The sequence below is a fragment of the Halalkalibacterium halodurans genome, from assembly GCF_005671335.1.
Lineage (GTDB): Bacteria > Bacillota > Bacilli > Bacillales > Bacillaceae_D > Halalkalibacterium > Halalkalibacterium halodurans.
Window position 1 is genome coordinate 1 of sequence record NZ_CP040441.1, and the last position, 115343, is coordinate 115343.

A 115343-nucleotide genomic window follows, 5' to 3' on the forward strand; every position below is an offset into this window, starting at 1 on the left:
TGAGGACTTTGAGGATTTTGTCATCATCAAAAGACATTCTTGTAAATTATATGAAACGTCGGTTTCCTTGTCAAGATTCGTTTTTTGTAAATGATCTCCTTAGTCTATTTTACAACAACATCACTGTGGATAACATCTATCCACACACAAATGCATGTCCTCAAACTTATCGACAGATTACACACATGATCTTGTGTTGTGGATAAAAAACAAACACAGCATATTGAACCTTGTGGATAAATAGCTAGAACCCTTGCAACTACTTATTTTTTTTGCTAAGATATTATTGTTTTACACGTGGATGCCTATTTTGAACGTCAATTATTATCCACACGCTGTGTATAACTTTGTGGACAGTTGTTTACGAGCTTATCCACACAGGTGTGATTCGTGTTCATTCGACGTTTTTCTACTATATTATATTCTATCCACATCGTTTTTCAGAATTTCATATTTATCCATCACTATACACACTAGGTATACATACGTTGTACAGCCTAGTCTTTCTTTTCTTCTACTAACCTTATAAACAAATGGCTGCAGTTTATTTTTTTAAGAATAGGAGGGAGCAACGGTTGGAAAATATCCATGATTTATGGGAGCGCGCCTTGAAATCGATGGAAAAAAAGGTGAGCAAACCGAGCTTCGAGACATGGTTAAAGCAAACAAAGGCAAACAGCATTGAAGATAGCACGATCATCATAACAGCACCAAATGAATTTGCTCGGGACTGGTTGGAGAAACATTACGACGAGCTCATTTCTGAAACAATTGATGATCTAACAGGTGTTCGCCTATATCCAAAGTTCGTCATTCCGACAAGTCAACTTGATGAACCTTTCGTTGAGCAAGAATTGAAAAAGCCGATGAAACAGCCTCCAGCACAAAATGGAGAAATGCCTAATAACATGCTCAATGACAAATACACATTCGATACGTTTGTCATCGGATCTGGCAACCGCTTCGCTCACGCAGCATCACTTGCGGTAGCGGAAGCTCCTGCAAAAGCATACAACCCACTTTTTATTTATGGTGGAGTCGGTCTGGGAAAAACCCACTTAATGCACGCCATCGGACATTATGTGATGGATCATAACCCGAATGCGAAAGTCGTCTATTTGTCATCTGAGAAATTTACGAATGAATTTATTAATGCGATTCGTGACAACAAAGCGGTCAATTTCCGAAACAAATATCGAAATGTTGATGTGTTGCTGATTGACGATATTCAGTTTCTCGCAGGAAAAGAGCAAACACAGGAAGAGTTCTTCCATACGTTTAATGCGCTTCATGAAGATAACAAGCAGATTGTCATCTCAAGCGATCGTCCTCCTAAGGAAATTCCAACGTTGGAAGATCGCTTGCGCTCTCGATTTGAGTGGGGCTTAATTACTGACATTACTCCACCAGATTTAGAAACGAGAATTGCGATTTTGCGGAAAAAGGCGAAGGCTGAAAACCTCGACATCCCAAATGAAGTGATGCTCTATATAGCCAATCAAATTGATACGAACATTCGTGAACTAGAGGGAGCGCTCATCCGCGTCGTCGCTTATTCATCCCTCATTAATCAGGATATGAATGCAGATCTAGCAGCAGAAGCATTGAAAGATATTATCCCAAATGCTAAGCCGCGCGTGTTGACAATTACCGATATTCAAAAAACTGTTGGCGAGTATTTCCATGTGAAACTCGAAGACTTTAAAGCGAAAAAACGAACAAAATCCGTTGCTTTCCCAAGGCAAATTGCCATGTATCTATCGAGGGAGCTAACGGATGCCTCCCTGCCGAAAATCGGAAGCGAATTTGGAGGCCGGGATCATACGACTGTCATTCATGCCCATGAAAAAATTTCAAAGCTTCTTTCAACAGACCAAGAATTACAGGATAAAATCCAAGAGATTAGCGACAAGCTACGCTCATAGATTTGTGGGGAATGTGAATGAATCGTTCGCACTTTTGCACAGATTATCCACATGTGCAAAACTAGTAAAATAACGTTTTTTCTCTTGTTATCCACAAACTCACAAGCCCTATTACTAGTACTTCTATATTTAAATATAAATAGATTAATAATAAAAGGAGTCTTATTACGATGCATTTTGTCATTGACCGAGACATTTTTGTCCAAAATGTCAATCACGTATCAAAAGCTGTCAGTTCACGGACAACGATTCCGATTTTAACAGGAATTAAAGTTGTTGCAGATCATGAAGGGGTTACGCTCACAGGTAGCGATTCTGATATTTCGATTGAAACGTTCATCCCTCTGGAAGAAGGGGATCGTCAAAATGTTGAAGTTAAACAAGAAGGGAGTATTGTCCTTCAAGCGAAAGTCTTTGCAGAGATTGTCAAAAAGCTCCCGGAACAAGAAATTGAAATTCATGTTCAAGATTCATTTGTTACAACGATTCGATCTGGTTCTTCCGTCTTTAATTTAAACGGCTTAGACCCAGATGAATATCCTAGGCTTCCTGTACTAGAGGAAGATCACGTCTTTCGACTTCCGCAAAAAATTTTAAAAGACATCATTCGACAAACTGTGTTTGCTGTGTCCGCTCAGGAAACACGACCAGTGTTGACAGGTGTGAACTTTGAAATAGAAGACGGCATTCTCACCTGTACTGCAACAGATAGCCACCGCTTGGCGATGCGCAAAGTTCCGGTAGAAAAAAACGATGACGAGTTGCAATTTTCAAACGTCGTTATCCCTGGAAAAAGCTTGAATGAATTGAGCAAAATTTTAGATGAAAATGAAGAGCTACTTGATATTGTCGTAACAGAAAATCAAACCCTTTTTAAGTTAAAAAACATGTTATTTTTCTCTAGATTGCTTGAAGGAAAGTACCCTGTGACGAAAAATATGATTCCGAAAGAAGCAAAAACATCATTCGCTGTTCATACAAAGGCCTTTTTACAAACGTTAGAGCGTGCTCTTCTCCTTTCGAGAGAGGGTAAAAACCAAGTGATTAACTTAAAAACATTAGGAGATGGTGTCGTAGAAGTTACGGCGATTACACCTGAAATTGGGAAGGTAACTGAAAATGTGGCGACTCAAGGCTTAGAAGGGGAAGAATTAAGAATTTCGTTCAACGGGAAAAATGTCATTGATGCGCTTAAAGTCGTTGACTCTGAAAGCATCCATATTGCGTTTACCGGTGCGATGAGTCCATTTGTATTAAGCCCAACCGATCACGATCAATCACTTCATCTTTTCTCACCTGTGCGCACGTACTAGGGAATCGTCCGCGCCAGTAGAGGAATAGAAGGAAAGGTATTGGCGAGCGCTCAATAGTTTAGTACAATAGAAAAAGAGACAAACGGTTAGATCATAACGGACACAAGTAAGACAGCACTTCGACTGGAATGCTGTCTTATCTTTGCTAATGAGGCATTTGTCACGAAGAAAGCGAGGTCAATCATGTCACAACAACTACCAATAACCACATCGTACATTACGTTAGGTCAGCTGTTAAAAGAGGTCGGAGTGATTGATACAGGTGGAATGGCGAAATGGTATCTCGCCGAACACGAAGTATTGGTCAATGGAGAGTCTGAGGATAGACGAGGGAAAAAGCTCTTCTCAGGGGATTCCGTTACGCTGGCTGATGGGACTGTCATCGATTTGGTTGATGCGGAATAGAGGGTACGAACGTGCACATTGAGCGATTAACGCTAAAGCAGTTTCGTAATTATGATGAACTCGACGTATCGTTTGAACCGAACGTAAATGTGATCATCGGTGAAAATGCTCAAGGGAAGACGAATGTGATTGAGGCGATTTATTTTTTAGCACTGGCGAAATCACATCGCACCGCTCGTGACAAGGAGCTCATTCAGTGGGAAGCACCTTTTGCAAGAATCGAGGGGGCGTTTCAAAAACAGAACGGTCCACTTTCGTTACATGTTGTCCTTTCAGGAAAAGGGAAAAAAGTAAAGGTTAACGGACTTGAACAACGGAGGCTAAGTGATTACATCGGTGCCGTAAACGTCGTCATGTTCGGCCCAGAAGATTTGAATCTCGTGAAAGGTAGTCCGCAAATTAGGCGGCGCTTTCTCGACATGGAGTTAGGCCAAATGAGCCCTGTTTATTTACATCAGCTCGCAATGTACCAAAAAATCCTTTTACAGCGTAACCATTTGTTAAAGCAGCTCTTTGGCAAAGCGAATTCTGCCCCGATGCTCGACGTACTCACAGACCAACTGATTGAAGTAGCTGTAGAGGTGACGAAAAAGCGGTTTGAATTCATTCAACTGCTCCAACGATGGGCGGAAGAAATCCATCAGGCCATTTCTAGAGGGAAAGAGAAACTAGTGATTACGTATGAACCGTCCGTTCACGTATCAGAACAGTTGAATTTGTCGAAACTAAGAGAAGGATTCTATGAGGCGTACGAACAAAAGAAAGAGCGAGAACGACAAAGGGGAACGACATTATTCGGACCGCACCGGGATGATCTTGTGTTTTTTGTGAATGACAAGGACGTTCAGACGTACGGCTCCCAAGGTCAACAACGGACGACGGCTCTCTCCTTAAAGCTAGCAGAAATTGAATTGATGAAAGAGACGGTTGGGGACTACCCGATCTTACTGTTAGATGATGTGTTATCAGAGCTTGATGATTACCGGCAATCCCATTTGCTCCATGCGATTCAACATCGAGTACAAACGTTCGTGACAACGACAAATGTGGATGGGATTGATCATCAAACCTTACAGGAAGCAACGATCTATGAAGTAGAGCAAGGGTCGTTGAAAAAGAAGGGATAGGTGATAGCTCGTGTTTATTCATTTAGGCGGAGATCATGTCATTCGATCAAAAGACGTGATCGCGATTTTAGATCGTGATATGGAGCAGTCCTCGGGTGTGACGAAGGAGTATTTAGAGCATCACCAAAAGAATGGGAATATTGTTACGATATCATCTGATCTTATTAAATCGATCGTCGTTACACCAAATACGATCTATTACTCGCCGATTTCATCGGTTACGCTAAAACGTCGATCTCATGCCGTTTCAGAGCTTGATCGTTTTGGAGAAGAGGAATAAGGTGCTCATTTGCAAGTGATAAGAGAAATAACTGAACGCATGTATGCGTAGTGGAAGCGAAGGTGAACGAAAGTGACGAGGGAACAACAAGCATACGATGAAAGTCAAATACAGGTCCTTGAAGGACTGGAGGCCGTTCGAAAACGTCCAGGGATGTATATCGGATCGACGAGCAGCCGCGGACTTCATCATTTAGTTTGGGAAATTGTCGACAACAGCATTGACGAAGCGATGGCTGGCTTTTGTGATGAGATCGGGGTTGTAATCGAAGAGGATAATAGCATTACAGTTACCGACAATGGTCGAGGCATTCCTGTTGGGATTCATGAAAAGATGGGGCGTCCGGCTGTCGAGGTCATTATGACCGTTCTCCATGCAGGAGGGAAGTTCGGCGGCGGTGGTTATAAAGTATCTGGTGGTTTGCACGGTGTAGGTGCATCCGTCGTAAATGCTTTATCGACGATGCTGGAAGTAGAAGTTCACCGTGAAGGGAAAGTCCACTATCAAAAATTTCATCGCGGTGTACCTGCTGCTGATTTAGAAGTCATTGGCACGACCGATCGAACAGGCACGAAAATCCACTTTAAACCAGACGGTGACATTTTTACGGAAACAACGGTTTTCGAATATGATACTCTCGCATCACGGTTGCGTGAATTGGCCTTTTTAAATAAAGGATTGCGCATTAAGATTACCGATATGCGTGAGGAAGAAAAGTCGGACGAATTTCACTATGAGGGCGGGATCGCTTCATTTGTGGAGCATTTAAACCGCACGCGTGAGACTTTGCACGAAACGCCGATCCATATCGAAGGAGAGAAGCAAGGCGTTTACGTAGAGATCGCCGTCCAATATAACGATGGATTCACGAGCAATATTTACTCGTTTGCTAATAATATCAACACCCATGAAGGGGGAACGCACGAGTCAGGGTTTAAAACAGGTCTTACTCGTGTCATTAACGATTATGCCCGCAAGCATAATTTGTTCAAAGAAAGCGATCCGAACTTAACGGGGGAAGATGTACGTGAAGGATTAACCGCCATTATCTCGGTAAAAATTCCTGATCCTCAGTTTGAAGGGCAAACGAAAACGAAGCTAGGAAATAGCGAAGCACGTACGATCACTGATTCCCTTTTCACAGAGCATTTTTCCCGGTTTCTGATCGAACATCCGCAAGTGGCACGTAAGCTAGTTGACAAAGGACTCATGGCTTCAAGGGCTAGGGAAGCAGCGAAAAAAGCACGTGAGCTTACGCGGAGAAAGAGCGCTCTTGAGGTAAGCTCTCTCCCAGGAAAACTAGCAGACTGTTCATCACGCGACGCTTCGATTAGTGAGATTTACATTGTGGAGGGGGACTCTGCTGGCGGATCGGCCAAACAAGGCCGTGATCGGCATTTCCAAGCGATTCTCCCATTGCGCGGGAAAATCTTAAATGTAGAGAAGGCTCGATTAGATAAAATATTAGCGAACAATGAAATTCGCGCGATCATTACCGCCCTTGGAACAGGAATTGGTGATGATTTCGACATTGAAAAGGCTCGTTACCATAAAATTATTATCATGACAGACGCCGATGTGGATGGAGCGCACATTCGCACGTTGATTTTAACGTTCTTCTATCGCTACATGAGGCCGTTAATTGAACACGGATACGTCTATATTGCGCAGCCACCGTTATACAAGGTACAACAAGGGAAAGACATTCAGTATGCGTACGGTGATGCAGAGCTTCAGGAAATCTTAAGTCAGCTTCCAGATAAGGCGAAGCCAGGAATCCAGCGGTATAAAGGTCTTGGTGAGATGAATCCATCACAGCTTTGGGAAACAACGATGGACCCAGGCCAACGTACCGTCTTACAAGTAACGTTAGAAGATGCTATGAAGGCTGATGAAATTTTCGAAATCTTAATGGGTGACCGCGTCGAGCCACGTCGTGATTTTATTCAAGAGAATGCCCGCTATGTGAAAAATCTCGACATTTAACGGGGAGATGGAGGTTTAAAAATGGCAGAGCAAGATCAATCAAGAGTGAAAGAAATCAATATTAGTCAAGAGATGAAGACATCGTTCATGGATTATGCCATGAGTGTTATTGTGAGCCGTGCTCTCCCCGATGTGCGAGATGGAATGAAGCCTGTACATCGTCGGATTTTATATGCCATGAATGAGCTCGGGATGACATCCGATAAGGCATACAAAAAGTCAGCTCGAATCGTCGGTGAAGTCATCGGGAAATATCATCCGCATGGTGATTCAGCGGTCTATGAAACGATGGTGCGGATGGCGCAAGATTTTAGCTATCGCTACATGCTTGTCGATGGTCACGGTAACTTCGGTTCGATTGATGGGGATGCGGCTGCCGCGATGCGTTATACGGAAGCGCGGATGTCGAAGATTTCCATGGAACTCGTGCGAGACATTAATAAAGACACGATCGATTATCAAGATAACTATGACGGATCGGAAAAAGAGCCAGTTGTCATGCCGTCTAGATTCCCGAATTTACTTGTTAATGGTGCTTCTGGAATTGCAGTGGGAATGGCTACCAATATTCCACCACACCAATTAGGTGAAGTGATCGATGGTGTTCTTGCTTTAAGTAAAAACCCAGACATTAGTGTGCCTGAATTGATGGAACATATTCCTGGTCCTGATTTTCCGACAGGTGCTGAAATTCTTGGCCGCTCCGGTATTCGTAAAGCGTATCAGACGGGTCGTGGATCGATCACTCTCCGTGCGAAGACAGAGATTGAAGAGCATCATGGGAAACAGCGAATCATTGTTCATGAAATTCCATACCAGGTAAACAAAGCGAAGTTAATTGAAAAAATAGCCGAACTCGTACGTGACAAAAAAATTGACGGCATCACCGATTTACGGGATGAGTCAGACCGTAACGGGATGCGGATCGTCATTGAAGTCCGAAAAGATGCCAATGCCAACGTGCTGTTAAATAACTTATACAAGCAAACAGCTTTACAAACGAGCTTTGGGATCAATTTACTCGCGCTCGTCGATGGCCAGCCGAAAGTATTAAACTTGAAAGAGTGCCTCGAGCATTACCTTGCTCATCAAGTCATCGTGATTCGTCGTCGCACGGCTTTTGAGCTTCGGAAGGCAGAGGCCCGGGCCCATATTTTAGAAGGATTACGCATAGCATTAGATCATCTCGATGAAGTGATTTCACTCATCCGCAGCTCACAAACAACGGAAATCGCTCGTAACGGTTTAATGGAGCGTTTCGAACTAAGCTATGAACAAGCACAAGCGATCCTTGATATGAGGCTCCAACGATTAACCGGATTAGAACGGGATAAAATCGAAGCGGAGTACAAAGAGCTTATCGAGCGAATTGCTGAGCTAAAGGCGATTTTAGCTGATCACGAAAAAGTGTTAGACATTATTCGTGAGGAGCTGCTTGAATTAAAGGAAAAATACAATGATGAACGGAAAACGGCCATTTCCGCAAGTGAGGATATGTTTGAGGATGAGGACTTGATTCCTCGCCAAAACGTGGTCATCACATTGACTCATCATGGCTATATCAAACGTTTGCCGATTTCGACGTACCGTAGTCAAAAGCGGGGCGGTCGCGGAATTCAGGGGATGGGAACGAACGAGGATGACTTTGTTCAACACTTGTTTACAACGAACTCCCACCATACGATTTTATTCTTTACGAACAAAGGGAAAGTCTATCGTCTAAAAGGATATGAAATTCCTGAACTCGGGCGGACAGCAAAAGGAATTCCGATTATCAACTTGCTGCAAATTGAACAAGACGAGTATATTAGCACCATTATTCCGATTGAAGAGTTTACGGAGGACCATTATCTCTTCTTTATGACGAAAGATGGGATTGCGAAACGCACCCAGTTATCGTCGTTTGCCAATATTCGACGTGGCGGACTGTTTGCGATTAACTTGCGTGAAGGAGATGAGCTCCACGGTGTTCGTTTAACGAACGGTGACAAGGAGGTCATTGTTGGGACACGACAAGGAATGGCGATTCGCTTCCACGAGACCGATGTCCGTTTGATGGGACGTACGGCCACTGGGGTCAAAGGGATATCCCTCACAGGAGACGACCATGTCGTAGGAATGGATATTGTCGAGGATGGTCAAGATGTATTGATTGTTACCGAGAAAGGGTTTGGTAAACGGACGCCAATCGCCGATTACCGGATTCAAACTCGTGGCGGTAAAGGAATTAAGACGTGCAACATTACAGAAAAGAATGGCCCGCTCGTATCATTGAAGGTAGTATCGGTGGATCATGACCTCATGATCATTACAGCTAGCGGCATCATCATTCGTCTACATGTTAAAGATATTTCTGTCACTGGACGGATTACCCAAGGAGTCACGTTGATTCGTGTAGCTGAGGGGGAAGAGGTTGCAACAGTTGCTCGTGTCGATATCGAAGACGATGAGCTAGATGAAGATGAGTCGATCGAAGAGGAACGTGATGATCAAAGTGAAGTAGAACAAGGTGAGAATGAGTAAAACAAAGGTGCCTGTACGTCTATGGACGCGCAGGCACCTTTTTTGTCTTCAAAAAGGGAACAAGCGGCAGGGAGCTAGTAATAACGGCTCTACAATAAATGTTGGGGTTTTTGCACAAAAGAGGGCAAAAAAAATGCACGCAGGCTCCTTTATCCATTATCCTTGAATTGTCGAGAAACAAAGAAAGGATAGGAGCTGCGTGTACGATGAATTTTACCATGGATTTGCCCGGATTAAAAGGTGTGAAGGTCACAAAGATGGAGGAACGAGAGGGCTTTATCGCGCTCCATGTAGAAATGCCGCGAACGCCTCATCGTTGCCCATCCTGCGGGGAGAGAACCGAGAGAATCCATGATTACCGCATCCAAAAAGTTCAACATCTCAAGCTCTTTGAACGGTGGGTGTATCTATTCTATCGAAAGCGCCGGTACGCGTGCAGATGCGGGAAGCGGTTTGCGGAGAAAGCCTGTTTTGTAGAGCGATATCAGCGTCAGACAGTGGAATGGAATCAAGCGTTTCGCTTACGGCTCATTCAAGGGAAGAACTTTACGGACACAGCGAATCAATTCCAAACGTCCGTGACAACTGCCATGCGCCGGTTTGATCAATTGGCGGCCCCCCTCGTGAAGAAGGTGGATCACCTTCCTCCTCGGATTGCGATTGATGATTACAAAGGGGATACGAATGCGGGGAAATATCAAGTGATCATTGCGGATGCAGATACACGGAAGCCACTGGATATCTTACCGGATCGTAAAGCCGATACGCTTAAACGATATCTTCAAGAGAAGGGTCATCATGTAAAAACAGTCGTGATGGATCTAAGTTATACCTTCAAGTCGGCTGTTCAAAAGGCCTTAGGCCACCCGCTCATCATTGGGGATCCGTTCCATTTCTGTCGTTACATCTACTGGGCTCTGGAAGGGGTTCGCCGCCGAGTGCAAAAAGCGTTCCATCCGTATCATCGAAAACGATGTAAACGGATCAAACATCTGTTTCAGAAAGAGAGAGAAGGACTGGATGATAAGCAAAAGAAGAAGGTGGAGCGGTACTTAGAGCTATCCCCTGATTTAAGGGAAGCGTATGAGCTAAAAGAACATTTTCGTCGGTGGTATCAAGAAGCGAAGATGCAAGGAAGGGAAGGACGAATGAGCGAGGTGAAGCAAGGGCTCTACGCCTTTTACCGAAGAGTGGAGGCGAGCCCGTTAAAGGAGTTCCACCGAGCCATTCAGACGCTGAAGAACTGGCAGACCGAGATCTTGAATAGCTTCGCGTTTGGCTTAAACAATGGTTTTATTGAAGGACTGAATAATCAAACGAAGGTGATTAAGAGAAATGCCTTTGGTTTTCGGCGTTATGATCGCTTGCGAAACCGTATTCTCTTGCATCATCAATTCAAACATCAAACATTCGGGGTAGGATAAGAGGGGCTCGCCCTCCTATGCCACCCCAACATTTGACTAAGAACCGTAATAACAGACTTCACATAGAATTAGGTATTTTTACTCAATCTATAAGTCCTAAAAAGATAGACTTTTCTCTCTTTATCTAGGTATAATGGTTTAAAAGTGTAAAGGTGAGATTAACGTGAAGGTTAAATTGAACCAACTCGTTCCAGGTTGCATCGTCTTGAAACCAATTATGGCAGAAACAACGACTCCTCTTTATAAAGAGAAAACAGTTCTAACAGCGGAAGATATCCAAACCCTTTCGAAATTCCTAATAGATGAAATTGAAGTGGAGAACGTACTTGCGAATGGGGAAAAGTTTATCCCTTCCGATAACGGCTTAGGGGCCGAGGCAGCTGCCCTAATGGAAACAGGTGATCGCTTTAAGGATCGTTACATGCAAGCTGTCGCTAACTATAAGCAAGTATTTCAGGAGTGGGCAGCTGGGACCCCTGTAGAGATGAAACGTGTTCGCCACATCTTGTTACCTTTGTTTGAAGAAATCGTAGAGAAAAAAGAAGTGTTGCTTCAACTTCATCACTACAGCACGAAAGAAGATTATTTGTATCATCATGCAGTATCCGTTGGACTTCTCTCAGCGTTTCTCGGTGCCAAGTTAGGTTATGAGAAAGGGGAATGGCTAAAAATAGCGTTAGCTGGAGCACTTGCAGACTGTGGAATGGCAAAGTTACCGACGTCTCTTTTGACGAAAAACGGATTATATACACTGAAAGAAAAACATGAAATGCGTGATCATCCGAAATACAGTTATCAAATGTTGAAAAAGAGGCCTGGAATCGATGGTTCCCTTTTGTCAGCAGTATTACAGCATCATGAACGAGAAGACGGCACAGGATACCCTCTTGGCGTAAGAGGACAAAAAATTCATTTTTACGCTCAAATTCTTGCAGTAGCAGATGTCTATCATGCCATGATCTCGGAGCGAAAGTATCGGAAAAAGAAATCACCCTATATGGTGTTGGAGGATCTCGCAAAGGAGCGATTCGGCAAGTTCAATCCTCATATTGTCCATGTCCTCGTATCTCAGTTAACCCAGCTTTCGGTTCGGACAAGTGTACGCTTAACCAATAATCGTCTCGGTGAAATCGTCTTTATCGACCCGATGGCACCAACTCGTCCGATGGTACAATTGCAAAATGGTGAGATGATTTATTTAATGAAAAATTATACTGTGCACATAGAGGATGTGCTTCTTTCATGATCATAGGGTTAGAACAAAACGAAGACTGACGCAACAAGCATGAAGTCAGTCTTCGTTGTTAGCATAGAATATTGAGTAACGATTAAGTGCATCTATGTCTCTGATGTTACTAAAGGAGTTTTCTTTATATGCCAAGGATTTGCTTCTTTTTAGCGTTAAATTCTTCTTCGGAAATGATGCCATCATCCAGTAGTTCTTTATATTTTTTAAGCTCATCAGCACCAGAGGTAGACGATGATTGAATTTGCGGCGCATACAATTGGTTTTGGTACGATTCAATCAAAGCCTTTGCCCTTTTAAAGTCTTCGAATTGAGCATCATTAGCAATGCTAATTGTATTTTGATCATCGAGTGCATTGAAGGTGCTCCTGCTTTGATTTTCAAGCGACCCTTGGAACGTAAACTGGATATATCCAACTGTTATTTTTCCCATTTTTTTTAATTGGATGCTACTAATTGAACGAATACTTATCGTCTTTTCTCCTCGACCTCTCCTATGGAGCCAATTATAAATAATCTTTATTGCCTCAGGTGTAACGATTAACGTCCCATTCTTCCCTTCAAAAACATCCTCTCGCCATCCTTCTCCTTTTTCGTTTTGTTCACTTACTAGTTTTTGCTCATGTTGGAACGATTCTATTAATGCTTTTGCCTGTTCGAACTGTTTATATTGGGCTTCATCATTGATCATGATCGAATGTTCATCACCCATTGCAGCCAATGCACCTTTTTTCTTTTTCGAGCCCTCTAGAATAAGTTGAATGTACCCTTGTGCCAAAAACCTTGGCTTTTTAAGCTCTATGCTCTGAATAGACTCAAGGATAATCTCCTTTTCGCCTTCCCCTTTAGAGTGTCGATTGCCGTAGATGATTTTCACTGTTTCGGGGGTAACGACTATTGCTCCGTTCCAGCCTTCAAACATTTGTTCACTCAAAGGAATTCCTCCTCTGCATCATTTCTCTATTTTTAATACTAACATATCTTGCATTTTTTAGATTGAATGATCTGATCGTTGGCACAGATCTGGCACAAACGAGGCACAATCCTGGCAGAGCATTTCGATATTTCCCTAGTAACATGATAGTAAGCCCAAAAACGAAAAATGAGCCATGCATAAAAAATGATATAGGTGGGGGCCTTATGATTTGATTCGCTCATTTTAACTAACGGTGGGTTTGAAAGGAGGCGGTAGGTGCTGTAGGAAAGTCTCTGTTGCAAACAAATTCGCTCGTAAACTTTAAGGACCATACTAAAATTAGGAGGAATTCAAATGACAGAAAAGCGATTTGCAGGAACGAGAATCGAAGTAAATGGGATCGTGGTAGCGAAAATTACATCCTTTACACATTCATTAGAGGTTGAGGAAGCGGATGTAACTGGTTTAGGTGACGTTGACGAAGGCAGCTCGGTGTTCAGGCAAAAATTTATTGCATCTGCTATTGGAGAGACGGCTGCAATGGAAGGGGTTGTACTTGTAGATGATGCAGGGCAATCAGAGTTAAAACGTGTAGCTGAGTCTGGGCAGGATGCAGTTGTGAAGCATACAGATGAAAATGGGAATGGTTATGAGCTTACAGGCTTTTTTACAACTTATGAAGAAGAAGGTTCCGTATCAGAAGGCGTTTACACGTTCAGCGGTGAGTTCCGTGTAAATGAAAAAAGCGTTGTAAGTGGTGATGAGAGTGCCTAAACATACACAAGAAGAACGATTAAGCTTATTGGATCAAAAAGCAGATGAACTATCACGAATTCAGCAAGACCAGCTCGTGGCCGATTATGATGAAGCGATAGCTGAACATGAAAACGGTGATAAGCCGAAATATGTGAAATTTGCCGGCGAATATTTTGAGATCTCAAAAGAAATGCCGTTCCGTTTTGCAACCTTTTACTTCCGCCATTGTGTTCGTAAAGTAAAAGGGAAGACGCAAATGGAAGTACCAGAAGATAAAATGTTTGAGTTTATTGAATTGATGCTCGGAAAGAAGTTCTTAGAGCGATTAGAGCAATCGGATGCAGGGGTCCATTTCGTTTTTAAACATATTGTCCCTGACATTATGAGTATGTGGGGATATGACGTCAAATCGGACAAGCCATCAGGTGGTCAAAAAAAAACCAAGACCCGCGGATAATTATTTGGAGCTGGGGCGCGCTTGAGGCGGACTTTTGGCGATTTTATCGGATCGATCTTAATAAGGAAGCCTTTACAAACCGTCTCTCTTGGAGGCGGTTTCTCGTTTTCGTTCGAGCGCTGCCTGAGGATAGTGCGTTCCAACGGTTTTTGAGCGATCGGAAAAACCGTACGATGGCAGAATGGGACGAACAGCAATTATCTGAAAACGCGAAACGGCTAAAGGGGGGAACTAGATGGCAATAACAATTGGCTCGTCGCCTGGGATTACGTTAGACTTCGAGAAAATCCAAAAAGACGGAAAAGTGTTTCAGGACTTGGCAAGCAATCTGGGTAACATTAAGACGCACATTCAAGAGATAAATGAAAACTTAGCGAACGGGCAATTCGGTACCGTGTTTCTAGGAATGGTTGGAACTATTGGGACACTTATTGTTTCGTTTGCCTTATTAGGTCAATCCGTGGAAATATTCAGAGGGATATTTGAATCATTAAAGAGTCCAATTGCTCCTCTCACGATAGGGCTAATAAAATTCATTGCAATCGCAGGGATCATTATTGCCGTGGTAGCGGGAATTGCGGCAGGTTTAATGCACCTATGGAAGACGAATGAGGGGTTTAGAGACACGGTTTTAACAGTGTGGGAAACAATTCAACGGGTCATAACGACCGTGTTAAATGAAGTCGTCTCCTTTATTTCAGAAAAGCTCGAGATGATTAAGCAATTTTGGAACGAGCATGGGGATGCGATCAAACAGGCGGTTTCAAATGTTTTCAACGCGATTTGGGCTGTCATTCAGCCAATTATGGATATGATTTTGGCGATTATGCAGTTTGTGTGGCCATTTGTACGTGAATTAATCATAGGGGTTTGGAACAACATTAAAGGCGTGATTGACGGTGCTTTATCGTTCATTATGGGGTTGATCAAAACCTTTACGGGTCTTTTTACAGGAGACTTTTCATTAATGTGGGAAGGGCTAAAACAAATGTTCATGGGGGCTCTACAATTCATTTGGAATCTCATTCAGCTATGGCTTGTCGGCAGAGTGTTAGGGATTCTCAAAGTGTTTATCGGCCGTTTCATCGGCCCATTAAAAACGATGTGGTCGAACGTACGCGGTATTTTCAGTACAGGGTTAAATGCGATTAGGAACTTCTTTACGAACATTTTTAACTCGATTCGAAGTACCGTAGGAACTATCATGAACAGTATAAGGACAACGATTCAAAACGGTATTAATGCAGCTGTTCAAGTTGTAATGGGCTTCTTTTCTCGTTTTCGTGAAGCTGGGCGCAACATCGTGACAAGTATTGCTGATGGGATTCGAAGCGCCATTGGTGCAGTTACAGGAGCCATTTCAAGTGTTACGAGTAAAATTCGAAACTTTCTTCCGTTTTCTCCAGCGAAGGAAGGACCATTGCAAGACATTCATCGGTTGAACTTCGGAGGACCGATTCGTGATTCGATTGATGGTGATCTTCCAGAAATCCAATCATCTTTGACGAGAGCATTACACGTTCCGGACGTTGGGATCGGCCAAGTTGGTTCCAGTCCGCTTTTGATGCGCCTCATAAAAAGTTTGGATGCACTTGGACTTAATGGCAATCATGGGATGCTAGCAGGTGCTGGATCAGAAAAAGTAATCATTGAAGTTCCGGTACATCTTGAAGGGAAAGAAGTCGCGAGAGTAACAGCCCCTTATATGGATACGGAACTTGGGAAGCGGAGAATTTCAACGGTAAGAGCAAGAGGAGGTCGTTAAATGTTTATTTACGATGGATTTGATTTTTCGCCTTACTTGACCGTCAACTCAATTAAGCGGCCACTTCTTCCACCCCAAGAACTAAGCACGATGTCCATCTATGGCAGACATGGAGATTTCTTTTTCCGAAAGCAGCATGGAGCTGTGACGTTAGTCGTCTCTGTAACGATTCGAGACCAAACAGTGGATGGGTATCGGAACCGAATCAGGGAGCTTGCGGGGCACTTGAATAAAAGCGAGCCGAAACCACTCATTTTTAAAGATGAGCCAGACAAATTTGTTCGTGCCTTAATGACAGATGAATCAGATCTTGAAGAGCTTGTGATGATGGGGCAAGGGGAGTTGAGCTTTTACTGCCCAGATCCTTATTTTTATGCGATTGAAGATGAAGTCTTCACATTTTCAGGAGCCGGAAGTTATGACTTTTCACGGGAAAAGGGAACAACAGAATCGTTCCCCCTTATTGAAATCAGGGGAGAAATCGGGTCAACAGGAGAAGTAACTATTGAAACCGATGATACGCGACTAACCTTTAACGGACTGCTCTCACGTGGTGACATTTTAACGTTGGATAGTCACTATCTTACGGCTTATATTCAAAAGCCAGATGGTTCGCAAGTGTCAGCGATCAATGAGCTTGACCGAATGGATTTTCCAGTGTTGAAAACAGGCGTCAATCACATGGCGATCCGTGCCACCGGAGAGGCTGATGTCCATGAAGTACAGATGATGTCCCGAAGTCGCTGGCTTTGAGGTATGTCAAAGGATGATAAGAACGCTCTTTGCTGAAGAGCGTTCTTATTTGATCTTGGTAAGCTCGAAAACAGCTCTTCGCAAGAAGACACTAGTGAAGGAATGAGAATTTTGATTGTGGGAGGTTGAAAGGGGCATGTACTCATATAACCAGCTAAGACGAGTAACGTTTAATCAGCTAGGCCGCATCGCCTACAACAGTCGTTCTTCTCCTCGTAGAAGGGCTGTTTTTGAACGATTAGCGGGAGCAAGGCCAGTCGTTTTGACACAGGAACGTGAACGGCTAGCTGTTTTAGATCATGCGAATGACATTATACTGGAACAGGAGATTAATGGCATTGACACAGTGACGTTTAACATTCCATTTTCTGATGAGAAAAATCAATTTATTCAAAATGAACACCTGATTCAAATTATTGATGACTATTACATTATTCGTAAGATTACCCATAGTCGAGGGAGTCAAGGGGTGCCAATAACAGAAGTGTACGCGGAAGCCCTCTGGTATGATTTGCAGTTCGCGGAGCCGATGGACATTTCGGAGTGGGAAGGCCGAGCCCCAGCAATCGTCATGGCCGATATTTTACGGGGGACGGATTGGAGTGTCGGTCGAGTTGAATTAATGAATGTGAGGAACGTCTCAGTGGAACCGGGAGTGACGAACAGGTTGGCCGCATTAAGTCAGTTGCCAGAAGTGTATGGGGGGGAGCTTCACTTTAATTCAGAAGCAATGACCGTTGACTTTCTCGCTCCTGTTGGCAGACAATCAGGAGCTGCTATTGTGTATGAGAAAAACATTCACTCCATTGAAGCGATCTATGATACGGAAGATCTCATCACCCGCATTTATCCGTACGGAAAAGAGAACCTGTCGATTGAGGATATAAATGACGGGGTTCCATACTTGGACATTCGAGACGATCCGTCTTACGAGTTTACGGATAAGCTGAGGGTGAGAATATTAAAAGACGACCGATTTACGAATCCGTTTCATCTGCGGGAAATGGCAGAGGAAGCGTTGAAAGTCTTAAGTCAGCCGCGGACATCCTATCATATTAAAGCAGCTGATCTCTCGGAGATGGCTGGAATGAGTCATGAGCAATTTTTTCTTGGAGATGAAGTCAGGGTATATGATAAAGAACTCGGCATTGATATTGCTACGAGAATTATGGCATGGCAATACAATGTCGCTGAACCGTGGAATACGGAAATAATGCTTGAATCCAAGCAGCCAACGTTATCCGATCTATTAACAGGGATTCAAGAAGGTACTGGATTTTTACAGTCAGAGGACACGGTTGACTCATCCGATATGTTGGAGCTATCTGTTTTTAATCATATTTTAAATAGCCGTGCAGACGATGGGTTCCATTATTGGACAAATTCAGGCTGGGAAATTGATGCTGTGAATGGTTACAGCGGCAATGCTTCGTTCAAGGCAACCGGAACGACTGGAAGAAAGGTGTTAAGTCAGACTGTTTATCCAGCTCATCGAGATCATTATGCGATTTCGTTTCGGAGTGCAACGAAAGAATTTCAGACGAATGACGGCGGTCGGGTCGGCCTTGAGATCATTGTTCGCTATGATGACGGAACAGAAGATGAACCAACGTTTATTTCGTTAACGTAAGGAGGAGGAAACATGTTTTCAGAGCGTTATGGGGTCATTCAAGCCGATTCGTCAAAAACGGTGTCAGAGATAGAAGTCCGGATCATTGCCGAAAAATTTTCAGGAGAAGTCCATTTGACTGATGTGATGCTTCAAGGAGGAAGGCTGAGCACGAATTGGACAGGGCATCCAAGTGAGCAGCATTGGTCGAATGAATGAGCATATGTACAGTAAAGACCAATGGGCGAGATTTCTGACCCAAGACGTGAAAACAAATGCAGAAAAACGAGTGCGTGCGATTGAGTTCAAGCTACTCGCAGAGAACTTTCGAGGACAAATCAACATCACAGATCTCCAACTGCAAGCAGGAAAATTTGTAACAGGTACGGTTCCCTATACAGGCGAGTGGTTACGTAGGAAGAGTAGTACATTGGATGAACATGACTCAACGGAAGGTGTGAGCGAGCCAATTGAGATTCGTGGTGACCAACCCCGCGTATTTGAAGGGATAAGAAATCGTTTCTATAACATCGTTGGTCGGGGCCATGAAGCGTTAGCTTTTCCGAATGTGGAAGAAAATCGATTTGACCGACCAAACGTAACAACCCCCCTAGACTTAACACTTTATACGAAAAATTCATTTGATTTGTTGCGGATCTCTACGAACCAAGGCAGTCTTTTGGATGAATCGTTACAACCTTATCCTGACATAAGAGATCACCCTTTGAATCTTAGGTATTCGAAAGAGTTTTATTTTGAAGGGGGCGAAGGTGGAAGTGAGATTAAACTGCATGCCTCCAGAAATATAGCCACCTTAAATGGCAGAGCCGCCAATAGAAGAAGTCGTACCCTCCCCATCGGTAGCGCTGAATTGAAAATGGGACAGCAACGAATGATGGGGCTTCCTGCTGGCTCAGGAAGAATTCGTATCGAATTTTACAATCTAGTAGAGGAGACGGTTGAAACGGAATGGGGCGATATTGAACAGCGACAAATTTTAAGAGATACAGGAGTTGGTTACTGGGGAGTAGCTGAATTCGCCCATTGGGAGAACGGGAGGTCGAAGCTATGACAAGCATGCAGTTTATGTCATGGAGTCTAAATGAACCGAGCAATGCTCAATTCCAGCAGTATGCTGTGGAGACAGAGCCAGGCGTCTGGAGAGTGGATAATCCGAATGCTTTCCTAAACTGGGGCGGAGATCAGAAAAACTTTTGGATTGCGTTTTTGAAACACCATCAAAAAATATCTTCGTTTGGTCTCCATGACTTCGGCGTTCGGAGTGATGGAACCATTTATAGCTACAAAGCTGGTACGACTTTTACCGTGCTTAATGATGAAGGCCAGGTTCAATATTGGATACGTGATAGCCTGCGCTACTTGCTCGATTCCTATCCTTCGATTGAATGGTTTTTACAAGCTGTTTGCATGGGGGCACCAGTAGAGTCAATGTTAGACAATGAGTCGTCACAAACAACCTTTATTCACCAATTTCGCCTCATTACAGAGCAGTATATCGAGCGGTTTCCGAATCGGATTAAAGGGCTGGAAATTGATTTTGAAAAATCAAGCTCACGGCCACGAGAGTTTCGAGAGGCGGAGAAGTATCGCGACTTTTTAGCAAGAGTTAAAAATGAAATCGCCATTCCGCTAGGCTTAAAACTAAGAGTCAATCTCCATGCGATGACAGGTGATTTTAATCCCTATTGGTATCAGTGGACAGATTATCGAACGCTAGCTACTGGACGGGATAAGAACGGGAACGACATTTGTGATGAGTGGCAAATTATGTCGTATGATTTTGCTCATAACAATTCGGCACCTGGGCCGTCAACGCCCGTTTGGTGGCTTCAGCAAGTGCTCGCCCATGTGAATAATGTTTTTCGAAATGAGAACGTTTGGATTGGCAATGCTGCCTATGGACGGCGCTGGCCATTAGAGGCGAAACGTTCAGGTACGGCGGTTCGCTACTGGCAATTACTCATGTGGCAAAATGGGATTTTTAAACATAACATCGGGCGGCCAGCAGATACAGGAGCGTTTACGTGGGTAGATCAGTCCTATATTCCTTATTGTGGTTTCCACGACGATGAATCAGGTTATCAACGGACGTTTCTCCATTGTTATGACCGATTTCGTGTCGATTACGGAAAGTTACAAGGAGCCTACAACAATCAATCCGTTATCTTTCGCTCTACCTATCAAGGGCAGCGCTACATTACGAGCTTTTCTAAACACCAAAGATCAAAGTTTTCAGGGATTGAAGCAATTGTTCATAACGGGACCGCACGGGGGAACTATACAACTCCGACGCGATGGACTCCGGACGGTTTTTCACAAACGTTTACAGCTTATAACACCCACCGGGCAACATATCGCCCGAACCATGACCTTGAGCGATGTGAATTGGATGAAGAGGAAGGAAATGTTACGTATTCATTTCACTTAAATCAGCCGGGGAAATATCGGCTCATTGCTGTTGTTTATTTCCCTTATTTGAATGGCAAGATCCCACTAACGATCAACGGGCACATGTATACGATAGGGGATGATGTGCCGGACTGGTATCCTTTTTATGTGAATCCAGATCGTCATTTTTACGATTGTGGTGAATGGGATCTACAGATATCCAATACGATTCAGGTGGGCGTGACAGAAGACTCGGCGGCGATTATGGGCTTTGTTATCTGTGATCATTTTGAACATGGAATGACGGGCGGTTACGTTGAATATGACGTCAATCTCCAAGCCCCATACAAAAGGGGGACAATTGAAAATGGAATCGTTACAAAAGAGGAAGCGTCTTTTCCCCAGCACGTCACTTTAACAGGTGAACTTTTACGAAGACCACCTAGACCGGCCATTGTGTGGGAAGATTTATTCGGCCCTCACGCTCGATTGAATGCAAACGGTGAAAAAGAAGTGAAAAATTTAGTGGAGACACCGTACTACCAAAGGGCTCGCATGGTTACGCCATCAGGAAATCAATATGAAAATCGTCAGTGTGTCGGAACAGCGGAACTTGTCGGTTATTCAAATGGAAATTGGGAACCATTCGCCGAAAACTATTGCTTTGCCGATGCGCGAGGTCAGTCAGCCCAGCTATTACTTCATAAGGAGTTTCAATTTAACCCTCATATAGAAGCGGATGCAACGGCTCTCGATTCAGGTCAGGTTGGCATCCGTTTTTATGCCAAAGGAAAAGGTCAAACAGGGAATGGGTATTTGTTCCTTGCTGATTTTCAATCTCGACAATACCGACTCGTCTACCAGAGCAACGGACAAAGTCAAACCCTTGCAACAGCCCCAATTGGGACTTTACAAGTTGGCAGCCGCTATACGTATAGAGTGAGAGTCCATAACGGTAGAATTCTCTGTCTCATCGGAAGCAATACGGTCATTGATTATACGGATCAATCGACCAATCGGATGGATAGAGGTGCTCATGGCATTTATGCCTCCGGTTGTCGCATCCGCTGCCATCGCCTTCATGTGGCAACAAATGATCGCTATGAACCGATGGAAAAAGTACAAGTCATTGTTGATAGTCAAGAACAACCAATTGCATTAGAAGAATCGAGACCCTATTCCTATGATGAATTGGGTTATTTGGTGTATTCCGGATTTAATCCTGATCAAGGGTTAGGCATTAGCATTAGCAACGACTATGAAAACTTGCCCATTGCCACGATTCCGTCTTGGATAGGGGAGAAGAAGGTAAAAATTCGGTTAGCGGATGCTGGCGTTTGGCTAAGAAGCTTTTATGTGGGAGATTCTGAGGGTTATTCTATTGCTTGGAATAGCGATTTAGAAGGCTTTATGACAACGTTAAAAATGATTGAGGATTATGGATGTAAAGGAGTCGCAATGTGGACGGTCGGGCAGGAAGATCCGAGGGTATTCACTTATTTGCCTGGACGTGATGACCGTTAAAGGAGAGAGGAACAGGACTTACTTTGAGCTTGAAGGATAAAAAGGAGGACGATGAAAGTGGCGAAAACACCTTACCGTGATTTAGCAAGTGAAAGTATTTTATCGGCTCATCTATCAGGGGTACAGCACGATGTTAATAAAATTCAGGACGTTCTAGGGATGAAAACGGATGTGAAGGAGAACCATCCTCTGCTGCCTGTAACGGATCAAGAAGATTCGACCTTGCGTTTTCGAATTTATGAAGCAGATATACGGAATTGGACTACTCAACCGGAGCCTGTCATTTACCGAGATGGGACCGTGGTTGATCCAGGGGAATATGAGCTTTATCCAGCATACGGAGCAGTCGTATTTGTGGCTCAGCAGCATACGGACGCAGAAGTAACCGCCGATTTTACTCATATTATTGGAGAGGCAAATATTTTGGATGATATTGCCCAACATGCCCAAGAGATTGAACAGATAAAAGAAAACATGCAGGGCCCTGGTAGCGGAACAGAAGAAGCGGTTATAAGAGTCGGAGGAGTGGAGCCGTTTTATCCTGTTGCTGGAACGTATTTGTCCCATTACCGTCGCGATTACAATCCGATTATTGAAAGTGGTTATCATACGGAAAGCCATAGACCGGCTTTCGGTATTCTCGTCTACGGAAATACAATCGATGCGTTTCCCTTTCCGATCACTCGTAAAACAACCTTCGTACGGGCTGGGTTATGTCTAAGAAACGGAAATGGTACCGTAAGAGCGAAAGTGGGCATTTACGCTGACGATGGCACAGGCAGACCGAGTAATCTCATCTTTCAAAGCCCTGAAATGACCATTGCTGCTGACGGAGGCTGGGGTTACGCTGACCTTCAGGTCGAACTACAACCGGGACTTTATTGGATCGCACGCCATGATGGAGCCGATGCTTATTGGAATGGTTTGCATCAAATGAGTGCGATTCCGTTAATGCGTTTTAATGGAGAAACCTTTCTACAAAACCTTGCCGAGCGACCGAACCCTCACACAGTGTTCGGTGGTTATCGAGCGACGAATATTACCTATGGAAACATGCCGCAAACCTTTCCAACTAGCGGAGAGCTTTTCCGCAGGGATTACTATTGCTCTCCATGGCTCATTACAGGCTAACTAATATGATGGGGTTTAAAGAAGGGTTTTTTACGTGCTATGACTTTCTGATAAGGCCCAAAACTTCATGAGCCAAAGTCGAAGCCGGTCCTGAAAAAAACATCGTATGTTTATGGAAATGTCCATTCCGCTCAAGAAGGACAGACGATCGAGACGGCGCAACTAGCACGAAATGCCGGTTGTGCCGTCTAAATTTTTACGCTCCCCACTAAAAAGGATGCAGTGTCCAGTAATCCTTGGTTAGGCCAGAATATCAATAGAAAGTAAAACGAGCAGTATAGAAAACAGATTTAAAATAGAGAGGCTACAGAGACTATTATAATTGATTATTTATGAAAGGAGCTTACTAGGAAGAGTCTTTTCTTCTATACATAGGACGAGTACTACGATGTTGTGTAAAAGATAAAAAATTCATTGACTTATGTTCAAAATGATGATAAATTATTAAACGTCGCTTCAAACAACACAAAAAAAGTTGTTGACATAAATACGAACGACATGTTATATTAATCTAGTCGCTAAAAAACGACGCAGTTCTTTGAAAACTGAACAAAAGCCAAGCGAAATAAAGAGATACAAGGTATCTCGTCAATTTACTTCATTTAATATGAAGTGTCGCAGGAAACAACATCCTGTGAAACATGAGCTTTATCAAACTTTTATGGAGAGTTTGATCCTGGCTCAGGACGAACGCTGGCGGCGTGCCTAATACATGCAAGTCGAGCGGACCAAAGGGAGCTTGCTCCTAGAGGTTAGCGGCGAACGGGTGAGTAACACGTGGGCAACCTGCCTGTAAGACTGGGATAACATCGAGAAATCGGTGCTAATACCGGATAATAAAAAGAACTGCATGGTTCTTTTTTGAAAGATGGTTTCGGCTATCACTTACAGATGGGCCCGCGGCGCATTAGCTAGTTGGTGGGGTAACGGCTCACCAAGGCGACGATGCGTAGCCGACCTGAGAGGGTGATCGGCCACACTGGGACTGAGACACGGCCCAGACTCCTACGGGAGGCAGCAGTAGGGAATCTTCCGCAATGGACGAAAGTCTGACGGAGCAACGCCGCGTGAGTGATGAAGGTTTTCGGATCGTAAAACTCTGTTGTTAGGGAAGAACAAGTGCCGTTCGAAAGGGCGGCACCTTGACGGTACCTAACGAGAAAGCCACGGCTAACTACGTGCCAGCAGCCGCGGTAATACGTAGGTGGCAAGCGTTGTCCGGAATTATTGGGCGTAAAGCGCGCGCAGGCGGTCTCTTAAGTCTGATGTGAAAGCCCCCGGCTCAACCGGGGAGGGTCATTGGAAACTGGGAGACTTGAGTACAGAAGAGGAGAGTGGAATTCCACGTGTAGCGGTGAAATGCGTAGAGATGTGGAGGAACACCAGTGGCGAAGGCGACTCTCTGGTCTGTAACTGACGCTGAGGCGCGAAAGCGTGGGGAGCAAACAGGATTAGATACCCTGGTAGTCCACGCCGTAAACGATGAGTGCTAGGTGTTAGGGGTTTCGATGCCCTTAGTGCCGAAGTTAACACATTAAGCACTCCGCCTGGGGAGTACGACCGCAAGGTTGAAACTCAAAGGAATTGACGGGGGCCCGCACAAGCAGTGGAGCATGTGGTTTAATTCGAAGCAACGCGAAGAACCTTACCAGGTCTTGACATCCTTTGACCACCCTAGAGATAGGGCTTTCCCCTTCGGGGGACAAAGTGACAGGTGGTGCATGGTTGTCGTCAGCTCGTGTCGTGAGATGTTGGGTTAAGTCCCGCAACGAGCGCAACCCTTGACCTTAGTTGCCAGCATTCAGTTGGGCACTCTAAGGTGACTGCCGGTGACAAACCGGAGGAAGGTGGGGATGACGTCAAATCATCATGCCCCTTATGACCTGGGCTACACACGTGCTACAATGGATGGTACAAAGGGTTGCGAAGCCGCGAGGTGAAGCCAATCCCAGAAAGCCATTCTCAGTTCGGATTGCAGGCTGCAACTCGCCTGCATGAAGCCGGAATTGCTAGTAATCGCGGATCAGCATGCCGCGGTGAATACGTTCCCGGGCCTTGTACACACCGCCCGTCACACCACGAGAGTTTGTAACACCCGAAGTCGGTGAGGTAACCTTTTGGAGCCAGCCGCCGAAGGTGGGACAGATGATTGGGGTGAAGTCGTAACAAGGTAGCCGTATCGGAAGGTGCGGCTGGATCACCTCCTTTCTACGGAGTTTTTAACTCTAGTCGACCATTCGCAGATTCATCTGCGGAAGGACGCTTCGGACTTTTGTTCAGTTTTGAGAGAACTCAAAACTCTCAATTAAAATGCTTTTGCTCCTGCGATTACTCGTCGCAAGGCAGCATGAAGCACAGACTGGCAAGTGTTGCATGATGTGATTGAAATCAGTAGCCTTGTTCAGTTTTGAAGGAATTGTTCCTTCAAAACAACTGATTGTTTCTTTTGCGCTTGCGTCTGCGAGTATAGCTACGAAGCTAGCTTCCTCAGCGCATGGCTGCATGAAGAAATAGCGATGATGACAATCATGATGTGATTGAAGTCAGTCGCCATGTTCAGTTTTGAGAGAACTCAAAACTCTCAATTAATGGAATTGACAAAGAGCATCAAGTAGATCAAGGAAGCAAGGATTTGAGGAATGGAGCGTATGTGTATACGTGACATGACCGAGAATCTGAAGCTGACGAAGAGATGCGATGATGATCTGCCGTCAAAATGGTTCTTTGAAAACTAGATAATGATAAATTGTAAGTGGAAGATGAGCGCGATGCTCATTGGAAGCTTATATGACGCAAATCGAGTTCACCGGGTATTTAACCTACATCCTGTAGGGAAAATACTCACGAACGAGACGTCAAGAATTCCATGACGCTTTTGATGAATAACAAAGAGTCTCAAGTAGATCGAGGAAGCAAGGGTTTGAGGAATGGAGCGTATAGGAAAAGGAACCACGCTAAGGGCGTGACATCGTGTCACAACGCCTGGTACCTACATCCTGTAGGCAACATGACCGAAAATCCCGAAGCTGACAAAGAGATACGAAGAGAATCTGACGTTATTTGGTTAAGTTAGAAAGGGCGCACGGTGGATGCCTTGGCACTAGGAGCCGAAGAAGGACGCGACGAACGGCGAAACGCCTCGGGGAGCTGTAAGTAAGCTTTGATCCGGGGATATCCGAAATGGGGGAACCCACCATCCGTAATGGGATGGTACCCATACCTGAATCTATAGGGTATGAGGAGGCAGACCTGGGGAACTGAAACATCTAAGTACCCAGAGGAAGAGAAAGCAAATGCGATTTCCTGAGTAGCGGCGAGCGAAACGGAAACAGCCCAAACCAAGAGGCTTGCCTCTTGGGGTTGTAGGACACTCTATACGGAGTCAGAAAGAAACGAAGTAGGTGAAGCGACCTGGAAAGGTCCGTCACAGAAGGTAACAACCCTGTAGCCGAAACTTCGTTTCCTCCAGAGTGGATCCTGAGTACGGCGGGACACGTGAAACCCCGTCGGAAGCTGGGAGGACCATCTCCCAAGGCTAAATACTCCCTAGTGACCGATAGTGAACCAGTACCGTGAGGGAAAGGTGAAAAGCACCCCGGAAGGGGAGTGAAAAAGATCCTGAAACCGTGTGCCTACAACTAGTTGGAGCCCATTAACGGGTGACAGCGTGCCTTTTGTAGAATGAACCGGCGAGTTACGATGTCGTGCAAGGTTAAGCTGAAAAAGCGGAGCCGCAGCGAAAGCGAGTCTGAATAGGGCGAAATAGTACGCCGTCGTAGACCCGAAACCGTGTGATCTACCCATGTCCAGGGTGAAGTTCAGGTAACACTGAATGGAGGCCCGAACCCACGCATGTTGAAAAATGCGGGGATGAGGTGTGGGTAGGGGTGAAATGCCAATCGAACTCGGAAATAGCTGGTTCTCCCCGAAATAGCTTTAGGGCTAGCCTCGAGGGAAGAGTCTTGGAGGTAGAGCACTGATTGGACTAGGGGTCCCCACCGGATTACCGAATTCAGTCAAACTCCGAATGCCAATGACTTATCCTCGGGAGTCAGACTGCGAGTGCTAAGATCCGTAGTCAAGAGGGAAACAGCCCAGACCATCAGCTAAGGTCCCAAAGTATACGTTAAGTGGAAAAGGATGTGGAGTTGCCCAGACAACCAGGATGTTGGCTTAGAAGCAGCCACCATTTAAAGAGTGCGTAATAGCTCACTGGTCGAGTGACTCTGCGCCGAAAATGTACCGGGGCTAAACGTATCACCGAAGCTATGGATTCGCACCGTTGGTGCGAGTGGTAGGGGAGCGTTCTACGTGCAGCGAAGTCAGACCGAGAGGACTGGTGGAGCGCGTAGAAGTGAGAATGCCGGTATGAGTAGCGAAAAGAGGGGTGAGAATCCCCTCCGTCGAAAGCCCAAGGTTTCCTGAGGAAGGCTCGTCCGCTCAGGGTTAGTCGGGACCTAAGCCGAGGCCGAAAGGCGTAGGCGATGGACAACAGGTGGAAATTCCTGTACCACCTCCTCACCGTTTGAGCAATGGGGGGACGCAGAAAGGTAGGGTAAGCGCGCTGATGGAGATGCGCGTCCAAGCAGTTAGGCTGGAAAGTAGGCAAATCCGCTTTCCGTGAAGGCTGAGCTGTGATGGCGAGGGAAATGATAGTACCGAAGTTCCTGATCCTACACTGCCAAGAAAAGCCTCTAGCGAGGTGAGAGGTGCCCGTACCGCAAACCGACACAGGTAGGCGAGAAGAGAATTCTAAGACGCTCGGGAGAACTCTCGTTAAGGAACTCGGCAAAATGACCCCGTAACTTCGGGAGAAGGGGTGCTCTGATAGGGTGCAAGCCCGAGAGAGCCGCAGTGAAAAGATCCAAGCGACTGTTTAGCAAAAACACAGGTCTCTGCGAAGCCGCAAGGCGAAGTATAGGGGCTGACACCTGCCCGGTGCTGGAAGGTTAAGAGGAGGGGTTATCCCTTCGGGAGAAGCTCTGAATTGAAGCCCCAGTAAACGGCGGCCGTAACTATAACGGTCCTAAGGTAGCGAAATTCCTTGTCGGGTAAGTTCCGACCCGCACGAATGGTGTAACGACTTGGATACTGTCTCAACGAGAGACCCGGTGAAATTATAGTACCTGTGAAGATGCAGGTTACCCGCGACAGGACGGAAAGACCCCATGGAGCTTTACTGTAGCTTGATATTGGATGTTGGTACCGTTTGTACAGGATAGGTAGGAGCCTTGGAAGCCGGAGCGCTAGCTTCGGTGGAGGCGCTGGTGGGATACTACCCTGACGGTATTGACATTCTAACCTCGAACCGTGATCCGGTTCAGGGACAGTGTCAGGTGGGCAGTTTGACTGGGGCGGTCGCCTCCTAAACAGTAACGGAGGCGCCCAAAGGTTCCCTCAGAATGGTTGGAAATCATTCGTAGAGTGCAAAGGCAAAAGGGAGCTTGACTGCGAGACCTACAAGTCGAGCAGGGACGAAAGTCGGGCTTAGTGATCCGGCGGTGCCGTATGGAAGGGCCGTCGCTCAACGGATAAAAGCTACCCTGGGGATAACAGGCTTATCTCCCCCAAGAGTTCACATCGACGGGGAGGTTTGGCACCTCGATGTCGGCTCATCGCATCCTGGGGCTGAAGTAGGTCCCAAGGGTTGGGCTGTTCGCCCATTAAAGCGGTACGCGAGCTGGGTTCAGAACGTCGTGAGACAGTTCGGTCCCTATCCGTCGCGGGCGTAGGAAATTTGAGAGGAGCTGTCCTTAGTACGAGAGGACCGGGATGGACACACCGCTGGTGTACCAGTTGTTCCGCCAGGAGCATCGCTGGGTAGCTACGTGTGGACGGGATAAGTGCTGAAAGCATCTAAGCATGAAGCCCCCCTCAAGATGAGATTTCCCATGGAGTAAATCCAGTAAGACCCCTTAGAGATGATGAGGTTGATAGGTCTGGTGTGGAAGCGTGGCGACACGTGAAGCTGACAGATACTAATCGGTCGAGGACTTATCCAAAAACAAATCAAAAGCAACGTCTCGAACTCGAGAACGCGTCCCATTATCTAGTTTTGAGAGAATCTTGTTCTCCAAAGAAGCTTCGATACAACATCGCACCATGTGCGACGTTGATCGGAAGCCGTGATCAAGAGATTATTCTCTTAGGTCCAAAGAAAAGGGTTTCGAGAAACGAGCAGTTTTAGGAATTGAGCGACGACAGACCGGAGCGTACACACGATACGTGAGGATCTGGAGGAGTGAAGATGACACCAAAATGCGACGTTGATCGGAAGCCGTAACTAAATGGTTTGGTGGCGATAGCGAAGAGGCCACACCCGTTCCCATGCCGAACACGGTCGTTAAGCTCTTCAGCGCCGATGGTAGTTGGGGGCTTCCCCCTGCGAGAGTAGGACGCTGCCAAGCAGTAAAGCACAATCCAATCGGGTTGTGCTTTTTTAATGTCATCTGAAGTAGAAAAGGCGCTGAAGAGCGTTGGTCCGAACGAAGGAAAGCCGATGGTCACACCATGAAAAAGGCAACAAAGAAAAGCATCATGCCCCTACCCTCCCAATAAGAAAGCAGAGATCCACTCTGGGATCAGTTGCTCGTATCCATCAAGCAAACGAAGGATAATGGGCAAATCCTCCCCATCAAATGTATGGAACAACTCACCCCACCACTCTGTTTCATACCGGCAAAGCATGCTCAAATTGTATAGAAGCAAGTAATGAATGGCAATCGAGGGTAAGTGTAAGGTTTCTTCTCGATCTGTCAGCAGCCACACTTTCGATTTTGATTCGTACAGAAAAGGGTGGCATTTAAAAGGATTTAAGGGTGATGAAGCTTTGAACATTAAAAAATCCCCAGATTCAGAGCTTTCTTGACGAGTGAATTTTTTCACGCTGTAGTCATTTAAATAAGTTTCAAAGCGTGCCTCGGTCATGTGATAATGGTCGAGTAGCGTCGTTGGAATACGTAAGGTTGCTTCATCGATATGGCAAGGAACTGCTAACGTTTTTTTATAGATTGATTCTAGAACTGGAAACAGAATTGGCGCATGAAGCAACAACGTTTCCATTCGATATTTTTCCCCATTGATCTGCTTCATGTGAAACATTTTGTCGAGAACATGGGAAAACAATCCATGGCGCTGTACCTTCACTTCATCTGAAAAGAAGCGGTAGCGGTTTTTTTTGCGCTTCCGCGTAGTAACCCCGTGAGCTAAAACTTGTGATGAAGAAGGATATTCAGGATCAACGGTTAAGATACATACTTTTAAAAGCTGAATAAGTCCATAGAAAAAAAGAACTGGCTTGATTTCATAAGGTGCATTTGCTCCTTGTTCAAGAAACAATTTCCCATGTTGAAGATGGTACATAAATGCGTAACATGTGCGATAACTCATAGTTGAAGATTGGGCAATTTCTTGTTGTTCATATCGTTCAAAGAGATACTTTCTCGTATAGGTTGCAGAAAAAAACGGGAGAAGTTTTTCCCAGCGATGTTCAGTCAAAAAAATACCTCCTTTCCCTGATTAAAATTTTGAAAAATCGAACATTTACCCGTTTCTTGACAGTAGTTTGCCCACTTGATAAGCTACTAATAATATTTTTAGGAAAATCTGCGGAGGGGGAAATAAAACGTGTGGGAGAATAAGTTTCAAAAGGAAGGGCTTACCTTTGATGACGTGTTACTCGTTCCTGCAAAATCAGAGGTACTACCTCGAGATGTTTCAGTTAAAACAAAGCTAACGGAAACATTACAACTTAACATTCCGATTATTAGTGCAGGGATGGATACGGTGACAGAAGCGAAAATGGCGATCGCCATTGCACGCGAAGGTGGACTTGGAATTATTCATAAGAACATGTCTGTAGAAGAGCAAGCAGAGCAGGTAGACCGAGTTAAACGATCAGAAAGCGGCGTTATAACGAATCCCTTTTTCTTAACTCCAGATCGCCAAGTTTTTGATGCGGAACACTTAATGGGTAAGTATCGGATTTCCGGTGTCCCTATTGTTGACGAAGATCAAAAGCTTGTCGGCATCCTTACAAACCGCGACCTACGCTTTATTGAAGATTATTCCACGTTAATAGATGATGTGATGACAAAGGAAAACTTAGTGACCGCACCAGTCGGTACGACGTTGAAAGAAGCTGAAGAAATTTTACAAAAGCATAAAATTGAGAAATTACCACTCGTTGATGAAAGTGGTACATTAAAAGGGCTTATTACGATAAAAGATATCGAAAAAGTAATCGAATTCCCGAATTCAGCGAAAGATTCCCAAGGACGTCTCATTGTTGGGGCTGCTGTTGGCGTATCTGCTGATACAGATGTGCGAGTTGCTGCGTTGGTGGAGGCGGGTGTCGACGTCATTGTCATCGATACAGCCCATGGTCACTCAAAAGGTGTCCTAGAAAAAGTAAAAGCCATTCGCGAGCAATACCCTGATTTAACGATTATTGCTGGAAACGTAGCAACAGCTGAAGCAACAAGAGATTTAATTGAAGCTGGTGCCAATGTTGTCAAAGTAGGAATTGGGCCTGGCTCCATCTGTACGACTCGAATTGTTGCAGGAATTGGGGTTCCTCAAATTACCGCTGTCTATGATTGCGCAAATGAAGCGAGAAAGCACGGAGTACCAATTATTGCTGATGGAGGAATTAAATACTCTGGAGATATCGTCAAGGCACTAGCTGCTGGTGGACATGCCGTCATGCTTGGAAGTCTTCTCGCAGGTGTTTCAGAGAGCCCTGGGGAGAGAGAAATTTTCCAAGGGCGCCAATTTAAAGTATATCGAGGGATGGGGTCTCTCGGTGCGATGGAAAAAGGAAGTAAGGATCGTTATTTCCAGGAAAATAATCAGAAACTCGTTCCAGAGGGAATTGAAGGAAGAATCCCTTATAAAGGGCCACTTCATGATACGATTCATCAACTTGTCGGCGGGATTCGTGCAGGTATGGGCTATTGTGGAACGAAGACGATTGATGAACTGCGAGAAAATACGCAATTTATTCGTATTACCGGTGCTGGATTACGAGAAAGTCATCCACATGACGTTCAGATTACAAAAGAAGCACCAAACTATACATTATAATTACGGTGTTGTAACAATTCATAGATAGGGGACTTCCCTATCTATTTTTTTATGAAAGGATGTGATAAAATATCGTTTATGTGACAGTTAGTGGAGGTGCAGAAAACGTGAAACACCAGACCAAAAAATGGTTCATTCTTGTCCTTGCCATGGCTATGGTTTTTTCTATGTTTACGCCAGCAATGACGGCCAACGCCGCTTTTGAATTAGAGGCAGAATCAGCCATTTTAGTGGACGCAGAATCAGGAAAAATTTTATATGGAAAAAATATTGATGCCGTTTTACCTACAGCAAGTATGACGAAGATGATGAGCGAATATCTCATCCTCGAAGCCATAAATGAAGGGGAAATCTCTTGGGACCAGGAAGTTCCGATTAGTGATTACGTGCGAGAGCTTTCCTTATATGTACAGTTATCCAATGTTCCTCTCAGACAAGATGAGACTTACACTGTAAAGGAACTCTATGAATCTGTGGCGATCTATTCTGCCAATGCTTCAACAATTGCTTTAGCAGAATTAATCGCAGGCTCCGAATCCGCCTTTGTTCAACGGATGAATGAAAAAGGGGAAGAATTAGGTCTCGAAGATTTCAAGTTTGTGAATTCATCTGGTTTAAATAACAAAGATTTGCTAGGGAATCATCCGGAAGGAACGGATGCGAATGCGGAAAACGTCATGTCTGCTAGAGCAACGGCTAAGCTTGCATATAACCTCCTAAAGGATTATCCTGAAGTTTTAGAAACGGCGAGCATCCCAGAAAAAACATTTCGTGCTGGTGAAGGCGAAGAAATTGAAATGGAAAACTGGAACTGGATGCTTAAAGGGATTAGACCACAGCACGATTATGAAGGAATTGACGGTTTAAAAACCGGCTATACAGCCGAAGCAGGGAATTGCTTTACAGGAACAGCTGAACGGAACGGCATGCGCTTGATTTCCGTTGTGATGCGCACTGAGACGCGGGATGACCGCTTTAAAGAAACGGCGAAGCTATTAGATTATGGCTTTAACAACTTTACTCATACAGAAGTGTTACCAGCAGGATTTCAACCAGCAGAAGCCCAAACATTGCCAGTATCTTCAGGAAAAGAGCGAGAGGTTTCCATTTCAACAAGTGAACCATTGCATGCGGTTGTCCGTAATGGAGAAGAAGAACTCTATGATCCAGTCGTTACGATTGATGAATCATCACTTGATGAAGATGGAGGGCTTGAGGCTCCAGTAGAGGCTGGACAAGCGGTAGGTCAGATTACCCTTACGTATTCCGGTGATGGGGAGACGGCCTATCTCTATGAAGACCAGCAAGGTGGGGCGACTCTCGTGACAGATGCAGATGTTGAGCGAGCAGGTTGGTTCTCCCTCCTCATGCGAGGCATCGGTGGTTTTTTCTCCAACGTTTGGAGTGCAGCGGCTGATACCGTTCGCGGTTGGTTCTCATAATAGGTCAAAGGTGTCATACGCCTTTGCGGAAAGTTCGTTTCGTGCTACAATAATTACTGAAATTTATGATAATCTTATGGATGACTTGAGATACTATGTGAATGAGTAGTGAAGAGCATCGGTATAGGAGGAATGGATGATGGTGGATACAGGTACGGATCGCGTCAAACGTGGAATGGCAGAAATGCAAAAAGGCGGCGTCATCATGGACGTTGTGAACGCAGAACAAGCGAAAATTGCTGAAGAAGCAGGTGCTGTAGCAGTTATGGCACTTGAGAGAGTTCCTGCAGACATTCGTGCAGCCGGTGGTGTTGCGCGTATGGCAGACCCAACAATTGTTGAAGAAGTGATGAATGCTGTCTCAATTCCAGTCATGGCAAAATGCCGAATCGGTCATATTGTTGAAGCACGTGTTCTTGAAGCGTTAGGTGTTGACTACATTGATGAGAGTGAAGTTTTAACACCAGCGGATGAAGTATACCATTTAAACAAGCGTGACTTTACCGTGCCGTTTGTTTGCGGTGCACGTGATTTAGGCGAAGCCGCTCGTCGAATCGGTGAGGGAGCCTCCATGATTCGGACAAAAGGCGAGCCTGGAACAGGAAATATAGTCGAAGCTGTACGTCATATGCGCATGATGCAAGCACAAATTCGTAAGGTCTCTAACATGTCAACAGATGAGCTCATGACAGAGGCAAAAAACATCGGAGCTCCTTATGAGCTATTATTAAGTATTAAAGAAACAGGCAAGCTCCCAGTCGTTAACTTTGCAGCCGGCGGCGTGGCAACACCTGCAGACGCAGCATTAATGATGCAACTAGGTGCAGACGGAGTATTTGTCGGTTCTGGTATCTTCAAATCAGAAACACCAGAGAAATTTGCTCGCGCGATCGTTGAAGCGACTACACATTATGAAGATTATGACCTCATTGCGAAATTATCCAAAGGTCTTGGAACAGCAATGAAAGGGATTGAGATTTCTACATTGGATGCTTCTGAACGTATGCAAGAGCGTGGCTGGTAGAAAGGAAGCTAGGAAGCCAATGGTGAAAATCGGTGTATTGGCACTTCAGGGAGCCGTTAGGGAGCATGTCCGCTGCCTCGAAGCTCCTGGGGTGGAAGTGAGCATTGTCAAGAAAGTAGAGCAGCTTGAGGAGTTGGACGGTCTTGTCTTCCCTGGTGGGGAAAGCACGACGATGCGCCGCCTCATCGATAAATATGGCTTTTTTGAACCTTTGAAGGCATTCGCTGCACAGGGCAAGCCGGTATTTGGTACGTGTGCTGGGTTGATTTTAATGGCGGCACGTATTGATGGAGAGGATCATGGGCATCTTGAATTAATGGATATGACAGTGCAACGGAACGCTTTTGGTCGTCAGCGCGAAAGCTTCGAAACAGACTTGATTGTGGAAGGCGTTGGCGATGACGTACGTGCGGTTTTTATCCGTGCCCCTTTAATTCAGGAAGTGGGTCAAAATGTGGACGTGCTGTCCAAGTTTGGCGATGAAATTGTTGTCGCTAGACAAGGTCATTTGCTTGGTTGTTCATTCCATCCTGAACTGACGGATGATCGGAGATTTCATCAATACTTCGTCCAAATGGTAAAAGAAGCAAAAACCATTGCTCAATCATAAACAATGCGTTGAGAGGAACTAGTAATAGGAATACTTCTGTTCAGAGAGCTAGTGGACGGTGCGAACTAGCCAGAGGTGCCTATGAATCCATCCTTGAGTGGAATGCTGAACATAAGTAGGCGTTTCCGGTTCTGGCCGTTATCCAGATGAGTGGTCAGCGGTATAGCTGGCAACAAGGGTGGCAACGCGGGTGCTCTCGTCCCTTTTCTTTAGGGATGAGAGCTTTTTTGTATATAAACATTGATTCGATACCAAAGGAGGCGTTTTATATGTTGGATATTAAACGGTTGCGAAAAGACTTTGCAGGAATTAAGGAAAAGTTGCAAACACGTGGTGAGGACATTTCAGGCCTCGAAAAGTTTGGTAGCCTAGATGAAAAAAGGCGGCAAGTGATTGTAAAGGTAGAAGAATTAAAAAGCCGTCGTAACCAAGTATCACAAAAGGTCGCTCAGCTTAAACGGGAAAAGAAAGACGCAGATCATCTCATTAAAGAAATGCGTGACGTTTCTGATGAGATTAAAGGGTTAGATGAAACATTGCGTCAACTTGATGAAGAGCTTGATCAACTATTGCTTGCGATTCCAAATGTCCCCCACGAAAGCACTCCTGTTGGTGAAACGGAAGATGACAACGTCGAAGTGCGTAAATGGGGGGAAGTGCCGAACTTTCCTTTTGAACCGAAAGCCCATTGGGATCTAGCCACAGCATTAGGTATTGTTGATTTTGAGCGTGCCGCGAAAGTCACAGGAAGCCGTTTTGCCTTCTATAAAGGGGCAGGAGCGCGGTTAGAGCGTGCGCTTATTAACTTTATGATGGATCTCCATCACGACAAGCACGGCTATGAGGAGGTTCTTCCGCCATACCTCGTCAATCGTACGAGCATGACTGGAACGGGACAATTACCGAAGTTTGAAGAGGACGCCTTTAAAATTCGCGAGGAGGATTATTTCCTCATTCCGACAGCAGAAGTCCCAGTGACCAACTTGCATCGAGACGAAATTTTATCTGCGGATCAGCTACCGATCGCTTACACGGCATACAGCATGAATTTCCGTTCTGAAGCAGGCTCTGCTGGGCGCGATACCCGTGGACTGATCAGGCAGCACCAATTTAATAAAGTCGAACTCGTTCGATTTGTAGCACCTGAAGATTCTTATGATGAACTTGAAAAGCTCACAGGCCATGCCGAAAAGGTGTTGCAGCTTCTGAAGCTTCCATATCGGGTGATGAGCATGTGTACGGCTGATCTCGGCTTTACAGCAGCGAAAAAGTATGACTTAGAAGTATGGATTCCGAGCGCAAACACGTATCGGGAAATTTCTTCTTGCAGTAACTTTGAAGACTTTCAAGCGCGCAGAGCCAACATTAAATTCCGTCGAGAGGCGAAAGGCAAAGCTGAGTTCGTTCACACATTAAACGGTTCTGGCCTTGCTGTTGGCCGTACGGTGGCAGCGATTTTGGAAAACTATCAACAGGAAGACGGAACAATTGTCATTCCAGAAGTGCTTCGCCCGTATATGGGTGGGATGGAAAAGTTTGAGGCGTAGTTACAAAGGGGGCTGTCGCAAAAGCACCTTAAAACATAAAGTCGGGAGAACCGCATCAAACGGTTCTCCCGATTTTTGTGTGGTTCTCTGGAATGAGATCCGAAGCACGAGTTGATTCATGGTATACTGCAGATAAGTAGCCGTTTGGTTACGCAAAAAAATCGCATGCAAACAAAGTGTGCGTGAGTCGATGTTGCACTTGTGCCTGTGGTGAAAGCGTCCGCCAAGTCGCCATTTCGAACGAATAAGCAAAGGAGCTGTCTCAAAAAGGGCGTTTCAACAAGAGTGAACGCCCTCTATTTTTGATTATAAAGTGAAAATGAAATTTCATTCAGAGGAGGTTCTTCCCTTTCCTCGTCGAATGGTGTGAGTCCCAATAGGATAAGGTTGACTCCATCCTCCAAGTGGGGGCTTTCGTTAGTTACATAGATCAACACCCAATTTTTCAAAGTAATGCAAAGCTAATGAGAAACGCGCTGTCTTTAGTGGATTGACGATTTGACTGACGTATAGATCACCAGCACCGCTCAAAAGCATGCCTGCTTCTTCTATCGACAGTGCTGTGCGATTCGCTAAAAAGGTAGCCATGTTTTTTGTCGCTTGAACAGCGGCTGCATCTAACGTTTCCGCAGAGGCTATGGTCATAAAATGGGTATCTGTTTTAAGCGCAGGAAGGGGGAACATTCGCTCTTTCTTGACATTTACTTTTAACGTAACGGTGCCAGCAATTTCAACACCACAGATAAGGATTTCCCCATCTCCCATTGCGGCATGTAAATCTCCGAGGGCGAGTAATGCTCCATCCACCTCCACTGGAAGATAGACCGTTGTTCCTGGCTTAATATCTTTCGTGTCTAGGTTGCCGCCGTGTGGTCCTGGGGTACCGTTATTGATCGGTTCTCCTGGCGGTGCCGTTCCGATCACTCCGATCATCGGTTGAAGAGGGAGGCGGAGACCCGTGGAATAAACGACGTCATCCCCTTCGATAGGAAAGAGCTTTGTTGTTGGTGAGTTTAAGGACTCGCCAAGTGCTCCTAGTCCAGGAGCAGCAGTCATGACACCTTGTTTGCCTACCTTGATGTCGAGTATCTCGATTTCAAGCATATCCCCTCGTCTGGCTCCTTCGACGTAGAGAGGGCCGGTAGCGGGGTTTACTCGGTTAAAGTCAATGGACGTGAGCGCTTGCTCTTCATTCGTTATTTGATCGCTGAAACAATCCTTCGTTTCAAAAATGACCGTATCCCCTGATTGACAAGAAGCGATAGGGACATTTTCCTTATCCATAAAAAAGATGGTGTTCTCATTCGATAGTCGAATCATAGCTTAGCCTCCTTATGCCTTCCAGCTTCACTTTACCATAAAAGGGAATAAAAAATCCTCAAAGCACGATTGGCTTTGAGGAAAGGTGAGGGATTATTGCCCAACCACTTGGATTCGTCCTTCCACAGGAGGGATTGGCTGACCAGAAGCAATATAACGACTAGCCGCCTCGCTAAGCAATTCACCCGTGTCGATAACAAGGGTTCCATCGGCCAACCAAGAGTAACCATCACCGCCAGCTGCTAAAAAGTCATTAGTGGCAACTGTATACGTTTTATTTTTATCCAAAGGTTCACCGTTAACCGTAAGATCGATAATACGTTCTCCTGGTGCTTTCGTTTGATCATACGTCATCTGAACGCCAGATACTTGAAGAAAGCCTCCGTTTTCAGCTGGAGCTAAACGAACCGAATGCTCGAGTGATTGTAATAATTGATCCCCTGTGATTTCAAGGGCTATCACCGTATTCGTAAATGGGAATGCAGCGATTACGTCTCCTTTTGTCACGTCGCCTGCTTCGATGTTTGCACGGATGCCTCCACCATTCGTAAAGGCAATGTCAGCGCCTGTCATGTCTCGCATGGCGTCGGTAATAAGGTTCCCAAGGTTGGATTCTTGGGTGCGAACAATCTCGCGCGCACCAACGAGTCGTTCGGGTACCGTGCCAATCACTTCCGCAAGAGCGTCCTCTACTTCTTTTTTATACGTATCGAGTAAATTCTCAACCTCAGGATCAGCCGTTAAACCTGGGTAATCTCTAATAAGCTGGCCGTAAGCAGAGGCGAATTCCCCTTGATGGAATAAGACATAGGTTACGCCTACAGCTTTTCCGTGCTCATACGCTTGCGTAATATACGTATCGTTTACTTTCACTGGTGACTCTAGCGTCGTATGGCTGTGCCCTCCTAAAATTAAATCGATCCCTTCCACTTGTTCAGCGATCTGACGGTCGACACCATAGCCAATGTGGGTGAGAAGAAACACATGATCGACGGTCGGTGCAATTTGATTGACGAGCGATTGGGCAGCCTCCACCTCATCGGTAAACGTTAAGCCTTTAATGTTATCGGGATGTGTCTTGACTGGAGTGTCAGAAGCTGTTAAGCCGATCAACGCCACCTTTTGATCGTGAATCTGAACGATCTGATGGGTGGAGAATAGGGTGTTCCCTGATTCAGTCTTAAGGACGTTACCACTTAGGAGTGGGAATGCTAAAGTCTCCTCAGCTATTTGAACAAGCCGCTCATAGCCAAAGTTAAAATCGTGATTCCCTGCCACCATCGCATCATAGCCCATAAGGTTCATCGCTTCGGCGGCAGCTTCCCCTTCGTTGAAGTTCACATAGTTTGTGCCGTGGAACGTATCCCCAAGGTCAAGCAGCAAGCTTTCTGAGTTTGATTCACGCACGGAATTGGCGATGGAGGCGATTTTCGCTAATCCCATTTCACCATTGCTTTCATTGGGAAGAATTCGGCCGTGAAGATCGTTCGTGTGTACAATGGAGAGGCGCTCAAAGTTTTCATCTAGCCTCTCAAACATGTCGGTAAGCTCTGTTCGAGTCAATTTCGTTTTTGGCCGAAGCTTGTTGTTTTTTTCGAGCACAACAAGGCCATATTCAAGAGCAGCCGCTACCTCTGCTGGATAGGTGATTTGCCGCTGATCACGAACTTTTTTTAGCACATCTAAGTTAGAGGGTTCAAGCTGTAATGCCCGAATCAGTAAAACATATGCTTCCTCTTTACTAATCGGCCGTGTGGCGCCAAACTCTGCTCCTAACGTGTTGTCAAGAATATCCATCCGAATAGCTGCTTCTATGTAAGGAATGGCTTCTTTGGAGACATCGGAAAATGGCACATCGGCCCCTTCGTACATAGCAACCTCAAGTTCTAATTCATCAAGAAGGGTGATGAGATACTCCTCTTTTGTCACATGAGGTTTTCCCTTAGCTTCAGCAAAAGGCGTTTGAAAGCATGTAAGGACAAGAAAAAATGAGATAAGTGAGAGTATTGCTTTTTTCATAAAAATTCATCCTTTCATTAAAATGGTGATCTTTTTCTAGTGTACCAGAAGATAGCCGATTTCCAACGATGTGTAACAATAAATTAATTTATTGTTAAAAAAAGAGGTTCTTAGTCAAATGTTGGGGTGGCATAGGAGGGCGAGCCCCTCTTATCCTACCCCGAATGTTTGATGTTTGAATTGATGATGCAAGAGAATACGGTTTCGCAAGCGATCATAACGCCGAAAACCAAAGGCATTTCTCTTAATCACCTTCGTTTGATTATTCAGTCCTTCAATAAAACCATTGTTTAAGCCAAACGCGAAGCTATTCAAGATCTCGGTCTGCCAGTTCTTCAGCGTCTGAATGGCTCGGTGGAACTCCTTTAACGGGCTCGCCTCCACTCTTCGGTAAAAGGCGTAGAGCCCTTGCTTCACCTCGCTCATTCGTCCTTCCCTTCCTTGCATCTTCGCTTCTTGATACCACCGACGAAAATGTTCTTTTAGCTCATACGCTTCCCTTAAATCAGGGGATAGCTCTAAGTACCGCTCCACCTTCTTCTTTTGCTTATCATCCAGTCCTTCTCTCTCTTTCTGAAACAGATGTTTGATCCGTTTACATCGTTTTCGATGATACGGATGGAACGCTTTTTGCACTCGGCGGCGAACCCCTTCCAGAGCCCAGTAGATGTAACGACAGAAATGGAACGGATCCCCAATGATGAGCGGGTGGCCTAAGGCCTTTTGAACAGCCGACTTGAAGGTATAACTAAGATCCATCACGACCGTTTTTACATGATGACCCTTCTCTTGAAGATATCGTTTAAGCGTATCGGCTTTACGATCCGGTAAGATATCCAGTGGCTTCCGTGTATCTGCATCCGCAATGATCACTTGATATTTCCCCGCATTCGTATCCCCTTTGTAATCATCAATCGCAATCCGAGGAGGAAGGTGATCCACCTTCTTCACGAGGGGGGCCGCCAATTGATCAAACCGGCGCATGGCAGTTGTCACGGACGTTTGGAATTGATTCGCTGTGTCCGTAAAGTTCTTCCCTTGAATGAGCCGTAAGCGAAACGCTTGATTCCATTCCACTGTCTGACGCTGATATCGCTCTACAAAACAGGCTTTCTCCGCAAACCGCTTCCCGCATCTGCACGCGTACCGGCGCTTTCGATAGAATAGATACACCCACCGTTCAAAGAGCTTGAGATGTTGAACTTTTTGGATGCGGTAATCATGGATTCTCTCGGTTCTCTCCCCGCAGGATGGGCAACGATGAGGCGTTCGCGGCATTTCTACATGGAGCGCGATAAAGCCCTCTCGTTCCTCCATCTTTGTGACCTTCACACCTTTTAATCCGGGCAAATTCATGGTAAAATTCATCGTACACGCAGCTCCTATCCTTTCTTTGTTTCTGGACAATTCAAGGATAATGGATAAAGGAGCCTGCGTGCATTTTTTTTGCCCTCTTTTGTGCAAAAACCCCAACATTTATTGTAGAGCCAAAAAAGAATTAATTAAATTTATGCAAAAAAAACGCCTCTAGCGACTGCTAGAGACGTTGCAAATCATGCTTGAGCAGGCTGCTGATGAGCTCCTGACTCGATCTCTTCCATGTAATGACATGCGGCGAGATGACCGTCTTTCATATAGTCAGCTGTACGCAGCTCAGGGGTTTCCGTTCGACATTTATCAGTCGCAAATGGACACCGAGTATGGAAGCGACAGCCGTTTGGTGGATCGATTGGCGAAGGAACATCGCCTTTAAGGATAATGCGCTCTTTTTTCTTCTCAGGGTCCGGTACGGGAATCGCAGATAAAAGCGCCTTCGTATACGGATGCTGAGGATTTTCAAACAATGACGTTTTATCAGCAATTTCCACGATGCGACCAAGATACATGACGATCACTCGATCCGAAATATGGCGAACGACACCGAGATCATGGGAAATAAACAGATACGTTAGTTTGAATTCCCGTTGAAGTCGTTTTAGTAGGTTAATTACTTGCGCTTGGATCGACACGTCGAGCGCGGAAACGGCTTCGTCACAAACGATCAATTTCGGATTTACCGAAAGAGCACGGGCAATCCCGATCCGTTGACGCTGACCTCCACTGAACTCATGGGGAAAGCGGTCAGCTTGGTGAGAACCGAGGCCTACGGTATCCATTAGTTCACGAATGCGCTCGCCACGCTTGTCTCTTGGGACGACTTTTTGAATTTCCATTGCTTCCTCGAGCACTTGACGAATCGTCTGTCGCGGGTTGATGGAAGCATAAGGGTCTTGGAAAATGATCTGTAAATCTTTACGTTTTTTACGCATTTCTCTTTTATTTAAGGAAAGGAGATCTTCCCCTTGGAACTCGATCTTCCCATCTGTTGGCTCATCTAAGCGAAGAATCGCTCGGCCTGTTGTCGATTTCCCACAGCCAGATTCCCCAACGATACTAACAGTTTCCCCTTCATAGATCGTAAAAGACACATCGTCTACTGCTTTTACGTGGTTGACCGTTCGCCCTAAAATACCGCCTTTGATCGGAAAGTATTGTTTTAGGCCTTCAACTTTAAGAAGTTCTTTCTGCATAGATGTTCACCTCCGGATCGCCGTCCCATTGTTCTGAATAAACCCAACAGCGAATTTGATTCCCGTTCTCGTCCGTTTCAAGATCCGGAAGGCGTTCTTTACAAATATCGCTCGCAAATGGGCATCGTGGTGCAAAGCGGCAGCCTTCAGGCATATCTGCCGGGCTAGGGACATTCCCTTTAATAACCGATAGCTCTTCGTCCTCAAGGTCAATGTCATGACGAGGGAGAGAGTTTAATAGACCAACGGTGTATGGGTGACGTGGATTTTTAAATAACGTTTTCACATCGGCATATTCAACGACTTTCCCACAATACATAACAGCGACGTAGTCACAGGTTTCCGCAACAACGCCAAGGTCATGGGTAATCATAATGATTGACATGCCGAGACGATCCTGTAAATCTTTCATGAGCTCAAGAATTTGCGCTTGAATCGTCACATCCAATGCAGTTGTTGGTTCATCGGCAATTAGTAGCTCCGGATTACAGGCGAGTGCCATCGCAATCATGACACGCTGTCTCATTCCACCTGATAACTCGTGTGGATACTGGTGCACCCGTTTTTCAGGAGAAGGAATCCCAACGAGCTTCAGCATATCAACAGAGCGTTTTAACGCTTCTTTTTTTCCTAACTTTTCGTGGATGCGGAACGACTCACTAATTTGCTGTCCTACTGTATAAACAGGGTTCAATGATGTCATCGGTTCTTGGAAAATCATTGAAATTTCGTTCCCGCGAATTTTTCGCATGTAAGCTTCGTTTTTTGTAACGAGATTTTCCCCTTTAAAGTTAATCTCTCCACCGACTACTTTTCCAGGCTCTTGAATTAACTTTAAAATCGAGAGGGACGTAATGCTTTTACCAGAGCCGGATTCTCCAACAATCCCTAGCGTTTTTCCTTTAGGGACAGAGAACGTCACACCGTCCACCGCTTTTACCTCGAACGCTTCTGTGAAAAAGGAGGTACGGAGGTCACGCACTTCAAGAATCGTCTCCGCCTTTGAGGCCACTTTCGTCGTCACAACATTTCCCACCTTTCTTCATCCATCTATATATGACACGTACAGTTATTTTTAATTTTTAATCTAGGTCAATCCGCTTGTTCAAGAAGCGATACGTAATATCGACGAGCAAGTTAACAAAAACGAACAGGACGGAAATGACGAGTACAGCTCCTTGGACCACAGGGAAGTCACGCTGTCTAATCGCTTCAATGATTAATCGACCGAGCCCGTTAATTGCAAAGACTTGTTCGGTTAAGACCGAGCCGCCTAATAGGAATCCGAATTGAATCCCGACAACGGTGACGACAGGGATCAAAGCGTTCTTCAAGGCATGGCGATACACAACGACACGCTCTTTTACCCCTTTCGCACGAGCGGTACGAATGTAATCTTGATGGAGGACCTCCAGCATACTGGATCGCGTCATTCTCGCAACGATCGCTGCTCCAGCAGTACCTAACGTAATGACAGGTAAAACGATTTGACGGAACGAACCCCAGCCTGAAGGCGCGAACCAAGCCGTATCAAACGGTAGCCATGGTGTATAGCCAATCGCAAACCATTGAATCAGCATTAACCCGAGCCAGAAGTTTGGCATCGATAAGCCGAAAAGGGCAATGATCATTAAGGACGTATCAGCAAAAGAGTAACGCTTTGTTGCAGAAACAATTCCCGCAATTAACCCTAAGAATACACTTAAAATAATACTGTAGATTGATAGTTCAAGAGTGACCCAAAATCGTTGGGCAATATCATCAGCTACAGGGCGACCACTACGGAAGGATGTTCCTAGATCCCCTTGGATGACACCTGATACATAGTTAAAGTATTGAACAGGAACCGGATCATTAAGACCGAGCCGTTCGCGAATGTTTTCAACGGTTTGTTGAGGTGCACTCTCCCCAGCAATCATGATCGCAGGGTCACCAGGGACGAGGTGCAGCAAGCTGAAAACAATAATCGACACACCAATTAAGACAGGAATAGTTTGAAGTAGACGTCGAATGATAAAAACAAACAATGTTTTGCACCTCTTTTCCTAGTTTTTCGATTTTGGATCAAGTGCATCTCTTAATCCATCTCCAAAAATATTAAACGCAAGTACGACGACGACAATTGCTAACCCTGGGAACAAGGCAACATGAGGTGCGTCATACATGTAGTTTCGGCCATCGCTAAGCATCGCTCCCCATTCAGGAATCGGCGGCTGTGCACCGAGCCCGAGGAAGGAAAGGGCACTGGCTGTAAGGATGGACGTAGCAATGCTTAACGTCCCTTGAACGATAATCGGAGATAAGACGTTCGGTAAAATGTGCTTGAAAATAATGCGAGCGTCGCTTGCACCGAGCGCTTTCACCGCATCAATGTACTCCAATTTTCGGACGGCAAGGGTAGAACCACGGACAATCCGGGCAAACACAGGGATCGAGAAAATCCCAACAGCGATAATAACGTTATTTATACTCCCTCCTAGAATACTAATAATCGCTAGAGCTAGTAGAATTCCAGGGAATGCGAGGAGAACGTCCATAATTCTCATGATGACGGTATCAACAAGCCGACCGTAATAACCGGACACGACTCCGAGAATAACTCCAACAATCGCTCCTAGTACGACAGAGAAAAATCCTACATATAGGGTGATCGACATCCCGTGAATGATTCGAGTAAAAATGTCGCGCCCGTGGTGGTCTGTACCGAACCAATGTTCAGCCGATGGTTCGGCGAGCTTATTCATCACATTTGGCTCATAAGGATCGTAGGTTGTAAAATATGGTCCAATTAAAGCGACAACAATGAAGAAAATAATTAAGGACAAGCCGACCATGGCCGCTTTGTTTTTTGCGAGTTTTTTATAAAAATTTTTCCAACTCTGAATGCGAGGATTCGGAGGTGGAGCTGCGGTAGCTTCGCTGTTAATCGTCTGTTCCGTCTGTGCGCTCATCGCTCATTTTCATTCCTTTCATTATTCGTTAAATATTTTGACAAATTAATACTATTTACTCGGTTGATTATACCACGTCCATATTTTTTTACAATGTCAAAATTTGTTTTGTACTATAATAATTCATTGTAAAATCATACCGAAGTTTGTCAAAAAACTTGAAATATATTTTTTCAGTGGACAATTGATCGTGTTAGGTGTACACCAGTTCTTCAACGTGCTAAAGTTTATGAATCTTTCAAAAAAATCTTGTTTTTCTAGAATGCTTAAGTTATAGTGATATTGATTTTAAAAAAATCACAAATGGAAAAATAGGGGGTATTTTCGTGAAAGTGTCTAAAAATTCTTTCCTTTTTTGGGCCCTTGCACTCATGCTAACCGTTGTACTAGCAGCGTGTGCTAGCGAGCCTAACGAGGGTGCAGCCGACCCAGAAACAGACGAAGGCGAAGGGACTGAAGCGCCAGCTGAAGCTGGTGGCGATTTAGTGATTGCCCAATTATCTGATGTTGTGTCTTTAGACCCAGCAGGATCTAACGATACGCCATCATCTGACGTTCAAGCAAACATTTACGAGACGCTTGTCGTCACAGACCAAGACATGGAGCTTCATCCGGGTCTAGCAACAGAATGGAATCCAATTGATGATACGACATGGGAGTTTAAGCTTCGTGAAGGGGTAAAATTCCATGATGATACGGACTTTAATGCGGAAGTTGTAAAGGCGAACTTGGAGCGTATTCTTGATCCAGAAGTGGCGTCTCCGCGCGCATTTCTTTATGACATGATTACTGATATTGAAGTCGTTGACGATTACACGGTTCATATTACAACAGAATTTCCATTTGCTCCACTACCTGCTCACTTAGCGCATAACGGTGGCGGTATGGTTTCTTTAGAAGCGATTGAAGCTGATTATGCTGCGATGGAAGAAGGAAAAGATCCAGGTAGCTACATCAATGAAAACCCAACTGGTACAGGTTACTTCAAATTTGACGATCGTGTACCTGATCAATATGTAAGGCTCGTGCGCAACGATGACTATTGGGATGGAACTGCGTTACTAGACTCTGTCACTTTTAAAGTTGTAGGTGAAGACTTAACACGTATTGCTGAGCTAGAAACAGGAGATTCTCACATCTCTAACCCATTAAGCCCATCTGACGTTTCTCGTGTGGAAGCGACAGAAGGTATGCACGTCCATCGACAAGATTCTATGAGCTTGTCCTACATTGGCTTTAACTTAGACAAAGAGCCATTTGATGATGTACGCGTACGTCAAGCGATCTCAATGGCAATCGATAAAAGTCAGATTATTGACGGAATTTACGATGGTGTCGGAATTCCAGCGATCGGACCGTTAGCACCAGGTACGGTTGGTTACGATGATACAGTTTCTGGTCTTGATCACGATATTGAAAAAGCGAAAGAGCTTCTTGCAGAAGCTGGATATGAAGATGGGTTCTCTACAACGCTTTGGACTAACGACAACCGTGAGCGTGTTGACGCTGCGACTAACGTCCAAGCCCAATTGAAAGAAATCGGAATCGACGTAGAGATTGAAGTGCTTGAATGGGGAACATACCTTGAAAATACAGCAAATGGTGAGCATGACATGTTCGTCCTTGGTTGGTCTACGGTAACAGGAGATGCAGACTACGGTCTATATGCATTGTTCCACTCTTCTCAAGTAGGTGAGCCAGGAAACCGTACATTCTTAAAAGATGATGAATTAGATGAATTGCTTGATAAAGCGCGTAGAGAAACAGATGAAGAAACACGCCTCGCTCTTTACCATGATGTTCAAGAAAAGCTAGTTGAGCTTGCGCCAATGCTTTACATCCATCACCAACAATACCTACTAGGTGTTCGTGATGAAGTGAAGAATCTTGAGCAATCTCCGACGCAAATCTTGCAATTAAAAGACGTTTACATCGAGCAATAATCTTAATTGAGGCACTTTCTCTAGTGGAAGGTGCCTCACCCTTTAAAAAAGATCTTGCCAAGCTGCCTGTGATTTGTTATAGTAATTTTCGTCAGCATGACCGTTATGGAGGAGTACCCAAGTCTGGCTGAAGGGATCGGTCTTGAAAACCGACAGGCGGGTTAAACCGCGCGGGGGTTCGAATCCCTCCTCCTCCGCCATTACATAACGAAAATGATTCCCCTCTAAAAGTCGAGGCTTTAGAGGGGTTTTTTATGCCTTTTTGTCCCCTTATATACTAAAGGGTGCCGTGGGCTACCTTTTCCCGTTGTCTTAAAGTATAGAACAAGGGAATCGTGCTCATGCTAGAAAATACGCGATCGCTTGGAAAGGATTAAGACGATGATGGATGAGAAGAAAAAACAAGAGCAAGGGCTATCAACAATCGAAAAAGCATATGTTCGTTGGGTATCTATGAGGAAATTTGAAAAAGGGCCCGCGTCAAGTAAACGTCTCCCTTATAATAATAGGTAGATGCAGGTTGGAAGAGGAGAGTACGTATGCAGAAAGACGATTTTTATTATATGCGTGAGGCCCTAGTTCAAGCGGATGAAGCCGAACGGTTAGGAGAAGTGCCGATCGGAGCAGTGATTGTAAAGGATGGAGTTGTTGTAGCTAAGGCTTATAACCTACGGGAAATCAACCAACAGGCGATTGCCCATGCTGAGCTGCTTGCGATCGAGAAAGCATGTAAAGCATTAGGGACATGGCGATTAACGGGTTGTACGTTGTACGTGACGCTAGAGCCATGCCCGATGTGTGCGGGGGCCATTGTTCAATCCCGGATCGAACGTGTCGTATACGGTGCAACTGACCCGAAAGCCGGCTGTGCGGGAACACTAATGAACCTTCTGAACGAAGCGCGATTCAATCATCAAACAATCGTCGAGTCTGGTGTACTAGAAGAAGAATGTAGTCAGAGATTGACCGCTTTCTTCCGCAAGCTGCGAGAACGGAAAAAACGAGGGAGCGATACATAGGACTTTCCGGTCTTTTCCTATTGCATTCTTCGAGAAAACAAACTATACTAGAAATGCGTCTCTTTTGACGCCAACAACCATGTTATTAAATTTCCGTGCTAGGTGGGGAGGTAGCGGTGCCCTGTCACTCGCAATCCGCTATAGCGAGGCTGAATCCCTTCTAGAGGTTTTGTCACCGTAGGGTCTGCCCTAAGTAAGTGGTGTTGACGCTTGGGTTCTACGCAACGAAAACCCACGAACCCTGTCAGGTCCGGAAGGAAGCAGCAGTAAGTGGCCCCTTTCGTGTGCCGTAGAGTCGCCTGGGCCGAGCTAACTGCTCAGGTAACGCCTAGGGTGGCATGATCGAAGGAAGGTGCACGGTTTTATACTTAATCATAAAAAGAGGCTGGGACAAATCTAACTAAGAAGTAATTGTAGAAAGGGTCCGATCATCAAAATAAGATGTTTGGACCCTTTTTAGTTGTATTTTTGGTCATCTGTTGTCCTATTAACTGCTCATGGCGGTGTACTTTCTCAAGTTCACCGCCATGAATGCAAAACCTAATTCATTTTTTACCTTCTCTTTTCCTCTCACTGACATACGAGTGAAACCCAAATTAGCCTTCAAAAATCCGAAGACTGGTTCCACATCAATCTTACGTTTACCGTAGATTTCGCCCGTTTTCTCTTCTGAAAGCTTTTGTCTGATGGATTCCTTTTGCTGTTCCCATTTTTCATTGTAGTGTATTTTTCGGTTATGGCCTTCTTTAGCCTTGGTGCATTGGGAACGGAATGGGCAACCTGAACAATCCTCACACTCGTAGACTTTAAATGCTCGTGTAAAACCACTTTTATCTTTCCGATTTGATAGGTAACGGAACGTCAACTTTTGCCCGTTTGGACATGTAAAAGAATCTGTTTCCTCGTCATATTCCCAATTGGCAGAGTGAAAGTCGTTATTTTTATATCTTTTTTTCTTCTCCTTACGGTACATACTTATACGTGATAAGTGGAGTGCACTCCCGATTCATTACATCTTCATAATTCTGTTCACTACCATACCCTGCATCAGCGACAATGTACTGGGGCAGCTTAAAGAAGTGTTCCTCAATCTTATCCAGAAAAGGAATAAGCGTGCGTGTATCTGTTGGATTTGCGAAGACATCAAATGCAAGCGTATATTGCCCTTCTGTCGCAATTTGCACATTATATCCTGCTTTTAGCTGGCCGTTCTTCATGTAATCATCTTTCATTCGCATAAAAGTGGCATCCGGATCCGTCTTGGAATAACTGTTACGCTCTCCGAATATGGACATGTCGTTTTGGTATTTTTGTTTGCGGGCCAAAAAATCTTTGAACTGTTTGAGGTACTGTTTCGATCTTTTGCGTTCCGAACGTAGTTGTTTACGTTCCTCTACTTCTGCACTTTCTTTAATTTTTTTATCAAATTCCTCCACTTTCTCGTCAAGCTTTTGCACGACCTCGTGGAGTTCTTTAGGAGATAGTTCTTCCTGATCTTCCCGTTCTATTACCGGAATAATTTCCTTTTCCAGCAATTCATCATACATTTGATTGGATTTCTCCACCAAAGCTGCACTGTATTTTTCCGTCGCTTTGCGCCAAACAAACGTAAATTTATTGGCGTTCGCTTCGATCTTCGTCCCGTCAATAAAGATAGCTTCTTCCTCTATCAATTTTTCCTGCACAAGCTGGCAACGAAATTGGACGAAGCACTGACGTAGTAGTTCTTTTACGTCTTCGTGGACACGAAAGCGATTGATGGTACGGTAACTCGGTTCGTATCCTTGAGCCAGCCACATCATACGAATACTATCCTTGAGTAATGCTTCCATTTTTCTTCCGGAGAAAACAGATTGTGTGTAAGCACATAAAATCACTTTCATCATCATTCGTGGATGGTAAGCAGGGCTGCCCGTGTCACGCAAAAAACTGGCGAAGGCTTCATCAGGAATCTGTTCCACGAGGTCATTTACAGTGTAGGCAATATCCTTTTCCTGAAGCTTTACTTCTAAATCTAACGGCAAAATCACTTGATCCATGTTATAATATTTAAACATAAGGACACCCCCGGTAAGTTATTGTGTGGTTACTTTAATTTTACCAGAAGGTGTCCTTTAGGTTTCAACAAATTAGTTGATTGTAGCGAAAGGAGCGAGACGCCTTCGGGAAAAGCATTCGGCGAAGATCCCGCAGGGCGGTTTTCCCGAGGAAGCTGAGGCAATGCCCGAGGCAAGCGAGCATCCTGTAGCGAAAATCAACAACAAAGTTTAGCAGAGCATAAAAAGGAAAGAGAGACACCCACCCAAACTTATTGGGATGAGTGCCTCTCTATTTTTTATTTACCGGGTTTTGTCCCAGCCTCTTTTTTTACTTCTTTGATGTGAACGATCAATGGATCGGCGTGAAGAAATGGAGAAATTTTTGAAATCCATCCCTCCATTCAGATATAATAGAAAAAGATGTGTACGCGGAAAAAAGGAGGTTGTGGGATGAGTTATCAAGCGTTGTACCGCGTGTGGCGGCCTCAGAAGCTGCAAGATGTGGTTGGACAAGAGCATATTACGAAAACATTGCAAAACGCGTTGGTGCAAGAGAAATTTTCCCATGCCTACTTATTTTCCGGGCCTAGAGGAACAGGGAAAACGAGTGCGGCAAAAATTATTGCAAAAGCGATAAACTGCGAGCAGGCTCCTATCGCTGAACCGTGTAATGAATGCCGAGCGTGTAAAGGAATCACCTCAGGTTCAATTGTAGATGTGATGGAAATTGATGCGGCCTCAAATAATGGAGTGGACGAAATTCGCGACATCCGTGATCATGTGAAGTTTGCCCCAAGTGAAGTTCGCTATAAAGTGTATATTATTGATGAAGTACATATGCTTACAACCGGTGCGTTTAACGCGTTGTTAAAAACGTTAGAAGAACCTCCGAGCCATGCCATTTTTATTTTAGCAACGACAGAGCCTCACAAAATTCCACTCACGATCATTTCTCGTTGTCAACGATTTGATTTTAAGCGTATTTCCAACGACGCTCTTGTGGGACGAATGAAGGAAATATTGACCCATGAAGGGATTGAAGCAGAGGATGAAGCGTTGGTTCTCGTGGCTCGAGCAGCAGAAGGTGGGATGCGGGATTCGCTTAGCCTTCTTGATCAAGCGATCTCTTTTGCTGATGAACGGGTCACGGTAGAGGATGTCCTTGCGATTACCGGTGCGGTTTCCCACGAAGTGCTTACCCAGGTTGTTGAATCAGCACAGAAAGGAGAAACAGCAGAAGCGCTACAGCTTGTGAACCAGCTATTAGCTAACGGAAAGGACCCACTCCGTTTTGTAGAGGATTTAATTTACTACTACCGTGATCTCATGTTATTTAAAGCAGCCCCGGAAGCAAGTCAACTATTAGAGCGAGCGCAGATAAATGATTCTTTTAAAACATTAGCAGGGGAAATTAACGACGCATCTCTTTTTGCGGCGATCGAGATTTTGAACGATTGTCAACAACGAATGCGATGGTCTTCTCATCCCCGTGTCGCATTAGAATTAGGGGTGGTAACCCTTTGTCAACAGGTGGTGCAAGTACCTGCATCACCTCAGGCAGGGGCAGCTACCCACCCTAATGTAGAAGCTCTCCAAGAGCGAATCCAGCAATTAGAGCAAGCGGTCCAATCATTGAAAGTAAATGGGGTAGCTAGTGTTACCGCAGAGGAACCGAAGTCGAAGCAGGCGTCGCGCCGTCCTTTAAAACAAATGCCTAAAAGCCAAGCGCCGACAGGGAAAATCAAAGAGTTACTTAAGGAAGCGTCCAAACAGCAGCTCCAGTTGGTCAATGGCCGATGGGGAGAGATTATGGAACGGGTTAAAGCACAAAATGTACCTGCCCATGCTTGGTTGATGGATTGCAAGCCGGCGGCAGCATCTCCGAAGTTTATTTTGTTAGCGTTCCAAAATGAAATGCATCGTGATATGATTGATACGAAATTTCGTCCGTTTATTGAATCTGTGTTACGCGACATTTTCCAAGCGCCGCTGGATTTTCAAACGTTGCTACAAAGCCAGTGGAATAAAGTGAAGGAAGAATACGTCCGTGATCAGCGGGGGGACGGAGAGGAACCGTCGTCCGACCCGCTAATAGAGGAAGCCATCAAGTTAGTAGGATCTGATTTAATTGAAGTGAAGGATTAATTGAGGAGGTTTTTTGAATGAAAAATATGGGACAAATGATGAAACAAATGCAAAAAATGCAAAAGCAAATGATGAAAGCGCAGGAAGAACTAAAGGAAAAGACCGTCGAGGCGACAGCTGGTGGCGGAATGGTGACGGTTGTAGCGAGTGGCGACAAGCGAATTTTAGATGTGAAAATTTCTGAAGACGTCGTTGATCCAGATGATGTAGAGATGCTTCAAGATTTAATCTTAGCGGCAACAAATGAAGCGTTAAAGAAAGTGGATGAGTTGGTCGAACAAGACATGGGTAAGTTTACGAAGGGATTGAACATGCCGGGTATGTTCTAGGAGGAGTCAGCGGTGCAATATCCAGAGCCGATAGCTAAATTAATTGAAGGTTTTATGCGTTTGCCAGGCATCGGTCCGAAAACGGCTAGCCGCCTGGCTTTTTTTGTCCTTGAGATGAAGGAAGATGATGTTCTTGATTTTGCTAAGGCACTTGTGAATGTGAAACGGAAGCTGACCTATTGCTCCGTTTGCCATAACATAACCGATACGGATCCGTGCCGTATATGTGAAGATTCGAAACGCGATGAATCGGTTATTTGTGTCGTGCAAGATGCAAAGGATGTTATTGCGATGGAAAAAATGAAAGAGTACCATGGGAAATATCATGTATTGCACGGTGCGATCTCTCCTATGGACGGGATTGGCCCTGAAGATATCAAAATTCCTGAACTTATTAAGCGGCTCCAGGATGATACGATTCAAGAAGTGATCGTAGCCACAAACCCAACGATTGAAGGGGAAGCGACCGCGATGTACATTTCGCGACTCGTGAAACCAACAGGGATTAAGGTGACGCGAATTGCCCACGGATTGCCTGTCGGAGGAGATTTGGAGTACGCTGATGAAGTCACATTGTCGAAAGCGATGGAAGGTCGAAGGGAACTGTAGGCGAGGAGGCAGCTATGTTTTTCCGGAAGAAGGGGAAAATAAGAAAAATTGAAGATGAACGCTTACTTGCTTTTATCGAAAAACAAAAAAAGCAGTTAGAAATGCAACAACAAATGGTGGAAAACAGTGTAGATCCGTCAGAAGAGGTGCTCTATCGGTTGAAGCTGACGAAGGCGAAGTACTTGTTCTTATTAAAAGAAGCGAGAGTTCGCAATACGTCTAAACGATGATCTTCACTTATAAGAAAGGTGGTCTTTTCTTTAGCTTGTCTACATACATTTAGGTATGAGGGAAGTAAGGGAAAGAGGTGAGACCGATCGATCCGGTGGTTGTTATAACGATTCTTGGCGGTGCTATTGTTGTCCTTTTAATCGTTGGCGCTCCGATAAAGCCGTTGCGCATGCTCGGGCAAATCGGAATTAAGTTCGTAATCGGTGGATTGCTGTTGTTTTTCGTGAATGTATTTGGAGCGTTGATCGATCTTCATGTGCCGATTAATTTTATTACTGCAGCGGTGTCAGGGTTTTTAGGGATTCCAGGACTGGCCTTGCTCGTTGCCATTCAGCAATTAGTTCTTTCGTAATTTGGAGAGTTTGAATGGGACCATTCGAACTCTTTTCGTATGTTTTCAGAGGTAACGGGATTGCTAAAATACTATAAAGGTAAAGTTTCCTGGAATAATATCTGATGGCTCATAGCGACAGGTGGAGTTTACTGTCTGTATTGTACTTGTGGTATAAATGCTATTGATTTTATAGGCACTAAAGGAAATGTATTTATTTGGAAGTAAATTTATTTTAAAAAAGGGTTGTGTTTATATTTTATAAGTGTTATATTATTAAACGTCGCTTCAAACAACACAAAAAAAGTTGTTGACATAAATACGAGCGACATGTTATATTAATCTAGTCGCTAAAAAACGACGCAGTTCTTTGAAAACTGAACAAAAGCCAAGCGAAATAAAGAGATACAAGGTATCTCGTCAATTTACTTCATTAAATATGAGGTGTCGCAGGAAACAACATCCTGTGAAACATGAGCTTTATCAAACTTTTATGGAGAGTTTGATCCTGGCTCAGGACGAACGCTGGCGGCGTGCCTAATACATGCAAGTCGAGCGGACCAAAGGGAGCTTGCTCCTAGAGGTTAGCGGCGAACGGGTGAGTAACACGTGGGCAACCTGCCTGTAAGACTGGGATAACATCGAGAAATCGGTGCTAATACCGGATAATAAAAAGAACTGCATGGTTCTTTTTTGAAAGATGGTTTCGGCTATCACTTACAGATGGGCCCGCGGCGCATTAGCTAGTTGGTGAGGTAACGGCTCACCAAGGCGACGATGCGTAGCCGACCTGAGAGGGTGATCGGCCACACTGGGACTGAGACACGGCCCAGACTCCTACGGGAGGCAGCAGTAGGGAATCTTCCGCAATGGACGAAAGTCTGACGGAGCAACGCCGCGTGAGTGATGAAGGTTTTCGGATCGTAAAACTCTGTTGTTAGGGAAGAACAAGTGCCGTTCGAAAGGGCGGCACCTTGACGGTACCTAACGAGAAAGCCACGGCTAACTACGTGCCAGCAGCCGCGGTAATACGTAGGTGGCAAGCGTTGTCCGGAATTATTGGGCGTAAAGCGCGCGCAGGCGGTCTCTTAAGTCTGATGTGAAAGCCCCCGGCTCAACCGGGGAGGGTCATTGGAAACTGGGAGACTTGAGTACAGAAGAGGAGAGTGGAATTCCACGTGTAGCGGTGAAATGCGTAGAGATGTGGAGGAACACCAGTGGCGAAGGCGACTCTCTGGTCTGTAACTGACGCTGAGGCGCGAAAGCGTGGGGAGCAAACAGGATTAGATACCCTGGTAGTCCACGCCGTAAACGATGAGTGCTAGGTGTTAGGGGTTTCGATGCCCTTAGTGCCGAAGTTAACACATTAAGCACTCCGCCTGGGGAGTACGACCGCAAGGTTGAAACTCAAAGGAATTGACGGGGGCCCGCACAAGCAGTGGAGCATGTGGTTTAATTCGAAGCAACGCGAAGAACCTTACCAGGTCTTGACATCCTTTGACCACCCTAGAGATAGGGCTTTCCCCTTCGGGGGACAAAGTGACAGGTGGTGCATGGTTGTCGTCAGCTCGTGTCGTGAGATGTTGGGTTAAGTCCCGCAACGAGCGCAACCCTTGACCTTAGTTGCCAGCATTCAGTTGGGCACTCTAAGGTGACTGCCGGTGACAAACCGGAGGAAGGTGGGGATGACGTCAAATCATCATGCCCCTTATGACCTGGGCTACACACGTGCTACAATGGATGGTACAAAGGGTTGCGAAGCCGCGAGGTGAAGCCAATCCCAGAAAGCCATTCTCAGTTCGGATTGCAGGCTGCAACTCGCCTGCATGAAGCCGGAATTGCTAGTAATCGCGGATCAGCATGCCGCGGTGAATACGTTCCCGGGCCTTGTACACACCGCCCGTCACACCACGAGAGTTTGTAACACCCGAAGTCGGTGGGGTAACCTTTTGGAGCCAGCCGCCTAAGGTGGGACAGATGATTGGGGTGAAGTCGTAACAAGGTAGCCGTATCGGAAGGTGCGGCTGGATCACCTCCTTTCTACGGAGTTTTTAACTCTAGTCGACCATTCGCAGATTCATCTGCGGAAGGACGCTTCGGACTTTTGTTCAGTTTTGAGAGAACTCAAAACTCTCAATTAAAATGCTTTTGCTCCTGCGATTACTCGTCGCAAGGCAGCATGAAGCACAGACTGGCAAGTGTTGCATGATGTGATTGAAATCAGTAGCCTTGTTCAGTTTTGAAGGAATTGTTCCTTCAAAACAACTGATGAAATTTGACAACACGTCAAAATGGTTCTTTGAAAACTAGATAATGATAAATTGTAAGTGAAGATGAGCGCGATGCTCATTGGAAGCTTATATGACGCAAATCGAGTTCACCGGGTATTTAACCTACATCCTGTAGGGAGAATACTCACGAACGAGACGTCAAGAATTCCATGACGCTTTTGATGAATAACAAAGAGTCTCAAGTAGATCGAGGAAGCAAGGGTTTGAGGAATGGAGCGTATAGGAAAAGGAACCACGCTAAGGGCGTGACATCGTGTCACAACGCCTGGTACCTACATCCTGTAGGCAACATGACCGAAAATCCCGAAGCTGACAAAGAGATACGAAGAGAATCTGACGTTATTTGGTTAAGTTAGAAAGGGCGCACGGTGGATGCCTTGGCACTAGGAGCCGAAGAAGGACGCGACGAACGGCGAAACGCCTCGGGGAGCTGTAAGTAAGCTTTGATCCGGGGATATCCGAATGGGGGAACCCACCATCCGTAATGGGATGGTACCCATACCTGAATCTATAGGGTATGAGGAGGCAGACCTGGGGAACTGAAACATCTAAGTACCCAGAGGAAGAGAAAGCAAATGCGATTTCCTGAGTAGCGGCGAGCGAAACGGGAACAGCCCAAACCAAGAGGCTTGCCTCTTGGGGTTGTAGGACACTCTATACGGAGTCAGAAAGAAACGAAGTAGGTGAAGCGACCTGGAAAGGTCCGTCACAGAAGGTAACAACCCTGTAGCCGAAACTTCGTTTCCTCCAGAGTGGATCCTGAGTACGGCGGGACACGTGAAACCCCGTCGGAAGCTGGGAGGACCATCTCCCAAGGCTAAATACTCCCTAGTGACCGATAGTGAACCAGTACCGTGAGGGAAAGGTGAAAAGCACCCCGGAAGGGGAGTGAAAAAGATCCTGAAACCGTGTGCCTACAACTAGTTGGAGCCCATTAACGGGTGACAGCGTGCCTTTTGTAGAATGAACCGGCGAGTTACGATGTCGTGCAAGGTTAAGCTGAAAAAGCGGAGCCGCAGCGAAAGCGAGTCTGAATAGGGCGAAATAGTACGCCGTCGTAGACCCGAAACCGTGTGATCTACCCATGTCCAGGGTGAAGTTCAGGTAACACTGAATGGAGGCCCGAACCCACGCATGTTGAAAAATGCGGGGATGAGGTGTGGGTAGGGGTGAAATGCCAATCGAACTCGGAAATAGCTGGTTCTCCCCGAAATAGCTTTAGGGCTAGCCTCGAGGGAAGAGTCTTGGAGGTAGAGCACTGATTGGACTAGGGGTCCCCACCGGATTACCGAATTCAGTCAAACTCCGAATGCCAATGACTTATCCTCGGGAGTCAGACTGCGAGTGCTAAGATCCGTAGTCAAGAGGGAAACAGCCCAGACCATCAGCTAAGGTCCCAAAGTATACGTTAAGTGGAAAAGGATGTGGAGTTGCCCAGACAACCAGGATGTTGGCTTAGAAGCAGCCACCATTTAAAGAGTGCGTAATAGCTCACTGGTCGAGTGACTCTGCGCCGAAAATGTACCGGGGCTAAACGTATCACCGAAGCTATGGATTCGCACCGTTGGTGCGAGTGGTAGGGGAGCGTTCTACGTGCAGCGAAGTCAGACCGAGAGGACTGGTGGAGCGCGTAGAAGTGAGAATGCCGGTATGAGTAGCGAAAAGAGGGGTGAGAATCCCCTCCGTCGAAAGCCCAAGGTTTCCTGAGGAAGGCTCGTCCGCTCAGGGTTAGTCGGGACCTAAGCCGAGGCCGAAAGGCGTAGGCGATGGACAACAGGTGGAAATTCCTGTACCACCTCCTCACCGTTTGAGCAATGGGGGGACGCAGAAAGGTAGGGTAAGCGCGCTGATGGAGATGCGCGTCCAAGCAGTTAGGCTGGAAAGTAGGCAAATCCGCTTTCCGTGAAGGCTGAGCTGTGATGGCGAGGGAAATGATAGTACCGAAGTTCCTGATCCTACACTGCCAAGAAAAGCCTCTAGCGAGGTGAGAGGTGCCCGTACCGCAAACCGACACAGGTAGGCGAGAAGAGAATTCTAAGACGCTCGGGAGAACTCTCGTTAAGGAACTCGGCAAAATGACCCCGTAACTTCGGGAGAAGGGGTGCTCTGATAGGGTGCAAGCCCGAGAGAGCCGCAGTGAAAAGATCCAAGCGACTGTTTAGCAAAAACACAGGTCTCTGCGAAGCCGCAAGGCGAAGTATAGGGGCTGACACCTGCCCGGTGCTGGAAGGTTAAGAGGAGGGGTTATCCCTTCGGGAGAAGCTCTGAATTGAAGCCCCAGTAAACGGCGGCCGTAACTATAACGGTCCTAAGGTAGCGAAATTCCTTGTCGGGTAAGTTCCGACCCGCACGAATGGTGTAACGACTTGGATACTGTCTCAACGAGAGACCCGGTGAAATTATAGTACCTGTGAAGATGCAGGTTACCCGCGACAGGACGGAAAGACCCCATGGAGCTTTACTGTAGCTTGATATTGGATGTTGGTACCGTTTGTACAGGATAGGTAGGAGCCTTGGAAGCCGGAGCGCTAGCTTCGGTGGAGGCGCTGGTGGGATACTACCCTGACGGTATTGACATTCTAACCTCGAACCGTGATCCGGTTCAGGGACAGTGTCAGGTGGGCAGTTTGACTGGGGCGGTCGCCTCCTAAACAGTAACGGAGGCGCCCAAAGGTTCCCTCAGAATGGTTGGAAATCATTCGTAGAGTGCAAAGGCAAAAGGGAGCTTGACTGCGAGACCTACAAGTCGAGCAGGGACGAAAGTCGGGCTTAGTGATCCGGCGGTGCCGTATGGAAGGGCCGTCGCTCAACGGATAAAAGCTACCCTGGGGATAACAGGCTTATCTCCCCCAAGAGTTCACATCGACGGGGAGGTTTGGCACCTCGATGTCGGCTCATCGCATCCTGGGGCTGAAGTAGGTCCCAAGGGTTGGGCTGTTCGCCCATTAAAGCGGTACGCGAGCTGGGTTCAGAACGTCGTGAGACAGTTCGGTCCCTATCCGTCGCGGGCGTAGGAAATTTGAGAGGAGCTGTCCTTAGTACGAGAGGACCGGGATGGACACACCGCTGGTGTACCAGTTGTTCCGCCAGGAGCATCGCTGGGTAGCTACGTGTGGACGGGATAAGTGCTGAAAGCATCTAAGCATGAAGCCCCCCTCAAGATGAGATTTCCCATGGAGTAAATCCAGTAAGACCCCTTAGAGATGATGAGGTTGATAGGTCTGGTGTGGAAGCGTGGCGACACGTGAAGCTGACAGATACTAATCGGTCGAGGACTTATCCAAAAACAAATCAAAAGCAACGTCTCGAACTCGAGAAGCGTCCCATTATCTAGTTTTGAGAGAATCTTGTTCTCCAAAGAAAAGGGTTTCGAGAAACGAGCAGGAATCGAGCGACGACAGACCGGAGCGTACACACGGTACGTGAGGATCTGGAGGAGTGAAGATGACACCAAAATGCGACGTTGATCGGAAGCCGTAACTAAATGGTTTGGTGGCGATAGCGAAGAGGCCACACCCGTTCCCATGCCGAACACGGTCGTTAAGCTCTTCAGCGCCGATGGTAGTTGGGGGCTTCCCCCTGCGAGAGTAGGACGCTGCCAAGCGATAAAGCACAATCCAATCGGGTTGTGCTTTTTTAGGTGTGCCAGGCATGCGCATATTCTCTAGGGTTCAAGTCCCGAACTGTGAAGGCAGTCGTAACAGTTAGCTTAAGACAAGGGTGTCTGGGGTGACCCAGAATCTGAAGGAAGTCGGCGGCAAACCTCCGCTCCTAGGAACACGAACTTCATATAAGGCTAGGTAGACTTGGGTGAGATTGCCTAACAAATCAAAGTCCAGACTGCCAAAGGGTCTACCGAGTAAATGAAGAGGAGACATGGAGGGGAAGAATGTGTACTTACCCTGGGAGATCTGACTGATACGCGACACGCATGTCGTAACCTTGCATAAGAGTGCAAGCTGAACGGTCAGAAGTCAGCAGAAGCCATAGTACCCGCTTGGTCTAGACAAGAGGGGAAGGGCTGAATCACGTAAGGAGAATCATCCCTTCGCATACACGCATCTTGATGAAACAGAAAACGAAGAACCTCCTTCGTGGAGGAAGCGATGAATCTCGCTGGGGACACGAAGAGAGGGTGGAGAGAGCGCGTCACATAAGAAGAACCGATGATTCACGTAGGAGATTGATACGATGTTGGAACGAATTCTATCCCGTGAAAACTTAATACAAGCACTCGAACGAGTGGAAAAGAATAAAGGAAGTTACGGTGTGGATGAAATGGACGTAAAATCCCTACGCCTCCATCTTCATGAAAACTGGACTTCCATTCGAAATGAGATCATAGAAGGGTCTTATTTCCCGAAGCCTGTCCGTCGAGTCGAAATCCCGAAACCGAACGGTGGCGTAAGGAAACTAGGGATCCCCACGGTGATGGATCGTTTCCTTCAACAAGCGATCGCCCAAATCTTGACTCAACTCTATGATCCAACGTTCTCCGAACGAAGTTTTGGGTTTAGACCGCATCGGAGAGGACATAACGCCGTCAGGCAGGCGAAGCAGTGGATGAAGGAAGGATACAGATGGGTCGTAGACATTGACTTGGAGAAGTTCTTCGACAAGGTGAACCATGACCGTCTCATGAGGAAACTCTCCTCCCGAATCCAAGATCCTCGAGTGCTTCAACTGATTCGCCGATACCTCCAAACGGGTGTGATGGAAAGAGGACTGGTGAGCCCGAACACGGAAGGAACTCCGCAAGGAGGACCGCTTAGTCCACTCCTGTCCAATATTGTCCTAGATGAGTTAGACAACGAATTGGAGAAACGTGGATTGAAGTTCGTCCGCTATGCGGACGACTGTAACATCTATGTTCGATCCAAACGAGCGGGGCTCCGTATCATGGAGAGCGTAACCTCTTTCATCGAAAACAGGTTGAAACTTAAGGTCAACCGAGAGAAGAGTGCCGTTGATCGTCCTTGGAACCGTAAATTCCTAGGATTCTCCTTCACACGAGGAAAGGATCCGAAAATGAGGGTGTCTAAGGAAAGTGTCAAACGACTCAAACAACGGATTCGAGAACTGACGAGCCGAAGACACTCCATGAAGATGTCTGATCGGTTACGCAGACTGAATCGCTACCTCACAGGTTGGCTTGGGTATTATCAATTGGTGGACACACCAAGTATCCTCGCCCAAATCGATGCATGGATCAGAAGAAGATTAAGGATGATTCGATGGAAAGAGTGGAAAACCACTTCCGCTAGACAAAAGAATCTAGTCAGATTGGGGATCAAGAAGGCGAAGGCTTGGCAGTGGGCGAACAGTCGAAAAGGCTACTGGAGAGTCGCTCACAGCCCGATCATGGATTATGCCCTGAACAGTGAATACTGGAAAGGACAAGGTCTCATGAGTCTAGCCGAGAGGTATCAAACAAGACGTTGGACTTAAGTGAAACCGCCGTATACGGAACCGTACGTACGGTGGTGTGAGAGGTCGGGGGTTCGTCACCCCCTCCTACTCGATTATGAAAAAAGGGCGCTGAAGAGCGTTGATCCGAAGGAGCAGAGTCATCACTGGAAAGCCGATGGTCACACCATGAAAAGGCGCCAAAGAAAAGCATTCGGCGAAGGTCTCGCAGGGCGGTTTTCCCGAGGAAGCTGAGGCAATGCCCGAGACAAGCGAGCATCCTGTAGCGAAATCAACAACAAAGTTTAGCAGAGGATAAAAAGGGAAGAGAGACACCCACCCAGACTTATTGGGATGAGTGCCTCTCTATTTTTTATTTACCGGGTTTTGTCCCAGCCTCTTTTTAGTTGAAATCGTTTCTACAAGGAGAGCCAGAGTTTAACGGATAGGGGGAAACTTAATTTTTCCTCTCGATTTCCTTGATCGGATAGGCACGGGAATACCACTTGAAACGTACGATGTAGAAAGGAATCAAAAGTAGCAAAACGCTGAAAAGAATGAAAATTTGAAGCCATCTGCGTTTAAGCAGGGCATTTTTTGACAAGGATGATAACGGGGGTGAAGTGGATGAACGAGCCAAAGGGTACAACCGTACAGGAACGAAAAAGGTGCGTCATTTGCGAACAACCGAGGCCATCAGGTATTCAATTATTCGAATCATTTATTTGCGAAGGTTGTGAACAGGAAATAGTGAAGACGGAAATTGAGGATATGGCATACTACCATTTTGTCCTCCGTTTAAAAAAGATCGCCCTTCCGAAAACATAAGGTGGTAAGTGATAAGTCGAAACGGCTTATCACTTTTTTCATTAGATAGGAAAGGAGATAACCAGAGAGTTCTAGCACCAGGCACCAAACACGAGGCGAACGTCCCAAGAGCGCCTTATGATCAGTCATCATCGACTCGCAAGCTCTCTAGGATTTCTTTCTCTCCTTGGTAAGCGGGCACTTCTTATTGAAGTGACAAAAGGTTTGTGTTCTCTTTACATGTTTGAGTGTAAATGCTACTAGCGGACTTGCCCCACGTGAGTGTCAATCGTTATAATGGAAGAAACACAGAAGGAGTAGCATAACATGAAAAAAGCCTCAACATTGCCGCTATTTGAACGGCTCGTTCAGCATGATCGCGGGGGACCTATCTCGTGCCATGTTCCAGGCCATAAGCAGGGGGCTCTTTTTCATAAGGATGCCTGTTCATATTTTCAAAGCATTTTATCCCTTGATGTAACGGAGCTAACCGGCCTTGATGATCTCCATGACCCCGAAGGAGTTATTGCAGAGGCTCAAGCTTTGACAGCCCGCTACGTCGGGGCAGAAGCGACGTGTTTTTTAGTCAATGGCTCGACGGTTGGTAATTTGGCAATGATTTTAGGTACACTTGAGCCTGGCGATACTGTTTTTGTACAAAGGGATTCGCATAAATCGGTGATGAATGGGTTAGCGATGGCAAGGGTCCATCCAATCTTTCTTTCACCAGCCTACGATGAGAGAACGCAATTGCCAACAGGTATTACCGAACAAACGTTAAAACAAGCACTAATAGAACACCCGAATGGGAAAGCACTTATTTTAACATATCCATCGTATTATGGGGTTGCCCGCTCGATCCGTCCGCTCGTCCAGATGGCGAAAGAAGCTGGATTGTACGTACTTGTGGATGAGGCGCACGGAGCACATTTTCCGGTAGGTGATCCATTTCCGAAACAAGCACTTGAGCAAGGGGCCGACGTAGTCGTTCAATCTGCGCATAAAACCTTACCCGCCTTAACAATGGGCTCCTATCTTCACTTTGCTCATGGACTACATTCGAAAATCAAGGATTCCATTCGAGAGCAATTGCAGATTTTGCAGTCGAGCAGCCCATCCTATCCGATTCTTGCCTCATTAGATGCAGCAAGAGGATTTTTAGAGGATCTCACGAATGTAAAAGATACGCTCGATTCCATCGCGGAGATAAATAGGCGGATTGAACAGGTCGAGCGTTTGTCGGTTGCTACATTTTCCCCGCTACCCACCGATCCATTAAAAACGGTGATTACAGTAGAAGGGGCAACAGGATTTGCCTTGCAAACCGAACTTGAAAAAGAGGGGATATACTCAGAGCTCGCAGACGATCGTCATGTTTTGCTTATGTGGGGGCTAACCCCTTTACAGAAAGTCCGACAAGAGGAAATCATCGACAAAATGTGCCGAGCAACCAAGCGGCTTCCTGCGCATGAGCAAATAAGTAAAGCTTGCCCCCTATCGTTATCGTGGCAAGCACACACGTCGCTTGATCTATCATATGATGAACAAAAACGATATTCAATTGAAGAGGTTGCCGTGGAAGAGGCTGTGGGGAAAGTGAGTGGAGCAACGGTTATCCCTTATCCCCCAGGGGTACCTCTCCTATTAAAAGGGGAAAAAATCACAGAACCGTTAATTGCCCAATTTCAGCAGTTGCAGGAGGCAGGGGCCCGTTTTCAGGGGAGACCTTCTGAGCAACAAGGGTTGTATGTGTTTACGTTGGAGGCTATGACATGACGAAAGGTTGTTTTATTACAGTTGAAGGTGGAGAAGGCGCAGGGAAAACGTCTGCGCTAGATGCGATTGAGGAAATGCTAAGAGAGAACGGCCGATCGGTCGTACGGACCCGTGAGCCAGGGGGAATCCCCATTGCTGAGCAAATTCGTTCCATCATATTGGATGTTGACCATACAAGAATGGACCCGAGAACAGAAGCATTGCTTTATGCAGCAGCCCGTAGACAGCACCTGGTTGAAAAAGTGTTGCCAGCACTGGAAGCAGGGCATGTCGTCCTATGCGATCGCTTCATTGATAGTAGTTTGGCGTATCAGGGATATGCAAGAGGTATTGGGTTTGAGGATATTTTAGCGATAAATGAATTTGCCATTGAAGGACGTTATCCGGACTTAACTTTGCTTTTTCGTGTAGATCCAGACGTAGGTTTATCACGAATTCATCGTGATCAGTCAAGAGAGCAAAATCGCTTGGACCAAGAGGCCCTTACGTTTCACCAAAAAGTAAAAGAAGGTTATGAACGGATAGTCGAGACGTACCCCGAACGAGTAGTGGAGATTGATGCAAACCAGTCCTTTGATCAAGTTGTTGCTGATGCCGTCCGCATGATAAAGCAAAGGCTATCACTTTAAAAATGAGGAGTGAACAGTATGAAATTAATTATTGCGGTTGTCCAAGACAAAGATAGCAATCGGTTGTCTGAAGCCCTTGTAAAAGCGAACTATCGTGCGACGAAATTAGCAAGTACGGGCGGTTTCTTAAAAGCAGGTAACACGACATTTCTTATTGGGACCGAAGATGAGCATGTAGAAGAGGTCATGTCGATCATTAAAGACAATTGTAAGAGCCGTGATCAGTTAGTAGCACCCATTTCGCCAATGGGTGGAAATGCGGATTCCTATGTTCCATATCCAGTCGAAGTCCAAGTCGGCGGAGCCACGGTTTTTGTTTTACCTGTAGAACAGTTTGAACAATATTGACAAGGAGGGGTCGCCTATGACTTGGGAAAATCTCGCCAAAAACCAACCATTTGTCGCAACGATGCTAAAAAACAGTTTGGCTAAAGGGCGACTCGCTCATGCTTACATCTTTGATGGGAACCGGGGAACTGGGAAAAAGCGCATGGCTCTTCACTTAGCGAAGAGCTTCTTTTGTGCACAGAGAGCTGGAGTTGAGCCTTGTCAAACGTGTAAAGAATGCAAGCGCATTGAGCATGGCAATCATCCGGATGTTCATTTCATCGAGCCAGATGGTCAGTCGATCAAGAAACATCAAGTCGAGCATTTACAAAAGGAATTTTCCTATCGTGGGATGGAATCCGCAAAAAAAGTGTACATCGTCAACCATGCAGATAAAATGACAACTAGTGCAGCGAACAGTCTGCTTAAATTTTTAGAAGAGCCACTCGCAGATACGGTGGCAATATTGTTGACGGAACAACTGCAAAACATGCTCCCTACCATTAAGTCGCGCAGTCAGGTTTTATCCTTTGCTCCGCTTGAGGTGCAAGCATTTGCGAAATTACTGGAAGAAGAGGGGATCTCTGAATCCATTTCCAATCTTTTAGCAAGTTTGACAACAAGTTTTGAGGAAGCGATGGCGTTTGTGGCAGATGAGTGGATTGCACAAGCACGAAGCCTAGTGTTACAATTGATGGAAGAGCTCCAATCTCGGCCGAATCAAGTGTTACTAACGGTTCAAGATCAATGGTTACCACACTTTGATGATCGCCCGAAACAGGAGCTTGGATTAGAGTTACTTCTTTTATGGTTTCGAGACCTTTTATATACACAAGTGGGAAAAGAAGAGGCGTTCACCTACGTTGGCGAGGAAGAGGCCCTTTCACGACAAGCGCTTGCCCTCTCACAACATAAAGTCCGTAAAGGAATGACTGCCATTATTGAGGCGAAACGTCATCTGAGTGCGAATGTATCTCCACAGCTTGTGATGGAGAAGCTTATGCTCAGATTACAGGAGGGATAAAAGATTGCATCATGTTGTTGGTGTTCGTTTTAAAAAAGCGGGCAAAATCTATTACTTTTCTCCAGGTGACTTAGACATTCCTCGAGGAGAGAGTGTTATTGTGGAAACTTCTCGAGGCGTTGAATACGGCAATGTCGTCATTGAGAAAAAAACAGTCGGGGACAACGATGTTGTATTACCGCTTAAGCAAGTGATTCGCGTAGCGACCGAAAAGGACAAGCTAGCGGTTCAAGAAAATAAAGAGGCTGCAAAAAAAGCCTATGACGTCTGTGTTCAGAAAATTATGGAGCATCAGCTCGATATGAAGCTCGTAGACGTGGAGTACACGTTTGATCGGAATAAGGTATTGTTTTATTTTACAGCCGATGGTCGTATTGATTTCCGGGAGCTTGTTAAGGATTTAGCTTCGGTTTTCCGTACGAGAATCGAATTGCGACAAATCGGTGTTCGTGATGAGGCAAAAATGCTTGGCGGTATAGGGCCGTGTGGGCGAATCCTTTGCTGCTCCTCTTTTTTAGGTGATTTCGAACCTGTGTCCATCAAAATGGCGAAAGATCAAAACCTTTCGTTAAACCCAGCGAAAATCTCTGGCCTTTGTGGCAGGTTGATGTGCTGTTTAAAATATGAAAATGATATGTATGAATCAGCGAAGCAGGAGCTGCCGGATCTTGGCGAAACGATTGATACACCTCATGGGAAAGGAAAGGTTGTCGGGTTAAACATGCTGGAGCGACTCGTTCAAGTTCATCTGTTTGAAGGAGAGCGGGTGCTGGAGTTTTCCCTAGAGGAACTATTAGAACGAGGGGCTGTTTCCGCTGAAGCCACAGAATAATGAGGTGGTTGATACGTGAACAAAAAGGCGATTTTTACACAAGTGAGTCAACTTGAGGAACGGATCGGTGAGCTGCACCGGGAGCTTGGGGGTCTAAAGGAGCAATTGGCTTACTTAATCGAAGAAAATCATTTTTTAACGATTGAGAATGAGCATCTACGTGAGCGATTAGGGGAGCCTGAACTAGAAGAAACGGAAGAGAAAGAGCAAGTGACGAAAGAGAGAAAGCCGTTTGTCGGAGAAGGCTATGATAATCTGGCCCGTCTTTATCAAGAAGGATTTCATATTTGCAATACTCATTACGGTAGCCTTCGTAAAAACGGAGAAGATTGCCTGTTTTGCCTGTCATTTTTAAATCAAGACTAATGTATAAAGCGATAGCCTTTTCCCGGTGAAAAGGCTTTTTTGCTCATGAGGAGGGACTTAGGTGATGATTCCAACATACGACGATGAGCGCATAGATTATACACCTGGACGAACGCGGCAAGTGATTCAAAGTCCAAATGTGTTTGCGTTTTCAATGGACGCCGTTTTGCTTGCCCGATTTGTCTATTTGCCGATACAAAAAGGGGACATACTCGATCTTTGTACAGGAAATGGGATTATTCCTCTTCTCTTAACGGAGCGCTCAAAGGCACGAATGGTCGGAGTGGAGATTCAAGAACGCTTGTTTGAGATGGCGATCCGCAACAGTCAATTAAATGACCTTGAGCAACAGCTTACGTTTATGAATTTAGACCTTAAAGATCTGCCGAAGAACATGCCGATGCATTCCTTTGATGTGGTGACATGCAACCCACCGTATTTTGCTAATTTGAATGAAGATTTGCTAAATGATAACCCTTATTTGGCCATTGCTCGTCATGAAATTCATTGCTCCCTTGATGATGTGTTACGAGTGAGTAGCCAGATGGTAAAGAACCGAGGGAAAGTAGCAATTGTTCACCGGCCCGAGCGATTAACTGAATTAATCGAAGGGATGAAGCGGTATCGCATCGAGCCAAAGCGGCTACAATTCATCCACCCGAAGGCAGGCGCGGAGGCGAATATCGTTCTAATTGAAGGTATGCTTGGCGGTAATTCAGGAGTAAAGGTTCTCCCTCCACTCACTGTCTATGATGGAAATGGGAAATACACGATAGAATTTCAGCAGGTGTTTGCGGGACAATGAATCATTACGTGTACATATTAGAATGTAAAGATGGTAGCTGGTATACCGGATACACGACAGATGTAGACAGGCGCATAAAAAAGCATGCTAGTGGAAAAGGAGCCAAGTATACACGGGGGAGAGGACCATTTCGGCTCGTTGCCACTTGGGCCTTCCCATCTAAAGAAGAAGCGATGCGGTGGGAATATGAAGTGAAACATCTGTCACGGCGGAAAAAGGAACAGCTCGTGTCATTAAAAGGGGGTCCATATGAAAACACAACAAAGCTATCAACAACGTGATGACAAGGGAACGCTCTATCTTGTAGCCACCCCGATTGGAAATTTGGAAGATGTGACGTTTCGTGCGATTCGGACGTTAAAGGAAGTAGATCAAATCGCGGCAGAGGATACACGGCAGACGAAAAAGCTGCTCAACCATTTTGACATTGCCACGAAGCTTGTGAGCTATCATGAGCACAATAAAGAGACGATGGGCAAGCGATTGATCGATGATTTAATAGAAGGGCGTACGATCGCTCTCGTTAGCGATGCGGGGATGCCTGCCATTTCCGATCCGGGGTATGAGCTCGTGGTATCGGCGATTAAGGAGGGCATTGCCGTCATCCCGATTCCAGGGGCGAATGCTGCTGTTACAGCGCTCATCGCTTCAGGTTTACCGACGGAAAGCTTTCAATTTATTGGCTTTCTCCCACGGCAAAAAAAGCAGCGCCGCCAAGCGTTAGAAGAGACAAAGCCTACAAAAGCGACGTTGATTTTTTACGAATCTCCCCATCGTCTAAAGGACACGCTTGACGATATGCTGCTCATACTAGGAAATCGCCATGTGAGCATTTGCCGGGAATTGACGAAGACATATGAAGAGTTTTTACGAGGAACGTTAGAGGAAGCGGTTCATTGGGCGAGAGAAGCTACGATCAAGGGAGAGTTCTGTCTGATCGTGGAGGGGAATGGAGAGAAGGTTGAGCCTGAAGAAGTATGGTGGGAGTCTTTGTCACCCGTTCAGCATGTAGAACATTATATTGCACTAGGATTTCGTTCAAAAGAGGCCATTAAACAAGTGGCGACAGACCGCGGGGTACCGAAGCGAGATATTTACAACATATATCACCAAGAATAAAAAAGAAAGCTCTGGCATTTGCCAGAGCTGAGCAACCTTCAATTAGGATTGTGTTGTACGTGATACGTAATCTTGAAGATCTTTTAAGATATCTTTCGCACCTTGAGGGCTTAAGATGATCTTTCCTTCTGCAAGAGAAAGGTTGTCGTCAGATACTTCACCAGTTACTTGACAAGTCATGTTTGGCTTATACTTTTTCAAGATGATGCGATCATTGTCGACATAGATTTCAAGAGCATCTTTCTCAGCAATGTCTAATGTACGACGAAGCTCAATAGGAATTACCACACGACCAAGTTCATCAACTTTACGAACAATACCAGTAGATTTCATAGAAAATTCTCCTCCCGAAAAAAATAAATCTGTTTTATAAAATGTGTCATAATTCGACATTTTTTTATCTGAACTAAGAATACCAATGTTTCCAAAACAAGTCAATTACTTTTTTGAGAAAAATTCAATGTAATTTTTTCCTTTTTGCTAGATTCCTTTTATATCAACGTATTACGTAAACGAAAGGATGAAAATATGATTGAAATCTCTTCAGATTTAATAGAAAAACTGACGAAAATTAACGATATCTTAAAAGAAAGGTCAACTATTTCGTCACTCGAAGTAGACAAAATTCGACACTCTTTATCGATCTCAGGAGCTGTCTTTCGACAAATGCAGCCTTTAGGGAGCGAAATGATTGCTCGTTGGCTTGATAATAAGCAGATCGGAGCTGTGGATGGGTCGGTTAATCAGACAAAGGGATCGCCTCCTCATGTGCTCTATTTATTTCAAGCTTTAGCGAAAACACTCCAAGGTGTTGAAACGAAAAAAACAGACGTCTATTCACCTCTTCTTGACTCACCTGAGGATGAGACGGAGCCGCTGAAATGGCGAGCCCACATTTTGTCGAAGCTTGAACTTAAAGCAGCACTAGATTTAATGGATCAAGCAGAACTTGCCATTTTAATGATGGATGGCGCCTTGTACCATTATCGAATCGATGCTCCAGAGGAGTGGGAAGTACTTAGAAACAGGGCCCTAGAGCGAGGGACCCTTCTTGTTGGCGTGTCAGAGGAGATAACAACAAGGAATATTGGTAGTCTATCCCCTTTTACGACGATGTTTAAACACCAAACTGTCTATGATCGGGATTTGTTATTCGGTGTATTGCATAAAAGGGAGAGTTTATATATTGAAAGCATTCAACAGAAAGCTGGGCTCCGATCTGTCTGGATGAGGGCTAGCAGTAGTCCGGCTATTACAGGGTTTGATATGTTAGAAGAGCAGGCGGAGGAGATGAACGATGTTGCTGATTTCTTAGCAACGATGACTCCTGAAGACGGTAGGGGGATTCCTCTCTTCCTTGATATTGTTGATCGTGAGGTGCGGCTATCAGATAAACTAGTCGAAGCGATGGTCGATCAGTATTTAGAAACGGAGCTAAAGGAACGCTACTTTTCCCAGAAGCGTGAGGAACGGCCTTATTAAGTTTAGGAAAAAGGAGAGTGTGAGATGCAAGTAGTCGGGATTACGACCCAGCATGAAGTCTATGTGGCCTCAAAAGAACACAAATTTCGTATGAACGAAATGGTCGTTCTTGAGGATGAAGATTTGTTCGATCCGAAAGGGGAAGTGGTGGAGACCTTTTCCTATAATCGCTACATCCCGATGGGGTTTGATAAAGGGATCGTGGATCAGCAAGTGCTGCAAACGTTAGAGCAACTCGGATACGATATTGGCTCAGATGATATTCATTTAGCGAAGGTGCGTCTGTTTGAAGAGGCGATCCAACCGATTCAGACAGGTGCGAGTGTACGACATCCGTCTTTTGCAGAAATCGCTCCTCTGTTAGTGAAAGCAAGGCCTGAAGATGGTCTTGTGTTAGGAGAGGTTAAGTCTACGGAATATGTAGCAGAGACGCTTCCAGACGAATTGAAAGGATTAATGAAAATTCGTGAACAAGAACAGACGCGGAAGCAGGAAGGGGTTCCGTTTATTTTTGATATTCGCGCGATGCAACAATATCCCCATATCGGTGTGTTCGGTGGATCGGGCTCAGGAAAGTCGTTCGGCCTTCGAGTCATGTTGGAGGAGCTGATGAAGCTCGAGATCCCGACCCTTGTGTTCGATCCTCACTTTGAGATGAATTTTTCAGCAAAAGCGGAAGGACAGGAGGATGCTCCTTCCTATCAATCGAACTATACCGTCGTGCAAATCGGTCGTGATGTGGGAGTGGATTTCTCGGCATTATCGACGCGGGATGTGGAGCGCCTACTGCAAGCGGCTGGTTCATTGTCCGAATCGATGGTGAACGTCATTCAATCGCTCCATAAACGAAAGGATAGCTACCAGTCATTTAGTGACCGGGTTGGGAATTTGGCGGACGCCCTTGAAATCGGTCGGCAAAAGGTGGACAACTTGCTACATGACGGCGGAATGAGTCGCGAAGAGATTGAACGATATCACTCGTACAAAAAACTACTCGAGCAATATGGAAGCTTACCCCTTGCCTCTGTTAAAGGGATTCAATGGCGACTGTACCGTCTCAATCAAGCTGGGTTATTTCAGCAGAGCATCCGTGTCATTGAAGAGAGCTTGCACCGCGGACAGCTTGTTGTCGTTCAAGGAGCAGTCTGGTTGCTCCAAGTGTTTTCAAGCTATGTCGTTGGAGCATTATACGGAAAAAGAAGAGCCTATAAGGATGCGAAGCTGCAGCACGAGCAGGGGGATTTCTTTCCACCGTTTGTCATTGTCACCGATGAGGCCCATAACTTTGCACCAAAAGGATATGAGGCCCCTGCAAAGCCAGTACTGAAGGAAATCGCTCAGGAAGGACGGAAATATGGCGTGTTTCTCATTTTTGCGACGCAGCGGCCAACCTTGCTTGATGAGACGATTACGGCTCAGCTCAATTCGAAGTTCGTTTTCCGAACGGTGCGTGGCACGGACATTCAGACGATTAAGGAAGAAACCGATCTAACAAATGAAGAAGGAAAACGTTTGCCATATTTGCGATCAGGAGATGTGTTTGTGTCATCCGCTATAATGGGGCGAACAATGGCTGTTCGTATCCGGCTAGCCCATTCGACGAGTCCGCATACGGTCAATCCATTCGATGAACTACAGGAACGGAAAACCCAAGGAGATGACGAGCTAATCAGTGCCCTTGAGCCGTTTTTACCGCTGGCCGAGACAAGTGTTATGAATCATATGGATGCGCTTCATAAACAGACAGGTAAGCGGTGGGATGTAAGCGAGTTAAAAAAAGAGTTGGAACGACTTTGTGATGCAGGGAAACTAAAAAAGCAAAAAACACCGTTCGCTACTGTTTATGACCGCCCTTGACAGGAATGAGGGTTGTTCGGTATATTTTGGCTAAGTCAAGGTGAAAATGAGCGTAAGAACACAACGTGATAAGAGTCCTGATGAAGGGATGAGTACAGCTGATTGACCTATTTGCGTCATGCTAAGCAGAGAGCCGGGGGAGCTGGGAACCGGTATAGGGGGCAGCTGGAAGATGGTCCTGGGAGGGTTTTCTTTCGAGTGTTGCTTTTAAACATGAGGGAGGAACGTAGCTGGCGTTAACAGAGAAGTCAACGTGACTTCATGAGCCAATCATTGTGAAGTGATTGGAAAACATGGGTGGTACCGCGTGAGCACTAGGCTCTCGTCCCAATGGGATGAGGGCTTTTTCTAGTTTGTTTTAGGAATGCGATTCGATCCCGTATAAAGTTTGCGTGAAATAAGAAGGAGGAAGACGATTATGTCGAAAGAGCAAAAAACATTTTATTTGACTACACCGATCTATTACCCGAGTGACAAGCTACATATTGGTCATGCATATACGACAGTAGCTGGTGATGCGATGGCTCGCTACAAGCGGCTTCGTGGCTATGATGTTATGTATTTAACGGGGACGGATGAGCACGGTCAAAAGATCGAGCAAAAAGCAGAGGCCAAAGGGTTAACACCTAAGCAGTTTGTCGATGAGATTGTCAGCGGTATTCAGGATCTATGGAAAAAGCTCGACATTTCTTATGACGATTTTATTCGTACGACCGAGGAGCGTCACATAAAAGTCGTTCAGCAAATTTTTGAGCAGTTGTTGGATCAGGGAGACATCTACCTTGGGGATTACGAAGGTTGGTACTCCATTCCAGATGAAACGTTTTACACGGAAACTCAGCTTGTAGATAAAGAATATGATGCTGACGGGAATCTCATCGGAGGCAAAAGCCCTGATAGTGGGCACCCAGTAGAAAAGGTCCGTGAACAATCGTATTTTTTCCGAATGAGTAAATACGCAGACAGGTTGCTACAGTTTTATGAAGAAAATCCACAGTTCATTCAGCCAGAATCTCGGAAGAACGAAATGATTAATAACTTTATTAAACCAGGACTTGAAGATTTGGCTGTTTCTCGCACGTCGTTTACGTGGGGCGTTCCAGTGCCGCGCGACCCGAAGCATGTGGTATATGTTTGGATTGACGCCCTTTCCAACTATATCACTGCACTTGGGTATGGCTCGGACCAGCAAGAAAAATACGAGAACTATTGGCCAGCTGATGTTCACCTTGTCGGCAAGGAGATCGTTCGTTTTCATACTATCTATTGGCCGATTATGCTGATGGCTTTAGACTTGCCCCTTCCGAAAAAAGTATTTGGTCATGGCTGGTTGTTGATGAAGGATGGAAAGATGTCAAAATCGAAAGGGAACGTTGTTGACCCGGTCCCACTTATCGATCGTTACGGGTTAGATGCGCTTCGCTATTACTTGCTTCGAGAGGTACCGTTTGGCTCGGATGGTGTCTTCACACCAGAAGCATTCGTTGAGCGGGTGAACTATGATCTAGCCAACGATCTTGGTAATTTGCTCAACCGAACGGTGGCCATGATTGAGAAATATTTCGATGGGAAGATTCCTTCCTATGTAAAAGACGGTACCCCGTTTGATGCGGATCTTGTCGAACTTGTGTATTCAACTGTAAAAAAAGTAGAGGATGCCATGGAGGAAATGGAATTTTCCATTGCGTTAACAGCCATCGGCCAGCTGATTAGTCGCACGAATAAATATATTGATGAAACCCAACCGTGGGTTCTGGCAAAGGATGAATCGAAACGTGAGCAATTAGGGGCAGCAATGTACCATTTAGCTGAGTCCATTCGTTATGTATCGGTGTTGCTACAACCATTTATGACAAAAGCACCGCAAAAAATTTGGGAACAGCTTGGCATTGATTCCTCCCTCACGACATGGGAATCCCTCGAAACTTTTGGACAAATTCCAGGGAACACGAACGTACAAAAAGGGCAGCCCCTTTTCCCTCGGTTGGATGTGGAGGAAGAAGTGGCTCACATTAAATCCCTTATGGGTGGAAGTAAAAAACCAGAAGAGGCGCCAAAAGATGAGAAGGAAGAATCGGATGAAATTACGATCGATGATTTTTCAAAAGTGGAGCTCCGCATAGCGGAAGTCATAGATGCTGAGCCTGTGAAAAAGGCCGATCGGTTGCTGAAGATTCAGCTTGATCTTGGCTATGAGAAACGCCAGGTCGTTTCAGGTATTGCAAAATACTATTCTCCAAGTGATTTAATTGGAAAAAAAGTCATTTGTGTTACGAACTTAAAACCAGTGAAGCTTCGTGGTGAGCTTTCACAAGGAATGATCCTAGCTGGTTCGGAAGGAGATCAATTGCGGTTGGCGACAGTTGATGGAGCATTACCGAATGGGTCACTTGTAAAATAGTGCGGGTGGAAGGGAGGAGGACTACTTCTCCCCTTGCTTTTTCCAATGGGTCAAAAACATAAAGTTTTTATTATTATAAAATAGCGAATATAGAGGTGTCTGTCATGTTGTTTGATACACATGTCCATTTAAATGCGGACCAATTCGATGAGGATCAAGAGGAAGTGATCAAGCGGGCACAAGAAGCTGGCGTGAAAGAAATGGTCGTTGTCGGATTTGATGAGAAGACGATTCATCGCGCGCTCGCGTTAGTTGAGCGGTATGATTTTATCTACGCCGCAGTAGGTTGGCATCCAGTGGATGCGATCGACATGAAGGATGAGCATTTAGTGTGGCTTGAAGAGCTGGCAGGCCACCCAAAAGTCGTTGCTCTCGGTGAGATGGGCCTTGATTATCATTGGGATAAATCACCGAAGGACGTGCAAAAAGAAGTGTTTCGGAAGCAAATTGCATTAGCGAAAAAAGTGAAATTACCAATTGTGATTCATAATCGTGATGCTGATCGCGATATTGTGGATGTGCTTAGGGAGGAAGACGCTGGGCAGGTCGGTGGGATTATGCACTGCTTTGGTGGGAGTGTCGAGATGGCTCGTGAATGTATGGAGATGAACTTTTACATTTCCCTTGGAGGTCCTGTGACGTTTAAAAATGCAAAACGCCCGAAATTAGTTGCGAAGGAAGTGCCTTTGGATCGGCTGCTCATTGAAACCGATTGCCCTTATTTAGCGCCGCATCCATATCGTGGGAAACGAAATGAGCCTGCTTATGTTAAACTAGTAGCAGAGCAAATTGCCGAGCTTAAAGAAATCCCGTACGAAGAAGTGGCAAAAGTAACGACGGCAAATGCTCGAAAATTATTTGACATCGTTCGCTGACAGATAGTGTCTGTTTATGTAAATGTCTGTCTAACGAAAGGGACATGCGGAGAAGTTCTACATAACTTGCGCGAGGCATAAAGTGGACGTGTCGAGAGATTTTTGTTTTCAACTTGAGCAAAATTTAGGATAATAGGAGCACAGGTTGAATTCTAAAAATCGAAAAAGAGTTGACAAAGTGAGGTGAACTATTTATAATTCGATCCTTGAAAGGGAGGAATCATTTCACATGGAATCGAATGTAAGCACATCTTCGTCTGGACCCAGGTCCATGAAGGGGCTCGTCATCTCCATCATTAGTCTGATTCTCTTTGTTGCCATTATTGCTTTTGCGGTACATGAGTCTTCAAAAGCAACGGTCACAGTTCAAGTGGATGGGGAAGAATATGTAGTCAAAACCCATGCTAGTACTGTTGCCGACCTTATGGCTGAACAAGGTTGGGATTATCAAGAACATGACTTGATTGAACCAGCCCTTGATGCGGAAATTTCAGGGAATATGACGGTCTCTTGGAAAAAAGCCGTACAAGTGTTTGCCACGTTGGATGGTGAAGAGAAGACGATTTGGACGACAGCTGATACTGTTGAGCAACTTATCGACGAAATAGATTTACAAGTCAAGAAGCATGATAAGCTTAAGCCAAGCTTAGAAACCGCGATTACCGAAGGTCTAGAGTTAAACTATGAATCTGCTTTTCAAGTTGAGCTCATAAGTGACGGTGAAGAGCGCAAAGTATGGACAACTTCGACTACTGTCGCTGACTTTTTAGAAAGAGAAGAAATTGAATTGGGCGAACTTGATCGGGTTGAACCTGAGCTATCAGACGAGATTGATCAAGAAACGGACATCCGAGTCATCAGAGTGGAAAAAGTCACCGATGTAGTGGAAGAATCTGTTGCATTTGCAACAGTGACTCGAAAAGATGAAAAGCTAGATAGCGGAAAAGAAAAAGTCGTAGAAGAAGGGCAAGAAGGAAAAGTTGCCCATCACTATGAAGTTATTTTGGAAGACGGGGAAGAAGTTTCTCGTGAATTAGTGAAAACAGAAACCGTCGAAGAAAGTAAAGATCGGGTTGTTGCGGTTGGAACGAGGAAGGTGCAGGAGAATGTCTCTCGGAGTAGCGGATCATCCTCCTCATCCTCATCCTCCTCATCATCGTCTTCCTCCTCATCATCAAAATCTGATCAATCGAGCAAGAGTGAGTCATCCTCATCCTCTTCCTCTTCTTCAGGCGGTGGGAAGACATTTACCGTAACAGCAACAGCCTATACAGCTAACTGCAGTGGTTGCTCTGGTGTGACAGCGACAGGAATTAACCTGAATAACAACCGTAACATGAAGGTGATCGCTGTCGACCCTAATGTTATTCCGTTAGGTAGCAGAGTCCACGTTGAAGGTTATGGTACAGCGATTGCTGGCGACACTGGTGGCGCGATCGTCGGAAACAAAATCGACGTTCATATGCCGTCAACTGCGGAAGCGCAGCGTTGGGGCCGAAAAACGGTGAAAGTCACCATTCTTGATTAATCCAAACACTAAAGCATTGACACAGGGCATTTTTGCTCTGTGTTTCTTTTTTAATCGATTGAAGTTTACTCACGGATAACGAGTACCGAATCCGCGTTTTCCTTTCATCCAGGAAGGTCGTATAATGAGGGAGGAACATAGAAAGAGATTGGAGGACGTCATGAAGATCAAAGAAATGATTGTCGTTGAAGGAAGAGATGATACGATCGCCATTCAACGGGCAGTCAATGCAGATACAATCGAAACAAACGGTTCGGCCGTTAATGAGGAGACGCTCAAGCGTATTGCCCTTGCGCAACAACGGCGAGGGGTGATTATTCTAACCGATCCTGATTATCCCGGCGAGCGAATTCGCCGAATTGTTAGTGAGCGGGTTCCTGGGTGCAAGCACGCCTTTTTGCCGAAAAAAGCCGCACTCTCAAAAAATGGTGACGATTTGGGGGTAGAGAATGCTGCACCGGAAGCTATTCGCCATGCATTGGGGAAGGTGCATGAGGCGATGGAGGATCCTTTAGAGGTCATTTCAAGGCAGGACTTATTTGATGCAGGATTAATGGCCGGAGCGGATGCGAAAAAACGCCGAGAACAGCTCGGTATATTGTTAGGGATCGGATATGCCAACGGAAAAACATTGTATAAACGCCTGAAAGCATTCCAAATTACAAAAAGGGAATTTGCCGAGGCAATCGCCCAAATAGTGGAGGAGGGCCGAGATTGACAAAAGATATTGCAACACCTATTCGAACGAAAGAAATTTTAGCGAAACACGGATTTACGTTTAAGAAAAGCCTAGGGCAAAATTTTTTAATTGACCCGAATGTTTTGCGCAACATTGTAGATGTGGCCAGTCTAACACCACAATCAGGTGCAATCGAGATCGGTCCTGGCATTGGTGCATTAACGGAACAGTTGGCAAGGCAAGCAAAGCGAGTCGTCGCCTTTGAAATTGATCAGCGTCTAATACCGGTTTTAAGGGAGACGTTAGCGCCTTATGAAAACGTCACCGTCATCAACGAAGACGTGCTAAAAGCGGACGTGAAACAAGTGATTGCTACGACATTTGAAGAAGGACAAGACCTTATGGTAGTCGCGAACCTCCCTTACTATGTGACGACACCGATTTTGATGAAGCTGTTGGAAGCCAAGCTCCCCGTTCGTGGAATTGTCGTCATGATTCAAGCGGAGGTAGCTGATCGAATTGCCGCAAAGCCTGGTACGAAGGAATACGGATCTCTTTCGATTGCTGCCCAATATTATGCGACGGCAGAGCTTGCGGTAAAAGTACCAAAAACGGTCTTTGTCCCTCAACCGAATGTTGATTCTGCTGTTTTGCGATTAACGATTCGTGAGAAGCCACCGGTAACTGTCGCCGATGAAGAGTGGCTGTTTGCGATTGTGCGCGCAAGCTTCGCCAATCGAAGAAAGACCATCTTAAATAATCTTATCCATAACCTCGTCGGTAAGGAGCGGAAGGATGAGGCTGTTCTGGCGTTAGCGGAAGCGGGAATTGACCCGAGTAGGCGCGGTGAAACGTTAACGATTGAGGAGTTTGCCGATTTAAGTGAACAACTACAAAAGCGATGATGGAACCTCCCCTCCTTTCCTTACATAGGCTGAAGAAGGAGGGGTTTTTTTCGATGAAGCCAAAGGTTGGGGATATCGTTGCGAGAAAATCGTATCAATGTGATTTACTTTTTCGTATTGTAGCCCTCCACAATGATTTTGTGGAGTTAATTGGTGAGGATATGCGCCTTGCGGCTGATGCTCCTTACCATGACCTTGTGTTGATTCAAGAATCAGAACGCAAGCGAAGGAAAAAGGAGTTTTTACAAGCGGAGGAGCAGTGTTATAAGCTTTTTAGACAGGATTACAATTTGATGAAGCAACGGGATGAATATGAAGCCTCCTCAGGTTATACGAACGATGCAGCGTTTTTTGAAATGCGAGGTAGGGTGCTTCATATGGATGGTGACCCTCTGTATTTACGCAAGTGTACGGAAGTGTATGATCGATTGGGCGTGCCCGTGTATGGAGTCCACGTTTCAGAAAAAGAGATGCCGGAACAGATCGCCTCTCTTATCGAAATGGTACAGCCGGATATTATTGTTGTGACAGGACATGATGCGTATTTAAAAAACCGTGGGACGGAAAAGGACCTTAAAGCTTATCGGCATACAAAATTTTTTGCGGAATGTGTAAGGATTGTGAGACGCTATGTGCCTCAGCGGGATGAACTTGTGATTTTTGCAGGGGCTTGCCAATCCCATTTTGAAACACTGATCAAAGCAGGAGCTAATTTTGCAAGCTCACCCAATCGAGTGAACATTCATGCTCTAGACCCGGTGTATATAGCTTCCCGTGTTAGTATTACATCGTTTATGGAACGTGTTTCCTTATCAGAAGTACTCCGAAATACGATTACAGGGGAAAAAGGTCTAGGAGGGATCGAGACGAAGGGTGTCATGCGAAAAGGGATGCCTTTAAAAGCTATGGAAGAACAAGAGGATTCATAACACATGTTCAGAAAAACTTGGCATATTGCCGAGTTTTTTCTCGTTACAAAGACAAGCGAGACGTGTTATGGCTTACGATTCAATCGTTGCTTTTTTAGCAGCTGTTTTTCCCTTAGCTTTAATAAAATAAGAATACGTCCAATTTGATTGTACCTGGTGATCAAAGCTCTTTTGCAATGGCGATCAGCCTGTAATTTTGCAAATTTTATTCATATCTTCAAACAAAAAGAAGTTCAAATCCTTACATAAATTTCATCTTTTTCGTACATGATAAATATAGACAATCAACCGCGAAAAAAATCGAATTTAAATCGTTGACAATAACAAGGTTAAGTTGATATAATTTTTGTTTGCTTGACATTTTCATCCTAACCATGTTATACTATTCACAGAGAGAAGCGGGGTGTTATAATTGGGAAAAACCTTGGTGGAAATTAAGCGTGCCCTTGATGCTAACGTAGGCAAACGAATTACGATTAAAGCAAATGGTGGGCGACGCAAGACGACGGAACGTTCGGGTTTGCTAGAAGAAACATACCCTTCTGTGTTTATTATTAAGTTGGATGAAGATCAACATGCGTTTGAGCGTGTATCTTACAGTTATGCGGATATCTTGACAGAGACAGTTGAACTGACGGTCTGTGAGGATGACGGTGCAACAACGACGCTAAAGCTGTAAAACACTTCATGAATCGACATACATTGGCCCTTTGGATTTTTTTCAAAGGGCCATATTTCATGTCTTCCTGTACATACTAAGTGTATGTCGTAACATTGATTATCAAGCGAGGAGCTGTTGCGTCATGAGTCGAAGACGTGGAATCATGTCAGATCGCTTAAAGGAAGAAATTGCGAAAGAGTTAGGGTTCTACGATACCGTCCAACAAGAAGGTTGGGGAGGCATTCGTGCACGTGATGCAGGAAACATGGTGAAGCGTGCCATTGAGCTTGCTGAGCAGCAATTAGCAGAGAGAGAATCTTCACGTTAACAATGTTACGATATGTTAGGGGTTGGGTCACCAGCCCCTTTTTTCTCTTTTCAATGGGGGAGGGAATCGATTAAGCGAGAAGGCTCCTCTCCCCTGTTTCGCCCAAAAAAAGACAGCTTTCTTGTGCCATTTGTTACACGGTCTGGCTTGTTTCTGTCCAAAATGATAAAATAGCCTAAGCAAATGGAACATAGAAGGTGAAGCGTGTGAAACAGTCAGTGAAGGCCCCAGCTAAAATCAACTTATCTCTCGATGTCTTACATAAACGACCAGACGGTTATCATGAAGTAGACATGATTATGACAACAGTCGACCTTGCCGATCGGATTGATTTAACACTCCGTGAAGATGGGCTTATTTCGGTCGATGTCTCTGAAGGCTTTGTACCAAATGATGAAAAGAACTTAGCGTACCAAGCAGCGGCTTTGCTAAAAGCGCGCTATCACGTAAACGAAGGGGTCTCCATTTACATAACAAAGCGAATCCCAGTAGCAGCTGGCTTAGCTGGTGGAAGCAGTGATGCTGCCGCCACATTAAGGGGGCTGAACGATCTATGGCAGCTCGGGTTATCTTTGGATGAATTAGCGGTTCTTGGAGCGGAAATAGGCTCTGATGTTTCTTTTTGTGTATATGGAGGGACAGCAAGGGCCACAGGACGTGGGGAAATCATAGAACGGATTGCCTCACCGCCACCGTGTTGGGTTATTTTAGCAAAGCCGCCCATCGGTGTATCCACCGCTGATGTTTATAAACGACTAAATGTATCTGCGATTGACCATCCAACAACAGAACACATGATTGCTGCGATCGAGGGGAAAGATTTTGATGGCATCTGTCATCACTTGCACAATGTCCTTGAATCGGTTACCCTCGACCTTTACCCAGAGGTAAGAAACATTAAAGAACAAATGAAGCGCTTTGGTGCTGATGGGGTATTAATGAGCGGAAGTGGCCCCACTGTTTTTGGTCTCGTGTCGAAGGAATCGAGAGTTCAACGGATCTACAATGGGCTACGGGGTTTTTGCCATCAAGTGTATGCGGTTCGGATAATTGGATCGGCCGGCTCTTGATAGAAACCGTATGAAAATGGTATATTTACTTTAAATATTCGGTTTTTGCTGGAGGGCATTATGAAAAAGTTAAAGCGCAGTGGGCGCCTTGTTGATATGACGTATTTTTTATTGCAACATCCCCACGAGCTGATCCCACTTACCCATTTTTCAGAACGGTATCAATCGGCAAAATCTTCAATTAGTGAAGATTTGGTGATTATAAAAGAAATTTTTGAAAGCGAAGGGATCGGAATGCTTTTAACCGTTCCTGGTGCAAGCGGTGGGGTTAAGTTCATTCCTTCCATGGGGGAGGACGAAGCTCGCCAGCTAGTGGGCGCAGTTTGTGAGAAGCTTTCCATCTCAGACCGTATTTTACCGGGTGGCTATCTTTATATGATGGACATGTTAGGAGATGCTCGTTTTATGCAGGAGGTCGGGCGATTGTTTTCTGCCATCCTTTCGCACAAAAAAATTGATGCGGTCATTACGGTGGCGACAAAGGGGATCCCTCTCGCGTATGCAGTCGGGCAGCATCTAGACGTTCCGGTAAGCATTGTCAGACGTGATCACCGAGTCACAGAAGGATCAATGGTTAGTATTAATTACGTGTCAGGTTCATCTAAGCGTATTCAAACGATGACGCTTGCAAGAAGGAGCTTGAGCCCAGGCTCCAACGTGTTTATTGTGGATGATTTTATGAAAGCCGGTGGTACTGTCCGAGGAATGATGGACCTGCTCCATGAATTTCAAGCGGAGGTTGCTGGGATAGGTGTCCTCGTGGAGTCAGGCGAAGCAGAGGAACGACTTGTGGATGACTACTTATCGGTTGCACGCATTTGTCAGTTGAATGAGAGGGAAAAAACAATTCTTGTCGAACCAGGTAATGTATTAGAGTATATGATGACATTAAAGGAGGACCAATCATGAAGGTTGTACATACGAACCAAGCACCAGATGCCATTGGACCCTATTCACAAGGGATTGTCGTAAACAATATGTTTTACAGTTCAGGCCAAATTCCACTGACTGCTGAGGGAGAACTTGTTCAAGGAACGGTGGAAGAGCAAACACATCAAGTGTTTAAAAATCTTCAAGCCGTTCTAAAAGAAGCTGGAGCTTCACTGGACACGGTTGTAAAGGCGACGGTATTTATTAAAGACATGAATGACTTCCCACGTATTAATGAAGTGTATGGGGAATACTTCCAAACACATAAGCCGGCACGCTCTTGTGTAGAAGTGGCTCGCTTACCAAAAGATGTCCTTGTAGAAATCGAGGTTATTGCTCTCGTGAAATAGCATTTTTTTAAACATGCTTCGTTCCTAGAAGCATGTTTTTTTAACGCTGTAGAAAGTTTACTTTTTTGTGCATGAGAGGCTCAGAAAAAACGATTGCTCATAAGCCAAGTATTCCGAGCGTTTTTTATCCTTTAAAGGTACCTGTGCTACTGATGAAGCCAGTTCATCATCAAGGAGAAAAACTTCGAATCAAAATTCACAAAAATTCTTTCGGAAAAAGAAGGAATATAGCCGGTCACCGAGAACTTAATATACAGACAGCGGAAAACCAACTACAAAGGAGGTGACTTCATGCAAGTAACAGATGTCAGGCTCCGTCGAGTTAACACCGAAGGACGGATGAAAGCGATTGCGTCCATTACTATTGATCATGAATTTGTTGTTCACGATATTCGGGTGATCGATGGAAACAATGGACTGTTTGTTGCTATGCCAAGCAAACGCACACCAGATGGTGAGTTTCGCGATATTGCGCACCCTATCTCTTCCCAAACACGTGAGAAGATTCAAACAGCTGTATTGGCTGAGTATGAGCGTGCTGGAGAATTGGATCAAGTAACATATGAGGAAGCAGGAGCCTCCTAATAAACAGCCAGGCCTTACTCCAACTAGGTGGAAGTGAGGTCTTTTTTTATAAATTCAAAAGGGGAAAATCCTCTCCTATTCATATGGGACCGTTTCCTTTCTTATTGCTAGTGCAAGTAAGTTCTTGCGCTTTTTTTATTTGTTCCATCTTCATCCAGCAACAAAAGGGGCGGTATAACGCTTGTTTTTCCGGATTTCTCTTCTTGAAAACACAACCGTTTTAAGATATATTCGTAAGGGAAAAATGGAACAGTTGGAGGGGAACGATGAGCAATCGATTTGCGGTCATACTTGCCGCTGGACAAGGGACGAGGATGAAGTCAAAGCTTTATAAGGTGCTCCATTCAGTTTGTGGAAAGCCAATGGTTCAACACGTCGTTGACCAAGTCTCAGCCCTCGGATTTGACGAAATTGTGACAATTATAGGGCACGGTGCGGATGCTGTAAAGTCACAGCTAGGAGAGCGTGTCTCCTATGCTTTGCAAGAGGAACAGCTTGGGACAGGACATGCTGTACTTCAAGCAGAATCAGCTCTTGGCGGAAGACGAGGAGTAACGATCGTATTGTGCGGTGATACACCGTTGTTGACAGCCGAAACAATCGATCATGTGATGTCCTATCATGAAGAAGAGCAAGCCAAGGCGACTGTGCTAACGGCCGAATTGGCTGATCCAACAGGATATGGGCGAATTGTACGGAACGATAAGGGACTTGTTGAACGAATTGTTGAGCACAAAGATGCGACTTCTGAAGAGAAGCAAATTACAGAAGTCAATACAGGGACGTACTGCTTTGACAATGAGGCGTTATTTCAAGCGTTGAAAGAAGTTGGTAACAATAACGCCCAAGGGGAATACTACCTTCCTGATGTGATCCAAATCCTTCAAACTAAAGGGGAAAAGGTAGCGGCATACAAAACGGCCCATGTTGAGGAAACTTTAGGGGTTAACGACAGGGTCGCTTTAGCTCAAGCGGAGCAGGTGATGAAGCGTCGTATCAATGAAGCATGGATGAGAAAAGGGGTTACGTTCATTGATCCTGAGCAAACGTACGTATCACCTGATGCAACAATTGGTCAAGATACCGTGATTTATCCGGGAACGATGGTGCTTGGACAAACGACCATCGGTGAAGGATGCGTGCTTGGTCCCCATACGGAATTAAAAGATTCAAAAATCGGGAACAAAACGGCAGTTAAGCAATCGGTTGTTCATAATAGCGAAGTGGGGGAGCGTGTATCCATTGGACCATTTTCGCACATTCGCCCTGCATCAATGATCCATGATGATGTACGGATTGGTAATTTTGTTGAAGTAAAAAAGTCAACCATTGGAAAAGAGAGCAAGGCATCTCATTTGAGCTACATTGGTGACGCTGAAGTTGGCGAGCGGGTGAACTTTAGTTGTGGATCCATTACCGTGAATTACGATGGGAAATACAAATTTTTAACGAAAATCGAGGACGATGCATTTATCGGCTGCAACTCTAACTTAATTGCCCCTGTCACGATCGGAAAAGGGGCTTTAATAGCAGCAGGATCTACAATAACAGAAGATGTGCCAAGTGATGCACTCTCGATCGCACGCGCACGGCAAACAAATAAAGAACACTATGTAACGAAAAAAAACAATTAATTTATGGTGGAGGTTTAAGGAAACATGGCAAACTACGGTGACCCCAACTTAAAGGTGTTTACGCTCAATTCAAATAAAGGGTTGGCTTATGAGATTACAGAACGAATCGGTGTACCGATGGGGAAAAGCTCAGTCACTCGCTTTAGCGATGGAGAAGTGCAAATCAACATTGAAGAAAGCATTCGAGGTTGCGATGTTTTCTTAATTCAATCAACAGCTGCTCCGGCAAACGAGCATATTATGGAGCTCCTGATTATGATTGATGCGGTGAAGCGTGCATCGGCGAAAACCATTAATGTGGTGATCCCTTATTATGGATATGCGAGACAGGATCGCAAGGCGAGAGCTCGTGAACCAATTACTGCAAAATTGGTGGCTAATTTACTAGAAACAGCCGGAGCGACTCGTGTTTTGACACTTGATTTACATGCGACACAAATTCAAGGCTTTTTTGACATTCCGGTTGATCAGCTTATGGGCGTTCCGATTTTAGCTGAGTTCTTTGAGAAAAAGGGCTTGGATGATGTCGTTGTCGTTTCCCCTGATCATGGAGGCGTGGTGCGTGCCCGCAAGCTAGCTGACCGGTTAAAAGCACCGATTGCGATTATTGATAAACGTCGTCCGAAACCAAACGTGGCAGAAGTAATGAATATAGTCGGTCATATTGAAGGGAAAACAGCAATTATTATTGATGACATTATCGATACAGCGGGGACAATCACATTAGCAGCAAACGCCCTCGTTGAACACGGGGCAAAAGAAGTGTACGCATGTTGCACCCACCCTGTCTTATCAGGACCTGCGATCGAGCGAATCAAAAATTCGAAAATCAAAGAGCTTGTCGTCATGAATACAATTGAGCTTGAAGAAGAAAAATTAATTGATAAGATTACTACGTTGTCTGTAGCACCGCTCATGGCAGAGGCCATTGTCCGTGTTCATGAACATTCTTCTGTAAGTTTATTATTTGATTAATCCGCTTTTTTCTGCTGTTTTTAAATTTCTCCGTTTGAAAAAGGGATGCTCAGGGAAAAGATGAAAGAGAGCAACTGTAAAAAACGTAGAGGTGATAAAAATGGCAATGAGCTTAAAAGCAGAGAAACGGCCAGATCTACGTGGCTCTGTTACAAGAAAAATTCGTAAACAAGGGTATGTGCCGGCCGTTGTTTATGGAAATAAGACGAAAAGCCAACCAATTAGCGTCGAGGCTGTAGACTTTTTAAAAACGGTTCGAGAAGTGGGCCGAAACGGATTGATCTCACTTGAAGTAGAGAAAGGCACGAAGCATCAAGTGATGGTCCATGATTTGCAAATGGATCCGTTAAAAGGCGATTATTTGCATATTGATTTCTTCGAAGTGGATATGTCCTCTGAGATTGAAGCAAATGTTCCTGTTCGATTAACAGGGGAAGCGAGAGGAGTATCCGAGGGCGGTGTCCTTTCTCAGCTTATGTATGAAATCACGGTTCGTAGTTTGCCAGCAGACATTCCGGAAGAAATCACGCTCGATGTGTCATCCTTAACGATTGGGGATTCCATTCAAATAAGGGATGTGCGAGGGAACGTCCCTGTTCAAGTCGTAAACGAAGACGAAGAAACCGTCGTAACTGTCCAACCTCCTGCCACGGAGAAGGAAGAAGAGACGGAAGCAGCAGTGACTGATAATGAGCCAGAAGTAATCAATGAGAAAGAGGAGCCTGCTGAAGAGGCAAAAGAAGAATAAAGTCAATTTGTGTCCATCACAAGACAGCTGTAAAGTACGTACGCAGCCTTAGAAATGGCGCTGCTCTAAACAACCTTTAAAAAGGTATGACCCTTGTGGTTATACCTTTTCTGTTGTTATACTGTTTTTAGTAACTGTGAAAGGGACACTAAAAAGGTGATATAGATGAAGCTAATCGTCGGTTTAGGAAACCCTGGTGCTAAATATGATGGCACGAGGCATAATGTCGGTTTTGATGTAGTAGATGCCGTCGCTCGCCGCTTGAATATTGAGATCAAGCAGTCGAAAGCGAACGGACTTTATGGGGAAGGTCGAATCGATGGAGAAAAGATCTTTTTGTTAAAGCCCCAGACTTTTATGAATCGATCAGGAGAATCGGTCCGCCCATTCCTTGAATACTATAACATGGAAGTGGAAGACCTACTCGTGATTTATGATGATTTAGATTTGCCAGTAGGTAAAATCCGCCTTCGTCAAAAAGGAAGCGCTGGTGGCCACAATGGGATGAAATCTTTGATCGCTCACCTAGGCACGAGTGATTTTAAACGAATTCGTGTCGGGGTCGACAGGCCGGCACCAGGAGAAACGGTCGTTCAGCACGTGCTTGGGCGCTATCGCCCAGAGGAAAAGGACGCCATCTCGGAGGCGATTGATCTCTCGGCAGAGGCAGCAGAAGCTTTTACAAAGAAACCATTTCTTGAAGTGATGAATACATTTAATTAAAGCTAGATCCGATGAGGTATAGCTCGTTCCACTTCCGTTCATACTAAAAGCAACTGATGATCTAGAACGGAGGGGACTTGCGTTGACGATTCATTATCAATGTCGCCATTGTCAAACGAAAGTTGGTCAATTAGAAGGTAGACATACATCTGAACAGTTAGGACTTCATCATTTGACTGAAGAGGAAAGAGCCTCGATGGTGACATATAATGACAGTGGAGACATGACGATTCACGTTATTTGCGAAGATTGTCATGAAGCCTACATTCGGAATCCAAACCTATATGAACTGGATGTTACGTCACATATTCAATAAATGACAACCATAAGAACTCGTTGGCTTTGTCAACGCTTTGGTTTTAGACCAAAGCATTTTTCTGTTTCCAAACAACAGTGACATCAGTAGGATTTTTAAAAAAGAGGAAGAGGATTTTCAAAAGTTTCATAGAATGTCATGAAGCGAATTGATTTATACCTACAGCAGGGGAGGACCCCCTGCTTTAAGGCGTTTTTAATGAAATGCTTGTAGCAGAAGGCTTTAGGGGGAAAGGTATGCTAGGTTTACAACGTTTTATTCAAGAACAGGAAGACACACAAGCGATTGTACAGGGCTTGGAAGTGAATATGAAGGAACAACTCGTCTCAGGATTGTCAGGGTCTGCTAGGCCTGCCGTTATGGCTGCTTTATATAAGGAGACGAGACGGCCACAGCTTGTCATTACCTATAATTTGTATCAAGCACAGAAAATCTTTGAGGATCTTGTCGAACTCGTAGGGGCGGATCATGTACTACTCTATCCCGTTAACGATTTGATTTCATCAGAAATTGCGATTGCTAGCCCGGAAATGAAAGCGCAACGCATTGACGTATTAAATCAGCTCGTAGCTGGATTTTCAGGAATCGTAGTCGTTCCATTAGCAGGCCTGCGGCGTCTATTGCCTCCTTCTTCCTTATGGAAGGAAAGCCAAATTCGTTTAAGTGTTGGGGATGACATAGGTGACTTGGAGTCGTTGATTAGACGGCTTGTTCGCAATGGTTTTACTCGTGTTGATATGGTGACGACCCCGGGAGAATGTAGTGTCCGTGGGGGCATTATTGATCTGTATCCCTTAACAGAGGAGGACCCAATTCGAATTGAATTGTTTGACACGGAAATTGATTCGATTCGGACATTTACGATTGAAGACCAGCGTTCAAAGGACTCGCTATCCGAAGTTGTCATTGGACCAGCGGCGGAAATCATTATGGATGAAGAGCATTTTATTCAAGGGGCATCACGCTTAGAGGACCGTCTCAGTCAAACGTTAAAAAAAGTAAAGAAAAAAGAAGTAAAAGAAAAACTAACCGAACAAATTTCTTTTGATATTAGTGAGCTGAAGCAGAAACATCCGTTTCCATCGATGTACAAATACATTTCTCTTTTTTACGATGATACGTACAGCCTTTTTTCATACGTACCTTCCACTGGGGTCATTTTTGTTGACGAAATGAGTAGGGTTAAAGAAATGTCCGAAAGTTTAGAGAAAGAAGAGGCGGAATGGCATACGACGCTTATTGAACAAGGGGAAATTGTCCACGATGTAACCTTAGCTCACTCAGTTCTAGAGCAGATGAAGCAAGGCGTCTTACCGATCGTTTACTTGTCGCTTTTCGTGCGTCACGTGCCGTCTACGAATCCGCAAAATATTATTAGCTTCCAATGCAAATCGATGCAAAACTTTCATGGACAAATGCCACTGCTTCAATCGGAAGTTAAGCGCTGGATTTCATCACAATTTGCGACCGTTTTCATTGCAGCGACGAGGGAGCGGGCGAAGCGACTAAACCATGTCTTAGCTGAGGAAGGAATAGAAGCCCTCGTTGTAGATGGGGAAGCTCCACTTACGCCAGGTCAGGCGCAAATTATGGTCGGTGCATTAACGAGCGGCTTTGAATTGACCCTGCACAAGCTAGTGGTGATTACAGAAGAAGAAATATTTGCGAAAAAGGTGAAGCGGCCACAGCGGAAACAAAAACTATCGAACGCCGAAAGAATTAAAAACTATAGCGAGTTAAAAGTAGGCGATTTAGTCGTCCATACGAACCACGGGATCGGGAAATATTTAGGAATCGAAACCTTAGAAATTAATGGGGTTCACAAGGATTATTTACACATTCGCTATGCAGGTAACGATAAACTATACGTTCCTGTAGAACAAATCGATCAAGTGCAAAAATATGTGGGCGCCGAAGATAAAGATCCAAAGCTGTACTCTCTAGGAAAAAGCGATTGGAAAAAGGTAAAGCGCCGTGTCCAGTCATCAGTGGAAGACATTGCTGATGATTTAATCAAGCTGTATGCTGAGCGAGAAGCGAGCAAAGGGTTTGCATTCGCCCCAGATGGACCAGAGCAAGCGGAGTTTGAAGCATCATTTCCATATCAAGAAACAGAAGATCAGCTTCGAGCGATTCAAGAGATAAAAGAAGACATGGAAAAAGAGCGTCCGATGGATCGGCTTCTTTGTGGTGACGTTGGCTATGGGAAAACAGAGGTGGCGATTCGCGCTGCTTTCAAGGCCATTATGAACGGAAAGCAAGTGGCGATTCTCGTGCCAACGACCATCTTAGCGCAGCAACATTTTGAGACGATCCAGGAGCGCTTCGCTGATTATCCAATTAACATTGGGGTTCTTAGTCGTTTTCGTTCTCGAAAGGAACAGTCACAAACGCTTAAAGGACTAAAAGCAGGATCGGTTGACCTTGTGGTCGGTACCCATCGTCTGCTGTCCAAGGATGTTCAGTTCAAAGATCTCGGCTTGCTCATTGTCGATGAGGAGCAGCGCTTTGGGGTGACGCACAAGGAGAAAATTAAACAGTTAAAGGCAAATATTGACGTTCTAACATTAACGGCAACGCCGATTCCGCGAACACTTCACATGTCGATGCTCGGCGTCCGTGATCTTTCTGTCATCGAAACACCACCAGAGAACCGCTTCCCGGTGCAAACCTATGTGGTAGAATATAACAGCCCTCTTGTGCGAGAAGCGATTGAGCGTGAACTATCCCGTGGTGGACAAGTGTATTTTCTTTACAATCGTGTGGAAAACATCGAGCGAATGGCAAATGAAATCTCTATGCTCGTCCCAGATGCCCGAGTGTCTTTTGCCCACGGGCAAATGAAAGAAAGCGAATTAGAGTCGATTATGCTCGCCTTCTTAGAAGGGGAGAGCGATGTGTTAGTAACGACGACCATTATTGAAACAGGTGTGGACATTCCAAATGTTAACACGCTCATCATCCACGGTGCCGATAAAATGGGCTTGTCCCAACTGTATCAAATCCGCGGACGGGTCGGACGCTCCAATCGGGTGGCTTACGCCTATTTCACGTATCAGCGTGACAAAGTGTTGTCCGAAGTTGCAGAAAAGCGACTCCAAGCCATTAAGGAATTCACGGAGCTCGGGTCTGGATTTAAAATAGCGATGCGAGATTTAGCGATCCGTGGTGCCGGTAATTTGCTTGGCGCGCAGCAGCATGGTTTTATTGAATCGGTTGGCTTTGATCTATACTCACAAATGTTGAAGGAAGCCATTGAAAAACGAAAAGGCGAACAGCCGAAAGAAGAACCACGAAACGTGGAAATTGATGTACAAGTGGATGCTTATATACCGGATTCATACATTCAAGACGCAAAGCAAAAAATTGAAATGTACAAACGGTTCCGTGGGGTCGAGACGATTGAAGAGATCAACGACTTAAAGGACGAAATGTTTGATCGGTTCGGTGAATATCCTCAAGAAGTAAGTGACCTTCTACAGCTAACGACGATAAAAATTTTAGCCTATCAAGAAGGCGTCGAAAGCATTGTGGAGTCAAAGGGTCAATGGATTATTCTCCTTTCGCCAGAAACGACAGAAGGGATTGATGGCGCTAAGCTGTTTGAAGTCATTCATAAGCTCGATCAGCAAGTTGGTCTTGGGACTGAAGGTGAGCGAATAAAATTAACGTTAAAAACAAAGCAGCTAGGGACAAATCAATTGCTGGAAGTAACAGAAACGCTCTTGGCTTCACTGGCGGATGTAAAAAAACAACCGTCTCCAGTTAATTCGGTTTCCTAATATTGATATCCCAAGGAAGGAGTAAAACGGCAAAAGGATGTCTTTTTTCTTCGAATGGTGAATAGTTCTTCTGGAAACAAAGATACTAACACGTAAACAGGATCATCTTTACTTACATCCAGAAGTTATTCCATCAGAAGAAAGTGAGGCATCATAGGTATGAAAGCAACAGGAATTGTTCGACGGATCGATGACTTGGGGCGTGTAGTGATTCCAAAGGAAATCAGAAGAACGTTGCGCATCCGCGAAGGGGACCCTCTCGAAATTTTTGTGGATCGTGATGGAGAAGTCATCCTAAAGAAATACTCGCCTATTTCTGAGCTTGGTGATTTTGCAAAAGAATACGCAGAAGCGCTTTACGACAGTCTGAATCATAGTGTGCTTATCGCTGATCGTGATACGTACATCGCGGTGGCTGGAAGCTCGAAGAAGGATTATACAAATAAAAGCATCGGGGACATGATAGAGTCGGCAATGAACGACAGAAAATCAATCGTCCATACAGATGCGGGCGAATACAACCTTGTTGGTGAACAGCAAGAAGAACTTAAAGGCTGCGTCATTGCACCAATTATTGCAAATGGAGATCCAATCGGGGCAGTGGTGATCTTTAATAAAGATGAAACATTACAAGGACAAGTGGAACAAAAGCTGGCAGAAACAGCAGCGAGCTTCCTTGCCCGTCAAATGGAGCAATAATCACGAAGCCATTCTTTCCGAGGAAGGAATGGCTTTTCTACTTTAAGCGATTGGTTGGAATCCAAGTTTTGCTAACAAACGTCCAACTTTATATGTCAACCTATGGTATAATGACAAGAAAAAAAAGGAGAAACGCCAATGCAAAACAACGAAACCATTCGTCCGTTTCTGCGTGGGGCGCTTTCTGTTTCTGTTGCGGCATTGTTCGCGAAGGTGTTAAGTGCGGCGTATCGCGTGCCATATCAAAACATGGCTGGAGATTTAGGGTTTTATGCTTACCAGCAAATTTATCCTTTTTACGGGATTGCGATGATTCTCGCTATGTACGGATTCCCTGTGTATTTATCCAAAGTAGTGACAGGTTATTTGGAGCGTGGGGAAGTTGAACAAGCGAAGGCGTGGGTCTCTTTTTTCTTTTATCGACTCATTCTTTTATCTGTTGCCATGTTTAGTACCTTGTATGTTTTTGCCGAGAGAATAGCCCTCGTCATGGGAGATATAAACCTAACTGCACCGCTGCAGACCGTGGCTTTTTCCATCTTGCTCATCCCCCTTTTATCGGTCGTTCGTGGAGTGTATCAGGCGCATCATCAACTAGAGCCGACGGCCCTTTCTCATGTGACCGAGCAGATTATTCGCGTGATTGGTATTCTCTGTCTCGTAGGTCTTTTTATGTCGCAAGGGGGCGATGGCTATGATGCAGCGGTCGGTGCAGCGCTCGGATCAATTGCTGGCAGTGTCGGGGCTATCATCGTCTTGCTTATCGGGTATCGCTCAATTGCTTGGAGAGAGTGGTTATCTCGGAAAAATCTTCGGATGTTGAAGGGGAACAGAAACACGCCATGGTTTAGGCAAAGTGTGTACATTTGCTTAAGTTCCCTCGTCTTTGTGCTCGTCCCGCTTGTAGATGCATTCACGATGATCCGCTTGCTAGGGGTGGCAGGAATCGAAGGGACGTGGGCATTTATTGAAAAAGGAATTTATGATCGAGGACAGCCGCTCGTTCAAGTGGGCATCGTCGTCGCTACGTCCTTCTCACTTGCAATCGTTCCGTTTATGACAAAAGCAGTACAAGGAAGAAGGTTGAGAGAAGCTCGGACATTCACAGAGTTAGCTTGTCGGTTTACGATTCTCATTTCAGGGGCTGCTGCACTTGGTTTGTTCATCGTAATGGAGCCAACAAACATCCTGTTGTTCGGGAATAGCGAAGGAACACATGTGTTACAAGTGTACGGCTTTTCTATCTTTTTTGCGAGCTTGTTTGTTGTAACAGCTGCCTTGCTCCAAGGATCGGGTTATGTTCACATTCCGATGATCGCACTTGCGGTTAGTTTGCTTGTCAAAATGGTTGCAAATGTTGTCCTCATTCCAGCATTCACCACGGTCGGTGCAGCGATTGGGACGATCGCAGCATACGCTACAATGGCAACGATAAATGTTGTCGCCCTTTCGAAACTGTACGGCGGCCTTGCGCGTCTAGTTGCTAATGCACAGGCGATGTTGGTATGCTTTATCGCCATGGCGATCCCTGCGAGTGTTTGCCGTTACTTGCTCTCTTTAGTAGTGGGAGAGGGGCGGATGGAAGCGCTATTGATGGTTCTGCTCACAGTAGCTGCAGGTATCTTAGGCTTTCTGTTTGCCGTATTGCGGAGCAAGGTCATTAGTGAGAAAGAATGGGACATGGTGCCGACCTTACAAAAGTGGGCGAAGCGAATGAACCATTTGTTTGGTAACACGTAAGAAGCTAAAGGAGTGGGAAGATGAGCCATACGATTACGGTCATTGGCCTTGGAGCAGGAAACTTAGAACAATTACCGCTCGGGGTATATCGCTTAATTCTAAATCAGGATCATCTATATGTGAGGACAAAGGATCATCCCGTAATAGAAGAGCTCATTGGTGAAGGGCATTCTTTTACCTTTTTTGATTCGATCTATGAGCAGCATGAGACATTTGAGGCCGTCTATGATGCCATTGTTGCCGAACTTTTAGAGGCGGCCAAAAGCAAGGAGATTCTTTATGCTGTACCTGGGCATCCGCTCGTGGCGGAGCGAACGGTTCAACTGCTGCTAGAAGCTGAACGGGAAGGGCGCGTCACGGTGAAGATATTAGGGGGACAAAGCTTTTTAGACCCTATGTTTTCCGCATTGAAGATCGATCCGGTCGAGGGATGTCAAGTGCTCGATGGGACGATGCTTTCGCGTGATGAAGTGCACGTAACGCAGCACATTGTCATTTGTCAAGTATATGATCAGATGATAGCATCCCATGTGAAATTAACACTTATGGAGCTTTTGCCAGATGATTACGAGGTGACAGTGGCAACCGCTGTTGGAACAAAAAATGAAAAGCTAGAGACCGTGCCATTATATGAGCTTGATCGAGTGACGACGATCAGTAATTTAACGGCGGTATACGTCCCGCCAGTTGAGGATGAGGTTATACTGTATCAAGACTTTCGAACGTTGCGCCAGATCATTGCGACGCTTCGCGGGCCTGACGGCTGCCCTTGGGATAAGAAGCAAACCCACCAATCATTGAAAAAATATCTATTAGAAGAAGCGTATGAAGTACTTGAAGCGATTGATGAAGAAAACGAGGATCACCTTGTTGAAGAGCTTGGCGATCTTTTACTTCAGGTCTTGCTGCACGCTCAAATTGGCGAGGATGATGGTTGGTTCCAAATCGAGGATGTCATTCGTTCTATTTCAGAAAAGATGATTCGCCGTCATCCCCACGTATTCGGTGAAAGACAGGTAGAGGATGCAGAAGACGTAGTCGAAACATGGGATGAAATAAAGAAAGCCGAGAAGGGCGAAGATCAAGCTAGTACGTCCATCCTTGGAAAAATTCCGAAAGGCTTGCCAAGCTTAATGCTAGCATTTGAACTGCAAAAGAAAGCGGCGAAGGTAGGATTTGATTGGGCAGAAGTGGAACCGATGTGGGCGAAGCTTGACGAGGAACTGCATGAGTTTAAAGAGGAAATTCAGGCGGGACACTCGCAAGAAATGGCAAAAGAGTTCGGCGATGTACTGTTTGTCCTCGTAAATATTGGCCGGTTTTACAATATATACGCAGAAGAGGCTCTCCACCGAACGAACGAGAAGTTCAAGCGGCGCTTTCAGTCGATTGAACAGGCAATTACTGCTAAAGGGGACACTCTCGAAGAAAGTTCCTTAGAAGAAATGGACGTCCTTTGGAATCAAGCAAAAGAAAGTGAAAGTCAGGGGGAGTAAGAATGAGACTCGATAAATTTTTAAAAGTTTCCCGGTTAATTAAACGGAGAACATTGGCGAAAGAAGTTTGTGAACAAGGTAGAATTACGGTCAATGGAAACGTAGCAAAAGCAGGGACTGTCGTGAAGGAAGGGGATGAGCTTGTGATTCGTTTCGGTCAAAAGCTTGTCACTGTTGAAATTACAAATGTGAAAGAAACGGTTCGGAAAGAAGAAGCAAGCACGTTATATGAAGTAAAAAAAGAAGAGCCGATTTCTAAAAGTGAGTAAAAGAAAAACCGTCGTTATGCGGCGGTTTTGCATTTTAGGAAGGTGCTTTTCAAGTTGGATCTTAAGGGATGGGTCTTTATATCTATTTATAGGAACAGAATCAGATTAAGGGGCTTGTTCTATCTTTGGTTCCCCCTTCATAGACTGTCAGTAAAGTCGTAATGAGGAGGAATCGGAATGGACCAGCAGTATGACTTCGGCAGACCTATGGGACATGAACGTCGGTCAAAAGAGCACGATGTGACGATGCGGAATCGTAAAACACTTGATATAACGGGGGTTAAGCAAGTCGAAAGCTTTGACAATGAGGAGTTTTTGCTTGAGACAGAAATGGGTTTTCTATCGATTCGTGGGCGCAATCTGCATATGAAAAATTTAAATGTAGAGGAAGGACTGGTGTCGATCGAAGGAAAGATCTTCGATATGGTGTACCTTGAACAGGGCCAAGGAGAAAAATCTAAAGGGTTCTTTGGGAAGTTGTTCAAGTGAGTTTAACCATTCAATTTTACACGATGCTATCAATGGCTGCGATGGGCGTTTGGCTTGGCGCAGCTATTGATACCTATCACCGGTTCTCAAAGCGCCGCCGTATGCTTTTTCACTGGCTTGAGTTTATCAACGATGTTCTTTTTTGGCTGATTCAAGGGCTCATTCTGTTTTATGTCCTCCTTCAAGTCAACCAAGGGGAAATTCGCTTTTATATATTTTTAGCTATTCTTTGTGGGTATGCTGCCTATCAAGCATTGTTTCGCCAAGTTTATCAGAAGCTATTGGAGCGTGGTATCCAGTTCGTACTAGCGCTTTATCGGTTTGGGAGAAAGATGATCCATATCTTTTTCGTTTCGCCGATCAAGTGGCTGTTGAATCTTCTTTATCGCTTGTGTATGATGATAATATCGGCGGTCCTATCTATTTTCTACTTTTTGCTAAATTTGATATGGAAACCTATCTTTTGGGGGCTAAAGGTAGTTTACCGCCTTTTAGGCATTCAGAAGCTGATCAATAAGATTCAGTCCACAACATTTTTTCAAAAAGGAAAAGGATTTTGGAAAAAGCTGTGGAAATGGATTCAAAAGGAGTGAGGGCCATGGTCAAAAAACAACCATCAAGAATTCGTGAAATTGACTCGCAATATATCCAGCAGCATGAACAAAATCTCGAAATGCAAAAGCGGAAACGCCGTGGGTTGGTTCGTCGACTTGTGGCCATTGGAATCGTGTCTGTATTGCTTTGTGTTTTTGCCTTTATGACGTTGCAAACACAAGCGAAAATGCTAGAGGATATACAACAAGAAAAAATAGCCCTTGAGCAAAAGCTCGATGAACTACATGCGGAACAAGAATTTCTTGAACAAGAAATTAAAAATTACAACGACGAAGAATTTATTGCAGAGATTGCAAGGCGAGACTACTATATGACCAAGCCAGGTGAAACGCTATTTAAGTTGCCTAAATCATCCTCAGATTGACACCATTTTTTTGGATCGGGTATACTATACCAAAGTGAAGATTTTTAGCTACTTTAAGGAGGAACAATTTTTTCATGGCAATTGAAGTTGGCAGCAAGTTGCAAGGCAAGGTAACGGGAATCACCAAATTTGGTGCATTTGTTGAGTTGCCAGGTGGTTCTACAGGTCTTGTGCACATCAGCGAGGTTGCTGATCATTATGTCAAGGACATTAATGAGTTGTTGACAGTTGGACAGGAGGTTCAAGTCAAGGTTTTAAATGTAGAGTCTGATGGGAAAATTGGACTTTCTATCCGAAAAGCCCTTGATCAGCCTGAACGACCGAAACGCCCACATGGAGGTGGAAATCGCGGTCCTCGTACAAATCGTCCGGGCCCATCATTTGAAGATAAAATGGCTCGCTTCTTGAAAGACAGCGAAGAGCGCCTTGCTACGATTAAAAGGCAAACAGAGTCAAAGCGTGGTGGACGCGGCGCCCGTCGAGGGTAACTTGCTGCTCGCTTGATCATACAATGTTGAGAAAGACAAGCATTCGCTTGTCTTTCTCCTTGATAAAAAAAGATATTGACTTTTGTTTGGTCATCATATATATTATTACATGTCGCAATCAACAAATTCACACTATGGCGGTGTAGCTCAGCTGGCTAGAGCGTACGGTTCATACCCGTGAGGTCGGGGGTTCGATTCCCTCCGCCGCTACTCTTTCAAAGCCCTGCTCGTGTAAACGAGTAGGGCTTTTAAGGTGCACTAGGAATGGGCGTAGTCTTCACGATCTATCCAGCTTAGGCTCGGCATCACCGAGTTTTCTTGATCATTAAGAAAGTTTTCCTCGCTTCTATTTCCTTTAATCGTATCTGCTTTTCTTCATGAAATATCGATCAGTCCACTTTTGCAATTATTGCTCGTTTTTTTCTTTCCTCACATTTCCCTATCAGTCTTTCGTTTTTCCAAGATTGTGCGTTTTCCTCGATTCAACTCATCAGTCGTTTTGGCTAAACAGTCTGAATGGAGCCGAAATGAGTCGAACATTTCTTTGTTTTCACTTTCCCATTTTGACAAAATCTTTCTTTTGGACATGTTTTAATGGAGTCACGATCTTAAAATGGGTGGTGGATGATAATGATTCGGAAGCTAACAAAAGAGATGGTGGGATTTAGATTGGAGTGGAAAGGGGTAGAACGGGTTAATCGTTTCATTCGGTCAGTTAGTCAATCTCTTACCAAAGGGGGAGCGATTGTCTTTTATCAATGGGGGTTGCTCCTGGCGATTGTCGGCTTTTTGCTTGGGCGTGCGGTCATTTTAGAAGAGTTGACGCCGTTTGTTGTTCCATTCCTAGCCGCTGTTTATTTATTGAAAAAGGACAAGCTGATGCTTGCGGCGATTGCTATGTTTGCCGGCGCTGTTACGAGCTTTCACCAAGAGGTTGGCTTTGTCATCGTGGCCATGGTCGCATTCCTCCTCTTCCAAAAGGTAACAGAACGCTTTACGGATCAACGAAAAAAAATCGTCCCCTATTCGGTATTGATCGCCAGCGTGGTTTCTAGGCTAGGGTTAGTCTATTTAATTGAAGGGGCTATCTCAAACTATGCAGTCATGATGGCGATTGTTGAGGGTGGGTTAAGCTTTATCTTAACACTGATCTTTTTGCAAAGTGTCCCATTGCTGACGGCTAAACGTATTCAGCAGCCTTTGCGGAATGAAGAGATTGTATGTCTTGTGATTTTACTTGCTTCTGTTATGACGGGTACGGTCGGATGGTTCTTCTATGGGTTAACAGTTGAGCATATGTTTGCCCGTTATCTCGTGTTAATCTTCGCATTCGTTGGAGGTGCAGCGATCGGATCGACCGTAGGCGTTGTTACAGGGTTAATCTTGAGTTTAGCGAGTGTGGCTAGTCTCTATCAAATGAGCCTCCTTGCATTTTCTGGTCTTCTTGGTGGTCTACTAAAAGAAGGTAAGAAAGTAGGTGTCAGCCTCGGACTTCTTGTTGGTACGATGTTGATCGGTCTCTACGGTGAAGGGGGGACCAATATTCAACTAACGATGATGGAAACAGCAGTTGCCATTGCAATCTTTTTGATCACGCCAAAAGGGTGGATCCATGCGATCGCTCGCTACATTCCTGGAACGACAGAGTATTCGAAAGAGCAGCAGCAATACTTGCGAAAAATCCGCGATATCACAGCAGGAAGGGTCGAACAATTCTCAAATCTTTTCCAAACGTTGTCGACCAGTTTTTCTACACCTACGAGTGCTGCTACAGAGGATGCGGAAAAAGAGTGGGACTACGTACTAAGTAATGTAACCGAAAAAACATGCCAAGCGTGTTTTAAAAAGGAAAAGTGCTGGGTTCGTAACTTTAATACAACCTATGATGCGATGCAACGGCTTATGATCGAAACTGAAAAAAATGGGGAAGTCATAGATAAGAGATTACTTGTTGAATGGAAGCAGCATTGCATTAAACCCGATAAGGTGATGCAAGCGATCCAACAAGAGCATACTCAACACCTTGCGCACCAGAAGCTGAGGCACCAAGTGATGGAGAGTCGGAAACTTGTAGCTGATCAACTCCTGGGTGTGTCACGAGTGATGGGGGATTTTGCAAAAGAAATTCAAAAAGAGCGTCAGGAGCATCATCTAGAGGAGGAGCAAATTTTAGAGGCTTTACGGAGTGTTGGCTTAGAGATTGGCCATGTGGATATTTTTCAACTCGAAAAAGGAAATATGGAGATCGACATGAGCATAGCTGATGATTCTGGTCACGGGCAGGCAGAGAAGATCATTGCTCCAATGCTCTCCGACATGTTAGGTGAAACGATCATCGTCAAACATGAAGAGCGACATTATTACCCTAACGGCTATCAGCATGTATCCTTTGGTTCTGCGAAGCAGTTTGTTGTGGAAACGGGGGTTGCCCATGTAGCCAAAGGGGGCGGCTGGATTTCTGGAGATAGTTATTCGACCATTGAGCTAGGATCGGGAAAATACGCAATCGCCATAAGTGATGGAATGGGCAATGGTGAACGAGCTCATTTAGAAAGTAACGATACGCTTCAGCTGTTACAAAAAATTTTACAGTCGGGGATCGAAGAAACGGTGGCGATTAAATCCATCAACTCCGTATTATCGTTGCGCACGACAGATGAAGTGTTTTCGACACTTGATCTAGCGATGATTGATTTGCATGATGCTACAGCAAAATTTTTGAAAATTGGCTCAATCCCAAGCTTCATTAAACGAGGCAACAAAGTAATCAAAATGGAGGCTGGTAATTTGCCGATGGGCATTATTCAAGAGTTTGATGTGGACGTCGTAAGTGAGCAGCTAAAAGCGGGAGATTTGCTCATTATGATGAGCGATGGAATTTTGGAAGCGCCCCGTCATGTAGAAAACCGAGAAATGTGGATCAAGCGTCTCGTTTCAGAAATGGAGACAGACGATCCACAAGAGCTAGCAGACTTGTTACTAGAACGAGTGCTACGAACGGAAAAAGGTCAGATTGATGATGATATGACGATCATCGTAGCAAAGGTGAAGCGAAACATGCCAAAATGGGCGGCGATCCCCATGCATAAGCCAAAACGTATTCTTAGGAAGAAGGCACAATAACATGAATGTATATGATTATTGTATAAGAAAACAGATTTTTGCGAGAGAGGATATGGCAATAAAACAAGTCTTTTAAATCAAGTGGCAACATTGTAAAGGTATAAAAATCTCCCTCCTTGACAAGCATGATAGTAATGAGTCTCATAGGAGGGGTTGAGATGGAGAAAGGTACATTAAAGCAAATTTTATTGCTTACAGACGGATGTTCTAATCATGGTGAAGATCCTGTAGCAATAGCAGCGTTAGCAAAAGAGCAAGGAATTGTCGTTAATGTCATAGGAGTCGTAGATGATAATCACTTAGGTGAGCAAGGTACGAAAGAAGTAGATGCTATTGCCATGGCTGGGGGTGGCGTAAGCCAGATTGTTTACGCCAAGCAATTATCACAAACGGTACAAATGGTGACCAGACAAGCAATGACACAGACCCTTCACGGTGTAGTAAATAAAGAGTTACAACAAATCTTTGGAAAAGAATCAGAGATGGAAAGTTTATCACCAGAAAAAAGAGGGCAAGTAATGGAAGTCGTAGATGAGCTCGGTGAAACGGTTTCCCTGCAAGTGCTCATCTTAGTAGATACTAGTGCGAGCATGAAAAACAAGCTGCCGATGGTACAAGATGCACTGACGGATCTTTCCATAAGTTTAACGTCCAGAATGGGTGATAACCAATTTTCTGTTTATTCATTTCCCGGGAAACGAAAAGATGTGGATAAACAATTAGATTGGACGCCCCACATTCATTCACTGACCAATATTTTTAATAAGCTGTCATTAGGAGGGATTACACCAACTGGGCCAGCCTTACGATTTGCAATCGAACAATTTGGTAGACGTGGCTCAAGAAGGAGATTACTGAGCAATGATGAAGAACAACGAGCTGAAGAGTCTGGCCTCTAATCTCCCGAGCGGGACACGAATCGTTGGGAAATGGCACAAGCAGCGCTATCGGATCATTCGAAAAATAGGATCAGGTGCGACGGGCACCGTTTATTTGGCGGAGTCGATCCATGGGAACGTTGCGGTAAAAGTAGCAGATAGCCATTACGCGATTACGTCTGAAGTGAACGTGTTAAGGCATTTTCAGAAGGTTCAAGGAGAACGACTTGGGCCTTCCTTGCTTGATGTAGATGACTTTGTCACGTCCCGCGGAACGATCCCTTTTTATACAATGGAGTATGTGAGAGGCACAAACATTGTACAATTCATGGCAGCCAAAGGAGAAGAGTGGTTGGGCTTACTCATCGTCCAGCTGCTGGGGGATTTAGATCGATTGCATCAGGCTGGCTGGGCGTTTGGTGACTTAAAGCCTGATAACTTACTAGTAACAGGCCCTCCTGTTCGAATTCGTTGGTTAGATGTAGGTGGGACGACCCTTTTAGGGCGATCTATAAAAGAGTTTACCGAATTTTATGATCGTGGTTATTGGGGCTTAGGGACACGAGTAGCAGAGCCGTCCTATGATTTATTTGCAGTGGCCATGATCATGCTGCACTGTTATGACCGAAAACATTTTGGCAAGAAGGAAGATAAGCCACTGCAACAAATGAAGAGGAAAATGGACTCCATTCCTCAACTAAAACCATTTCGCCCGATCATGCTTCGCGCGCTCCAATCAAAATACGAAACCGCGCATCAGATGCGTGAAGACATGATCCAGGCACTAAACCATGCGGGGAAAGAAACAACCTCCTCTGTAAAAACAAGATCGAGCCGTGCCGCTAAACGAGCAAGCAAAAATGATCGTCGCAATGAAAAAAAATCTTCCTATTTTGTTGAAATCTTTTTAATAGCCTCTTTTCTTCTGTTCCTATCTATCCTATACTTATTTGGACAAATCATGTAATGATAGGTTTTGTGTAGAATGGGGGCATGATGGATGGTAAGAGCAGACGAAATGATGGATATTTGTATGCTTGCCGGGGAAATTATGCTCATTAACGGTGCGGAAACGTATCGAGTGGAAGAAACTTTAGAGCGAATGGCGAAGGCGGGTCAATTTCGGAACGTCCACAGCTTTGTGACGACCACGGGCATCTTCTTGTCCTTCGAAGAAGAAGGAGCAGGGGATGTTATGCAAATGATTCGCGTGGATGATCGGATGCAAGATCTTAATAAAGTCACCTTGGTTAATCAAGTATCCCGTGAGTTTGTGAATGGAGAAATTGATGCAGCCGAAGCCTTAACAAAATTACAGAACATAGCGAAACAACCGATGAACTATTCGCCGCTTCTTTTGCACACCGCCTCGGGGGTGGCAGGAGGAGCCTTTTCCTATTTGTTTGGCGGGAATTTGTTTGATACTTTACCTGCTTTTATCGCGGGATTTGTCGCTAGCATGGCGGTTGTTCATCTTCAATCCTATTTAAAGGTTCGGTTTTTTGCTGAATTTATGGCTGCCTTTACTGGAGGAGCGGTAGCCATTTTACTTGTCCTCATTGGCCTTGGGGAGAATGTGGATCAAGTCATCATTGGGACCCTTATGCCATTAGTGCCTGGCATCCCTCTGACAAATGCTGTTCGCGACTTAATTTCAGGTGATTTGCTTGCAGGTGTTACTAGAGGAGCAGAGTGCTTTGTTACATCGTTATCAATTGCAACAGGAATTGCGCTAGCGATTGCGCTCCTGTCATAAAGGAGGGATTGTTAGGTGCTTGTTATTGAGCTTTTCTTTGTGTTTATCGCTACCGTTGCCTTCGGGATTCTATTTAATGTACCAAAACAAGTCCTTTGGATCGGAGGATTTATTGGCGCTAACTCCTGGCTAGTGTTTTCCTTACTTCCCATATACGGTGCATCGCCGATCGTGGCGACTGCAGCCGCCTCCTTAGCAAGTGCAGCGATCTCGCACCTCTTGGCAAAGTACTATAAGGTCCCTGTCACCACGTTTAGCATTCCTGGCATTATCCCCCTTGTGCCTGGGAGTCGGGCTTACTTTACGATGTTAGCCTTCGTGGAAGGCGATTATTTGCTCGGACTAGAACTAGGCATTGAAACAATGCTACAAGCAGGTGCTATTGCCGCAGGGCTTGTGTTTGCATTGGCAGTGTTTTCATTTAGAAAAGGAGGCATCGGCCAGCGCTATGAAACAGGACGTTCTTAATTTTATTGAGGAGCACCGACTGTTTGCTTCTGGAGGGCTCGTGATCGTAGCAGTATCAGGAGGGCCTGATTCGATGGCTTTGCTCCACTTCTTATTTTCTCACCGAGAGCAGCTTGGCATTACGGTAATGGCGGCTCACGGTAACCATCAACTACGACAGGAAGCTGATGAGGAAGAGACATTTGTCCATCAGTTTTGCCTCAGCCACGGCATTCTGTTTACGAGTGCGCGTCTGCCTGTAAAGGAAAGAATGGAAATGAGCGGTGAGGGGGTTCAAGTAACGGCACGAGAGCTTCGTTATAAATGGCTGGAAGCTGAAGCCAAAAAGCATGGTGCTGCCTTTATTGCGACGGGCCATCATGGCGATGACCAAATCGAAACAATATTAATGAAGCAGGTGCGTGGAACGTTTCCTCTAAGTCGAGGTGGGATTCCAGTTAGGCGAGAAGTTGGGGATGTTCTGATTGTCCGTCCGTTTTTAGGAATAACTAAAGGACAAATTGAGCACTATTGTAAAGAAGTGAATATTGAACCCAAGCGAGATCCTTCAAATAATGCCTCTAGCTATACCCGAAATCGTTTTCGGCACACAATCATTCCTTTCATTCGGGGAGAAAACCCAAATGCTCATCTACATTTTAGGCGGATCAGTGAATGGAAGGAGGAGGACGAGTGCTTCCTTCTTGATTTAGCGGAAAATGCATTAGCTGACGTTTTATTGCATAAAGATGAACATCTCGTGACAATTGATCGTGACGCCTTTCTTAACGTGGGTCTCCCTTTACAAAGGAGGATGATTCATCTAATATTAAAATATCTTTATACAAATGATTCTCCAGCTAATGGGTTCATACATATAGAGCGAATCGAAACGTTAATTCGGAACGATGTAACAGGGACGAAACTACACTTACCGATGGGAATAACCGTCGAGAGGGTTTACGGACAAATTCGGTGGGTGAGGGCGTCAGGCGAAAAGCAACCAGTTCCTGTTTACCCAGTAGTAATAGAAGGTGAGGGCCAAGTTTCTACCCCTTTTGGTCGATTTTGTGTCGTGCAGTTGGTCAGTGGTCCTCGCTCTGTGTCTCCGTTTACGTTTACGTGTTCTGCTAGTGACTTTCCACTTACTGTTCGATCTAGACGAACAGGGGATCGAATCGTCCTCTCCGTAGGAACGAAAAAAGTCAGTCGCCTGTTTATTGACAAAAAAGTGGAGAGAGAGGTAAGGGATCGCTGGCCTCTTGTTTTCAATCAATCCTCAGAGATTGTATCCGTGCCTGGGTTATACAATCACCCTTCACAGAAACATAAACAGGATTTCCAAGTTACCTTTACCCCCAAGGATGTTCGCTTGGAGGACTACGTTTAAAGTCACGAGAGTATAAAAAGGAGTTTTTTGCGTTGAAGATGAGAGATGAGATTCAAGAGATCTTGATAACAGAGGAAGAGATTCAAGCAAAAATCGTCGAGCTAGGCAAACAGATTACCGAAGAATATGAAGGGAAATTTCCCCTCGTCATTGGCGTATTAAAAGGTGCCATGCCATTTATGGGTGATTTAACGAAACGAATTGATACTCATTTAGAAATGGATTTCATGGATGTCTCTAGCTACGGTAAAGGAACAGTTTCCTCTGGAGAGGTGAAAATTATTAAGGATTTGGATACGTCTGTAGAAGGACGGGACGTATTAATTGTGGAAGATATTATAGACAGTGGCCTCACACTTAGCTATCTGATTGAACTGTTCCATTATCGAAAAGCGAAGTCAGTGAAGGTTGTGACACTACTGGACAAACCGGAAGGACGTAAAGTCGACCTCGTTCCTGATATGGCAGGCTTCACGGTACCGGATGCGTTTGTAGTAGGATATGGATTAGACTACGCCGAGCGTTATCGAAACCTTCCGTTTATTGGGATTCTCAAGCCTGAAGTTTACGAAAGCTAATGTTTGTGAAAGATGAAACCATTGTGGTACGATAGTTGAAGCTGATTGTGCGTGGGAGGAGGTCAGGAATGAATCGGATATTCCGAAATACGATATTTTATTTATTAATATTCCTCGTAATCGTTGGGATCGTTAGCTTTTTTACAGGTGACCAAACGCAAACCAAGCAGATTACGTTTGAAGAATTTACCCAGCATTTAGAGGCGGGTGAAATTACAAGTCTGTCGATAAAGCCAGAACGGGATGTGTATCTCGTACGTGGACAGCTTCGCGGGGCCGATGAAGATGAGTTTTTCGAAACTTATGTACTCCCGACTGAGCAGATGGCAGAAACCATTTCCGAGGCCGCTGGTCTTGAGGTCATTCCAGCCGATGAAACGAGCGGATGGGTGACGTTCTTTACAGGGATCATTCCGTTTATCATTATTTTTATCCTATTCTTCTTCTTGTTGAGCCAAGCGCAGGGCGGTGGAAGCCGTGTCATGAACTTCGGTAAGAGCAAGGCGAAAATGGTAAATGAGGATAAAAAGAAGGCGAAGTTTAAGGATGTAGCTGGTGCTGACGAAGAGAAACAAGAGCTTGTGGAAGTTGTAGAATTTCTGAAAGACCCTCGGAAGTTCTCGGCGATTGGGGCTCGTATTCCTAAAGGGGTACTTCTTGTCGGGCCACCAGGAACAGGGAAAACGTTGCTTGCTCGTGCAGTTGCAGGGGAAGCAGGTGTACCGTTCTTCTCGATAAGTGGTTCAGATTTCGTTGAAATGTTTGTCGGGGTAGGGGCATCCCGTGTCCGCGATTTGTTTGAAAACGCAAAGAAAAACGCTCCTTGCATTATTTTTATCGATGAAATTGATGCTGTAGGTCGTCAACGTGGTGCTGGTTTAGGCGGTGGTCACGATGAGCGCGAGCAAACGTTGAACCAATTGCTCGTTGAAATGGACGGTTTTAGCGCTAATGAAGGAATTATTATTATCGCTGCGACGAACCGTGCTGACATTCTTGACCCGGCCTTGCTCCGTCCAGGACGCTTCGATCGTCAAATTACGGTCGGACGCCCAGATGTGAAAGGACGCGAAGAAGTATTAAAAGTGCATGCTAGCAATAAGCCGCTTGCTGATGACGTAAATCTTAAAACGATTGCGACTCGTACACCAGGATTCTCTGGGGCTGACCTTGAGAACTTATTAAATGAAGCCGCACTCGTTGCGGCTAGACAAGATGAAAAGAAAATTAGCATGGTTCATATTGAAGAAGCCATTGACCGTGTCATTGCTGGACCGGCGAAGAAGAGCCGTGTCATTTCCGAAAAGGAAAAGAACATTGTGGCGTGGCATGAAGCTGGGCATACAGTCGTAGGGGTGAAGCTCGAAAACGCCGATATGGTGCATAAAGTAACGATCGTACCTCGTGGCGTTGCTGGTGGCTATGCTGTAATGCTTCCGAAAGAAGACCGCTATTTTATGACAAAGCCGGAACTCCTCGATAAAATTGTCGGACTTCTTGGCGGACGTGTAGCAGAGGAAATTCAATTCGGTGAAGCGTCTACAGGAGCCCACAATGACTTCCAGCGAGCCACAAGCATTGCACGTAAAATGGTGACCGAATATGGAATGAGTGAAAAGCTTGGACCGATGCAATTTGGATCAGGATCTGGTGGTCAAGTTTTCTTAGGGCGGGATATTCAAAATGAGCAAAATTACAGTGATGCGATTGCCCATGAGATTGATCTCGAAGTGCAACGAATTATTAAAGAGTGCTATGAGCGTTGTAAGCAAATCCTTTTGGACAACAAGAAAAGCCTCGACCTTGTAGCTGAAACGCTTTTAGATCTAGAAACCCTTGACGCCGAACAAATCAAATCACTGATCCATGATGGAAAGCTTCCAGATAATCACCACTTAGCAGAGAAGATTGCTGAAACGCGTGAGAACGGGCAAGATTCAGAAGTTAAGGTGAACATTCATTCGAAAAAAGGTGAGGAAGCAGAGGGCGAAGAATCAGCGCCTAACACTGAAGATGTAAAAGAAGATGACGAAAAGAAATAATCGTCTCTAGAAAGCCCGATGAATGTCATCGGGCTTTTCATATCCATAGGTATTATTTTTGTATATAAAATGATAATCGGTTCCATCAAGATTAAAGAACGGTTCAGTTGAAGAAAAGTTTGCCTTCTAGCTAAGGCTAAAGTATATAAAAACATAACTACCGCTCATAAGACTTGGCGGTAATCCAAGTTTTACTAAAAGATGTGTGGTGATGAAACATGATACTTGTCATTGATGTTGGAAATACAAATACTGTGTTAGGGGTCTACCAAGATGAAACGTTAGTGCATCATTGGCGGCTAGCGACGAGTAGGCAAAAGACCGAGGATGAGTATGCAATGACAGTGCGTTCTCTCTTTGATCATGCAGGTCTACAGTTTCAAGACATAGACGGCATTGTCATTTCATCTGTTGTCCCACCGATGATGTTTTCCTTAGAGCAAATGTGCAAAAAATACTTTCATGTCACTCCTATGATTATTGGGCCTGGAATTAAGACAGGCTTAAATATTAAGTATGACAATCCAAAAGAGGTTGGGGCCGATCGAATCGTTAATGCAGTTGCAGCGATTGAGTTATATGGCTACCCTGCCATTGTCGTTGATTTTGGAACAGCAACAACATATTGCTTAATTAATGAAAAAAAACAATATGCAGGGGGAGTCATTGCTCCTGGAATCATGATCTCAACAGAAGCGTTGTATCATCGCGCATCAAAATTGCCACGGATTGAAATAGCGAAGCCGAAACAAGTCGTAGGGACAAATACGATTGATTCGATGCAATCAGGAATCTTCTACGGGTATGTGAGCCAAGTCGATGGTGTTGTGAAACGAATGAAGGCTCAAGCAGAAAGTGAACCGAAAGTCATTGCAACTGGTGGGCTTGCGAAGTTAATCGGAACCGAGTCGGAAACCATTGATGTAATCGATTCGTTTTTAACATTAAAAGGATTGCAACTCATTTATAAGAAGAATGTCTGAAAGGAATGAACCGATATGGGTGATTATTTAGTAAAGGCGCTCGGCTTTGAAGGGAAGGTGCGTGCCTATGCCCTCAAAGCGACAGAGATGGTCAATGAGGCGGTGAGGCGTCAAGATACGTGGCCGACAGCGTCAGCAGCTCTTGGGCGTACGATGATGGCTGGCACAATGATGGCTGCTATGTTAAAAGGGGATGCCAAGCTGACCGTGAAGGTTGAAGGGGATGGCCCGATAGGAGCGATCATTGTTGATAGTCAGGCAAACGGACAAACGCGTGGATACGTGAAGAACCCCCATGTTCACTTTGAATTAAACGAACACGGGAAATTGGATGTGGCACGAGCAGTCGGCACAAACGGATCGTTGTCTGTGGTCAAGGATATCGGCTTACGGGACCATTTTACAGGAAGTGTTCCGCTCGTTTCTGGAGAGCTTGGGGAAGACTTTACGTATTACTTTGTGTCTTCTGAACAAACGCCATCTTCAGTAGGAGTAGGAGTGCTTGTGAACCCTGATAACAGCGTGCTTGCAGCAGGAGGTTTCGTTCTGCAATTGATGCCGGGAGCAGATGACGCTATTATTTCAGAAATTGAAAAGCGGCTGCAGACGATACCGCCGATTTCCAAGCTAGTTGAGGCAGGAATGCCACCAGAAGAGATACTTGCTGCTCTATTGGGGGATGACAATGTGAAAATCCTCGAAAAGATGCCGATCGAGTTTGCATGTCAATGTTCAAAAGAGCGGATTGCCCGCGCGATCATTAGTCTTGGGAAAGATGAAATCCGCGCAATGATTGAAGAAGATGGTGGGGCTGAGACAACCTGTCATTTTTGTAATGAAGTCTATCTCTTTTCCAAAGAAGAGCTGGAGACGTTATACGAAGAAGCCTAAAGGGCATAGCAAAGCAGCGACGTTTAAAGAAAGCGCCGCTGTTTTTTGTTGAGCAAATTGTCCAAGCCTTTTTCCAGTACATACGATGATTTTTATTGACTTATCTGAAAATCTTTGATACCATCAAACTTAATAAAACCAATAAATTTACTTGGGATTAGGGGGCTTTATTATGAGAGTGGCAAACTCCATTACCGATTTGATCGGTCAAACGCCGTTAGTAAAATTAAATCGACTCGTTTCTGACAAACATGCCGATGTTTACTTAAAGCTTGAATTTTTTAACCCTGGAAGCAGCGTAAAAGATCGTATTGCACTTGCGATGATTGAAGCTGCAGAAAAGTCTGGGGCTTTAAAGCCTGATGATACAATCGTTGAGCCTACTTCTGGAAATACTGGGATCGGCCTTGCGATGGTTGCTGCTGCAAAAGGGTATAAAACAAAACTTGTCATGCCTGAGACGATGAGTTTAGAGCGCCGGAACTTGCTGCGTGCATACGGTGCAGAGCTTGTTCTAACTCCTGGCCCTGAAGGAATGGGAGGAGCGATTCGTAAAGCAACAGAGCTTGCCCAAGAAAATGGGTACTTCATGCCACAACAATTTGAAAATGAAGCGAACCCAGAAATTCACCGTGAAACGACAGGTCGTGAGCTTCTTGAGCAGGTGGACGGTCAGCTTGATGGCTTCGTATCTGGAATTGGAACAGGTGGAACGATTACAGGTGCAGGTGGATTGCTAAAAGAAAACTTCCCGAACTTGCACATTGCAGCTGTTGAGCCTGCAGATTCTCCAGTATTATCTGGTGGAAACCCAGGGCCTCATAAAATTCAAGGAATTGGTGCCGGATTTGTGCCGAAAATCCTTGATACAGACATCTATGATGAAGTCATAAAAGTTTCAACAGAACAAGCATTTGAATACGCTCGTCGTGCAGCGAAAGAAGAAGGAATCCTTGGAGGAATTTCTTCTGGTGCAGCGATTTATGCAGCGTTGCAAGTGGCTGAAAAGCTTGGGCCAGGTAAAAAAGTAGTAGCCGTCATCCCATCAAATGGAGAGCGCTACTTGAGCACACCTCTTTATCAATTTGAGGACTAATAATTAGGGGCAGTTCCAGTGGCGGAGCTGCCTTTTTCTATTTCAGGAAAATCTCGTGAGTAGGTGCTTCTGATTTGCAATTTAAGAAATCGATAAAGGAAGGAAGTGTAGGAAAAAGATTGCTTCCACCAATAGTGGTTCGCCATGTTTTTCTAAGCACTATTCGTTTTTGCCAACGTCTTCAACTTTCCTCATCTATGCAGTTCATGTAAAATAGAGAGAACGATAAATGGCAGGAGTGAGGTTGTTGCAGCAAGGAAAGCAAGAGACGAAACGAACGGTTTGCGCCACTTCCTTTCCGATGGAGGAGAGCCAGTTTTTTCGCCGCTATAAAAAGCAATCAAGGGATCGGGAGCGGCACGTATTGTTGGAGAGCGGTAGGGGTGGACGATACAGCATGGTCGGACTTGAGCCGGTCATGGTTCTTGAAGGCAAGAAAGATACATTAATCGTTACGACAGAAAATGAAGTCGTGAAACGGCAAGGAGCTTTATTAGATTTAATGCGCGACGCACTTGCCTCGTATCAAGCTGAAACGTTACCAGGTGCTCCCCCATTTCAGGGAGGTGCGATTGGCTTTTTCAGTTATGACCTTGTCCGTGAAATTGAGCGGTTGCCAACTATCGCTCAAGATGACTTGAATCTTCCGGACTTATATTTTCTTATTTTTGATGATGTGTTTATTTATGATCATGAAAAAAAGGTTGCGTGGATCTTTGTTCATGGGGACGCCAGTGAACAAGACTTATCGGAGCAAAAGCTAAGACATTACGAAGCGACATGGAAGCAGCCGGTCAGCTTGGACGAAGAAGTTGCAACTTCTTATTTGGAAACAGAAGGGGAGAAGGTCCATTCGTTTAGCGAAGAGACGTTCGCAAAAGCTGTAGAGAGAGTGCGAGAGTACATTGCGGCAGGGGATGTGTTCCAAGTGAACTTATCCGTTCGCGAAGGACGCCCTTTAAGGACAACTCCATTATCGATTTATGAGGCGTTACGTCAGATCAATCCTTCGCCCTATATGAGTTATTTGCACACTCCAGATTTCCAGCTTGTTAGCGGTTCTCCAGAGTTGTTAATCAAAAAAGATGGCCGGAAGTTAAGCACTCGTCCGATTGCCGGTACCCGTTCTCGCGGGGCAACGGCTGATGAGGATGAAGCTCTCGTTCAGACATTATTGTCAAATGAAAAAGAGCGGGCCGAACATGTGATGCTCGTCGATTTAGAGCGAAACGACCTCGGGCGTGTAAGTGAATACGGTTCGGTTGAAGTGAACGAGCTTATGGTTGTGGAAAAATACTCCCATGTCATGCACATTGTTTCCAACGTACGAGGGGTGTTAAAAGAGGGGCTTGATGCATTTGATGCGATCCGCGCTACGTTCCCAGGCGGGACGATAACGGGTGCGCCTAAAGTACGAACGATGGAAATCATTGAAGAGCTAGAGCCGGTTCGTAGAGGAATTTATACGGGTTCAATTGGCTGGATTGGTTATAATGGTGATATGGAACTGAACATTGTCATTCGCACAATGTTGTGTAAAGATGAGATGGCGTATGTTCAAGCGGGAGCGGGTGTGGTCATTGACTCCAATCCTCGCTATGAATATAAGGAATCATTGAAGAAAGCAAAAGCATTATGGCGGGCGTACGACCAGAGTATAGACGAGCAAAAGCAAAGAATAGAAAAGTAGAGCTGAGGAGGAATTACGATGATTTTAATGATTGATAATTACGATTCGTTTACCTACAACTTAGTGCAATATTTGGGCGAGATGGGTCATGAGCTTGTTGTTAAGCGGAATGATGAGGTATCGGTGGAAGAGATTGAGCAAATGTCACCAGACTTTTTGATGATTTCACCGGGGCCTTGTAGCCCGAATGAAGCGGGGGTTAGCCTTGATGCGATCCGCGCATTCGCAGGGAAGCTCCCGATTTTTGGTGTTTGTTTAGGTCATCAATCGATCGCCCAAGCATTTGGCGGTGACGTCATTCGTGCGGAGCGGCTCATGCACGGAAAAACGTCTGAAGTGACACACGATGGCAAAACCATTTTTAAAGAGGTGGCGAATCCTTTTACTGCAACGCGTTATCATTCATTAATTGTGAAACGCGAAACGTTACCGGATTGCTTCGAGATTTCAGCTGAAACGGCTGAAGGGGAGATCATGGCGATTCGTCATAAGGAGCTTTCAATTGAAGGGGTGCAGTTTCACCCAGAATCGATTATGACCGATGCGGGCAAACGACTGTTGCGTAACTTTATCGAAACGTACGGGAAGGAAACAAACGATGTACATGTACGTTAATGACAAACTTGTCAAGGAAGAGGAGGCGATCATCTCGCCTTTCGATCACGGTTACATGTATGGTCTCGGTCTTTTTGAAACGTTTCGACTTTATGAAGGTCATCCATTTTTATTGGATGACCATTTTGTCCGTTTAGAGGAGGGGCTACGCGCCCTTGCGATTGATTGGACGTATAATCGGTCTCACGTTTTACACCAGCTTGCCACGCTTTGTAATAAAAATGGTGTGAGAAATGCTTATATTCGCTGGAACGTCTCTGCTGGTCCGGGTCCGATTGGGCTGTACACGGACACTTATAAAGAGCCGACAGTCATCATCTACATGAAGTCATTGCCACAAGGGCTATCGACGCGAAAAACGGGGACATTGCTGGAGCTAAGAAGGAATACCCCTGAAGGAGATCGACGACTTAAGTCACACCACTTTCTGAACAACGTTCTTGGAAAGCGTGAGGTGGCAAAGGACCCACAAACGGAAGGGATCTTTTTAACAGAGGATGGCGTGTTAGCGGAAGGGCTGACTTCGAACGTGTTTTGGGTAAAAAACGGGGTCGTGTACACGCCTTCTGTTGATACAGGAATCTTGAATGGCATCACTCGGCAATTTGTTCTCACCTTATGTGATAAGCAAGGGATTCCGTGGCGGGAAGGGCGCTACCCTAAAGAAGCATTACTGAAAGCGGATGGGGCGTTTATTACAAATTCCATTCAAGAAATCGTGACTCTCACTTCCGTTGGACAAGCTGAATTTAACCAAGATGAAGCGGTGATTATGAGTTTGAGAAAAAGCTA

At 45.2% G+C, this 115343-nt stretch carries 94 protein-coding genes, 2 tRNA genes, 6 rRNA genes, 1 other RNA gene, 1 pseudogene and 1 other annotated feature (1 of these 105 running past the window's edge); of the genes and pseudogenes, 93 read left to right on the top strand and 11 right to left on the bottom strand.

Annotated features, from left to right (window positions below; genetic code table 11):
- The first annotated feature begins 575 nt into the window (after positions 1 to 575).
- From dnaA to FED51_RS00045, 9 genes are all read left to right on the top strand, one after another.
- Positions 576 to 1925, top strand: coding sequence for a chromosomal replication initiator protein DnaA (gene dnaA / locus FED51_RS00005; protein ID WP_053432356.1), 1350 nt, complete (start codon positions 576 to 578; stop codon positions 1923 to 1925).
- Positions 1926 to 2095: 170 nt separating this feature from the next.
- Positions 2096 to 3238 (top strand): DNA polymerase III subunit beta, encoded by a 1143-nt coding sequence (dnaN, locus tag FED51_RS00010; RefSeq protein ID WP_053432355.1) that lies wholly within the window; start codon positions 2096 to 2098, stop codon positions 3236 to 3238.
- A 183-nt stretch (positions 3239 to 3421) separates the two neighbouring features.
- Positions 3422 to 3643 (top strand): S4 domain-containing protein YaaA, encoded by a 222-nt coding sequence (gene yaaA, locus FED51_RS00015; protein WP_010896187.1) that lies wholly within the window; start codon positions 3422 to 3424, stop codon positions 3641 to 3643.
- Positions 3644 to 3654: 11 nt separating this feature from the next.
- Positions 3655 to 4770 carry a DNA replication/repair protein RecF gene (recF, locus tag FED51_RS00020; protein WP_053432354.1) on the top strand — a complete coding sequence of 372 codons (1116 nt, stop codon included), beginning with the start codon at positions 3655 to 3657 and terminating at the stop codon, positions 4768 to 4770.
- 10 nt (positions 4771 to 4780) lie between these two features.
- Positions 4781 to 5050, top strand: coding sequence for an extracellular matrix regulator RemB (remB, locus tag FED51_RS00025; RefSeq protein ID WP_053432353.1), 270 nt, complete (start codon positions 4781 to 4783; stop codon positions 5048 to 5050).
- Between the two features lie 72 nt (positions 5051 to 5122).
- On the top strand, positions 5123 to 7036 hold the full coding sequence (gene gyrB, locus FED51_RS00030; protein WP_010896190.1) for a DNA topoisomerase (ATP-hydrolyzing) subunit B: 1914 nt from the start codon (positions 5123 to 5125) through the stop codon (positions 7034 to 7036).
- Positions 7037 to 7057: 21 nt separating this feature from the next.
- Positions 7058 to 9559 carry a DNA gyrase subunit A gene (gyrA, locus tag FED51_RS00035; RefSeq protein ID WP_053432352.1) on the top strand — a complete coding sequence of 834 codons (2502 nt, stop codon included), beginning with the start codon at positions 7058 to 7060 and terminating at the stop codon, positions 9557 to 9559.
- A 206-nt stretch (positions 9560 to 9765) separates the two neighbouring features.
- Complete coding sequence (locus tag FED51_RS00040; RefSeq protein ID WP_138090122.1) at positions 9766 to 10983, top strand: ISL3-like element IS651 family transposase; 1218 nt, start codon at positions 9766 to 9768, stop codon at positions 10981 to 10983.
- Between the two features lie 163 nt (positions 10984 to 11146).
- Complete coding sequence (locus FED51_RS00045; RefSeq protein WP_053432351.1) at positions 11147 to 12229, top strand: HD-GYP domain-containing protein; 1083 nt, start codon at positions 11147 to 11149, stop codon at positions 12227 to 12229.
- 124 nt (positions 12230 to 12353) lie between these two features.
- Here the strand turns inward: FED51_RS00045 and FED51_RS00050 are convergent, their stop codons facing one another.
- Complete coding sequence (locus FED51_RS00050; protein ID WP_053432350.1) at positions 12354 to 13163, bottom strand: SHOCT domain-containing protein; 810 nt, start codon at positions 13161 to 13163, stop codon at positions 12354 to 12356.
- 336 nt (positions 13164 to 13499) lie between these two features.
- Between FED51_RS00050 and FED51_RS00055 the strand changes: the two genes are divergently transcribed.
- The 13 genes from FED51_RS00055 to rrf (FED51_RS00115) all read left to right on the top strand — a co-directional run bounded on the left by FED51_RS00055 (position 13500) and on the right by rrf (FED51_RS00115) (position 29956).
- The gene (locus tag FED51_RS00055; protein ID WP_010896194.1) at positions 13500 to 13919 is read left to right on the top strand and encodes a hypothetical protein; all 420 of its coding nucleotides are present in this window, start codon (positions 13500 to 13502) and stop codon (positions 13917 to 13919) included.
- A complete protein-coding gene (locus FED51_RS00060) occupies positions 13906 to 14358 on the top strand; it encodes a hypothetical protein (protein WP_138090124.1) in 453 nt (150 codons plus the stop codon). The genes FED51_RS00055 and FED51_RS00060 overlap by 14 nt, the downstream gene beginning before the upstream one ends.
- Positions 14359 to 14360: 2 nt before the next feature.
- Positions 14361 to 14603, top strand: a complete 243-nt coding sequence (locus tag FED51_RS21700; RefSeq protein WP_407901391.1) for a Gp15 family bacteriophage protein — start codon at positions 14361 to 14363, stop codon at positions 14601 to 14603.
- Positions 14594 to 16123 carry a phage tail protein gene (locus FED51_RS00070; protein ID WP_053432349.1) on the top strand — a complete coding sequence of 510 codons (1530 nt, stop codon included), beginning with the start codon at positions 14594 to 14596 and terminating at the stop codon, positions 16121 to 16123. The genes FED51_RS21700 and FED51_RS00070 overlap by 10 nt, the downstream gene beginning before the upstream one ends.
- The gene (locus FED51_RS00075; RefSeq protein ID WP_053432348.1) at positions 16124 to 16876 is read left to right on the top strand and encodes a distal tail protein Dit; all 753 of its coding nucleotides are present in this window, start codon (positions 16124 to 16126) and stop codon (positions 16874 to 16876) included.
- Positions 16877 to 17012: 136 nt separating this feature from the next.
- Positions 17013 to 18506, top strand: a complete 1494-nt coding sequence (locus tag FED51_RS00080) for a phage tail spike protein (RefSeq protein ID WP_010896198.1) — start codon at positions 17013 to 17015, stop codon at positions 18504 to 18506.
- A gap of 12 nt (positions 18507 to 18518) precedes the next feature.
- Positions 18519 to 18704 (top strand): hypothetical protein, encoded by a 186-nt coding sequence (locus FED51_RS00085; protein ID WP_010896199.1) that lies wholly within the window; start codon positions 18519 to 18521, stop codon positions 18702 to 18704.
- Positions 18697 to 19557 (top strand): hypothetical protein, encoded by an 861-nt coding sequence (locus FED51_RS00090; RefSeq protein ID WP_233443868.1) that lies wholly within the window; start codon positions 18697 to 18699, stop codon positions 19555 to 19557. The genes FED51_RS00085 and FED51_RS00090 overlap by 8 nt, the downstream gene beginning before the upstream one ends.
- Entirely contained in the window at positions 19554 to 22418 is a 2865-nt protein-coding gene (locus FED51_RS00095; protein ID WP_053432347.1) for a glycoside hydrolase family 18 protein, read from the top strand. Before FED51_RS00090 ends, FED51_RS00095 begins: the two co-directional genes overlap by 4 nt.
- Before the next feature lie 51 nt (positions 22419 to 22469).
- Entirely contained in the window at positions 22470 to 23549 is a 1080-nt protein-coding gene (locus FED51_RS00100) for a hypothetical protein (protein ID WP_233443869.1), read from the top strand.
- 658 nt (positions 23550 to 24207) lie between these two features.
- Positions 24208 to 25757: ribosomal RNA gene (locus FED51_RS00105) — 16S ribosomal RNA — on the top strand.
- Positions 25758 to 26611: 854 nt separating this feature from the next.
- Positions 26612 to 29551: ribosomal RNA gene (locus tag FED51_RS00110) — 23S ribosomal RNA — on the top strand.
- A gap of 289 nt (positions 29552 to 29840) precedes the next feature.
- Positions 29841 to 29956: ribosomal RNA gene (gene rrf, locus FED51_RS00115) — 5S ribosomal RNA — on the top strand.
- Together the 16S, 23S and 5S rRNA genes form the textbook arrangement of a ribosomal RNA operon.
- Positions 29957 to 30092: 136 nt before the next feature.
- On the opposite strand, the gene FED51_RS00120 is transcribed toward rrf (FED51_RS00115), so the two are convergent.
- Positions 30093 to 31046 carry a YaaC family protein gene (locus FED51_RS00120; RefSeq protein WP_053432624.1) on the bottom strand — a complete coding sequence of 318 codons (954 nt, stop codon included), beginning with the start codon at positions 31044 to 31046 and terminating at the stop codon, positions 30093 to 30095.
- Between the two features lie 129 nt (positions 31047 to 31175).
- Between FED51_RS00120 and guaB the strand changes: the two genes are divergently transcribed.
- The 5 genes from guaB (at position 31176) to serS (ending at position 37256) form a co-directional block, all read left to right on the top strand.
- On the top strand, positions 31176 to 32633 hold the full coding sequence (gene guaB / locus FED51_RS00125; protein ID WP_010896204.1) for an IMP dehydrogenase: 1458 nt from the start codon (positions 31176 to 31178) through the stop codon (positions 32631 to 32633).
- 107 nt (positions 32634 to 32740) lie between these two features.
- Positions 32741 to 34075, top strand: a complete 1335-nt coding sequence (locus FED51_RS00130) for a serine hydrolase (protein ID WP_053432625.1) — start codon at positions 32741 to 32743, stop codon at positions 34073 to 34075.
- A 139-nt stretch (positions 34076 to 34214) separates the two neighbouring features.
- On the top strand, positions 34215 to 35099 hold the full coding sequence (gene pdxS, locus FED51_RS00135) for a pyridoxal 5'-phosphate synthase lyase subunit PdxS (RefSeq protein ID WP_166740129.1): 885 nt from the start codon (positions 34215 to 34217) through the stop codon (positions 35097 to 35099).
- A 19-nt stretch (positions 35100 to 35118) separates the two neighbouring features.
- Complete coding sequence (gene pdxT / locus FED51_RS00140) at positions 35119 to 35709, top strand: pyridoxal 5'-phosphate synthase glutaminase subunit PdxT (RefSeq protein ID WP_053432627.1); 591 nt, start codon at positions 35119 to 35121, stop codon at positions 35707 to 35709.
- Positions 35709 to 35916: a binding site (T-box leader), on the top strand. It overlaps the preceding gene by 1 nt.
- Positions 35917 to 35978: 62 nt before the next feature.
- Positions 35979 to 37256: a serine--tRNA ligase gene (gene serS, locus FED51_RS00145; RefSeq protein ID WP_053432628.1), complete on the top strand. Its 1278-nt coding sequence runs from the start codon at positions 35979 to 35981 to the stop codon at positions 37254 to 37256.
- A 417-nt stretch (positions 37257 to 37673) separates the two neighbouring features.
- On the opposite strand, the gene FED51_RS00150 is transcribed toward serS, so the two are convergent.
- The 7 genes from FED51_RS00150 to nikC form a co-directional block, all read right to left on the bottom strand.
- A complete protein-coding gene (locus FED51_RS00150; protein WP_010896209.1) occupies positions 37674 to 38576 on the bottom strand; it encodes an acetamidase/formamidase family protein in 903 nt (300 codons plus the stop codon).
- Positions 38577 to 38669: 93 nt separating this feature from the next.
- Positions 38670 to 40595, bottom strand: a complete 1926-nt coding sequence (locus FED51_RS00155; protein ID WP_053432629.1) for a bifunctional metallophosphatase/5'-nucleotidase — start codon at positions 40593 to 40595, stop codon at positions 38670 to 38672.
- 150 nt (positions 40596 to 40745) lie between these two features.
- Positions 40746 to 41963: an ISL3-like element IS651 family transposase gene (locus FED51_RS00160; protein WP_138090126.1), complete on the bottom strand. Its 1218-nt coding sequence runs from the start codon at positions 41961 to 41963 to the stop codon at positions 40746 to 40748.
- 185 nt (positions 41964 to 42148) lie between these two features.
- A complete protein-coding gene (locus tag FED51_RS00165) occupies positions 42149 to 43165 on the bottom strand; it encodes an ABC transporter ATP-binding protein (protein ID WP_053432630.1) in 1017 nt (338 codons plus the stop codon).
- Positions 43146 to 44189 carry an ABC transporter ATP-binding protein gene (locus FED51_RS00170; RefSeq protein ID WP_010896212.1) on the bottom strand — a complete coding sequence of 348 codons (1044 nt, stop codon included), beginning with the start codon at positions 44187 to 44189 and terminating at the stop codon, positions 43146 to 43148. The genes FED51_RS00165 and FED51_RS00170 overlap by 20 nt, the downstream gene beginning before the upstream one ends.
- 58 nt (positions 44190 to 44247) lie before the next feature.
- The gene (locus FED51_RS00175) at positions 44248 to 45192 is read right to left on the bottom strand and encodes an ABC transporter permease (protein WP_010896213.1); all 945 of its coding nucleotides are present in this window, start codon (positions 45190 to 45192) and stop codon (positions 44248 to 44250) included.
- Between the two features lie 18 nt (positions 45193 to 45210).
- Positions 45211 to 46116 (bottom strand): nickel transporter permease, encoded by a 906-nt coding sequence (gene nikC, locus FED51_RS00180; RefSeq protein ID WP_053432631.1) that lies wholly within the window; start codon positions 46114 to 46116, stop codon positions 45211 to 45213.
- A 326-nt stretch (positions 46117 to 46442) separates the two neighbouring features.
- Between nikC and FED51_RS00185 the strand changes: the two genes are divergently transcribed.
- From FED51_RS00185 to ffs, 4 genes are all read left to right on the top strand, one after another.
- Positions 46443 to 48059, top strand: a complete 1617-nt coding sequence (locus FED51_RS00185; RefSeq protein WP_053432632.1) for a glutathione ABC transporter substrate-binding protein — start codon at positions 46443 to 46445, stop codon at positions 48057 to 48059.
- Between the two features lie 107 nt (positions 48060 to 48166).
- Positions 48167 to 48259, top strand: a tRNA-Ser gene (locus FED51_RS00190).
- 339 nt (positions 48260 to 48598) lie between these two features.
- Entirely contained in the window at positions 48599 to 49078 is a 480-nt protein-coding gene (gene tadA / locus FED51_RS00195; protein ID WP_053432633.1) for a tRNA adenosine(34) deaminase TadA, read from the top strand.
- A gap of 93 nt (positions 49079 to 49171) precedes the next feature.
- Positions 49172 to 49438: signal recognition particle sRNA large type (gene ffs, locus FED51_RS00200), an RNA gene on the top strand.
- A gap of 139 nt (positions 49439 to 49577) precedes the next feature.
- Here the strand turns inward: ffs and FED51_RS00205 are convergent.
- Positions 49578 to 51135, bottom strand: a pseudogene (locus tag FED51_RS00205) (IS1182 family transposase); the annotation flags it as partial.
- 432 nt (positions 51136 to 51567) lie between these two features.
- Here FED51_RS00205 and dnaX point away from each other — a divergent pair.
- From dnaX to rsmI, 19 genes are all read left to right on the top strand, one after another.
- Positions 51568 to 53262 (top strand): DNA polymerase III subunit gamma/tau, encoded by a 1695-nt coding sequence (gene dnaX, locus FED51_RS00210; RefSeq protein WP_053432634.1) that lies wholly within the window; start codon positions 51568 to 51570, stop codon positions 53260 to 53262.
- 17 nt (positions 53263 to 53279) lie between these two features.
- A complete protein-coding gene (locus FED51_RS00215) occupies positions 53280 to 53591 on the top strand; it encodes a YbaB/EbfC family nucleoid-associated protein (protein ID WP_053432635.1) in 312 nt (103 codons plus the stop codon).
- Between the two features lie 12 nt (positions 53592 to 53603).
- On the top strand, positions 53604 to 54200 hold the full coding sequence (gene recR, locus FED51_RS00220) for a recombination mediator RecR (protein WP_010896220.1): 597 nt from the start codon (positions 53604 to 53606) through the stop codon (positions 54198 to 54200).
- A 14-nt stretch (positions 54201 to 54214) separates the two neighbouring features.
- Positions 54215 to 54430: a YaaL family protein gene (locus FED51_RS00225; protein WP_010896221.1), complete on the top strand. Its 216-nt coding sequence runs from the start codon at positions 54215 to 54217 to the stop codon at positions 54428 to 54430.
- An 86-nt stretch (positions 54431 to 54516) separates the two neighbouring features.
- Positions 54517 to 54783, top strand: a complete 267-nt coding sequence (locus FED51_RS00230) for a pro-sigmaK processing inhibitor BofA family protein (protein ID WP_041821049.1) — start codon at positions 54517 to 54519, stop codon at positions 54781 to 54783.
- A gap of 469 nt (positions 54784 to 55252) precedes the next feature.
- Positions 55253 to 56802: ribosomal RNA gene (locus FED51_RS00235) — 16S ribosomal RNA — on the top strand.
- Positions 56803 to 57398: 596 nt separating this feature from the next.
- A 23S ribosomal RNA gene (locus FED51_RS00240) occupies positions 57399 to 60337 on the top strand.
- 204 nt (positions 60338 to 60541) lie between these two features.
- Positions 60542 to 60657 (top strand): 5S ribosomal RNA (rrf, locus tag FED51_RS00245).
- A 587-nt stretch (positions 60658 to 61244) separates the two neighbouring features.
- The gene (gene ltrA, locus FED51_RS00255; RefSeq protein ID WP_010896223.1) at positions 61245 to 62501 is read left to right on the top strand and encodes a group II intron reverse transcriptase/maturase; all 1257 of its coding nucleotides are present in this window, start codon (positions 61245 to 61247) and stop codon (positions 62499 to 62501) included.
- A 585-nt stretch (positions 62502 to 63086) separates the two neighbouring features.
- Entirely contained in the window at positions 63087 to 63287 is a 201-nt protein-coding gene (locus FED51_RS00260) for a sigma factor G inhibitor Gin (protein ID WP_053432341.1), read from the top strand.
- Positions 63288 to 63593: 306 nt separating this feature from the next.
- Positions 63594 to 65042: an aminotransferase class I/II-fold pyridoxal phosphate-dependent enzyme gene (locus tag FED51_RS00265; protein WP_053432340.1), complete on the top strand. Its 1449-nt coding sequence runs from the start codon at positions 63594 to 63596 to the stop codon at positions 65040 to 65042.
- Entirely contained in the window at positions 65039 to 65671 is a 633-nt protein-coding gene (tmk, locus tag FED51_RS00270; protein WP_053432339.1) for a dTMP kinase, read from the top strand. The genes FED51_RS00265 and tmk overlap by 4 nt, the downstream gene beginning before the upstream one ends.
- Before the next feature lie 18 nt (positions 65672 to 65689).
- Positions 65690 to 66019: a cyclic di-AMP receptor DarA gene (locus FED51_RS00275; RefSeq protein WP_010896227.1), complete on the top strand. Its 330-nt coding sequence runs from the start codon at positions 65690 to 65692 to the stop codon at positions 66017 to 66019.
- Between the two features lie 16 nt (positions 66020 to 66035).
- Positions 66036 to 67022, top strand: a complete 987-nt coding sequence (gene holB / locus FED51_RS00280) for a DNA polymerase III subunit delta' (protein ID WP_053432338.1) — start codon at positions 66036 to 66038, stop codon at positions 67020 to 67022.
- Positions 67023 to 67026: 4 nt separating this feature from the next.
- Positions 67027 to 67854: a PSP1 domain-containing protein gene (locus tag FED51_RS00285; RefSeq protein WP_010896229.1), complete on the top strand. Its 828-nt coding sequence runs from the start codon at positions 67027 to 67029 to the stop codon at positions 67852 to 67854.
- Positions 67855 to 67869: 15 nt separating this feature from the next.
- The gene (gene yabA, locus FED51_RS00290; RefSeq protein ID WP_010896230.1) at positions 67870 to 68220 is read left to right on the top strand and encodes a DNA replication initiation control protein YabA; all 351 of its coding nucleotides are present in this window, start codon (positions 67870 to 67872) and stop codon (positions 68218 to 68220) included.
- Positions 68221 to 68284: 64 nt separating this feature from the next.
- On the top strand, positions 68285 to 69025 hold the full coding sequence (locus FED51_RS00295; protein ID WP_053432345.1) for a tRNA1(Val) (adenine(37)-N6)-methyltransferase: 741 nt from the start codon (positions 68285 to 68287) through the stop codon (positions 69023 to 69025).
- A complete protein-coding gene (locus FED51_RS00300) occupies positions 69022 to 69306 on the top strand; it encodes a GIY-YIG nuclease family protein (protein WP_010896232.1) in 285 nt (94 codons plus the stop codon). The genes FED51_RS00295 and FED51_RS00300 overlap by 4 nt, the downstream gene beginning before the upstream one ends.
- On the top strand, positions 69275 to 70144 hold the full coding sequence (gene rsmI, locus FED51_RS00305; protein ID WP_053432337.1) for a 16S rRNA (cytidine(1402)-2'-O)-methyltransferase: 870 nt from the start codon (positions 69275 to 69277) through the stop codon (positions 70142 to 70144). Before FED51_RS00300 ends, rsmI begins: the two co-directional genes overlap by 32 nt.
- A 42-nt stretch (positions 70145 to 70186) precedes the next feature.
- Here the strand turns inward: rsmI and FED51_RS00310 are convergent, their stop codons facing one another.
- The gene (locus FED51_RS00310) at positions 70187 to 70477 is read right to left on the bottom strand and encodes a transition state genes transcriptional regulator AbrB (RefSeq protein WP_010896234.1); all 291 of its coding nucleotides are present in this window, start codon (positions 70475 to 70477) and stop codon (positions 70187 to 70189) included.
- 195 nt (positions 70478 to 70672) lie between these two features.
- On the opposite strand from FED51_RS00310, the gene FED51_RS00315 reads away from it, so the two are divergent.
- From FED51_RS00315 to pabC, 43 genes are all read left to right on the top strand, one after another.
- Positions 70673 to 71626 carry a DNA double-strand break repair nuclease NurA gene (locus FED51_RS00315; protein WP_053432336.1) on the top strand — a complete coding sequence of 318 codons (954 nt, stop codon included), beginning with the start codon at positions 70673 to 70675 and terminating at the stop codon, positions 71624 to 71626.
- Positions 71627 to 71650: 24 nt separating this feature from the next.
- Positions 71651 to 73483: an ATP-binding protein gene (locus FED51_RS00320; RefSeq protein WP_010896236.1), complete on the top strand. Its 1833-nt coding sequence runs from the start codon at positions 71651 to 71653 to the stop codon at positions 73481 to 73483.
- Positions 73484 to 73901: 418 nt separating this feature from the next.
- The gene (gene metG, locus FED51_RS00325) at positions 73902 to 75884 is read left to right on the top strand and encodes a methionine--tRNA ligase (RefSeq protein ID WP_053432335.1); all 1983 of its coding nucleotides are present in this window, start codon (positions 73902 to 73904) and stop codon (positions 75882 to 75884) included.
- 104 nt (positions 75885 to 75988) lie between these two features.
- Positions 75989 to 76759 carry a TatD family hydrolase gene (locus FED51_RS00330; RefSeq protein ID WP_053432334.1) on the top strand — a complete coding sequence of 257 codons (771 nt, stop codon included), beginning with the start codon at positions 75989 to 75991 and terminating at the stop codon, positions 76757 to 76759.
- A 229-nt stretch (positions 76760 to 76988) separates the two neighbouring features.
- Positions 76989 to 78287, top strand: a complete 1299-nt coding sequence (locus FED51_RS00335) for a resuscitation-promoting factor (RefSeq protein WP_053432333.1) — start codon at positions 76989 to 76991, stop codon at positions 78285 to 78287.
- A 148-nt stretch (positions 78288 to 78435) separates the two neighbouring features.
- Positions 78436 to 79005 carry a ribonuclease M5 gene (rnmV, locus tag FED51_RS00340; RefSeq protein ID WP_053432344.1) on the top strand — a complete coding sequence of 190 codons (570 nt, stop codon included), beginning with the start codon at positions 78436 to 78438 and terminating at the stop codon, positions 79003 to 79005.
- Positions 79002 to 79871, top strand: a complete 870-nt coding sequence (gene rsmA, locus FED51_RS00345; protein WP_053432332.1) for a 16S rRNA (adenine(1518)-N(6)/adenine(1519)-N(6))-dimethyltransferase RsmA — start codon at positions 79002 to 79004, stop codon at positions 79869 to 79871. The genes rnmV and rsmA overlap by 4 nt, the downstream gene beginning before the upstream one ends.
- Positions 79872 to 79924: 53 nt before the next feature.
- Entirely contained in the window at positions 79925 to 80800 is an 876-nt protein-coding gene (yabG, locus tag FED51_RS00350) for a sporulation peptidase YabG (protein ID WP_053432331.1), read from the top strand.
- 412 nt (positions 80801 to 81212) lie between these two features.
- The gene (veg, locus tag FED51_RS00355; protein ID WP_010896243.1) at positions 81213 to 81479 is read left to right on the top strand and encodes a biofilm formation stimulator Veg; all 267 of its coding nucleotides are present in this window, start codon (positions 81213 to 81215) and stop codon (positions 81477 to 81479) included.
- Positions 81480 to 81603: 124 nt separating this feature from the next.
- Entirely contained in the window at positions 81604 to 81789 is a 186-nt protein-coding gene (locus FED51_RS00360) for a small, acid-soluble spore protein, alpha/beta type (RefSeq protein ID WP_010896244.1), read from the top strand.
- A 206-nt stretch (positions 81790 to 81995) separates the two neighbouring features.
- Positions 81996 to 82859 (top strand): 4-(cytidine 5'-diphospho)-2-C-methyl-D-erythritol kinase, encoded by an 864-nt coding sequence (gene ispE / locus FED51_RS00365; RefSeq protein ID WP_010896245.1) that lies wholly within the window; start codon positions 81996 to 81998, stop codon positions 82857 to 82859.
- 60 nt (positions 82860 to 82919) lie between these two features.
- A complete protein-coding gene (gene purR, locus FED51_RS00370; RefSeq protein WP_010896246.1) occupies positions 82920 to 83768 on the top strand; it encodes a pur operon repressor in 849 nt (282 codons plus the stop codon).
- Positions 83765 to 84139, top strand: coding sequence for a RidA family protein (locus tag FED51_RS00375; RefSeq protein WP_010896247.1), 375 nt, complete (start codon positions 83765 to 83767; stop codon positions 84137 to 84139). Before purR ends, FED51_RS00375 begins: the two co-directional genes overlap by 4 nt.
- A gap of 291 nt (positions 84140 to 84430) precedes the next feature.
- Entirely contained in the window at positions 84431 to 84724 is a 294-nt protein-coding gene (spoVG, locus tag FED51_RS00380) for a septation regulator SpoVG (protein ID WP_010896248.1), read from the top strand.
- Between the two features lie 266 nt (positions 84725 to 84990).
- The gene (gene glmU, locus FED51_RS00385) at positions 84991 to 86358 is read left to right on the top strand and encodes a bifunctional UDP-N-acetylglucosamine diphosphorylase/glucosamine-1-phosphate N-acetyltransferase GlmU (protein WP_053432330.1); all 1368 of its coding nucleotides are present in this window, start codon (positions 84991 to 84993) and stop codon (positions 86356 to 86358) included.
- A 24-nt stretch (positions 86359 to 86382) separates the two neighbouring features.
- Positions 86383 to 87333: a ribose-phosphate diphosphokinase gene (locus tag FED51_RS00390; RefSeq protein WP_010896250.1), complete on the top strand. Its 951-nt coding sequence runs from the start codon at positions 86383 to 86385 to the stop codon at positions 87331 to 87333.
- 100 nt (positions 87334 to 87433) lie between these two features.
- On the top strand, positions 87434 to 88081 hold the full coding sequence (locus FED51_RS00395; RefSeq protein ID WP_053432329.1) for a 50S ribosomal protein L25/general stress protein Ctc: 648 nt from the start codon (positions 87434 to 87436) through the stop codon (positions 88079 to 88081).
- 165 nt (positions 88082 to 88246) lie between these two features.
- On the top strand, positions 88247 to 88804 hold the full coding sequence (gene pth, locus FED51_RS00400; RefSeq protein WP_010896252.1) for an aminoacyl-tRNA hydrolase: 558 nt from the start codon (positions 88247 to 88249) through the stop codon (positions 88802 to 88804).
- A gap of 82 nt (positions 88805 to 88886) precedes the next feature.
- Positions 88887 to 89120: an anti-sigma-F factor Fin family protein gene (locus tag FED51_RS00405; RefSeq protein WP_041820045.1), complete on the top strand. Its 234-nt coding sequence runs from the start codon at positions 88887 to 88889 to the stop codon at positions 89118 to 89120.
- 236 nt (positions 89121 to 89356) lie between these two features.
- A complete protein-coding gene (gene mfd, locus FED51_RS00410; RefSeq protein WP_134229270.1) occupies positions 89357 to 92902 on the top strand; it encodes a transcription-repair coupling factor in 3546 nt (1181 codons plus the stop codon).
- Between the two features lie 159 nt (positions 92903 to 93061).
- Entirely contained in the window at positions 93062 to 93601 is a 540-nt protein-coding gene (gene spoVT / locus FED51_RS00415; protein ID WP_010896254.1) for a stage V sporulation protein T, read from the top strand.
- Positions 93602 to 93739: 138 nt separating this feature from the next.
- A complete protein-coding gene (locus tag FED51_RS00420; RefSeq protein WP_053432327.1) occupies positions 93740 to 95341 on the top strand; it encodes a putative polysaccharide biosynthesis protein in 1602 nt (533 codons plus the stop codon).
- A gap of 20 nt (positions 95342 to 95361) precedes the next feature.
- Positions 95362 to 96837: a bifunctional methyltransferase/pyrophosphohydrolase YabN gene (gene yabN, locus FED51_RS00425; protein ID WP_053432326.1), complete on the top strand. Its 1476-nt coding sequence runs from the start codon at positions 95362 to 95364 to the stop codon at positions 96835 to 96837.
- Between the two features lie 2 nt (positions 96838 to 96839).
- Positions 96840 to 97106, top strand: coding sequence for an RNA-binding S4 domain-containing protein (locus FED51_RS00430; protein ID WP_010896257.1), 267 nt, complete (start codon positions 96840 to 96842; stop codon positions 97104 to 97106).
- Between the two features lie 177 nt (positions 97107 to 97283).
- The gene (gene yabP / locus FED51_RS00435; RefSeq protein ID WP_010896258.1) at positions 97284 to 97595 is read left to right on the top strand and encodes a sporulation protein YabP; all 312 of its coding nucleotides are present in this window, start codon (positions 97284 to 97286) and stop codon (positions 97593 to 97595) included.
- On the top strand, positions 97592 to 98188 hold the full coding sequence (yabQ, locus tag FED51_RS00440; protein ID WP_010896259.1) for a spore cortex biosynthesis protein YabQ: 597 nt from the start codon (positions 97592 to 97594) through the stop codon (positions 98186 to 98188). Before yabP ends, yabQ begins: the two co-directional genes overlap by 4 nt.
- 5 nt (positions 98189 to 98193) lie before the next feature.
- Positions 98194 to 98574, top strand: coding sequence for an FtsB family cell division protein (locus tag FED51_RS00445; protein ID WP_010896260.1), 381 nt, complete (start codon positions 98194 to 98196; stop codon positions 98572 to 98574).
- A 74-nt stretch (positions 98575 to 98648) separates the two neighbouring features.
- A complete protein-coding gene (locus tag FED51_RS00450) occupies positions 98649 to 99062 on the top strand; it encodes a S1 domain-containing RNA-binding protein (protein WP_010896261.1) in 414 nt (137 codons plus the stop codon).
- A 136-nt stretch (positions 99063 to 99198) separates the two neighbouring features.
- Positions 99199 to 99272: transfer RNA gene (locus FED51_RS00455), tRNA-Met, on the top strand.
- 420 nt (positions 99273 to 99692) lie between these two features.
- Entirely contained in the window at positions 99693 to 102185 is a 2493-nt protein-coding gene (gene spoIIE / locus FED51_RS00460; RefSeq protein ID WP_010896262.1) for a stage II sporulation protein E, read from the top strand.
- 158 nt (positions 102186 to 102343) lie between these two features.
- The gene (locus tag FED51_RS00465; protein ID WP_053432325.1) at positions 102344 to 103084 is read left to right on the top strand and encodes a vWA domain-containing protein; all 741 of its coding nucleotides are present in this window, start codon (positions 102344 to 102346) and stop codon (positions 103082 to 103084) included.
- Entirely contained in the window at positions 103047 to 104030 is a 984-nt protein-coding gene (locus FED51_RS00470; protein WP_053432324.1) for a serine/threonine protein kinase, read from the top strand. Before FED51_RS00465 ends, FED51_RS00470 begins: the two co-directional genes overlap by 38 nt.
- 33 nt (positions 104031 to 104063) lie before the next feature.
- Positions 104064 to 104819 (top strand): threonine/serine exporter family protein, encoded by a 756-nt coding sequence (locus FED51_RS00475; RefSeq protein WP_010896265.1) that lies wholly within the window; start codon positions 104064 to 104066, stop codon positions 104817 to 104819.
- A 15-nt stretch (positions 104820 to 104834) separates the two neighbouring features.
- Positions 104835 to 105287 (top strand): threonine/serine exporter family protein, encoded by a 453-nt coding sequence (locus FED51_RS00480; protein WP_010896266.1) that lies wholly within the window; start codon positions 104835 to 104837, stop codon positions 105285 to 105287.
- Positions 105268 to 106656 carry a tRNA lysidine(34) synthetase TilS gene (tilS, locus tag FED51_RS00485; RefSeq protein WP_053432323.1) on the top strand — a complete coding sequence of 463 codons (1389 nt, stop codon included), beginning with the start codon at positions 105268 to 105270 and terminating at the stop codon, positions 106654 to 106656. Before FED51_RS00480 ends, tilS begins: the two co-directional genes overlap by 20 nt.
- 38 nt (positions 106657 to 106694) lie before the next feature.
- Complete coding sequence (gene hpt, locus FED51_RS00490) at positions 106695 to 107234, top strand: hypoxanthine phosphoribosyltransferase (RefSeq protein WP_010896268.1); 540 nt, start codon at positions 106695 to 106697, stop codon at positions 107232 to 107234.
- Between the two features lie 68 nt (positions 107235 to 107302).
- Positions 107303 to 109276 (top strand): ATP-dependent zinc metalloprotease FtsH, encoded by a 1974-nt coding sequence (ftsH, locus tag FED51_RS00495; RefSeq protein ID WP_053432322.1) that lies wholly within the window; start codon positions 107303 to 107305, stop codon positions 109274 to 109276.
- 218 nt (positions 109277 to 109494) lie between these two features.
- A complete protein-coding gene (locus FED51_RS00500) occupies positions 109495 to 110259 on the top strand; it encodes a type III pantothenate kinase (RefSeq protein ID WP_010896270.1) in 765 nt (254 codons plus the stop codon).
- Positions 110260 to 110274: 15 nt separating this feature from the next.
- Positions 110275 to 111150, top strand: coding sequence for an Hsp33 family molecular chaperone HslO (hslO, locus tag FED51_RS00505; protein WP_010896271.1), 876 nt, complete (start codon positions 110275 to 110277; stop codon positions 111148 to 111150).
- 172 nt (positions 111151 to 111322) lie between these two features.
- Positions 111323 to 112246 carry a cysteine synthase A gene (gene cysK, locus FED51_RS00510; protein WP_010896272.1) on the top strand — a complete coding sequence of 308 codons (924 nt, stop codon included), beginning with the start codon at positions 111323 to 111325 and terminating at the stop codon, positions 112244 to 112246.
- 229 nt (positions 112247 to 112475) lie between these two features.
- A complete protein-coding gene (locus FED51_RS00515; RefSeq protein WP_053432321.1) occupies positions 112476 to 113936 on the top strand; it encodes an anthranilate synthase component I family protein in 1461 nt (486 codons plus the stop codon).
- An 18-nt stretch (positions 113937 to 113954) separates the two neighbouring features.
- Positions 113955 to 114551, top strand: a complete 597-nt coding sequence (gene pabA, locus FED51_RS00520) for an aminodeoxychorismate/anthranilate synthase component II (protein ID WP_053432320.1) — start codon at positions 113955 to 113957, stop codon at positions 114549 to 114551.
- Positions 114535 to 115343: the 5' portion of an aminodeoxychorismate lyase gene (pabC, locus tag FED51_RS00525; protein ID WP_053432319.1), read on the top strand. 79 nt of this gene lie beyond the right edge of the window; 809 of the gene's 888 nt are visible here — the first part of the coding sequence; it begins with the start codon at positions 114535 to 114537; its stop codon lies off the right edge, out of view. Before pabA ends, pabC begins: the two co-directional genes overlap by 17 nt.

Bases quoted from the DNA above. Each gene is read 5' to 3' on its own strand.
- dnaN (WP_053432355.1), top strand. From the start codon at position 2,096: ATGCATTTTGTCATTGACCGAGACATTTTTGTCCAAAATGTCAATCAC.
- yaaA (WP_010896187.1), top strand. From the start codon at position 3,422: ATGTCACAACAACTACCAATAACCACATCGTACATTACGTTAGGTCAG.
- gyrA (WP_053432352.1), top strand. From the start codon at position 7,058: ATGGCAGAGCAAGATCAATCAAGAGTGAAAGAAATCAATATTAGTCAA.
- FED51_RS00040 (WP_138090122.1), top strand. From the start codon at position 9,766: ATGAATTTTACCATGGATTTGCCCGGATTAAAAGGTGTGAAGGTCACA.
- FED51_RS00055 (WP_010896194.1), top strand. From the start codon at position 13,500: ATGACAGAAAAGCGATTTGCAGGAACGAGAATCGAAGTAAATGGGATC.
- FED51_RS00060 (WP_138090124.1), top strand. From the start codon at position 13,906: ATGAGAGTGCCTAAACATACACAAGAAGAACGATTAAGCTTATTGGAT.
- FED51_RS00070 (WP_053432349.1), top strand. From the start codon at position 14,594: ATGGCAATAACAATTGGCTCGTCGCCTGGGATTACGTTAGACTTCGAG.
- FED51_RS00075 (WP_053432348.1), top strand. From the start codon at position 16,124: ATGTTTATTTACGATGGATTTGATTTTTCGCCTTACTTGACCGTCAAC.
- FED51_RS00080 (WP_010896198.1), top strand. From the start codon at position 17,013: ATGTACTCATATAACCAGCTAAGACGAGTAACGTTTAATCAGCTAGGC.
- FED51_RS00085 (WP_010896199.1), top strand. From the start codon at position 18,519: ATGTTTTCAGAGCGTTATGGGGTCATTCAAGCCGATTCGTCAAAAACG.
- FED51_RS00090 (WP_233443868.1), top strand. From the start codon at position 18,697: ATGAATGAGCATATGTACAGTAAAGACCAATGGGCGAGATTTCTGACC.
- FED51_RS00095 (WP_053432347.1), top strand. From the start codon at position 19,554: ATGACAAGCATGCAGTTTATGTCATGGAGTCTAAATGAACCGAGCAAT.
- FED51_RS00100 (WP_233443869.1), top strand. From the start codon at position 22,470: ATGAAAGTGGCGAAAACACCTTACCGTGATTTAGCAAGTGAAAGTATT.
- pdxS (WP_166740129.1), top strand. From the start codon at position 34,215: ATGGTGGATACAGGTACGGATCGCGTCAAACGTGGAATGGCAGAAATG.
- pdxT (WP_053432627.1), top strand. From the start codon at position 35,119: ATGGTGAAAATCGGTGTATTGGCACTTCAGGGAGCCGTTAGGGAGCAT.
- serS (WP_053432628.1), top strand. From the start codon at position 35,979: ATGTTGGATATTAAACGGTTGCGAAAAGACTTTGCAGGAATTAAGGAA.
- FED51_RS00150 (WP_010896209.1), bottom strand. From the start codon at position 38,576: ATGATTCGACTATCGAATGAGAACACCATCTTTTTTATGGATAAGGAA.
- FED51_RS00155 (WP_053432629.1), bottom strand. From the start codon at position 40,595: ATGAAAAAAGCAATACTCTCACTTATCTCATTTTTTCTTGTCCTTACA.
- FED51_RS00160 (WP_138090126.1), bottom strand. From the start codon at position 41,963: ATGAATTTTACCATGAATTTGCCCGGATTAAAAGGTGTGAAGGTCACA.
- FED51_RS00165 (WP_053432630.1), bottom strand. From the start codon at position 43,165: ATGCAGAAAGAACTTCTTAAAGTTGAAGGCCTAAAACAATACTTTCCG.
- nikC (WP_053432631.1), bottom strand. From the start codon at position 46,116: ATGAGCGCACAGACGGAACAGACGATTAACAGCGAAGCTACCGCAGCT.
- tadA (WP_053432633.1), top strand. From the start codon at position 48,599: ATGCAGAAAGACGATTTTTATTATATGCGTGAGGCCCTAGTTCAAGCG.
- dnaX (WP_053432634.1), top strand. From the start codon at position 51,568: ATGAGTTATCAAGCGTTGTACCGCGTGTGGCGGCCTCAGAAGCTGCAA.
- FED51_RS00215 (WP_053432635.1), top strand. From the start codon at position 53,280: ATGAAAAATATGGGACAAATGATGAAACAAATGCAAAAAATGCAAAAG.
- FED51_RS00225 (WP_010896221.1), top strand. From the start codon at position 54,215: ATGTTTTTCCGGAAGAAGGGGAAAATAAGAAAAATTGAAGATGAACGC.
- ltrA (WP_010896223.1), top strand. From the start codon at position 61,245: ATGTTGGAACGAATTCTATCCCGTGAAAACTTAATACAAGCACTCGAA.
- FED51_RS00260 (WP_053432341.1), top strand. From the start codon at position 63,087: ATGAACGAGCCAAAGGGTACAACCGTACAGGAACGAAAAAGGTGCGTC.
- FED51_RS00265 (WP_053432340.1), top strand. From the start codon at position 63,594: ATGAAAAAAGCCTCAACATTGCCGCTATTTGAACGGCTCGTTCAGCAT.
- tmk (WP_053432339.1), top strand. From the start codon at position 65,039: ATGACGAAAGGTTGTTTTATTACAGTTGAAGGTGGAGAAGGCGCAGGG.
- FED51_RS00275 (WP_010896227.1), top strand. From the start codon at position 65,690: ATGAAATTAATTATTGCGGTTGTCCAAGACAAAGATAGCAATCGGTTG.
- holB (WP_053432338.1), top strand. From the start codon at position 66,036: ATGACTTGGGAAAATCTCGCCAAAAACCAACCATTTGTCGCAACGATG.
- FED51_RS00295 (WP_053432345.1), top strand. From the start codon at position 68,285: ATGATTCCAACATACGACGATGAGCGCATAGATTATACACCTGGACGA.
- FED51_RS00300 (WP_010896232.1), top strand. From the start codon at position 69,022: ATGAATCATTACGTGTACATATTAGAATGTAAAGATGGTAGCTGGTAT.
- rsmI (WP_053432337.1), top strand. From the start codon at position 69,275: ATGAAAACACAACAAAGCTATCAACAACGTGATGACAAGGGAACGCTC.
- FED51_RS00310 (WP_010896234.1), bottom strand. From the start codon at position 70,477: ATGAAATCTACTGGTATTGTTCGTAAAGTTGATGAACTTGGTCGTGTG.
- FED51_RS00315 (WP_053432336.1), top strand. From the start codon at position 70,673: ATGATTGAAATCTCTTCAGATTTAATAGAAAAACTGACGAAAATTAAC.
- FED51_RS00320 (WP_010896236.1), top strand. From the start codon at position 71,651: ATGCAAGTAGTCGGGATTACGACCCAGCATGAAGTCTATGTGGCCTCA.
- metG (WP_053432335.1), top strand. From the start codon at position 73,902: ATGTCGAAAGAGCAAAAAACATTTTATTTGACTACACCGATCTATTAC.
- FED51_RS00330 (WP_053432334.1), top strand. From the start codon at position 75,989: ATGTTGTTTGATACACATGTCCATTTAAATGCGGACCAATTCGATGAG.
- FED51_RS00335 (WP_053432333.1), top strand. From the start codon at position 76,989: ATGGAATCGAATGTAAGCACATCTTCGTCTGGACCCAGGTCCATGAAG.
- yabG (WP_053432331.1), top strand. From the start codon at position 79,925: ATGAAGCCAAAGGTTGGGGATATCGTTGCGAGAAAATCGTATCAATGT.
- FED51_RS00360 (WP_010896244.1), top strand. From the start codon at position 81,604: ATGAGTCGAAGACGTGGAATCATGTCAGATCGCTTAAAGGAAGAAATT.
- purR (WP_010896246.1), top strand. From the start codon at position 82,920: ATGAAAAAGTTAAAGCGCAGTGGGCGCCTTGTTGATATGACGTATTTT.
- FED51_RS00375 (WP_010896247.1), top strand. From the start codon at position 83,765: ATGAAGGTTGTACATACGAACCAAGCACCAGATGCCATTGGACCCTAT.
- spoVG (WP_010896248.1), top strand. From the start codon at position 84,431: ATGCAAGTAACAGATGTCAGGCTCCGTCGAGTTAACACCGAAGGACGG.
- glmU (WP_053432330.1), top strand. From the start codon at position 84,991: ATGAGCAATCGATTTGCGGTCATACTTGCCGCTGGACAAGGGACGAGG.
- FED51_RS00390 (WP_010896250.1), top strand. From the start codon at position 86,383: ATGGCAAACTACGGTGACCCCAACTTAAAGGTGTTTACGCTCAATTCA.
- FED51_RS00395 (WP_053432329.1), top strand. From the start codon at position 87,434: ATGGCAATGAGCTTAAAAGCAGAGAAACGGCCAGATCTACGTGGCTCT.
- pth (WP_010896252.1), top strand. From the start codon at position 88,247: ATGAAGCTAATCGTCGGTTTAGGAAACCCTGGTGCTAAATATGATGGC.
- mfd (WP_134229270.1), top strand. From the start codon at position 89,357: ATGCTAGGTTTACAACGTTTTATTCAAGAACAGGAAGACACACAAGCG.
- spoVT (WP_010896254.1), top strand. From the start codon at position 93,062: ATGAAAGCAACAGGAATTGTTCGACGGATCGATGACTTGGGGCGTGTA.
- FED51_RS00420 (WP_053432327.1), top strand. From the start codon at position 93,740: ATGCAAAACAACGAAACCATTCGTCCGTTTCTGCGTGGGGCGCTTTCT.
- yabN (WP_053432326.1), top strand. From the start codon at position 95,362: ATGAGCCATACGATTACGGTCATTGGCCTTGGAGCAGGAAACTTAGAA.
- FED51_RS00430 (WP_010896257.1), top strand. From the start codon at position 96,840: ATGAGACTCGATAAATTTTTAAAAGTTTCCCGGTTAATTAAACGGAGA.
- yabP (WP_010896258.1), top strand. From the start codon at position 97,284: ATGGACCAGCAGTATGACTTCGGCAGACCTATGGGACATGAACGTCGG.
- FED51_RS00445 (WP_010896260.1), top strand. From the start codon at position 98,194: ATGGTCAAAAAACAACCATCAAGAATTCGTGAAATTGACTCGCAATAT.
- FED51_RS00450 (WP_010896261.1), top strand. From the start codon at position 98,649: ATGGCAATTGAAGTTGGCAGCAAGTTGCAAGGCAAGGTAACGGGAATC.
- spoIIE (WP_010896262.1), top strand. From the start codon at position 99,693: ATGATTCGGAAGCTAACAAAAGAGATGGTGGGATTTAGATTGGAGTGG.
- FED51_RS00465 (WP_053432325.1), top strand. From the start codon at position 102,344: ATGGAGAAAGGTACATTAAAGCAAATTTTATTGCTTACAGACGGATGT.
- FED51_RS00470 (WP_053432324.1), top strand. From the start codon at position 103,047: ATGATGAAGAACAACGAGCTGAAGAGTCTGGCCTCTAATCTCCCGAGC.
- FED51_RS00475 (WP_010896265.1), top strand. From the start codon at position 104,064: ATGGTAAGAGCAGACGAAATGATGGATATTTGTATGCTTGCCGGGGAA.
- tilS (WP_053432323.1), top strand. From the start codon at position 105,268: ATGAAACAGGACGTTCTTAATTTTATTGAGGAGCACCGACTGTTTGCT.
- hpt (WP_010896268.1), top strand. From the start codon at position 106,695: ATGAGAGATGAGATTCAAGAGATCTTGATAACAGAGGAAGAGATTCAA.
- ftsH (WP_053432322.1), top strand. From the start codon at position 107,303: ATGAATCGGATATTCCGAAATACGATATTTTATTTATTAATATTCCTC.
- FED51_RS00500 (WP_010896270.1), top strand. From the start codon at position 109,495: ATGATACTTGTCATTGATGTTGGAAATACAAATACTGTGTTAGGGGTC.
- hslO (WP_010896271.1), top strand. From the start codon at position 110,275: ATGGGTGATTATTTAGTAAAGGCGCTCGGCTTTGAAGGGAAGGTGCGT.
- cysK (WP_010896272.1), top strand. From the start codon at position 111,323: ATGAGAGTGGCAAACTCCATTACCGATTTGATCGGTCAAACGCCGTTA.
- FED51_RS00515 (WP_053432321.1), top strand. From the start codon at position 112,476: ATGGCAGGAGTGAGGTTGTTGCAGCAAGGAAAGCAAGAGACGAAACGA.
- pabA (WP_053432320.1), top strand. From the start codon at position 113,955: ATGATTTTAATGATTGATAATTACGATTCGTTTACCTACAACTTAGTG.